This is a genomic window from Desulfocicer vacuolatum DSM 3385, from assembly GCF_900176365.1.
GTDB lineage: Bacteria > Desulfobacterota > Desulfobacteria > Desulfobacterales > Desulfobacteraceae > Desulfocicer > Desulfocicer vacuolatum.
On record NZ_FWXY01000016.1, the window covers coordinates 1 to 115,343 of the forward strand.

A 115,343-nucleotide genomic window follows, 5' to 3' on the forward strand; every position below is an offset into this window, starting at 1 on the left:
TCCATGGCATAGAGCATGGTGTGGCCGGTGCCGTCGGAGGTATAGCAGGTACGCCATTTTTTGGTGCCGCCGAAATCCCGGGAGGTGATCAAGCCGTGGGCTTCATTTTTCTCGGTGATGGTCACCTTCTTACCGTTGATGATGACATCTCTGTCACCCTTTTGTACCCGACTCCAGGGAACCCCCCAGGCGGTTAACTGGCGGATGGCCTTGGGTGCCGTGTTCACAAACATCCTTGCCACATCCTGGTCACATCCCCAGTCACTTCCCTTTACTGTATCTTCAAAATGGATCTCTTCATCATCGCCTTCGCCTTTGATGCCGGCACCAAGGCTTGCCTGCATGCCGCCCTGGGCTGCTGCGGAGTGGGATCGTTTGGCCGGCATCAGGGATAAAATAATGGAGTCATACCCCCGCTGCTTTGCGGCAATGGCAATCCTCAACCCCGCAAGACCGCCACCAATGACAAGTGAATCCGTATATATAACTTTCATCTATTGCTCCTCGTATCTGGGTTCTTTTTATTCTGTGTCCTGTTCATCTGCCGGGGCGGCATCCACTGCCTCCACTGTGGCATGGGGCATATAACGTTCCCCTGCCTGATCCTTGTGCCGGATACCGATGATGGAAAATACCAATAAGGCAAGAAGACCCACGGTGAGAAAGAAAATGGTCAGCCGCTTTTTCCACATTTTAAGTTTTTCACGGGAGGCACGGTAATCATCACCGGTGAACCAGCCCCATTTCATGCAGAGACGATAAAGACCGATGGTGCCATGGAGCTCCACTGCAAACAAAAGGATCAGATAAAGGGGCCACATGTTCGAAGAAATAACACGGTCGGCAGACAGATAGGGATCAATCTGACCCGGATGGGTGAGCATGATAAAAAGATGCACAGACCCCAGAAAAAACATGATAAAGGCCGTCACCACCTGGATATACCACAGGTTGGTGTCGTCGTGCTTCATCATGCCCATCTGTTGACGTATAATGGCGTGTTGTTTCCAGGAAATGGGAAATTTTCTTACGCCCAAAAGGGCATGGATAATAAAAAGGGTAAAAACACCCAGCACGGCAAAAAATACCGCCGCAGGAAAACCTTCCCCGGTGCTGGAAAGAAAAGAAAGTTCCATGAATTTTGCCACAAAATTAAACGAGCCCTTTCCCAGCAGAATGCTGGCCACAAGCATCATGTGCACCCACATGAACAGCCCCAGCACCAGGCCGGTACCACTTTGGGCAAGATCCAGCCGGGCCGGGATCCGGCTCTTTTTAACATTGTCATTCTCTATCAAGCGTTCCATTCATCCTCCTTGATGACCAAATTACAAATAAGATTTGAACTTGTCCCTAACCTCGATCACTCCGGTTAGTCAGTGGGAACATTCCCCAATGGCCGAAGTTAGAACCAAGCCCTGAGATTTATATAAGTTCGATACCCCCGTCATGTTTAAAAAAACAACACAGCAGGAATATGGATAAACCATATTCCTGCTTTATTTCTTAACGGTAAGGGTATCGTTCAAAAAATGGTTAAACAAAAATCACACTTTACCCCTAAAGAATTTTCAAATCCCCGGGACTGTGTATCACCGGTCACGCAATTAAAACGCCTGCTTGCACACATCCCCGATCTCTCCAAGGTTCTCGCACACATGGATACCATTCTTTTTAAATGCTTCCACCTTGGCCTGACCGGTTCCGCTGCTGCCGCTGATAATGGCACCGGCATGGCCCATGCGCCTGCCCGGAGGAGCCGTTAATCCGGCTATGAATCCCACCACCGGCTTGGTCACATGATTTTTAATGTATTCTGCGGCTTCTTCTTCGGCATTACCGCCGATCTCGCCCACCATGACAATGGATTTTGTGTCAGGGTCATTTTCAAAGGCTTCCAGCACATCTATAAAATTGGTACCGTTCACAGGGTCACCGCCAATGCCGATGCAGGTGGTCTGTCCCATGCCAAGCTTGGTGAGCTGGTCCACCACCTCGTAGGTGAGGGTACCGGACCGGGACACAACCCCCACAGGACCGCCTGCCATGTGAATCTTACCGGGCATAATACCGATCTTACACTCACCCGGTGTAATAATACCAGGGCAATTGGGTCCAATGAGACGGCATTTTTTAGTGGCCAGAAAATTTTTCACCCGAACCATATCCATCACCGGAATCCCCTCGGTGATGGCCACAATGAGATCCACACCGGCATCAGCTGCTTCCATGATGGCATCGGCCCCAAAGGGCGGTGGTACAAAAATAAGGCTGGCATTGGCTCCGGTGGCATTCACAGCCCCCCTCACCGTATCAAAAACCGGGATGCCGTCCATGTCCTGGCCGCCCTTGCCCGGAGTAACTCCGGCAACCACGTTGGTACCATATTCAACACACTGTCTTGCGTGGAACTTACCTTCCTTACCGGTAATTCCCTGCACAAGAAGTTTGGTCTCCTTGTTTACAAATATACTCACAACATTCTCCCCACGATCCTTTTACTGATGCAACCGGTATCTTTCTTCGCCCATTCATGGAAAACGGCAAAGAACTCTCTGAAGCTCACGCATCAGTGATGCTTGGCACAATCTATAATAAAGCATGCAAAAAAATACCAGAAAAAACGAACGTCACACCGATTTTTTTTCAATAAATGAACCGTCATTATTTATATACCGCCACGGGCGGAACGCATTCTGACCTCGATCTGCCCACAACGAAAATTGAAACCATCATAATTTAAGACATTTGCACGAAGTAGCACACAAAAAATGCAACCATGGCAGATGCGCAAAACTTTGTCAGTGGCAGTTACCATGTTTTATATTGCCGATGCTATTTTTGCCGCTGCATCCTTAAGATCCACAGCACTTGTCAGATCAAGGCCGGAATCAGCGAGAATTTTCTTTCCCTCATCCACATTGGTCCCTTCCATGCGCACCACAACGGGAATATTAATACCTGTTTTTTTGGCTGCCTGAACCACGCCTTCGGCAAACACATCACAACGCAAAATGCCACCGAAAATATTGATCAACACCGCTTTTACCTTTTCATCCATCAAGATGATACGAAGGGCATTTTCCACCTGCTCGGCAGAGGCTCCGCCTCCCACATCCATGAAGTTGGCGGGTTCAGCCCCGGCAAGCTTAATAATATCCATGGTGGCCATGGCAAGACCGGCCCCATTGACAATATTCCCCACATTGCCATCCAGGTTCACATAGTTGAGATTGAATTTTGAGGCTTCCACTTCCTGGGGATCCTCTTCATCCAGATCCCTGTATTCCAAAAGATCCTTATGACGAAACATGGCATTGGAGTCAATGTCCACCTTGGCATCCAGAGCAAGTACTTGGTCATCTGCCGTGAGAATCAAGGGATTTATCTCCACAAGGGAGCAGTCATTGGCCACAAAAAGAGTGTACAACTGCCGCACCAGGCCGGCAAACTGTTTTTTGCCTGCCTTGGGAATATCAAGGCCAAATCCCAGTTCTCCCAGCTGATAATTCTGGATACCCATAAGGGGGTCCACATAAATTTTAATGATTTTTTCCGGGGTATTGGCAGCCACCTCTTCTATGTCCATGCCACCCTCCCGGCTTGCCATGATAACCACCTTGGCTGTTTCCCGGTCCACCAGCATACTCAGATAGAGCTCTTTGGCAATATTCTGACCTGCCTCCACCAGAAGTTTTTTCACAAGCCTTCCCTCGGGACCTGTCTGGTGGGTCACCAGGGTCATGCCAAGGATTTCATCTGCAAGTTCCCCTGCTGCTTCCCTGGAAGGAGCGAGCTTTACGCCTCCGCCTTTGCCACGGCCGCCAGCATGTATCTGGGCTTTTACAACCACGGGGTATCCCCCCAGTTGTTCTGCAACATTCAGGGCCTCTTCCCGGGAAAAAGCAACCTGGCCTTGGGGAACAGGCACATCATACTTTCTAAAAAGCTCCTTTGCCTGGTACTCATGTATCTTCATAATAAATCCTTAACACATTTTAATAGTTTCTTTTTTGTCACACATAGGACAGCAGTCTTTCGGCCGCTGCGGTGGGGGACATTAACTCATTTTCAACCTGATGGGAAATATGGGGCATATTGGCCCTGACATCGGGATTTTCTTTGAATCGATCCTTTAAACCCGTTTCCAGAAGATGCCACATCCAGTCCAAGGCCTGGGCCCTTCTTCTCTGTTCAAATTCTTTTGTCTCTTTCATTTTCCGGCGATGCTCAAGCACCGTTTCCCAGACATTTACTGTCCCCCCCTCCAGCATGGAACTGCAAGTGAGAACTGGGGGCCGCCAGGTGGGGGATTCCGGGGTGACCATGTGCATGGCAATTTCATACTCCTGCCTGGCACTGGAAGCCCGTTCCAGATTATCCCCATCCGCCTTATTAATGGCAATGGCATCGGCCACCTCAAGGATACCTTTTTTAATACCCTGGAGTTCATCTCCAGCCCCGGCAATCATCAGGGCCAGAAAAAAATCCACCATGGTGGACACCTGGGTTTCAGATTGCCCCACCCCCACGGTCTCCACCATGACCACATCAAACCCGGCAGCTTCACACACCAGCATCATCTCCCGGGTTTTTGCCGCCACCCCCCCCAATGTTTCCCCGGAGGGGGAGGGACGGATGAATGCATTTTCATGGCAGGCAAGCTGTTCCATACGGGTTTTATCCCCCAGAATACTGCCTCCGCTTCGCTGGCTTGATGGATCCACGGCAAGTACCGCCACCTTGTGGCCTTTGTTGGCAAGATAAAGCCCCAAATTTTCCACAAAGGTGCTTTTACCAACGCCGGGGACACCGGTGATGCCAAGACGCACTGATTTTCCTGTGTGGGGAAGCAGTCCATCCATCATCCGGGCCGCCATGGTCCGGTGCAGGGGAAGGGAACTTTCCACAAGGGTCATTGATTTGGCAATCCAACGACGATTTCCTTCCAAAACGCCTTTAACAAAGGCATCACATTGGTGTAAATCCATTATTATCAGGCTCCCAGGGCATTCAGAGTTTTATTGGCACAATCTGTAACAACACTTCCCGGACCAAACACTTCAACGGCACCGGCCGCCTTTAACATATCATAGTCTTTGGGAGGAATAATACCGCCCACCACCACCTTGATATCTTCAGCTCCTTCATTTTTCAAAGCTTCAACCAATGCAGGTACCAAGGTTTTATGCCCGGCGGCAAGGCTTGAAACCCCCACCACATGGACATCGTTTTCCACAGCCATGCGGGCGGCTTCTTCCGGTGTCTGGAACATGGGGCTGATGTCCACATCAAACCCAAAATCAGCATAGGCTGTGGCAATGACCTTAACGCCTCTGTCATGACCGTCCTGTCCCATTTTAGTCACCAGGATACGGGGTCTTCGGCCGTTGGCCTTCTCAAAATCTTCAGTTCTTTTTCTAAGGGCGGCAATGATTTCAGTATCCTGATATTCAGAGGCATAGACACCGGAAATACACTGGGTGGTGGCAACAAATCTTCCAAACACCGTTTCCATGGCGTCTGATATTTCTCCCACTGTGGCCCTGGCCCGCACCGCTTCAATGGAGGCAGCCAAAAGGTTGCCGTCTGTCTGGGCAGCCTTTTTTACATTTTCCAGGGCCTTTTCAACGGCATTGGCATCCCTGTTCTTTTTGATCTCCGCCAGACGGGCCACCTGTTCGGTTCTCACCTCATCACTGATCTCAAGGACTTCTATGGGTTTTTCATCGTCAATGGTGTATTTGTTCACCCCCACAATAACATCTGCCCCGCCGTCAATTCTGGCCTGACGTCGGGCCGCCACCTCTTCAATGCGACGTTTGGGCATACCTGTCTCAATGGCCTTTGCCATGCCCCCAAGATCTTCAACTTCTTTTAAGATCTTTCTGACTTCATCCACAATGTTCTGGGTCAATGATTCCACATAGTAGGAGCCGCCCAGGGGATCCACCACGGAAGTGACTTTGGACTCTTCCTGAACAATGATCTGGGTGTTTCTGGCAATTCTGGCAGAGGTTTCCGTGGGAAGGCCCACAGCTTCATCAAAGGAGTTGGTGTGCAATGACTGGGTGCCCCCAAGTACGGCGGACATGCATTCCAGTGTGGTGCGGATGATGTTATTATAAGGATCCTGCTGGGTCAAACTCCACCCCGAGGTCTGGCAATGGGTTCTGAGCATGCTGGATTTGGGATTTTTGGGATTAAACTGTGACATGAGCTCGGCCCAGAGAAACCGGGCTGCCCGCAGCATGGCAATGTCCATGAAAAAGTTCATGCCAATGCCAAAGAAAAAAGAAAGTCGCGGGGCAAAAGCATCTATGTCAAGACCTGTGGCCAGAGCCGCCTTGACATATTCAAGTCCGTCGGCCAGGGTAAAGGCTGTCTGGAGTACGGAATCGGCCCCGGCCTCCATCATGTGGTACCCACTGATACTGACTGTATTGAACTTTGGCATGTTTTCGGAACAATACCCGATGATGTCGGCAATGATGCGCATGGACGGTGTGGGTGGGTAGATATAGGTATTCCGGGTGAGGTACTCCTTTAAAATATCGTTCTGGATGGTACCTGAAAGCTGTTCCTGTTTAACGCCCTGCTCTTCGGCCGCCACAATATACCCGGCAAGGATGGGCAACACAGCGCCGTTCATGGTCATGGATACGGACATCTTATCCAGGGGAATCTGGTCAAAGAGAATCTTCATATCTTCAACGGAATCCACGGCAACCCCGGCTTTTCCCACATCCCCAAATACCCGGGGATGATCCGAGTCATACCCTCTATGGGTGGCAAGATCAAAGGCAACGGAAAGGCCCTTTTGTCCTGCGGCAAGATTTTTCCGGTAAAAGGCGTTGGACTCCTTAGCTGTGGAAAACCCGGCATATTGACGAATGGTCCAGGGGCGCCCCGCATACATGGTGGCCTTGGGTCCCCGGACAAAGGGGGAAAATCCGGGCAATGAGGATTTAAATTCAACAGATTCAAGGTCTTCTGCTGTGTAAAGCGGTTTAATTTCAATCCCTTCCGGGGTCTGGGTATTCAATGATTCAAGGGATTTTCCCCTGAGTTCCTTTTCAGCCAGAGTTTTCCAGCTATTTACATCCGGTACTTGTGACATGTTCAATACCTTTCCTTTTAGAAGATGATGATGCGTATATATCCATTTTGTTCAACCACAAAAGCCAGGGGTAGTTTATTTTAATCCCGCTGACACAACTCCACCAGAACACCGGATGTGTCTTTGGGGTGTAAAAACGCAATTCTGGCACCACCGGCCCCGTTGCGCGGTTTTTCATCAATGAGCCGAATTCCCTTGGCTTTTAACTCCTCCAGTGCGGCATCAATGTTTTCCACCCGAAAAGCCACATGCTGGATACCTTCACCTTTTTTATCAATGTATTTTGCCACTGGACCGTCCGGGGCTGTGGATTCCAGAAGTTCCACTTCACTTTCTCCCACGGGTAAAAATGCGGTGGTGACTTTCTGCGCTTCAACGGTTTCAGTACCAGCAAACTCCATGCCAAGAACATCTGTCCAAAAATTTTTTCCTTTATCAATGCTTTTAACGGCAATTCCGAGATGATCAATTTTAAGAATTTTCATGTTTCTCCTTCATTTTTTTGTAAAACCGCCACGGGTGGACCGCATTGTGATCCGGTTCCGCCCACAACAAATTTTGAAATACAGCCTTGATTTGCAGAGTATTTCATATAACTGCCACGGGCAGATCTTATTTTGATCTCGTTCTGCCCACAACGAAGCTTGAAATACGCCCCTGGTTTGCGGAGTATTTCATATAAAAGAACAAACTCATTTTTTTATATCATCATTCTTTTTCCGGCACGGAGATGGCTCGCCACACCATGTCAAACAGGACATTACTCTGTTCAGCAAGGCTCTCCTTGCATCCCCGCTGGACCCACATGAAAAAAGAGCGCTGCACCAGCCCCATCATGATATCCAGCAAAACGCCAGACCGAACCCGGGGATTAAGAATGCCTTCTTCCTGGCCTTTTTTCAGGACTTCCAGGTAAAGGTGAACCATCTTTTTCTGTTCAAAGGTTTTATCGGCCATCCATGTAGCCATGGGAAGGGTCATAAAAAGCATACGGCCCAAATAGGGGTGTCGTTCATAATAATCCAGCTGAAGCCAGAAAACTTTTCGCAATTTTTCTTTAAGATCTTCAATGCCCTGAAGATGGTCTATGATGCGATCAGTGAGCCTGCCCAGCCATAGATTCACATAGGTGAACACCAACTGTTCCTTGCTGCCGAAATGCTTATATATGGTGGTGAAACTCACCCCGGCCGCCTTTGCCACATCCCGGATATTTGCCCTGTGAAAATCGGAATGGGAAAAAACATCCATCACAGCTTTTTCCAGACGATTGCTCACTTCAGGCCTTAATGCAGGTAACAATGTTTTTTTATTTTCCGTCATGGTTTTAGCCGTTATTTAGAGGCTTTAATCCTTTAATATTTTATAATTGAGAACTTTATTCGCCACGGAATACCAAAATCAAACGATAATATGCTGTAATGGTTAAATTTAAGAGCATTCCGATCTTGAATGACAAAAAGGGAGTGGTGTGCGCAGACGCATCAAACCCGTTTCTTGTACCAGGCAGGCACCACACAGTGATTTAAAAAAAGAAAAACATTGTTACTGTTTACTGCATACCACCGGGACCTTTGGCATGTCAAGAAAAAAAACAGCCCCACCCCGAATATCTCCTAAGTTGCCATGGCGTTGTGATATCGTTCATAAAATTCCTTGCAAAATCACCTTGTTTTGTGCATACAGAACAGGACATGACACACTGGCATGAATCCACATATATAAAAACATGGGTCAAGGAAATACTGTCACCACTGCACCTGCTCATGTTTATCATTCTGACGGTTACCACAATATCGGAATGGCAAATGAGCTGGTGTGAACATCTTGTGGGGGCATACCTTGCATCCAGCAACGAAAAAAGACCGGAAATCGGTACGGTGTGGGAAGCCGACGGCCGAACCACCACGGCCCGCTCATACCTGAAAACAATCACGGACAGCCACAAAGAAGCCAGCAGATATGCCAGGGAGGCTTCCTCTTTTATCCAGCTGGCATCGGGCATTTTACCGGGGCAATGGACCCACCTGGGCAAAACACATTTCAGGCAACTCTATCTGGCCCTGCCGGAGCCCACAGCCACAGAACTCATTCCCACCCTGGAACTTGTGTGGCTTTTCAATGCCACTGATATGAATAAAATTTTTTGTGAAGGAAAACCCAATGGCCTGGATATCTATTTTCTGAACCCGGAAAACAGAATTCTTAAAAAAATTTTCCTGAGTCGGACAAAAATGACACACCTTGACCAGGAAAACCATATTTTCAAAGGTTCCCTGGAGGATATTGACGATTTCGCAGGCACCATATATACGGCGAATCACTTTTTCAAAACCGCACTGGCACTGCCCGCAGAAACGCTTTCTGAACTGATTATTCGACCGGAAATACTTTTGCCCCACCGGGGTAAGATATCACAGGTGGGGATCTGGCCGAATCAAAAATCAGGGTATGTCCAGATGGGCTTTGAAATCCAGACGTCCCAAAACAACATGGTTATTTTCACAAAAGGACGAAAGCAGGCTGTCCGGCAGCTGACCCGGCAGCTCACAGGAAAAAACCAATGAACCGAATGCCCCGCCCCATAAAGTGGATTTCCAGCCTTTTTTATATGGGACTCCTGACCGCAGGGTGCATTGTTATTATTCTATTTTTTTTCATCTTTTACGGATCAGAACGCCTCCCCAGAGTTCCCCACCCCCTGGCCCGCATCATTGAAACCCCTAAAACACAGATTTATGCAGCCACCGGAGAAAAACTCATTACCCTTGGCAAAAAAAAACCGGTCCCCCTTTCGCGCATTTCCCCCCATTTTATAAATGCCATTCTGGCAGTGGAAGACCATCGTTTCATGCGGCACAGCGGATTAAATAAATCAAGGACGTTAAAGGCCCTGTACATCACCTTGATACAGCCAGGCAAAATACAGGGCGCATCCACCATCACCCAGCAGCTGGCTAAGAATCTTTTCTTCAGTTTTAAACAGACCTATCTGAGAAAATTCAAGGAACTTCTGGTGGCTTTACAGATAGAGCACACCTTTTCCAAAGAAGAAATCCTCCACGCCTATGTGAACCAGATTGCCTTTGGGGCCGGTGCCCAGGGAGTGGAACGGGCCGCCCGTGTTTTTTTTAATAAACCGGCATCGGATTTGACCCTGGCCGAAGCAACCCTTCTGGCAGGTCTTCCCCAATCCCCCACCCGCTACAACCCCCTCCGCCATTATGACCGGGCACTTAAACGAAGGGAAGTGGTGATTCGTCGCATGGTGGCCACAGGATATCTCACCCGGAAAAAGGCACAACAGGTACTCCAGGAAAACCCTACGTTGTCAATCCGCCACAGAGATAGCGAAATCCACAGCTATTTTCTGGACACCGTCATTACCCGACTGATTCAACGATATGGCAAGGATGTGGTGTTTCACGGTGGCATCAGGGTCACCACCACACTGGACAGCGCCATGCAAAGGGCGGCCCGGGCATCGGTGACCAAGGGCATAGCTGCACTGGACGCCGATCCGGGAATAGACAATACGCCTGAAACAATCCCCCAGGCAGCCTTGGTGGCCGTTGATACGGATTCTGGAGCAGTAAAAGCCTTTATGGGGAAAAGGGAGTGTCTCCGATCACAGTTCAATGGAGCCGGATCCGAAAAATGTCAAGCCGGGTCCAGCTTTGCCCCATTTATTTATTATGCCGCCATGGAAAAATTAAATATCCACGGCGGCACAGAGGTGCGCGCCCCCAGGGAGGTGACCCCACCCTTTAAAAAGGAAAAAGTATTAAATACCGGGCACCTCCCCCGGGAGCACATGATTTTAAAACAGAGCATGACCGTTGCCGGGGACAGGATCGCTTTGCAATTACTGGAAAAAACAAGCCTGGACAGCGTCATCAGCACGGCCCGTATCTGCGGCATTAAAAGCCCCATCACCTCTTCCCATACCCGGGGAGTTTTCGCGGCACAGGTAACCCCTGAAGAAATGGCCTCTGCCTATGCCACCTTTGCATCGGGGGGGATTCAGCATGATCCTTTCTTTATCCGGCGTGTGGAGGATGCACAGGGAGATGTTATCTACGAACATTTAATACAAAACAAAGAGGTATTGGATGCAGCCACTGCATTTCAAGTGGTGGACATGATGCAATGTGTTGTGGACAAAGGGCCAGCCCAACAGGTGAGACAACAAGGTTTTTTTCGTCCAGCTGCCGGACAGACAGGAACAGAAAAGGGAGATGATGATGCCTGGTTCACTGGATTCACACCGGAAATATGCACCTCTGTGTGGATCGGATATGACACCGCCGGCAAAACAAAAACCCATGCACACAGCGCAACAACCTGCACTGCCGCCGCCGTTTCCATCTGGACGTCTTTTATGTCCCAGGCACTTGGAAATGAACCTGTAAGATCCTTTCGTATTCCTGACAACATCACTTTTAAAAGCGTGGATGCCCTCACGGGCTGCCCCCCGGCAACCGGTGACACCGCCACTTTCGTTGTCCCCCTCAAACCTGACCAGACCATTTGCGGAGACACGCCATAATGCATTTTCTTTCCAAACATCTGGCCATCAGAATCTGGATAACAGCGCTGGCAGGCATCCCCCTCTCTTTTATAATGATCTCCCCCGTCAGCAAGGAGATTCCCCACCTTTCCCCCCCGGTGGTGTATGTGCTTATCATATGTCTTGTTTTCATCATAACAGGTGTTGGAATGAATTTCATGGCTTGTCAATTGATTAAAAACGCCATTCAAAATGCCCGAAAATATGAACAAAACGGACAAAACAAGCAGTGCGAAAATCAATTAATAAAAGCGGTATCAATCTATAACAGTGCTTTTTTGCTACCCTGGAAAAAACAGAACACTGTGGAAAAACTCACCGGAGCCATGGCCCGTTTTTCCCTGACCCATGACCGTGCCACGCCATTGTTCATCAACGCCACAACACAATTTTTAAAATTTTGCCCCCATGAAACCGATATTGCTGCCCAATGGTTAAAAAAAGAAGCCTTTTTTCTCCCCAATGATCCCGACTGTGACCGGGCTCTCACCCTTATTGCCCGGTCACAAAAAGACAATATCTCCATTCTTCCCCTGCTGCTGCATCGCTTTGTGAAAACCCGTCGATGTGATTTCCAGGCCCGGAATCTCTATACCTTATGTAAAAAGGTCCGCCTGCTGTCTCCATCCATGGAACAAAAAATCCTGACCATTGTTCCCGATGCTTTTACCGAATTCCCGGCTATGGATTCCTTAAACAGCATCCCGGTGCCTTCCGACGCCAAAAGCAATACCGCTTTTTCATCCCCATATCAACCCAAATAACGGCCATGGTCAGACCTTTTTCTGATCTCGTTCTGCCCATAACGAATGTTTAAAATGGTATGATGTGCCCCCGAGGGATAATGGGAGCGGCCCGGAGCCATAGACGGTCCAAGGGCAAACAGCCCAATGGCTCGAACCATCACCCATCAGGGTTCTGTTCAGGGGGATCAATAAAAAATAAAAAAGATTTGACACGCTTTCCCTGGGCCTGTATAAAAATCATAACAACAAACTGGAGATAACAATGAGTCAGAATTTTGCAGGCAGCTTTTATTATTTTTATAACTTCTATTTTAGGAGGCTGCCTGGGCTGTTCTGATTTAATTGATACATAATTAAAACATGAAAAGCCGCAGGCCAGACCCTGCGGCTTTTTTTGTTTTCTTAAACCGCAGTTAAAACCCGGCCTCTGTCTATTTCATGTTTTCAACCCACCACAGGAGAATGAAAACATGCAACGCACCTATGATGTTAACGTAGAAAATTTTCAACCCCTCATTACACCGGATGAATTCAAAGATGCATACCCCTTGAGCACGGAATCGGCAAAAACAATTCTGGAGGGCCGGGAGGAGATCAAACGCATCCTGTCAGGCAAAGACAACAGACGTCTTATCATCACCGGTCCCTGCTCTGTTCATGACGAAACCGCAGCCCTGGAATATGCTGAAAAATTGTGCAAACTCAGGGAAGAAGTCAAAGACACATTTGATATAATCATGCGGGTTTACTTTGAAAAGCCGCGCACTTCCATTGGATGGAAAGGCCTCATCAATGACCCCTATATGGATGATTCCCGGGATTTGATGGAAGGATTGCGCCGGGCCAGAAAACTGCTGCTGGCCATCACTGCCATGGGAATGCCAACGGCAACAGAAATGCTGGACCCCATTATTCCCCAGTACATCGCAGGCCTGGTGTGCTGGACAGCCATTGGTGCCAGAACCACAGAATCCCAGACCCACCGGGAGATGTCCAGCGGTCTTTCCATGCCCGTGGGATTCAAGAACTGCACTGACGGCGCCTTGAGCACGGCCATAAACTCCATGATTGCCGCCGCTGCTCCCCAGAGTTTTCTGGGCATTAACGAACATGGCCTGGTGAGCATTGTAAACACCAAGGGCAACCCATATGCCCACATTGTCTTAAGGGGCGGCAAACGACCCAACTACGACTCTGTGAGCATCCGGGAAGCTGTTGAAACCCTGAAACAAAAAAAACTTACCCAGGCCATTATTGTGGACTGTTCCCATGCCAACTCACATAAAAAATACCAACGCCAGCCCATTGTGTGGGAGGATGTGCTCAATCAGATACTCATGGACACGGACACCGGCCATGCCATCAAGGGACTCATGCTGGAAAGCAATCTATGCCAGGGAAGCCAAAGCATGGAGTGTGCCCCGGAGGATCTTACCTATGGGGTATCTGTCACCGACGAGTGTATCTCCTGGGAAACCACAGAAGAATTAATAATGGGTGCCCACGAAAAAATTAAACAACACCAGGCAATGTAAAGAGGCCACCCAAAGGAAAATGTCCATGTTGACACTAATCCCCGATGAGAATATTCACTGGTCCCCGGAACCGGACATCATTGTCCGGGCCAGACGGTTTTCCACCTTCCTCCTGAAAACCCTTAGGGACCCCCATGGATTTCATGGGTTTGCCACCCGCCGGGCCGACCAATTTATTCCCGGGGATTTTATTTTTAACTTTCTTTCTCCAACGGAACTGGATACGGTTAACCGTTTTAAGAGCTTGAAAAAACAGGTGGAGTGGATGGCTGGAAGGCATCTGGTAAAAGAGATGGTGTGTGCTTCAGCCCCCAAAGGCACAAACCCATGGGACATCACCATCTCATACCGGGATCAGGGGGCTCCGTTTCTGCCCCGGTATCCCGGGGTACAAATTTCCATCACCCACTCCGGCGATTATGCGGCAGTGGCCCTGTGTCACAATAAAAATAAAACCATGGGCCTGGACCTGGAAGAAATCGGGCCGGTTCCCGATGCCGGATTCATGAAACTTGCATTTACAAAAGCAGAAAGAGAATACATGGGAAATGATCCCATGAAAATTTTCAGGAGCTGGACCTTAAAAGAAGCCTTCTTGAAATATATTAAAAAGGGATTTAACGAAAGCCTGCACCAGGTGGAAATTTTACATGATGATATTTTATACAAAGGCACCAAGACCCGGGTGAAGCTGTTTTGTGCCACCATTGGTCCCGGGTATTCGATTTCACTTGTCACGGACGAAAATCATGGGCCAGAGATTTAAAACCTGTCCACAATTTCAATTGCTACTCCACAAAATGGGAGGCAGTACACCTGCCCCCCATTTTTCCCGAAACCATGGCGCTATTCGTTCACCCGCTCCACATACTCCTTGGTCCGTGTATCAATTTTTATGAGCTGCCCTTCCTCCACAAAGGGGGGGACCTGAATTTCAAATCCTGTTTCCAGTGTGGCGGGTTTGGTGTCCCCTGTTGCCGTATCTCCCTTGGCCCAGGGATCGGACTGTGTCACCCGTAAATTAATAAAATTGGGCAGGGTCAGACCAATGGCTTTATCATTAAAGAATAACACCGTACACACAGTGTTTTCCTTCAAAATATCAATGACATCCTCCACCTGATCCGCCCCGAGGAATTCCTGCTCATAGGTGGTGGTATCCATGAAGCAATAACTGCCGGGCTCTGCATAAAGATACTCCATCTCCTTTTCTTCCAATGTCGCCTCTTCAAACTTATCCCCGGAACGAAAGGTTTTTTCAAACTGGGCACCGGTGATCATGTTTTTAAGTTTACATTTATAAAGGGCCTGGCCCTTTCCCGGTTTTTTAAACTGAAAATCCACAATAATATATGGATCACCGTCAATCTGAAATTTAAGTCCCTTTCTTAAATCGCTTGCATCATACATTATTTTATTCTCCTGACGTTAACTTTTTAATGGCTGCTCATGGCCTTGTCTACATAGACAGCATCGCTAAAATGTTCTAATAAAACACATTCCCTTTAATTAGGCAATGCCATGATAAAAACAACTTGATTTTTTATTGCTTTTATATAAAAAATAGGATCACTATGCAAATTTAACCGATGCATGCCCATTTTTGAAAATTTTAAGCAGATGCATTCACCAGAAAAAAACGACATACTAATTTCAGGAATATAATTTAACATGATACTTATTATTGACTTCGGCTCACAGTTCAATCAACTCATTGCCAGAAGGGTCCGGGAGCACGAGGTATATTGCCAGGTTGAACCCGCAGGGTTTGGCATTGACAAAATAAAGGCATTGAAACCGGAAGGCATCATTCTTTCAGGCGGTCCTTCCAGCATCTATGAGGAAAACAGCCCCACCATTGATGCTGACATATTCAAACTGGGAATTCCCATCCTGGGCATCTGTTACGGCATGCAGTTCATGGTTCACACCCTGGGGGGCAAAATAGCACGTTCCTCAAAGCGGGAATATGGTTTTGCAACCCTGAATATTTCAGACGAACAGAACCTGTTTTCAGGCATGGACAGCTCCCTTCAGTGCTGGATGAGTCATGGAGATTCCACAGAAAGTCTGCCCGGCACCTTCACTGTCACCGCATCAACCCAGAACACCCCCATTGCAGCCATTGCCGACACCAAAAACAATTTTTACGGATTACAATTTCACCCTGAAGTTGAACATACCCACCAGGGCAAGGAGATGATCCGAAATTTCATCATTGATATCTGTCATTGTGAGAAAAACTGGAACATGGAGTCCTTTGCCCACACAGCTGTCCAGGAAATTAAAGACGCTGTCCAGGACAAAAAAGTAATCATGGGACTTTCCGGCGGTGTGGACTCTTCTGTGGCCGCCCTCCTGATCCACAAGGCCATTGGAAAAAATCTGCATTGTATTTTTGTGGACAACGGGCTTTTGCGAAAAAACGAAAAAGAAGATCTCCAGGAAAGCCTCACCACCCACCTGGATTTAAACATTAAATTTGTGGATGCCCGGAAAATATTTCTGGATGCCCTGGAAGGTGTCACCGACCCTGAAGTAAAGCGAAAGGAGATCGGCAGACTCTTTATTGAAGTGTTTGACGCTGAAGCCAAAAAAATAGAGGGCGCTGACTTCCTGGGTCAGGGCACCTTATATCCGGATATTATTGAGTCAAAATCTGCCTTTGGGGGCCCCACCTCCATCATCAAGTCCCACCACAATGTGGGTGGACTTCCTGAAAAAATGAAATTAAAACTCATTGAGCCCCTTCAGCTTCTATTTAAGGATGAAGTGCGTCAACTGGGCCTGGAACTGGGTCTAAACGAAGATCTGGTTTGGCGACAACCCTTTCCCGGACCCGGACTTGCCATTCGAATAATGGGAGAGGTATCGGAAAAACGTCTGAACATACTCAAAGAAGCCGATGCCCTGATTCTGGAAGAGATCAGAGCCGCCGGTCTTTACCGGAAATTATGGCAATCCTTTGCCGTTTTACTTCCCATTAAAAGCGTGGGTGTAATGGGGGACAAAAGAACCTATGACAGCTGCATTGCCATCCGGGCGGTGAACAGCATCGATGCCATGACCGCTGACTGGGCAAGGCTGCCCCATGAACTGCTTGCCAGGATGTCCAATCGGATCATCAATGAGGTGGACGGCGTGAACCGGGTGGTGTTTGACATCACTTCAAAACCCCCTGGAACCATTGAGTGGGAATAACTGTTGAGGGCGGACCGGGATCAGAATACGGTCTGCCCATGGCAGTTTATAAGAAATACTCCGAAAACTAAGGGAGTATTTCAGGCTTTGTTGTGGGCAGGCCGAGGTCAGAATAAGGTCTGCCCGTGGCAGTTATATGAAAAGATAACGTTCAATTGCCCAGAATAGATCTTGATTAAGGAGCCATATCATAATGGAGACATTAAAGATATCCGAAGAAGACACAGCACCGTCTCTTTCTGCATCCTTTTATAAACAGGAACTCAATGAACTGAAAATCGAAAAACTGGGAAATAGAATTACCATTATATCTTTTATCCTTCCCTGCCTCATTGGCGCCATTCTCGTATATGCTTACATGGATATCAACCACCGGGTGGTGGATGCCAAAGACTCCGGAAAAAGCGACATTGAACTGGTCAGCCAGGACATGGAACTTAAAATAAACGCCATTAATGTTGAAATTGCCAAATTAAAATTTTCCCTGGATCAGCAACTTCCTGGCATCACTGCCCAGATTGAGGAGCTTTCCGCACTTAAGGCCAACCGGGAGGAAACCCTTGCCTCGTTGGAAGGTCTGAAAAAAGAGGTGGCAGTGAATAGAGATCAGTATCAGTCGGCCATCCACATCCTTGACCGAACCAGTAAAGAAAATCTGGCTATTATCAATAAAACAGGCGAAAGACTCAATAACAACGCCCAGGCCTTTGAAGAAAAGATATCCCGGCGCATGGAAAATCTTGAAACACAATCCAATGAAACATTTGCGACTTTTAAATCGTCTTTAAAAAAAGATATTACCCGCATGGAAAACCTGGATATGAATCTGGCCTCCTATGAAATGACCATGAAAACCCTTGGCGAAGATCTCAGCCAGACCAAAAAAGCATTCAAGGAGCAGTTGAAAAACATGGTGAGCCAAAAGGAAATGGCAACCCTTAAAAACCAATTGAAACAAAAAATCAATCAAGACGCTTTGACCGGCGGACTTGCAAAACTAAACAAACGCATTGACACCCGTCTGAAACAACTTGAAAAAAATATTAACAAAGCATTATCCAGTACCGGCAACCCTGCCAAAATCAAGAAGCGTGCAGCTAAACCCCCAAAAAAATCCCAGAAATCAGCCCCCCTGGTGATCTCTGTACCGGAGCCTGGAAAAATTTCAGAGACAGATCTCACCCAGTAAGAGCGTGTTATTTTTTCCTGCCCCCCACCACCAGTACATCCCCTGGGTGTATGTAATTTTTAAATGTCAAGTTATTCCACTGGAGAAGGGTCAAAACGGAGATACCGTATTTCCGGGCAATCATGGTGAGATTTTCGCCCTTTTTAACCACATGAATTTTTCGATTATTTTTAACCATCCATTGGGCCACAAGGGGCTTGAATCGCTTATAAAACCCCTTGCCTTCTCCCCTGGGGATCACAATATCATAGGTTCTTTTACAAAGGAAATTGCCCCTGAGTTCGGGGTTCAGATCTTTAATCTCTTTAAAAACAGTGTGGGCGGCCCTGGCCACCAGATTTAAATTCAACCTGCCCGGCGAGGCAAACTGCACACGGTCATGGAATTCCGGGGGGTAGTAATCATTTTTTGTAAGGATAAATCCATATTTTTCAGGCGCTTGCATAATCATCTTCACGGCAGCTATTTTCAACAGATAGCGCCGGGTCTCCAAAGAGAGGTAAAGGAAATAATAATCATTGACCTCCTGTACTTCAATGGCGGCGGCAAGGCCGTTTTCCCCCATGTTATAAGCAGCCAGGGCCAGGGCCCAGCTTCCAAACTGTCCATGGAGTTTCTTTAAATATGCACAGGCGGCCCTGGTGGATCTCAAAAGATTTCGCCGATCATCCACACAACCATTCACCTCCAGCCCATATTTCAGGGCCGTTGATTTTATAAACTGCCAGTACCCGACGGCCCCTTTGCTGGAGCCGGCATGGGGCCTTAATGCACTTTCCACAACTGCCACATATTTTAAGTCATCGGGCAACCCCTGTTTTTTCAGTATGGCTTCAATGGGGGGGAAAATTCGAGAAGAACGTTTCATCCATAACAATACCTGGGAACGATTCCACAGGGTCAATAAAATTTCTTTTTCAAGGCCTTCCCTGATCCTGGGAATATCCGTGGGAACCGGCTCGCCAGCCACCAGGATGGGCCCGGTGAACCGGGTGGCCCCAACAAGGTCCGGCAATTCTGATTGGATTAAAACCGAGGTGTCTGATGCATTGGCGGGACAAAAGGCAGCGGCCCCAAAAAAGATGAACAGCATACCAATCGATTTGATGAATCGTCCCATGAATTTCATGAACAGCGGTCTCCTGTTTTTTTCATATGAAAAGGCAGCCTCCAAGGCAACCTAAGGCAGAGCCGCCCCTCCCATGGGTAATAGGAACCGGATAATTGAGCTGTCTACAGTTCCGGTCCGGGCCGGGGCGGCGGTATGATACCATTTGGCTCCGCGTCTACGACCCTATATTTGTTGTGTCCGCCGGGAAATGTTGGTTTATATGAAAGACTCAGCAAATCAAAGGGGTATTTCAAGCTTTGTTGTGGGCAGAGCGAGATCAGTACAAGGTCTGCCCGTGGCAGTTTATATGAAAATGATGTATCCAAACAGCTAAAATAAGAATTACCGGTTTTTTTATTTATTGCTATCCTTTTATATGATAGATTGCCCCTTATGTACACCTTACCCGTTATATTATTTTGTACCGGCATTTTGTCAGGCGGCATCCATGCTTACTTTTGGGGTCAATCTTTTTTTGACTGGCTTTTTGCCATTGCTGTGGGGGGATTTCTTGGCAGCGCCCTGGGAGCAGCGGCATTCATATATAAGTATGCGGCCCGGGAAAAAGCCCACAAACGAGAAAAACACAATGGACTGAATACCTTGGCAGGGGCACCCGGCCCTGCCCCCAAAGCCCTGACTGACCGGTCCCGGTCAAAAAAATTATCCCCCCTTCCCGGGGAAACATCTCCACTTGAAACATTCCTTGAAAAAAATTCCGGCAACCCAACCAGGGCCGAAAAGATTCAACAACTGGAAAAAGAACTCAACGCATTGAAACAAAAGAGAGAAAAAGGCAATTAACCATGGCAATACAATGGTTCCCCGGCCACATGCTGGAGACAAAAGAATTTCTTAGACAAATGATTCCAAGCGTGGATGTAGTTCTGGAGGTGCTGGACGCCAGATTACCCATATCCAGTGCCAATCCCCTGCTGGATAAAATATGCAAAAGCGTTCCCCGGGTAAAGGTTTTAAACAAAAAAGACCTGGCAGATCCCAATGCCACGACCCAGTGGCTGACATATTTCAATGAAAAGTTTCATGGGCAATGCGTTGCCATTAACGGTACAAACAAAACAGAAACCTGGAAAACTGTGGATGATGCCGTGAAAACCATCAACCGGAACAAGGCCCGCAAAGCAAGGGTTATGGTGGCGGGCATCCCCAATACAGGCAAATCCACCATCATGAACTCCCTGGCCGGTAAAAAAATAGCTAAAACCGGAAATACCCCGGCCATCACCCGACATCAGCAACGGGCCGGTCTGAAGAATAAAATCGATGTTTATGACACCCCGGGTATCCTGTGGCCCATCCTGGAAAATCAGTCCGGGGCCTGTCGACTGGCTGCCAGCGGTGCCATATCTGACACGGCCATGGATTATGCTGAAGTGGCCCATTTCACGGCAGACTATCTGCTGGAACGTTATGAAGCCCAGCTCCGGGAGCGATACCGACTGAAAGATCCTTTTCCCTCAACGGCCAATGAGCTCATTGAAGCCATTGGCACCCGTCGGGGCTGTTTAAAAAAGGGGGGCATCCTGAACTGGCAAAAGGCCTCCGAAGTGCTCATCCGGGAATTAAGGAGTGGAAAAATCGGCAGAATCAGCCTTGAATTTCCAAGGGACCACCTTACCCCTTCCCCGGAGTAGCCCCCGGACTCCTTAAAAGAGCTTTCATAATGCGCCCTTAATGGACACCACATCACCCACTGTCTCAAAATCTAATATCACAAAAAGAGTACCCCATGATAGCTTGTTATGATTATGTAAAATCCCACATTGTCCAGGTGATCACCCTGGCCCTTTTCATCTTGCTTCCGGTGTCCTTTACCCATGCGACCCTTCAGGGAAGTCCCACCCCGGATCAATCCGGTAAAAATATACAGCCAGCTCCCCTTCCCCAGTTAAATTACAGTCGGGATGACGCCTACACCGGCATGACCATTGTCAGATCCCTTGAAAGATACCACTATTCCAGAAAAAAACTGGATGATGTACTATCGGCAAAAATACTGGATAAATACCTGTCCACCATTGATCCTGCTAAAAACCTCTTTACCCAGAAGGATATCAAAGAATTTGAGCAGGTGAAATACTGGCTGGACAACTCCCTGGAGCGGGGGAATCTCAATCCGGGCTACGTAATTTTTAATATCTATTTACAGCGCTCCATGCAGCGCCTCCAGTACATTAAAAACCTTATTCCGGGGTGGAAAAAACGCTTTAATTTCACCCAGACAGATTTTATCTCCCTGGACCGGGACAACGACCCCTGGCCGGAAACCATGGCAGATCTTAAAACCCTCTGGTACCGGGAACTGAAAAATGACATCCTCACCCGGAAACTTGACGGTGTGGCCCCAGATGAAATCACCACACTTCTTGAAAAAAGATATCACAACAGGCAAACCCGACTGGTACAGATTGACGAAAAGGATGTTTTTTCCAGTTATATGAATGCCGTGACCATGAGTTTTGATCCCCACACCCAGTATTTCCCCCCCCGGGCCTCCGAAGACTTTGATATTCAAATGAGCCTCTCCCTGGAGGGTATTGGTGCCGTGCTCCAAACCGAGGACGAATATACCAAGGTGGTGAGACTCATCACGGCAGGCCCTGCAGACAAATCCGGCAGACTCAAACCCGGGGATAAAATCATGGGGGTGGGACAGGGACTTAAAGGAGAAATCCAGGACACCGTGGGATGGCGCATTGATGAAGTGGTGAAACTCATCCGGGGCCCCAGAAACACCATTGTCCGGCTGGAAATCATTCCTGCGGATAAAAAAGGCGCCCAGCACGCACAAATCATTGTTATCAAACGCGATGAGGTAAAGCTGGAGGAACAGGCGGCCCGGAAAAGACTCAAAACCATCATCCAGGGCAATACCCCTTACAAAATAGGCATCATTGAACTGCCCACCTTTTACCTTGACTTCAAGTCCTACCAGGAAGGTAAAAAAGACTATCGAAGCACCACCCGTGATGTCCTTAAGTTAATTAAAGAACTGAAAAAAGAAAACATTGACGGCCTGGTCATGGATTTAAGGGACAATGGGGGGGGATCACTTCAGGAGGTCAATGATCTCACCGGCTTGTTCATCAAAGAAGGTCCCACCGTACAGATCAGATCCCGTAACGGAGACATGTCCCAGATGGATGATCCCGATCCGGCCATTCAATACCGGGGGCCGCTGATGGTGATGATCAACCGCATGAGTGCATCGGCATCGGAAATATTTGCCGGGGCCATTAAAGATTATCACCGGGGAGTCATTGTGGGCACCCAGACCTTTGGAAAGGGCACGGTCCAGGCCATGCAGTCCCTGGGGTCGGGTCAGCTTAAATTAACCAGTGCAAAATTTTACCGGATATCCGGAAAAAGCACCCAGAACCACGGAGTTCTTCCAGACATAGAATTCCCCCCCCTTTACAACAGCAATGAAATCGGAGAAAGCGCCCTGGACAATGCCCTTCCCTGGGACCGCTCCCCCCATGCAGAGTACCGGGCCTTCCGGGATATGGCCCCCATTTTGCCTCTGTTGCAAAAAAAACATCATCAGCGCATTGCCCATAATCCTGATTTTAAATACCTCAATGAAAAATTCCAAAGAAACACGGAAATGTTCAAGATTAAAGCGCTCTCCTTAAATGAAGCAGAAAGAAAAAATCAAACAGCGCAGCTGGATAAAGAAGAGTTGGACATGGAAAACCGTTACCGCACGGCAAAGGGACTTGCCCCCATTGAATCTGTGGCTGCATTGAAAGAACAATGGGACGCAGAAGAAAAAAATAACGATGACAATGATTGGGAAAAAAAGGACCTGCTTTTGGTGGAAACCACCCACCTGATGGCTGATTTCATAGCGATTTCACGTGCCAGGGGATATAAGTGGTAATTTATACCCTGTTATGTTATTTAAATGCTGATTGTTTTTGAATTAAAAATAACTGCCGTGGGCAAACCCGTTCTGATCCGGCCCTGTCCACAACAAACAACAATAAAAGGAGTATTTCATGGCAAAAGCCAGTGCCCGCCATATCCTGGTGGAAACAAAAGAAGCGTGTCAAAACCTCATTGATGAAATAAACAATGGTGCCGATTTTGCTGAACTTGCCAGACAGCATTCAAAATGCCCCTCCGGAAACAGGGGAGGAGAATTGGGTGAGTTTGGTCCAGGCCAGATGGTACCGGAATTTGACCGGGTGGTATTTAATGAAGAGGTGGGGAAACCCCACGGCCCGGTAAAAACCGATTTTGGATACCACATTGTAGAAATTACAAGCCGTACTTAGTAAAGCATTTCACCTTTTTAATGCCCCAATGATCAATTCTGTATATTTATTCTCCGGAAAAACAGGGTCGTGCATTCGGTATCAAACATACAGACCAAAGCTGTCATCATTTTGATATCTCAAAGATAATGCACATGGCCCGGTTCACGCCATTTCCGGACAGATGCCAATGAAAAAAATTGATCAATTGATCATTGGGTTGCAGGGTAACGCGTCCATGGGCACATCTGATTCACATCCGTCTGCACAAACCGTTGCAACGTCACTGCGCCCGGGACGAACCATACTAACCATTTTTCTTTGCCTTATCATTTTTCTGTGCAGCCTTCCCTTTTTGCTTCCCAAACTGATCAACAATGATTATATCAAAGCCAAAGCCTTTTCCCTCATGGGACAATCATTGTCAGAAAATATCCATGTGGATCACATTGCCATGGTCTTTTTTCCCCGGCCCGGTTTCAGACTTGACGGGATTAATCTTTATCACAAAAAATCCCTTGGTATTGGCATTAAAACTGCTTTTTTATTCCCTGACATCGGTACGCTTTTTTCCAGGAATCCCATGCCCCTCACCGGTGAGATTCTCCTGGAACAGACCACCCTGGTATCCTCGGAATACAATAGAAGTCCTCTTCCCCGCCCGGCAATTATTAAAAACAGCAGCATCAAACGCCTTGCCATACACTTTTCCTATACTTCTTTGGAACAATTTTCCTTTAATTTCAAGGGATCGCATCTTAAAATCCCGGCAAGCGCCCACCCGAAACACCCCATTTATGCCCGTTCCCTGGAAGGTGAAGCAAAAATAACCCCACACATATTATCCCTGGTCCTTGGGCCCGCTGAATTTAACAATCCTGCCATGAACCTGGAAATACGTTTTCTCCGGGACAATGTGGCACACACCTCACAGCTGAGCTTTACCGGTGAACATGTCCATATTCCCCCTTTGCGGGCCATGTCATCCATTTTTTTAAAAAAAAGCGCCATTGCCACCACTTTGTTCAACATTGTAAGGGGGGGAACCGTTCCACAAGTCAATGTTACTTTTAACAACAAAAATGATCAATTCCTGTTTGACCCCAAGAAAATGCGCATTGATGCCAGGCTCAAGGGAGGCACCATTGCCATCCCTTCCACCCAACTCATTGCAACGGATGTCATGGCAACGGTACAGGTGAAAAACGGAATGTTATTGCCGGAAATTTCCCAGGGAACAGTGGAAGAGGCCCGGCTGAACCGGGGTTCCCTACAGGTGGACCTGTTGAATAAAAAACATCCATTCCAGGGGAAGTTTTCCCTTAAAGCCGATCTTGCAAAATTGCCCGGAGTATTGAAATCCCTGTTGCCGGGTACCCGTCTTTCCCGGGAACTTGAACTCACCGAAAACATCGCCGGAAAAGCAACCGGCACCCTGGAACTTACCCGGACCGATGAACACCTCAATGTGGCTGTCCATTGTAAAAATATTGATGTGACCGGAACCTACCAGCGTTTTCCCGGCAACAGCTTTCACCTCCGGGCAGATACGTTTTCCTTTCAAAAAGAGAAAATAACCATAAAAGGTATTGAGGGCACCATGGGCCCCTGGCAAATTTCCCATGTTTCAGGGGAGATATCCCCCAGATCCCCCCACCTTTTTCACATCGCCTCGGCCCGGGGTGTCTTTCCCACACAGGAGACACTTGCCTGGTTAACGCAATTCCATGCCATGCCTTCCCCGGTGATACCATTTTCATCCCTGCAGGGAACCCTTACCCTGGACCAAGTGGACCTGAAAGGGATCATGTTTTCCCCGGCCCATTGGACATATGCAATAAAAGGTGGCCTTAACCGGGGCTCACTTTATGACACCCCGGAAAAAAAAGGCATCTCAGACATATCCTTCTCCTTTGACCTTTCCCCCCAAGGATTCTCACTGAAAAACATCACCGGCACCCTCCATGACACAGCATGGGTGATGAAAAACAGCCCCCAAAACCAATTGTCCGTATCCCTGGCACAATTAATCCAGGATATACACCCCCCCATAACCTTCACCCGCACAACCCTGGAAAAAAACCGTCAAGCCGTCTCATTTCAAGGTCAGGCCCACCTTCCCGGAGAAATTTCCATGGCAATGACAGGGAAAGTCAGCAATAAAAACATCATCCTGGAAGAATTGGAAATAAAAGATCCAAACCTTTCCAGGGCCACGGTGTCTTATTCCCCCGGAAGTCCACTGACATTTAAGGGGAGATTAAACATAAAAACCCTGAAACATGTTTTTAAAAAAAACAGCGACACCGCAGCTGTATTAACCATCCCGGGAATCAAGGGAGACTGTGTCCTTGCCGCCAACCCCCAAGCGGGGGTCACCCTGTCCATGGACCGGCTGGAGTTGGATACCCTCTGGGCTGTTACAGCACCCCAAAACACAAAAACGGTTACCGTCAACAAGACTGGACAAATGAACACCAAAGGGAACAATAATGCACTAATTGACCATATGAAAATGATCCCCCGACCCATGCTTGTCAATGTGGGCACCCTTGCGTGGAACCGTTTCCTTATTTCACCGCTTTTATTGGAAATTTTCCCCCGACCCACGGGTACGGATGTGGCTATCCAGGCATCAAAGTGGTGTGGCCTGCCCATCACAGGGAAGATACAAAAAAAGGCAAATACGATTAACTTGACTCTGGAGTCAAATGCCCGGAACCTGGATTTTGCCACCATCTTTGGGTGTCTCATGGAAAAGGGCACCCCCATTCAAGGCAGCTACAATTTAAAAACAAAACTGTTTGCCATGTCCCGGGAGAACGTCCCCCCGGGCCCCGGTTTTATTTCTGGGTTCCAGGGTCCCTTTGAACTTTATGCACACAATGGCAGAATTTTTCAAATGACCTTTTTATCCAGAATAGTATCCCTCATAAATGTTTCAACGCTTTTAAAAGCAAAACTGCCAGACCTCTCCCAGCAGGGATTTGCCTATGACACCATGATTTTTAAAGGAAAAGTCAAAGAGAGTCGAATTTTCATCAAAAAAGGCGTCATCAACGGTGTGGACATGACATTGCTCATCACAGGATGGATTGATCCGCTGAAAAAAACCATGGATCTTCTCTGTTTTGTCTCCCCCCTGAAGTCCGTTGACACCCTTATCCAGAAACTGCCCATCATCAACACCATGTTCCAGGGGGATCTCATCTCCATTCCCATCACTGCAAAGGGCAGCATTCATGATCCTGATGTCATTGCCCTTTCCCCGGTGGAAGTGACAAAGGGCATTTTCAATACCCTGAAAGACATCCTCACCACCCCCCTGACCCTGATGAAAGAACTTCCTTGAAAATTTAAACAGAGTGTCATAAAAAAAATAGATTCATCCAGTTATCCATCCATGATGTGACAGGCAGCGGGCCTGGCCCGCACCCACAAATTCATGGCAGAAAGCAAGGCCAAAAAGGAAAAAACATGTATTTAATTTCATTCTATGTCCCCCCGGACCATCTTGAAACGGTGAAAAATGCCCTGTTTAAAAAAGGTGCCGGAAAAATCGGTCACTACGATGCCTGTGCCTGGCACACCATGGGCCAGGGGCAGTTTCGTCCCCTGGCGGGAAGCCAGCCCTTTAAAGGGGAAGAAAATATCATTGAACAGTGTGAAGAAGCCAGGGTGGAAATGGTGTGTGAGGATCATATACTCAAAACCGTTCTCCAGGAACTTGTCCGGGTTCACCCCTATGAAACCCCTGCCTACCATGCCATTCAGGGGGTAACGCTTGAAAATCTGTGACCATCACGCCCGGGACTACACGGCCCCCTTTGAAACCCGGTTGACCATGGGCTACTCCACCCTGGATACCCGGGGACTGATCAAAATGGTCAGTATTATGAATTTTCTCCAGGACACAGCTTCGGAACATGCCTCTCATCTGGGTGTTTCCGGATTTGATCTGGCCCGGCAAAATGCGGCCTGGGTGATATACCGGTATCACATTGAGATTCACTCCCATCCCGGATGGCTGGAAACAGTGACCATGTCCACCCACCGCCGTGCCTGGAAAAATCTTTATGAGGTTCGGGAGATTCTCATGAAAACAACGGGTAAAAAAAATCCCTTTATCACCGCCACAACGGCCTGGGTCATGGTGAATAGAAAAAACCAGCGTCCCTTGCGTCTGGATAAACATCTTCCCCGGGGGATGCTGGCCAGCCCCTTGAGCCGGGATCCATTTCCCCAGCCCCTGCAACCCTTTGAGCGTGTGGATTTTGAACTTTTTTTCAAGGTGAGAATGCATGATCTTGATCTCAATGACCATGTTAACAATGCCATCTATGTGGAGTGGGCCGTTGAAACCCTTCCCCGGGAATTTCTGGAAAAATACCGACCGGGAACCGTTGATGTGATTTTTCAAAAACAGGCTTTTTATGGTGATATCATTGTATCACGCACCCAGATCACCTTCCAGGCAGATCTTTTGCCAATCACCGTACACACCATTGAAAAAAAGACAGACAGGGGAATACTGGCCACCCTCCATGTCACATGGAGGCATCAAAAGGATGATAAAACGAAATAAAACCAGTGACATCTCAACTGCCCGGGCCTATAATATCTGTATTAGATTTCTGGCACCCCGCCCCCGCAGTGAGCAGGAGATACGACGTCATTTAACAAAAAAAGATATTCCGGGCCGGGTGATTGATGACACAATTCAAAGACTCATGGAAACAAACCTGGTTGACGATGCCGCCTTTGCCCGGATGTTTGTGGAAAGCCGGGAGCGCCACAAACCCAGATCCAAATTTGCCCTGGGATGTGAATTGCGGCAAAAGGGAATCAAGGACAGCATTATTGACAAAAGTCTTGAAGATATTGACGAGGAAGTGTCAGCCTGGCATGCGGTGCAACCCCGGCTCAGGTCCTGGCAAAGACTGCCCCCTGATAAATTTAAAAAAAAGCTGTTCAACTATTTACAATACCGGGGATTTGGCTATGGCATCTGTCTGACCACCTGGAACAAGGTGATGCCAGACCCGGAGGAGCAGCCATAAGGATATTTAAAGATGAAAATTAATTTCTTTGCCATTGGCGGCACCATTGACAAGGTCTACTTTGATGCACTGAGCCAATATCATGTGGGTTCCCCTGCCATTGAAACCATCCTTAAAGATGCCCGGGTGAATTTTGAGTATGAGATCACATCCCTTCTTAAAAAAGACTCCCTGGATATGACCCCCACGGACCGAAAGAGCATTTTGGAGGCCATATCCAATGACCCGGCACAATTTATTGTCATCACCCATGGCACAGACACCATGGTGGAAACGGCTATCTCACTGAAGCCCATCAAAAACAAAACCATTGTTCTCACCGGTGCCATGGAGCCTGCCAAGTTTAAATCCAGTGATGCCGCCTTTAATCTCGGGTCGGCCATTGCAGCGGTTCAGACCCTGCCGCCCGGGGTGTACATTGCCATGAGCGGCAGGATTTTTGATCCTGAAAAGGTTTCCAAAAATCGTGAAGACAAGCAATTCCAGGACAAATAGAGCAAATTTCAATGTGCCAGGATTTTCAACCGGGCACGGTTGTCCCTGCCCAGAAATTTGGCAGCCAGTGCGGAGAGCTCTTCCGGGGTAACAGCATGGTAATCAGAATAAATCTCCCGGGGCCACTGGAGTTGTTCCGGATGATGCCATGAGCCGGACATCACCGATTTAAGCCAGTATCGATTTTTTTTCTGCATGTCCCGGATATGGGTCAACACAGGGGGCAACACCAGGGCCAGCTCCTTTGCAGTGACCCCCTCGTGGGCCAGATTATCTGCTATTTTTTCCATCTCCAGCATCACTTGATCTGCCATTTCAGGGGCCGTGGCCACTGTGGCATGGAGCACCCCATACCCCTTGTATGCCTGGGAAGGTTCATTCATGGCATGGGGAGAATAGGTTACCCCCAGGGTTTCCCGAATCTGTTTTCTCAACCGTTCGGAAAAAATCTGGGCCAGCACATTCAACCGCCGGGTCTGGTGAATATCCCAGAAATCATCTGATTTAAAGGCAAGGTGAACCAATCCCTTATTAATCCTGGAATCCACTTCGATCACCCTGGCCTGTCCCATGGGGAAGACAGGCTGCCTGGACGGGGTGCCATGGAAAGTCAGGTCCCGCATGGGTAAAGACCCCAGATACACGGCGGCAAGAGCCTTAACCTGTTCCGGCACGATATCCCCGGCAATGGAAATCTCCAGGGGTGCCCGGTTGAAAAAAGGCATTAACCACCCCTTTATCCCCTCCAGAGTAAGGGCATTCACCGCTTCCATGCCAGGCATTCCAAAACGGTTATCCCCTCCGGCAAAAAACACATCACCCTCCAGGGCCATCATTCCCTGGGGTGACATGGTGAGTTCTTTGTACATCTGGCCATACCGTTCCCGGGCAAGATCAAAGGATGTCTTTCTGAATCCCGGGTCCACAAAACTTGCCTGGAGCAACTGCAATACAAGTTCCACCTCCTTTGCATCGGCCTTGCCGGAAAAAAAGAAGCTGGTGTGATCCATGCCGAACTCCAGACTCACATCCCGACCGGCCAGGGCCGCTTCCAGGGCGTCCATGTCCAGGGCCCCCATTCCGCTTTCATTGACCACACTCTCAGCAATCATGGCAAGTCCGGGCAAAGAAGCCGGTTGGGACTGCTTTCCAGGCCCAAAGTCCACTTTAAAAACAAACTCCCCTTTTTTAAAATCACTCTGGCGTAGATTCAAGCGCACCTTGTTTTCAAAATCAATTTGAACAATGCCCGAATCTTCCAGAACCGTTGTAGCTGTTACCTTCCCCGGCGTCACAGGTTTTTCAAGATAGGGAAAGGTCTGGAGATGGTCATTGACCCAGGGTTTTACCGGCCGGGCTGCACTTTTTTTATAAGCGGCTGCAATCACAGCCCCAGGAGAGAGATCCTCCCCGGATATCTCTGCATTACCGGTGACTTTTATCAATAAATGATCTTCATCCCACAGGGAGTAAAAGGCTTTATTGATATCCCCAAGGGTGAGGCGTTCAATAAAGGGCTTGAGAATTTTCAACTCATTTTCAGGGGATTGAAACACCCGTTGACGATTAATTTCCCGCACAATTTTTCTTGAAAGCCTTGTACTTTCACGGGATTCAGCACGGTTCACCGCGCTTTCCAGGGACTGAATCACCTCAGCTTTTACCCGGCGAAACTCCTCTGGGGTAAACCCGGAAACCAGTGCCCGGCGAAGGCTCTTTTCCAGAAAAGCCAGAGAAGCCTGCCACTGCTCCGGATCTGACTCCGATGCCACCACCGTGAAATGGGCATTATGGAAATAGGTGCCGGAATAGGCACCGGCATCGGAAAAAGGCGCTTTTTGCTGGCTCACGGCCCGGGAAAGACGATTCTGGAGCATCATGTTTCCCAGCTCTTCAACGGTTCGCTGCTGGTAGGCCTGAAGGGTATCAGGTTTAAAATCAACTTTTTTAACCGTTAAAATGGAAACCTCTGTGTTACCGGCTTCGGGTTCAAAATGGTAAAATGTTTTAAGACCGGCATGGGGGGTCCACTCATCCGGGGGTAGCAAGTGCACAGGTGCCCGGGGCACCATATCGCTGAAATTCTTTACAATTCGCTCTTTTGCCAGCTCAAGATCAAAATCCCCCACCATGACCAGCACCATATTTTCCGGTCGATACCAGGTATCATAAAACGATTTTAACAGGGCATGATCCATTTTTTCAAGCACCTCATCCGTGCCAATGGGAAATCGCCGGGAAATCATTGATCCGGGCATTTCAAAGGCCATGGAGGCTTTGAATGTGCGATAGGACGCTGAATCACGTTCTCTTTTTTCAGCCAGTATCACCCCCCGTTCCCGCTCCACCTCCTCCGGCAGCAACAATGCCCCCTGGGCATAATCCTTCAAAACCCCCAGGGCTTTATCCATGCTTTTACTGTCATTGACAGGCAGGAAAATATCATACACCGTTTCATAAAAACCGGTGTGGGCATTGGCATCGGGACCGAACATCATCCCAATGGATTGAAAGTACTCCACCAGCTCACCGGGTTTATAATGGGTTAAACCGTTAAAAAGCATATGCTCCAGATAATGGGCTGATCCCTGCTGCCCATCTGCTTCATTCATGGAACCCACCTGGACATCAAGATGCATGCTGATACGATTTTTGGGTGTGGTATTGGCCATCAGCACATAGCGCAGACCATTTTCAAGTCGGCCTTGAACCAGTGCAGGATCCGGGAGAAGCGTTCCCGTGGTAATTGCAGGGGAAATACTTTTTTTTCCAGGGGAAAAGGATCCCATGGACACCTTATCCTGGGCAAAATCTCCATCATCGATTACAGTAGAACAAGCCGCCATTATCAAGGGCAAAGTTAAAGTCATCAGAAGTGCAAACCATTTTCTATTAATCATGACAACGCCTCCAGTGGATACACATTATCCTTCACGGGCAGATGTGATTTTAAAGTTTTTAGAAAAACAAACAGCATCTGTCATTTTGTTTTTACCGTTTTCAGAGCAATATTCCCGTTTTTAAAAACCGCTTTCAAAAAATAGCAAACAACTTTCAGGTCAAATGATAGATACCGGAAAAGCAAAACCAATCCCGATTATTTTATCCACAATAATCATCAATTTTATGCATGGCAAATGGGCAGATTGTTTTTTTAAAGCCACATTAAAAAAAGATGGCCGAAGCACAATGCTCCGGCCAGATTTATCTATTCTCCAAAAATCAGGAATTTCACATACGGATATATGGATGTTTTTGAGAGCCTGTTTAAAAATTCAAAGACCCAAGGCAAATCCCGTGGGATTGCAACCAAGTCATCCATATTTTAAACAGAATCTGAATTATTCCAGAAACCCCGGTTCAATTTCTATGGTACTTTTTTCTTTCAATGCCGTAATCCAGTCTGCATAGGCCGCGTTTTGTTTCATTGAGAGCAAACTCTTTTTTACGTCATCAAGGTTTTCCTGGACGTTGGCTTCCTCCGGTACCTGTTGTTCTTTCATGGCAATGAGGTAGTATCCATCATGTCCCTTGAGTACCCCGGGATAAACGGTGTTATCTTTAAGCTGAAAAGCAGCTTCAACAATGTCAGGACTCTGCCCCAATTCCGGAATGGTCTCTTTTTTACCAAAAAAAGCTGTTGACTTCAGGGGAAGTGATTTCAAATCTGCCAATGTTTTAAGATCTTTACCCGGTCCTGCATCATCGAGCCACGCCTGGGCCGCCTCTTTGGCTTTTTTATCCTGAAGTTCCTTTTTAACTGCCATGACCACCTTGTCTTTAACGGTTTCCAGGGGCAGATCTTCCGGTTCATCTCTGTCAATGGGCTTGATAATGTAAAAAGTATCTTCCACCTCTTTTACATCACTTATTTCCCCCACGGGCAATGACAGAGCTACACTGGCAAAGGCCGGGGCATTTTCCCCCATTTCCTTTGGCCCTGTGGCATCAAAGGGGCCTTTTTCCAGCACGGTGGCACCGGCAATAAGGCCTGCCTGCTCCAGATCATCCCCGTCAATGACGGCATCAAAGGCAGTGGATGCCGCAGTGTAAGCAAGGCTCTTAAGGTCTACATTTTCAAGTTTTTTTTCAATATCCGGGGTGGCATCTTCCATGGAACGGGTGCTGGCTTCTGTGCGTCCATTGACTTTAATGATGTGCCACCCAAACATGGTTTTCACAGGCTCACTGATTTCATTGACAGCCATGGAAAACGCTTTATCACCAAAGGGTTTTACCATGTCATCTTTTTCAAAGCTTCCCAGGTACCCCCCGTTGTCTTTGCTCATGTCCTGGGAGTATGTTTTGGCAAGCTGAGCAAAATCTTCACCGGCAACGGCCTTGTCATACACTTCCCGGGCCTGTTTTTTTGCAGCATCCACAGCAGCGTCATCGGCATCCTCCGCCACCCGGAAAAGAATATGGCTGGCGTCCACCTTTGCAGGCGAAAAAAATTCATCCTTATTGGCAAGATAATAGGCTTCCACTTGATCCTTTGAAATGGCTGCCTTCCCTTTAAAATCATCGACGCTGAAGCTTAAATACTGCACCGTAACCCTTGGCTTGGACTGATATATTGCTTTATTTTTCTCATAATAAGCTTGAATTTGATCTGCTGTGGGGGTCAGTTCCTGAAATGTATCGGGGTCTGAAAATAGATAATTAAGACTTACCTTGGTTTCATTGTCACGGTACCATGCCCGGGCTTCAGGGTCTGTCACTTTGATATTTTTCAGCACCAACTCCCTCACCCGGTTCTGGCGAAGTGTTTCCCTGTGACTGGGTTCAAAGGCCTCAGGACTGAGTCGGTTCAGAGATAACACCCTTCGATAGGTTTCAATGTCAAATTTGCCATCCTTTTGAAATGCCGGGATGGACACCAGGGATGCCTGGAGCTCTGCATCGGAGACTGTCAATTCAAGGGCATCAGCCTCCTGGGAAATCAACATATCCTCGATGAGTCGATCCATGGCCATTTTTTCAACCTGGAGAAGTTTGAGCAAGTCATCGTTGAGGTTATCCCCAAAACGCTGGCGCATCTGTTCAATAACATTTTGATGGGATCGTCTAAATGCATCCATTGAGATGGGCACATCATTCACCAGCGCCACCTGACCACCCGTTTTTGATCCCATGGAACCCATTCCCAGAAATACAAAAACAAGGACAATCAGGCCAAGAATAACCTTAATAATCCAGGACCCGGTGTTTTCACGCATCAGCCTGAGCATATACTCTCCTTATGCCATTCATAATAATTAATATAGCAATTGCAGATAAACCCGTCACGGTTGACTTCCAAATATTATTTATTAATAAATAGAGAAAACCGGGCAAAATTCATCCACAACAAAATTTTGAAAATTCAGTGACTCGCCGCATGTTTTATTTAAACAAAGAAAGCAATTAACAAATCTGCTTTTTTAACGCGATCTTCAGCCATGTGTCAAGGGTTATATAAGTACCATGGAACATCTCCAATTTCGGGAATCTCTCATATGATCCCAAAAATAATTTACTCTTTTTTGAAAAATCCCCCCAAAAATGGACACATGGTTCTGGAAAGTGTAAAGCAGAAATAAAGGATGCCGAATTCCCATGGCATTGTCAGAACATGCCGCGTGAAAGACAGGCTTTTTACAAAGTTTCAAAATTTATGTTGACAGACGAAGGGATTTCAACTATTAAGGTCTTGTTTTTCTTGTGGGGCTGTAGCTCAGATGGGAGAGCGCATGACTGGCAGTCATGAGGTCAGGGGTTCGATCCCCCTCAGCTCCACCACAATACAATAAACAGGTGTGCTTATTTGAATTTTATTTGTGTGCTTGCTAACATTATCCATCACAGATACAATTTAACTGAAATTATTGTATTTTGAATTTATATCTTGTGGGGCTGTAGCTCAGATGGGAGAGCGCATGACTGGCAGTCATGAGGTCAGGGGTTCGATCCCCCTCAGCTCCACCACAATTTTGGATAAATATATTTACCTTTTTATTTTTCAGGCGCCGTTGTGGGCAGTCTTAACAAATAAAGAGGTTTTTTGTTTTACCCCCTAAAAACAACGTTTTTTTCATTGCCGCACACACCCCCTCCACGATAAAATACAGACACCTTCCTTTGACTTACAGTTGTTCAGACCTATTTTTAGATAGTAGATGCAAACAAACAGGATCAAAGTAACCCGTGCATCAACCATTGAACTAAATTTTGGGCTTGTTCATAATTAGGGTCATTTGTGATAATTTTTTAATGCTGAAAAACAATATTTTTAATTACAGCACATTGTGGCCAATAAAATTTCACATCACATACAGTGACCCAGCTTATGATTATCCCCTGAACTCTTACAAAGGAGGGACAAATCATGACTGCTTTAAAAACCAGAATTTTCATTATTTTTTCTCTGTTGTTCCTTACATTGTCTTGCCAAAGCATGGACCTGCAAAACTCAGACGGGGCCTATTATTCCGGCAGACACGCCGGTGCGAAACTGGCAAAACAAGACGCACTGAACCACAGATGCACTGATTATAACCGTCAACCATCCAATTTCATGAGGATGCAAATCAAAACCCACTTAAAAGCAGACAAAACCCACAGATCCCCATCATATATCAAAGGATTTAAATGGGGATATCGTGTTGCTTTCAGGGATTACGCAGATACCTATTGTGGCGGGAATGATTATTCAGAATTATTGAATCACTAAATCCTGCTGCTCACAAAAATATCCCTATATATTTCCCCCACAAGACAGCCCATGAGGAGAAAAGCCTTTTCATAAAAAAACCTTCACAATGGTGTGGCAATTATTTATCTTTGCTGCGAGTGGGCCGAGTTCAGAATACGGTCCGCCCGTGGCGACTATATAAAAAAGCAACTTCCAAATTTACCTAAGGGGGCACAGCCCCCCGAGGGGCAATGGGAATCGGCCAATTGAGCTGTCTACAGCTCCGGCCGGGACAATTGCCCCTCGGGGGGGGCAGCATAATGTCATTTTCTATATTCATTGTGTCCGCCGGGACATGTGGGGCACACCATTCTTACTCGTTTATCACAAAAGCCCTTTCTCACACTGGGCCTGAATGGCTGTAATGGCCACGGTGTTAACAATGTCCGTAACAGTGCATCCCCGACTCAGATCATTCACAGGATACTTCAATCCCTGGAGAAGGGGCCCCACAGCCACAGCACCCGATGATCTCTGGACAGCCTTGTAGGTGTTGTTTCCCGTGTTAAGATCAGGAAAAACAAATACCGTGGCAGCACCGGCCACATCACTCTGGGGCAATTTGGCCTTGGCCACAAAGGAGTCCACGGCCGCATCGTACTGGATGGGCCCTTCAAGTTTCAGGCCCGGCATGACATTGTCTGCCCTTTCACGGGCAAGCTCTGCAGCCCTTCTGACCTTATCCACATCGGCCCCCTTTCCCGAAAAACCAGTGGAATAAGAAAGCATGGCCACCACCGGTTCAATGCCAAAGGTTTTGGCAGTCTGGGCCGAGGTAATGGCAATCTCAGCCAACTCCTCAGCATTGGGGTCTGGATTGATGGCGCAATCGCCATACACCAGCACCCGGTCCTCCAGGCACATAAAAAAAACACTGGAGACAATGGAACATTCCGGGCGGGTACTCAAAATCTGAAGGGCCGGGCGAATGGTTGCTGCCGTGCTGTGGGCCGCCCCGGACACCATACCGTCGGCATGACCGGCAAACACCATCATGGTGGCATACTCGTTGACACTGGTCATCATATCATGGGCGTACTCCGGAGTAATTCCTTTATGTTCCCGCAGGGCATAATAGCTTTGAATATACTCATCAAAAAATTCAGAATCCGGGGGATTAATAATATTCACCGATGGCATTCGAAGCCCCAGATTATTGATCTTTGTTTCAATTTTATCCCTGTTGCCCAACAAGGTAATGTTCACCACTTCCCGCCGCATTAAAATTTCAGCAGCCCTTAATACTCTTTCCTCCTCACCTTCCGGGAGAACAACATGCTGTTTATGAGCCTTGGCTTTTTGAATCAGCTCCAACTCAAACATCTGGGGGGTTTTTATGGTGGTACGAGTCTTAATAACCTTTTCCGCCAGCTTTTCCGTATCCACATGCTTTTCAAAGGTGGCCAGAATCCGGGTGATTTTTCGCTTATCCTCGGGGAAAATGCCTGCATGGAGATTATTGATGCGGGTGGCTGTGGGAAAGGTGTTTTCCTTAACACTTAAAATGGGACAAATACCCGGGAACCCTTCAATCAACTCCTGCACAGGTCCTGTGGGCTTCAGTCCGCCGGTGAGTATTATCCCTGCAATGCTTTTCTGGGACCGTGAGGATACCGCCGCAAGACAGGCCACAATGACATCTGCCCGATCCCCGGGGGTGATGATTAATGCCCCATATTCAATTCTGGGCAAAAAATTCCTCAACTGCATGGCGGCAATGGTAAAATTGTACACATGGCGGGTGAGCTGATCTTCACCCCACAACACCTCAGCCCCCAGTTCTGCCACGATTTCACTCACGGTTGGACGATTCAGTGAAGACTCTTCAGGAATGGTGTAAAGCAGTTGATTTTCACCCAGACTATGCTTTGACAGTCGATCCATGATCTCCCACCCGGAAGCGCCATCGGTTCGGGTAACAATGGCACCAATGGTGGGACATTTTCTTTTTGCCAAAGCCGCAGAAGCTGTTTCCACAGCCTGAATGGTTTCATCCACGGTTTTTCCCTGGGACCCTGCCACCATGAGCACCGAGGCGGAAAGATTTTTACTGATTTCAGCATTGATATCAAAATCAAATTCCGATGAAGCGGTCAAGGAATCGGTTCCCTCGCACACCACAAAATCACACTGGGCTCTAAGGGCATTATAACGGTTAATAATAATCTCAAACACCTCTTCCTGCCTGCCGTGGGAGGCAAGATCAGTGGCTTCTTCCGCAGTGAGCCCATACATTTGATCCAAGGGAATACCAAGATTAAAACAGGCGTCCATGAGCTGTAGATCTTTATTAACACCATATTTTTTCTGAACAATGGGCCGAAAAAAACCCACCTTATCAATTTTACGGGACAACAGCTCCATAACACCCATAGTAACAACGGTTTTTCCGCTGCGTGGCCCAGTGGCACTGATATACAAATTATTGGTCATGATATATCTTTATTTATCCTAAGAAGTTAGAATGACAACACGCAAGTAAATATTCGGTCAGCACCCCATTTTCACCTGTTTTGGGCCTGCTCACATAACAATAGTATGCCACACAGTCCCAAACAGGCAAATATGGAGCACTGTACAAACATTTACATTCCCAAGCCGAATATTCAATATTAAGTGAAACTTATAGGTGGCAAAAAGGCTCCATCCCATACAAATGCATTACAAATATTGCGGATCGACTTTTCACAGGTTCATCAAGTTGTGTTTTTTTTGACAGACTCACACCTCCGCCTGCCCCATGATTTTTTCCAAAATCACCATGGTAATCATGTAAGTGGGTCGAACCCCTTCCATACCCATGGCACCGGCAGCCAGAGTATTGCCGGTCATCAAGGGATTATCCGAAGCATAATAGGCATACCGCACAGACACCCCCGGCAAAATATTACCTTTGATCACCGATGCATTAATGGCTTTATGATAATGCCCCCCTTCCATCTCCAGCCCCACGGCATTCCAGTCGGATTGAAACATCCCCAGCACATCTTTATTTTGCAGGGAAGTTCCCAGCACCGTGGCCATGGTCCCCCTGTGAACGGAAATATCTGCATCAAAATCTTCGGAGGTAAGATCATTGGAAAAAAGATAGTTATCCGACGTCCCCTCCAGCACATGGGCCGTTGCCAGCATGATATCCCCTTTTTCACCGGTGAGGGTACCGGCTTTTCCCATGATGGAGATGGAGGCAAGGTTCAACGCCCAGGTGCCGGAGCTGTCTTGTCCGGGCTTGAGCAATTGCTCCATCAACTCAAAGGCCTGGGCGCCAAATGCATAATCCATGACAAGAATCACCGGCATGCGGTCAAGGGGCTGGGAGAACGCCAGATTTAAACCGGGGTGACAGGGCACATCCTCGAGCATGGCCGTATCAATGAGCTGACAATGGGTATTAGAGCCCGATTCATCGGACAATTGCACAAGCCCATTTGTTTCGGCAAATGCCTGGATGGTATGGGTTTCATTTTTAATGGAATTAAAAAAATGATAAATATCAGAATTATCCAGGTCAGGATTTTTCCGGACCAATGCGCCATACCCATACAACACATTGAGCACACTGTGCAGATTGGCACTGATAATGTGCAAAGGCCGGTTTTTCAACCCCATCTCTGACAGATGTTTTTTAATCTTGGCGGCCCATATTTTACCATACTTTTGATGCCCGATAATGCTCATAAGAGAAGGAGCAAAGTAAATGACCAGTGCATTTTCTCTGGCCAGCTTCTCATTTTCAATGCGCCGCCCCAAATGATAAATCAAGGAAAAAAGACCTGTGTTACTTTGAGATTCAATGCGATTTTTTTCCAGATACTCATAGGTCTCACGGGTTTCATTGTAAGGTCGCCCCAGAATAATACTTAAATTCCACAGGGCGGAATCCAACTCACCCATACTCAACTCCCCAACGTGATCCACCACCTTTTCAAGGCGTCCCCACTCAATGCGAATGTTGCCATAATCATCGTGCATTCTAAGATAAATCTTCTTGGCCTCGATGTTGAGAAAGGTCATATGGGTAATGATATCGTAGATTTCACTGATTCCCCGGGAAACAATGAAACAAAATTCATGCTCACTGATCCGATAGGAAACCCGCCTTCTTTTAAGAGGTTCAATTCGTTTAAAGGGAGTGTCCTCAAAATCGTCCTCATCGGTGAGGATAATCTTGGTACTTTTTTCCACACCCTGGGGAAGGCGATCGATAACATATTCAAGCCCTTTTAGTTCCACCACCTTTGCATCGTTCATGGTGCCGTATATTTCCGGACTCAAATCCCTTAAACACCCCTCAAGGGCCTTGCCGAATCGACCGGAAGGACGATAAAACCCCCTTATGGCAAGGGAGTCTGTAATGGTTTTAAACTCCCGGATGGCGACCCGGGCCCGCTGGGATTCTTTTAAATGTTCCATTCACCCTCCTTTGCTCTCCAATGAGCGCCTGCCTGTTTCTTTATTTATTTATGGTCGCCCGGCACAGCCAGCCATGGTAAATCCAATTGTCGGTATCATATCATATGGCAAAAACCAAGTCTTTAAATTTAACGCGCTGTGAATAAAGAAACCCCACGAAAGCGCACTATTGCCCTAAAAGAACGCTCAAATTTAAATGCGCGCGCCAACAAAATTGACCATGGTATCAGGCATTGGTGAGAATCAAATGAATGGGACTTAAGAAGGCTTACCCATTGCCGGGGAGCAATGCCAGTAAGGAAAAAACATATTTTTTGAGAGGAGAGAACATCCTTTTTTCTATGCCTTTGGATAAAAACATCAAAAAGGTGTTGCCGGAGCATGGTGCAGATCATAAACCATGGCAGTTATTTTAATCCAGCTCTGTCCACAACAAAACTCAAAATGCGCCCTTGATTTGGCAAATATTTACCTTATTTGAAAAGAATTTCTTATAAGAACGGACACATCTTTGCGGGCATAGCCAATATTAAAAATGGTATTATGCAACCCTTGACGGCCAGCCTGTCCAGAACGAAAGCGTCGGAGAAATTCTTACCCTTTGATTTCCAATGTTCCAGACAGATCAGCCATCGGGGCTGTGATGAAGGCAATCGAAGATCACCTTTTAACACAAAAGACAACTTTAAAGATTAAGCCTTACCCAGTTCATATCTTTTAAAAGATCCTTAGTTATCTGAATAATTTCCTTGTTATCTGCCGGTTTCTCAATAAACGCGTCAGCACCTGCTTCCATGATTTCAGAACGATTTTCCTTGGTGCTGTATCCTGTGAGAATCAAAATCTTAATATGTGATGTGGATTCGTTGGATTTCAGAAAACGACACACCTCAAACCCATCCATTTTCGGCATGACAAGATCAAGAATAATCAAATCCGGATTAAACTCCTTGGATTTAACGCCAGCTTCAAATCCATTCAAAGCAGTCTCAACCTCACACTTTTTCCGGGTGAATAGTTTTTGCAGCCCCTGGACAATGAGGGGCTCATCATCAACAATGAGAATTCTGGGAGAGGCGTCCAGCTGTCTGCTGATATACTTAATCCCATGCCCTCTTAAGGCATCCTCCAGGTCACTTTTAGCAATGCGATGATGTCCGCCCGGGGTTACGAAACTTTTGATTTTACCGGCCTTGACCCAGCGCCACATGGTCATCCGGGTTACACTGCAAAATTTTGCTGCTTGGGGTATTGTTAAGATTTCCGTATTCATATCAATTCCTTTCTTTTTTCTGTTAAAATCATACACATTAAATATTACATCATTATATAACTGCCACGGACAGACCCCATATTAAGCTCTGTCTGTCCACAACAAAGCAAAAATTTTCCCCGATTTATCGGGATTTTTCTATTCTGGATTATAAAAACCGCCCCACGTCTCCCCCCTCACCATGGACTTAAAGGTATTGATCAGCCCATTGGTGGATGAATCATGGTTTGTCACTGCGTCCGGGGTTCCCAGCTCCGGAAGAATTTTTCGGGCCAAATCTTTACCGAGCTCCACCCCCCACTGGTCAAAGGAAAAAATATTCCATATGACTCCCTGGGTAAAAATCTTATGCTCATACATGGCAATGAGACTGCCAAGGATACGGGGAGTCAACTGCTTGAACAATATGGAGTTGGTGGGACGATTTCCCTGGAACACACGATGGGGAACCAAAGTTTCCAGGCTCAAAGAATTCCCGCCGGCATCTTTCATTTCCCGGATCACCGCCTGTTCATCCCGCCCGGACAACAGTGCTTCGGTCTGGGCAAAAAAATTGGACAACAAAATTTCATGGTGCGCTCCCATGGGGTTGTGACTCAGGGCCGGGGCCAGAAAATCTGCCGGCACCATGCGGGTCCCCTGGTGAATCAACTGATAAAAAGCATGCTGACCATTGGTACCGGGCTCTCCCCAGATGATGGGTCCTGTATGATAAACAACTTTTTTGCCGCTGCGATCAATACTTTTTCCATTGCTCTCCATGTTGGCCTGCTGAAAATAAGCAGGAAAGCGATGCATATATTGATCATAGGGCAAAATGGCTTCGGTGTGGGCACCAAAAAAATTATTATACCAGACACCGATGAGAGCCAGCACCACAGGAATGTTTTTCTCCAGGGGAGTGGTGCGAAAATGCTCATCCATTTCATATCCTCCCCGGAGAAGTGCATCGAAATGGTCGTATCCCACATAGCAGACAATGGAAAGACCAATGGCGGACCACAGGGAATAGCGGCCACCCACCCAGTCCCAGAATTCAAACCGATTGGCCGGAGAAATACCAAAGGCATCCACGGCAGATGCATTGGTGGATATGGCCACAAAGTGCTTTTCAATGTGCGCCTTATCCCCGGCATGGGACAAAAACCACTCCCGGGCAGAATGGGCATTGGTCATGGTCTCCTGGGTGGTGAAAGTCTTGGATGCCACCAGAAACAAAGTGGTTTCAGGATTTATGTTTTTCAATATTTCTGCCAGGTGGGTACCATCAATATTGGAAACAAAATAAACAGACACCCCTTTTCTGGCAAAGGGCCTAAGGGATTCCGTCACCATGAGAGGCCCGAGATCAGAGCCGCCAATACCGATATTTACAAAGGTATTAATAGCTTTCCCTGTATATCCCCTCAGCTTACCCAAATCAATTTCCCGGGAAAATTGCTTCATTTTTGCCAGAACTCGCTTCACTCCGGGCATCACATCCTGTCCCTGGAATAAAACAGGAAAATTGCCTTTATTTCTAAGGGCGGTGTGAAGTACGGCCCTGTTTTCCGTTGCATTGATGAGCTCTCCGGAAAACATTTTGTCCACGGCCCCGGACAGATCCAGACGACGGGCAAGGGATATCAGCAAGCTCAACGTCTGTTCAGTGATAATATTTTTGGAAAAATCCACCAGGATATCGTTAAACCGGATAGAAAAACGATGGAATCGATGCAAATCCCGGGCAAACAAATCTTTCATGTGAACCGCCTTCATCTCCAGAAAATGCGATTCCAGCCGTTGCCATTCATCTGTCTGTATGGGAGATATGGTCTTCAGCACAATACCTCACTTTAATTACACTTAATTCACGGAAGAAAACAGTCATAACATTCTGTTTCCAGAACCTGTCGTTGCAGATTTCAAGAACATCCGTTTAGTTAAATTAATTTATATGAAACAACCATCAATTAACGTCTTATTTTTTGAGCATAAGGTAGAAGCACCGCCTCTCTTTTACTGTTACATTTAACCACACATTCTTTATAATTTCAACAACTTATTAAAATATAATATGTTTTTTATAAAACCCCTTGAATTTACAACATAAAATACAATACCACACAACCCCTGAACACCGTTTGTTTGGAAACCGCAGATGCAGCAACTATTTATTTTAGGAGTACTATCTCTGGATAAAAATAATCGGGCAATGGGTTCAAAAAATGGCGATTGTACTTTTTGAAAACCCAAAGCGTCATTTATCGATAAAAGCACAACACACCAATGACATGATCCTATTTTTTTTATAACCGCCATGGGCGCACCATATTCCAACCTCGGCCCACCCACACAAAGCTTGAAAAAACAGTGGTTCCCAGAATTTTTCATCCAAACAGCCACTGCCGACCCCGGCTACGATATAAAAAAAGATATGTTTTTCATTGACAATGCCCCACCCATTGGTTCATTTATGAAAATTTGATCGGAAGAAGCACATGCGGGTAAGCTTGGGATAAATTCAAAGAAAGATTATGATAAAACAATATTTGGACCGTTGCTGCATCACAAAACATGACAGCAGGCATTAACATCACAGTAATTTAGAGGGAAATAATGAAATTTGATGCAGTGCACATCAATTCCGCACCGGAACTTTTGGTAAAAGAGATCATCAAGCAGATTCAAGCGGGACACCTCACCCCCGGCGATGCCCTGCCCTCCCAACGCGCCCTTGCAAAAATGTTCAAGGTGGGTCTGGGATCGGTGCGGGAAGCCATAAAAATTCTCAATGTCATGGGTTACCTTCATGTGATCAGAGGCAAAGGAACCTATATTTCAGAAACCGCCCTTGACACAAAGGCACACCCATCCAAGCTGGAAAAAGCTTTTGAAGTGGTTTCGCTGGCAGAATTAATGAAAGCCAGGGAAATTCTTGAGTGTGAAGCCGCGGCCATGGCGTCACAGGAGGGGGACAAAGAAGCCATTGCCCAATTGAGACACATTGGAGAGCAAATGGATTTTAACAACAAAAACACAAATTTCTACTATAGGACTGATTTCAATTTTCACATGGCAGTGGCAGATGCCACCCACAACAAAGCCATCATCGAGCTTCTCAAGATTCTTGTGGACAAAGCCCATGAGCATGTGGGCCTCATGGATGATTCTCTGAGCATATCCATGCCCCCCAATGCCCACACAGCCATCATTACGGCAAAAAATGTCATTGAAGCCATTGCAGCAGGCGATGGCGCAAAGGCCAGAAAAGAGATGCTGGATCATTTAAACATTGTCAAAGCCAATCTACACAATGAATTTCCAGGCACCACCCCCATAAAAAAAATTTAATTTCCCCCGCTCACGCCACATTTTTCACCTAAATAAAGAAGGAGACAGGCGGATGCCCATGGATAAAACATCCCATGCAACCGTCAATTTACAATGAAATCCTTACGATTAATTTTAAATTTTTTTAATTTATAATGAAGGGATTGGGGAGAGATGCCAAGCATCCTTGCGGCCCCTGCTGCATTGCCGCCGCTTCTTTGCAAGGCATTACACAGGGAATTGTGTTCATTGGCGTTTTGAATATCAGAAAGGCTCGGGGAACTTTCCTGCCCCCCCACCTCTCCGTAACACAGAGGGATCAAAGAATCCACGCCGGGCGCAGCCATGCCTTTGCCACCGGAATCATCCAGGGAGTTGAGCACATGAACGGGCAGGTGCCCTAAGCGTATCAGGGTTTCCCCATTCACCATATTCATGGCCCCTTCAATGACATGTTCAAGTTCCCGGACATTGCCCGGCCAATGGTAATTTAAGAAAAGGGAACTCACCCGACGGGAAAGTCCGGTAACCCGCTCTCCCAGGGACCCATTAAATTTACGAACAAAATGACTCACCAACAACTCCATATCGTTCCGCCGGTCCCTCAATGGTGGAATCATTATAAATACCACGCCCATTCGATAGAACAGATCCTGGCGAAGGGAACCGGACTCAATGATCTCCCGGGGATCCCTACCCACGGCACTGATGATTTTAATATCAAGATGAATCTCCTCCAGAGAGCCCAACCTACGCACTTTTTTCTCCTGAACCACCCTTAAAAGTTTGGCCTGAAGGGTGATGGGCATGGAATCGAGTTCATCTAAAAATATGGTACCTCCATTGGCCTGTTCAAACAAACCCGATTTTTCAATGGCACCGGTGAACGCCCCCCGGGAGGTGCCAAAAAGGATACCTTCCAAAAGATTTTCCGGAATGGCAGCACAGTTAATGGGGATAAATTTATGCCCGGAACGCCTTCGATGGTTATGTATGGACTGGGCAAACAACTCCTTGCCGGTGCCGGTCTCCCCTGAAAGCATTATGGGAGAGGGAGACTCTGATGCCATTTTTGCCGTTTTTACCGCATGGAAAAGCCCCCCGTTCTCTCCCACCATATCGGAAAAGGTGTAGCGGGTACCATTTCCTTTCCCCTGGCACGATTTTTTAGGTTGATCGGAGGAGATAATGGTTTCCAGCATCTGGTAATCCTTTGTAAAACTAATTGCCCCCACCACCTTTCCATCACTATTAAATAGGGGAAATACATTGCTGATGACATTTGACATTTTACCCAGACGGGTGCGATACATAATCACCTTGTTCCTGACGGCTTTACCCGTTCGGATACAAGCCATGGTGGTGGAATTTTTTTCATTGAGCTGATAAATATCAGTAATTTTTTTCCCCGGGGCATAATCCATATCAAGATCATCAATCTTTGCCATGGCTCGGTTGTAATACAAAACTTCTCCATGGACATCTGCAATGATAACCCCTTCATGCAGGTCCCTTAAAATCAAAAATGCGTTGGCGTTATCTGTGATACCCAACTTTTTTTGCAACAAATGAATATCCAAGGTCATTGAGACTCCTATGTCAGGCAAATAAAAATTTTTTTATATACCTATTACAGCCGTTCATTGATTGTCAAGTCAAAACCGCCTTACAGAAAGCCCCCTGATCCCCCTGATATTATAAATTATTTTCTTAAAATTCAACACCCTTGAGCCATCCCCCCTGTTTTCATAAGCGCCGCGCCACCACCGGATCACTGGCATGGAAATCAAATTTATTTAATTTTACAGAGAAGCCTCCCTCCCATTTACCAACCGAATGAACCCCACTCCTTGATCCCGCAAAAATTCAATCCCGACAATCTCACCTACATTCCATGGGGTTAACCCCCACATGATGCCCCGGGCTTTGCCATGGACATCCCCCAAAAACACAATATTGGCATATTTTTTGCTTTTACACATCCGTGATGTATTGGTAAAACAGCCCGTCTGTTCCGGTAACGGGCTTATCCATAACAAACAAAAGGAGAAACGCAATGACAACGAACAGCCTGACCGACGAACTAAAATTCACCCCAACAATGAAGATTCTCAACGAAGAGCAATTATCTGCCCTTCACCAGGCAACCCTGGATGTGCTGGAAAAAACAGGTGTCAGCATCACCCACCCAAAGGCACTTGAAATACTGGACGGCGCCGGTTGCAAGGTGGATGCAAACCGGGTGTATTTCCCACCGGAGCTGGTTGAAAAGGCAATATCCACGGCACCGAAAAGTGTTAAACTGGGCAACCGGGACAACTCCTGCAATATTACACTGGAAGGCGCAAACACCTACTTTGGTGCCACCATTGACTGTGTAAACTACCTTGACCCTGACACCCAGGCGGTGAGCGAATGCAAAAGCGACCATGTCATAGGCATGGCAAAACTATGCGATGCCCTGGACAAATATGACTGGACCATGACACTGGGAATTTCCAGGGATCTGCCTGAACATATCCAGGACAGAGGCGTGGCCCGCATTGCCCTGGAACATTGCAGCAAGCCTGTCATTGTTTCCTGCAATGATGCAGAAAGCCTGAAGGAAATCTATGAAATGGCTCTTCTGTGCCAGGGTGGCGTTGAAAACTTTAACAAAGCCCCCCTCCTTGGTACACTGAACTGCACCATCTCTCCATTGACCCACGATGATCACCTGGTGGGCAAAAACATCTATGCTGCTGAAAAAGGTATTCCCATTGTCCACTACTCCGGCATGCAGCTTGGGGGAAGTTTTCCTGCCACCCTTGCCGGCGGCATTGTCATGGGCAGTGCTGAATCCCTGAGCGGCCTTGTTCTGCAACAGGTCATCAACCCGGGAGCCCCCTTTGTATTTGGTTCTTTTATTACCATTATGGATATGAAAACCACAGTATTTTCCTATGGTGCCATTGAAATGGCCATGATGGTGGGCGGCATGTCCCAGCTTTCCCAGCGATACGGTCTGCCTTTTTTCAGCACAGCCGGATGCACCGATTCAAAAAGTGTGGATGCCCAGGCCGCAGCAGAAGGCAGTCTGCAGGATCTGGTTGTGGCCACTGTGGGCGGCGGACTTGTCCATGATACCCATTGCTGGCTGGACCACGGCAGTATTCTTTCTCCGGCCCACTTGGTCATGGGGCAGGAAATACTAAGGATGGTGAACAAGTTCACCCAGGGAATCGATGTATCTTCAGACACTGTGGCATTGGATGTGATTGATAAAGTGGGCCCCGGCGGCACATTCCTGATGGAGCCCCACACAATGAAGAACTTTAAAAATGTTCTCTACCCGGAACTGTTCCAGCGCACCAAGGCCCAGGCCCCCGGCACCACTTTGGAAGAGACCTTTGATGACCGGCTGCGCACAAGAACCCTTGAGCTGTTAAAAGCGCCCCCGAAAAATCCCCTTTCAGAAGAAATTGTCCGTGAATTTGACCTTCGACAAAAAAAATGGGGAGAACTTTAAACAGATTTTTGCTTTGATTCAAAAACAGAAGGGAGTAAAGTGCCCCATACTCCCTTCTGCATTTCATATCCATGGGACTGCCGGGCTTTTTGAGTTGACCGGTTTCCGGAGTTTGGTTATAAAGTCGGTCATCCTGTTCATGGGACAATTCCATCACCTGATCAGGATGGCCAAGCTTACGGTCAAGCCCGACAAAATTTTAATGACTGCCACGGGCAGACTGTATTCCGGCCCTGACCTGCCCACAACAAAACCGGAAAGAATACTTGCTCTTTCTTAAAGAAAAAAACTCAAAAAGGGTTGTCACATGGATATCAAGTCATACAACAAAAACCTTTTCAATTTCCTCCACACCGCTGCATCCCCCTTCCATGCCGTGGCCAACACAGCTCAAATACTTACCCAAAATGGATTTACACAACTTCTGGAAACCGAGCCCTGGAAGCTTGAAAAAGCATCAAAATATTTTGTTATCCGTAATCACAGTGCCCTCATTGCCTTTTACACCGGAAACCTTACCCCCTGGGAGACGGGCATCAAGCTGTGCGGTGCCCACACAGACAGCCCCAGTCTTAAATTAAAACCCACACCGGAACTGCTATACAACACCATGACACGCCTGGGTGTGGAGGTTTACGGCGGAGCCCTGCTCAACACATGGTTTGACCGGGGATTGAATCTGGCAGGCAGACTCATCCTTCGCTGCCGTGGGAAAGAAAACAATACCCACCTCACCGGCGGCTTAATCAACCTGAATGCCCCTGTGGCAGTTATTCCCTCCCTTCCCATCCACCTGGATCGGGAAGCCAACAGCAAAAAGAGCATTAACGCCCAGACAGATTTGCCCCCCCTGTTTTTGACCGGGGCCTTTTCACACCCCGGAGCGTTCAATGAAGCTTTGCAAAAAGCAGGAAAAAAAATTGCCGCTTCCGGAGATAAAATAGAAGAGATCATGGGATTTGACCTCTTTTTTTCCGATATTCAACCCCCTTTTTTCACCGGTCTAAACCAAGAAATCATATCAGCACCCCGCCTTGACAACCTTCTTTCCTGCCATGCTGCCGTGCAAAGCCTTAAGTTTGCCCGGGGAGCAACCCCCTGTGTTGCCATCCTCGCCGACCACGAAGAGGTGGGAAGTAAAACCCCGTCTGGAGCCGAAGGCACCTTTGTCACGGACACCCTGACTCGAATGATTCCAGACACAGAGTATCGACTCCGGGCCTTTGCAAAATCCTTCATGGTCTCCCTGGACAATGCCCATGCCCTGCATCCGGCCCATGATCAGCGTTACGACACCGCCCATGCCTGTTTTTTAAACCGGGGACCGGTATTAAAAACAAACGCTGCCATGCGCTATGCATCGGATGCGGTGTCCTGTGCACTGTTCCGGCAGCTGTGCCACGGGGCCGGTGTCCCGATGCAGACCTTTGTCATGAAAAGCGATATGCCCTGCGGCAGCACCATAGGCCCTGCCATCTCATCTGCCACAGGTATCAGAACCGTGGATGTCGGTGCCCCCACCATGGCCATGCATGCCATTCGAGAACTCACCGGAAACACAGATCCCCACGCATTATTCAAGGTATTAAAGCACTGGTTCACCATGGATGAAGAACCGCTTTTATCCTTGACATAAATTCCCAGTATGGTTATACCGCTTAAATTAATGTTTCAACTTTCGGGATCAGCGGATTGACTTGATCCCAGGCCTGTATTTTATATGTTTTACCGGTTCACAGGGGTATCTATTAACAAAAAAACAGATTTAATTCACCCTCCCCACACCGGGTATAAAACCCGACCTCGCTGGCCAAAGCTCAATTCCGAAAGCTGAACACATGAGAGCACCCAATTCATCTCTAACACAAACTGCCTTGCAGGCCGGGGAAGTTACGGAGTAAACTATTCAAATATGAATTTTAATCAAAAACTTGAACAAAACAAAAAGCAAATCATTGACCAATGGTTTCTTCACACAATCAACTCCTATCCCCAGGAAACCGCCAGGGTCCTTGGGAAACTAAAAAACAGATTTGATAATCCGGTGGGAAGCGCCACAGCCCACTCCCTTGAAGAAAGTTTTAATCTTTTGCTGCAAAAAGAAATTGACATTGATAAAATTGAAACGGCCCTGGATTCCATCATCCGCATAAGGGCGGTGCAAAGTTTCAGTGCATCCCAGGCTGTGGGTTTTGTGTTTGAATTAAAAAAAATTATAAAAACGGTTTTAGAAGGTGAAAGGGACAATGATTTTGATGGAAAAATCGATGAAATGGCCCTTGCCGCATTCAATCGGTTTATGAAGTGCAGAGAGAATATATTCCTTTTAAAGGCAACGGAATCCAAAAGGCGGATTCACAGCGCCTTTGAAAGGGCAGGCTTAGTAACAGAGCTCAAGGAAAAAGAACTCCTTGACTCGGACAAATCTTAAACAGGCTGTTATTCAGAACATGTTTCTGACACAGCCGAAACAGTGAGGTGGTTGAAATATGAATCAAAAGTACATGGTGCCCCTGGCAGGCGTTTTGCTGCTTTTTCTGCTGGCTTATGCAGGGGTTGAGGGAGCCGGTATGCAGTGGTTCTTCGGAATAATAGTCCCCTATGTTGCGGTCATCGCCTTTGTTGGCGGTTTTGTTCGCCGTGTCATGGGATGGGCAGCTTCCGCAGTTCCCTTCCGGATTCCCACAACCTGTGGACAGCAGAAATCGCTTCCATGGATTAAACAGAACTGCATTGATAACCCTGATAAAGCATCGGGTGTTTTCATGCGCATGGTTCTTGAAATTTTTCTTTTCAGATCCCTGTTTCGCAATACCAAAGCGGCCTTTAACAGGAACGAAAAGAACAAACTGACCTACTCCTGGGAAATTTTCCTGTGGGTGGGCGCCCTTGCCTTTCATTACTCATTTCTGGTGGTGATTATCCGGCATCTGAGATTTTTTCTGGAACCGGTACCTTCCTGTCTTAAGTTCCTGGAATTTTTTGACGGGATTGTTCAGCTGGGACTTCCCGGGCTATTCATCTCCGGCGCGGTACTTTTGCTGGCAGCCCTTTTTCTGCTGGCAAGGCGTATCTTTGATGCCAAGGTCAGTTATATTTCCCTGGCAGCTGATTATTTTCCTCTGTTTCTCATCATCGGTATTGCCGCTTCCGGTATTGCCATGAGATATTTTACCAAGGTGGACATCATCGGCATTAAATCCTTTACCATGGGACTTGTCACCTTTCATCCCGTCATCCCCGATGGTGTGGGCGGACTTTTTTATGCTCATATCTTCATGGTCAGCGCATTGTTCGCATATTTTCCGGTGAGTAAACTCATGCACATGGGCGGAATTTTCCTGAGCCCCACACGGAATATGGCAAATAACAACCGTGCCAAAAGACATGTTAATCCCTGGAATTATGCTGTGGACATTCATACCTATGAGCAGTATGAAGATCACTTCAGAGAAAAAATGATAGACGCTGGACTTCCAGTGGATAAGAAGGAGTAATCAATGTCTGACGAACTTAAACCTGATGAGTTACTGGACAAGGTAGATCACACCCCCTCCCAGGGCACCTGGATGACTGAGTCCGTCCAGATTCGACCCGGCATGTACTGCTACGCAGCAAAGCCTGAGAGTGTGGAAACCCTTGGCCTTCCCAATGCCCGATCATGGAACCCCATGGAAGCGGACTGGAAATTGCCGGAAAACTGGCAGGAAATCATCCACAACGGCATCAAGGACCGTCTGGAGAAATTCAGAACCTTCAAGATTTTCATGGATGTATGCGTTCGATGTGGTGCCTGTGCAGATAAATGTCACTTCTTCCTTGGCACCGGTGACCCCAAAAACATGCCGGTCCTCAGAGCGGAGCTGTTGAGATCTGTTTACAGAAATGATTTCACCACAGCCGGAAAACTTCTCCAGAAAATTCCCGGAGGAGACAAACTGGGCGGTGGCAGACCCCTGACCCTGGACGTACTGAAAGAGTGGTGGTACTACTTTTTCCAGTGCACCGAGTGCCGCAGATGTTCTGTTTTCTGTCCCTACGGTATTGACACCGCAGAGATCACCATCATGGGCCGGGAACTGTTGAACCTTCTGGGTCTCAACATTGACTGGATTGCCACCCCGGTGTCCAACTGTTACCAGACCGGTAATCACTTGGGTATTCAGCCCCATGCATTTAAGGATATGCTGGATTTCTTCACCGAAGACATTGAAGAGATCACCGGCGTTGATGTGGCCCCCCAGTTCAATAAAAAAGGGGCCGACATTCTGTTTATCACCCCGTCAGGGGATGTATTTGCAGACCCCGGTACTTACACCTGCCAGGGCTACATGATCCTGTTCAAATATCTCAAAGACAAGTATGACCTGGATGTTACCTGGAGCACCTATGCTTCTGAAGGTGGTAATTTTGGTTTTTTCACCTCCCACGAGACCATGAAGCGACTGAATGCCAAAATGTATGCCGAGGCCAAACGTCTGGGGGTTAAATGGATTCTGGGCGGCGAATGCGGCCACATGTGGCGGGTGATCAACCAGTACATGGACACCATGAACGGTCCTGCAGATTTCCTGGAAGAGCCTGTAAATCCCATCACAGGCACCAAGTTTGAAAATGCCAAATCAACAAAAATGGTTCACATCACCGAATTCACCGCTGACTTGATAAAGCATGGCAAGCTGGAACTGGACAAAAGCCGCAATGCCAACCGGGTGATGACCTTCCACGATTCGTGCAACCCTGCAAGGGGTATGGGGCTTCTGGATGAACCCCGGTATATCATTGAGAACACATGTGACAACTTCTATGAGATGCCCATCAACACCATCCGGGAACAGACCTTTTGTTGCGGCAGTGGCGCAGGACTTAATGCCGGCGAAAACATTGAGCTCAGAATGGCCGGCGGCCTTCCCCGGGCCAATGCGGTGAAATATGTCCATGATAAATTTGGTGTAAACACCCTGGGTACCATCTGCGCCATTGACCGGGCGGCCCTGTCCACCTTGATGGAATACTGGGTACCGGATGTTGAGGTGTATGGTATACACGAACTGGTTGGAAACGCCCTGATTCTGCCGGGCGAGCAGGAAAGAGAGATGGATCTGCGAATGGAACCGCTACCCGGCAAGGAGGAAGCAGATGAGTAAAAACGCAATTATGGCAGGCCTTGTGGTATTTGTTGCCATGGCACTGCTCCCTTTCTGGTATAACATCGGCGGCAGCAGTGCAGCGCCGGAGCCGGAACTTTCGGAAAAGGCAAAAGCGGCCCAGAAATGTGTGCTGGATAAATATGACATGAGAGCCAACCACATGTCTTTGCTGGATGAATGGCGGGATTCCGTGGTAAGAGATGCAGATCGTCTATATGAAAGCACCAATGGAAAAACCTTTCAGATGAGCCTCTCCACCGGAGAAGAATCGTGTCTTGGATGCCACACTGACAAGGAAAAGTTTTGTGACAAATGTCATACATATGCCTCAGTGGACCCCTATTGCTGGGAATGCCACACAACACCCAAGGAGATTAACCAATGAAAAAAAGCAGAAGAAGCTTTCTCAAAGCAGCGGGTGTGACTGCACTGGGCATTGGTGCGGCTCCGGCAATAAAGGCCGTTGCCTCATCCGGATCCGTTGCGGCACCGGTTAAGACCAAAAAAGCCGAGGCCCTGAACGCCAAGCGATGGGGCATGGTTATAGATACCAACAAGCTCACCGATGAAGTTGCTGAAAACATTGTCCATGCCTGCAAAAAGGCTCACAATGTACCGGACTTTGACCATGAGCCCGATGCTGAAAAATACCCCGACACCCAACCGGTAAATAAGACCCAGGAAATCAAATGGATCTGGGAAGAACATTTTGAGCACGCCTTCCCGGACAAGGAAGACGAGTTCCTTGCAGAAAAGTTCAGACACCTTCCCTTTCTGGTGACCTGTAACCATTGCAAAAATGCACCCTGCGTCCAGGCGTGTCCCACCCAGGCCACTTTTAAACGGGAAGACGGCATTGTGCTCATGGATTTTCACCGCTGCATCGGATGTCGTTTCTGCATGGCAGCCTGTCCCTTTGGCTCCAGAAGCTTTAACTTCAGGGATCCCCGCCCCTTCATCGAAGAGATTAACCCTGACTTTCCCACCCGAAGCAAGGGTGTTGTGGAAAAATGCAACCTCTGTGCAGAACGTCTGGCCAAAGGTCAGCAACCGGCCTGTGCCGAGGTGTCTGAAGGTGCCATCACAGTGGGTGATCTTGAAGATCCCGCCTCCAAGGTCAGGGAACTTCTGGCTGAAAACTATGCAATCCGACGTAAGCAGGAGCTTGGAACCGAGCCCTCTGTTTACTATATCATGTAAGAGAGGCACGTATGCTTGAAATAGCTATTAAAGGAAGCAAAAAGTACTGGATATGGCTGGGGCTGCTCCTCGCTGTCATGACTGTGGCCTTTGTCGTATATATTGATCAGTTTGTAAACGGACTGATGATCACCGGCATGAGCCGGGATGTCTCCTGGGGATTTTACATTGCCAACTTTACCTACCTTGTGGGGGTTGCCGCAGGTGGGGTCATGGTGGTGATCCCCTATTACCTCCATGACTATGAAAGATTCCACAGAATCACCATCCTTGGTGAATTTCTGGCCGTGGCATCCTTGATCATGTGTCTTTTGTTCATTGTTGTGGACCTTGGGCAGCCCGTGCGCATGCTCAATGTGCTGCTTTATCCCACCCCCCATTCCATGCTGTTCTGGGACATGTGTGTGCTTAACGGCTACCTGTTCCTTAACATTGTCATTGGATGGAAGGTGCTGGAAGCAGAAAGAAATCAGGTTAAACCACCGGCATGGACCACACCTTTGATTTACTTGTCCATTCCCTTTGCCATCGGCATTCACACAGTGACTGCGTACCTGTACTGCGGTCTTCCGGGAAGGGGTTTCTGGCTCACTGCCATCCTGGCACCCCGATTTCTGGCATCGGCCTTTGCAGCCGGTCCGTCTGTGCTCATTCTGCTTTGCTACCTCATCCGGAAAATCAGCAAGTTTGATCCGGGCTGGGAAGCCATTCAGACCCTGTCTAAGATTGTGTGCTATGCATTAATTGCCAATGTATTTTTCTTTTTCTGTGAAGTATTTGTTGTATTTTACAGTAAAATTCCAGGCCACATGTCCCATCTCCAATACCTGTTTGCCGGCCTCCACGGCCACAACGCTCTGGTACCCTGGATGTGGACATCCATGATATTGATGTTCATTGGTATTGCCCTCACTGTGGTACCGGCATTCAGAAGCAATAAAACCCTGCTTCCCTATACCTGTGCCATGATCATCATCGGTACCTGGATTGACAAAAGCCTTGGTATGATCTCCGGCGGTTTTGTTCCCAACCCCCTGCACCATGTCACAGAGTATGCCCCCACCTTTAAAGAGATGATTATTTCTCTGGGTGTTTTTGCCACAGGTTTTTTCATTCTCACCATTCTGTTCAAACTTGCCACCACTGTTAAGGAGGAGGTAAGAGGATAGTTTACCTTGATGTTAAGTAATTGATTCCATGCGGGGTGTCCTTTTTTTGAGGGACACCCCGTTGTTTTCACAAGAATTACCATGGGCCGACCGTATTCTGATCCGGTTCTGCCCACAACAAAGCTTGAAATACACCTCTGATTTGCGGAGTATTTCATATAAACTGCCATGGGCAGACCTTATTCTGTACTCGGTCTGCCCACAACGAAGATTGAAATACATCCCTGGTTTGCGGAGTATTTCATATAAAAAAAATGGGGCTGCCGCCCGAATATTTACATTTTTTAAACAGGCTCTTTCAAAAAGAAATTTATGAGTGGACCGCCATGAAAAATTTTAACCGATTTATCAGGAACATCTGCCGGCGCATCCTCCCCAGAGTCACCGGGCAGGAGCAGTCTCTTTACCAGAGACTCAACGTAATTTTTGGATTTTTTTTCCTCATCCCCACCTTTGGTCTGCTCTACTTTCTCATCACCTACGATCTACTTTCAGACAAGTATATACCTCATTTTTTCGTTCTGTTTCTCATCTGCTCCCTTGCCGGATTCGTTACATTGAGAATGGTGTTTGAAAAAATTGCCAACCTATCCAACGGGGTGACCCAGACCCTTAAAACAGAATTTGAGTCCAACGGCATCCGAAAGGGTGTGGATGAGGTGGAAAACATTTCCAAGTCATTCACCCTTTTTGAGCGTCAACTAAATAAAACCTTTTCCCAGCTTGAAAAAAAAGTTTCAGAAATTGCCATTCTAAAGGAACTGTCTGATCTGTGCTATGTCACCTTTGACCCGGAAGAGCTGCTTTACGTGACACTGGAACGGGGACTGAAAATTGCAAACGCTGACATTGGCTCCATTTTAATCCTTGAGGACAATCCGGAAAAGCATTTTGTTGTAAAAGCCAGTATCGGCCTGGGAGAACACTTAAACATTGGCAGTTCCATTGATTTTAAAACCAGCATTGCCAAATACGCCATCATAAACAAAGCCCCGTTTGTGGTGGAGGACATAGAAAACGATACCCGCCTTGGCCCCTTGGTGAACAAGTCGCAATATGGATCAAAATCCTTTGTGTGCATGCCCATTAAAACCATCAGAGATATCATCGGTGTCATGACCCTGTCCCGGAAAACCGATACCTCCATTTTCACTGTGGAAGACATGGAAGGCCTGATCCCCCTGGTTTCCAATGCAGCTTTTACCTATGAAAACCTAAGGCTCCTCAATGAAATTGAAGGGGCTGTCCGCACAGAAGATGCCATGGGGCACCTGATAAACACCGTGAACTCCAGCATGCGGGACATAGAGCTGTACCAGACGCTTCTAAAAGATATTTTAAAAATTGTTCCCCTACAGGGGGCCATACTCATGGCAAATGATGTGTCCGACGGCAACACCATTACAGTTGTGGACTTTTTTTCCAAAAACAAAACTGAAATTCAACGGGGAGAATCTTACAGCTGCAAAGACTCCATTCTGGAGCGCCTGTTCATCCAGGGGGATTCCACCATTATGGAAAATTTGGAAGAAGAGTTAACCTCTCCTGTGGAGAAAACACTTTTTTTAAGCCATGGAGGTACATCAGGCTTGATCCATCCCCTGCTGAATTCCGGAAAACTCACCGGTTGTTTTGCATTTATTTTTAAAGATTATAAAGCAACATTAAAACACCACGAACTGACCCGAAAAATATCCAATCTCTTTTCCCTGGCCATGGAAAAAACCACCCTTTCCCTTGCAGCCCGGCAACGGGCCAGTGAACTTGCAACCATCAGGCAGATCGGAAGTGTACTGGCATCATCCACCTTTGACATCGAACAGGTTTTATCCTTTACCATGGACATGATCCGGGTGGCGTTAAAGGTGGAAGCAGGCTCTTTGCTTCTCATTGAAGATAAACAGCTCAAGGTTAAGACAGCTTTTAATGTAACCCTGAAACAAACCACAGATTTCACCGTTCAGCTGGGGCAGGGTATTGCCGGTTATGTGGCCTCCAAGGGAGACTGCCTCATTGAAAACGATGTTCAGTCATCATCCATGTTTTTTTCTGCCATTGATGACAGCACAGGGTTCACAACCCGTTCTGCCCTGTGCGTTCCCATGATCTCCCAGGGAAAAGTGATCGGTGTCATTGAGGTGATCAACAAAATAAACGGTAAATTTGTGGCAGATGACCAGCAACTCCTCCAGGCCATTGCCTCATCAGTGAGCATTGCCATTGAAAATGCCCGGCTTTATAAGGAGACTCTGTCCATTGCCGAGCAGGAACGGGGCATTCGCCAAATTTTTCAAAAATTTGTCCCCAAGGAAATTGTCAGCAAAATTGTCCATGGGGGAAGCAATGAACAGCACCTCATGGAGGAGTTCAAAACCGTCACCATTTTAAATATTGACATTAGAAATTTTTCAAAGCTATCCAACAGCATTGGCCCCCAAAAAACTGTTTTTGCTTTGAACCATTTTTTCTCAATCATGGGGGAAATCATCTTTTCCAACCACGGCATTGTGGATAAATACCTGGGAGACGGCTTTCTGGCCTTGTTCGGCGCCCCCCTTGCCACCATTTCCGATGCTGACAATGCCGTTTTCGCGGCCGTTGAAATGAAAAAGGCATTGGGTGACATCAATACCTACCTAAGAGAAAAAATCGGTGTAACCCTGAACACAGGTATCAGTATCCACACCGGCGAGGTGGTTGTGGGCAACATCGGGTTTGACAAAAAAATGGACTACACGGTCATTGGGGATGCAGTGAATTCAGCGTTCGGCATCCAGGAGATGACAAAACAGATCCCAGACAGTATTTTGATTTCCGAAAAAACAATGAAAGCCATGCGCTACTCTGTGAAAGTCAATGAAATGGCAACCCCCCCGGATACCCCCAAGGTGGAAGGACTCAGAGTGTTTGAACTAATCTCTCTGAGCCGCCCTGAACCCATATATACCCCCGATGAAAGCCCCCCCGCATAATAACACCCCAAATACGGCCATTCCATAGTCTTACCCGGCTGGAACCGACTCCGGGAAACCGCCCCCGAAGCAGGGAAGATTGACACGGGATTTCATTTTTTTATCTTGACAAAACAGGGGGGGTACCCTATTATTTGGGATTTTAGTGTAATCGTTACATAAGATAGATACATAAAGGAGACAAAGCGTATGTATGCAGTTATAAAAACCGGCGGCAAGCAGTACAAGGTTGAAGAAGGGGATCTGCTTCGGGTGGAAAAACTTGAGGGAACCGAAGGGGCTGAAATCAACTTTGACGATGTTCTCATGTACTCTGACGGTGAGAACGTGACCCTGAACGGCGGTGAACTTGACAGCGTTGCCGTAAAGGGTCACATTGTGGAACAGGGCCGAGGGAAAAAAGTCCTTGTTTTTAAATACAAACGGCGGAAGGGATACCGAAAAATGAGGGGTCATCGACAGGCCTACACCGCTGTGAAAATCGATTCCATCCAGGCATAGACAATAAGGAGATAGAGATGTCACATAAAAAAGCAGGCGGAAGTTCAAAAAACGGTCGCGACAGTAATGCCCAACGCCGGGGCATAAAAGTATATGGTGGGCAGACCGTTGTTGCAGGCAATATTCTGGTAAGACAACTTGGAACCAAAATCCATCCCGGTCAGAATGTGGGCATGGGTAAAGATTACACTCTCTTTTCAAAGATTGACGGTGTTGTGGCCTATGAGCGAAAAGGCCGTGACAAAAAGAGAGTCTGCGTTTATGAAGCGTGAAGTTCATAGATGAAGCAACCATTTTCGTCAGGTCCGGCAACGGCGGTCCCGGCTGCGTAAGCTTCCGGAGAGAGCGGTTCATTGAACGGGGCGGGCCTGACGGAGGTGACGGCGGTAACGGCGGAAGCATTATTTTAAAAACAGATAAAAGCAAAAGAACGCTTTTTGATCTCCGTCGCCAGCGCATTATCCGAGCCAAAAACGGCAGCCCGGGCATGGGCCGACTGCGGCACGGGAAAAATGCCCCCCACCAGATCATCCCTGTTCCCCCCGGCACCTTGGTCATAAATGAAGACACCGGTGAAACCATTGCAGATCTCACCCAGCCGGACCAGCAGTTTGTTCTGGCCAAAGGAGGCATTGGTGGGCGGGGAAACAAGCGATTTTCCACCGCCACAAACCGAGCGCCCAGACATGCCCAGCCCGGTATGCCGGGGGAAGAATTCAATCTTCGCCTGGAGCTCAAACTCCTTGCAGATGTGGGGCTGGTGGGCCTTCCCAATGCCGGGAAGTCCACATTGGTGAGTCGACTTTCTTCGGCCCGTCCTAAAATTGCAGACTACCCCTTCACCACCCTTGCACCCTCCCTTGGAATGGTTCAACCGGGATATGGCGAGCCCTTTGCCGTGGCTGACATTCCAGGCCTCATAGAAGGTGCCCACCAGGGTGTGGGGCTTGGCATTCAATTCTTAAAACACATTGAACGCACCGGTATTCTGGTCCATATTATTGATGTGTCTGCCATTGATCCTGATACCCCTCTGGAAGCCTATCACCTGATCAACAAAGAGTTGGAACAATACAGCAAAGCACTGGGCCAAAAACCCCAGCTGTTAGTATTAAATAAAATAGATCTCACCGGGGCCCGGGAAAAGGCAGATGCCTTTATTGAAGCACTGGGAAATAACGATGTGATCACCCTGTCTGCGGCCACGGGAAAAGGCACGGACAGGCTCAAACAGATCCTTGCAGAAAAACTCGGAAAAACAGATGGATAGAGTCAGACAGTCGACCCTTGAAAACAGTCGACGCATTGTTATCAAAGTGGGCAGTGGGGTGTTATCCCTTGACCATGGCCTCAATCTTAAGCTCATTGAAAGCTTAAGCCACGCCATTGGAAATTTGACCACCCAGGGCACCCAGGTGATTCTCATCTCCTCGGGGGCCCTGGCGTGTGGGGTAAAAAAAATCGGTTTTCAGCAAAAGCCCGATGATGTCAAAGGACGTCAGGCAGCCTCTGCTGTGGGGCAGGCAGGCCTGATACTTGCCTATGAAAATGCCTTTGAAACCGTGGGCTGCAAGGTGGCCCAGCTGCTGCTCACCCGGGATGATCTTGCCAACAGAAGACGCTATCTCAACGCCAGGAATACCATCAACACCTTGTTGGACTGGCGCATTGTTCCCATCATCAATGAAAACGATACCATTGTAACAGAAGAAATGAAACTGGGGGGCAATGACAATCTCGGCGCCATGATTACCCTGCTCATGGATGCGGACCTCATGATCAATCTCACCGACACCGACGGCCTTTATGATAAAGATCCCCGGGAACATGCCGATGCCCGGCTAATTCCCATGGTAACCAAAATCACCCGCAAAATGGAAAAAGCCGCTGCCGGAGCTCCGGGAACTCTGGGGACCGGAGGCATGCTGACAAAACTCCAGGCGGCCAAGCGGCTGGCCCGGGCAGGAATTCCCATGATCATCGCCCCGGGCCGAAAGTCGGATATTCTTCTTCGAATTTTCAGGGGAGAACCCGACGGCACCTATTTTGTCCCCGGCAAAAAAAGGCTGAACAGTCGAAAATGCTGGATTGCCTACAGTTTAAAACCCCAGGGAGAGATTCATCTGGACAAGGGGGCCACCCGTGCCATTCTCTCCCGGGGAAAAAGTATTCTTCCCATCGGCATCACCTCGGTGAACGGTACCTTCAGCAAAGGCGCATCTGTGGAAATCAAGTCAGACACCAATCAAACCCTTGGTAAAGGCCTTGTCAATTATTCTTCCGAAGATGTCACCTGCATCATGGGGCACAGAAGTGATACCATCTGCAATGTACTGCAACTGTCACGGCCCTATGCAGAGGTGATACACCGGGACAACCTTGCAATTACCTATGAACAGGACGACGCATCATGAACTACGAATCAACGGTGATGGACATTTCCATCAATGCAAGAAAGGCAGCCAGACAGATTGCCGCAGCAGACACAGACACAAAAAACAAGGTGCTTGACCTCATTGGAAAAAAGCTGATCCAACAAGCCCGGGATATTTTTAAAGAAAATGCCCGGGATCTCACGGCTGCAAAGGAAAAGGGGCTCTCCCCTGCCATGCTGGATCGATTGAAAATCACAGACCAGACCATTGACCAGATGGTTCAAGGGTTAAAAGAGGTGGCACAACTCACCGATCCTGTGGGGGCCATCACCCGGAACTGGACCCGTCCCAACGGTCTTAAGGTATCCAAAATGCGGATTCCCCTGGGTGTCATTGCCATGATTTACGAATCCCGTCCCAATGTCACCGTTGATGCCGCAGCCTTGTGCCTCAAGGCAGGCAACGCCACTATCTTACGGGGGGGGTCCGAGGCATTTCACTCCAATAAAATTCTGGCTGACATCATCCAGGCGGCCCTTTTTGAATCCGGCCTTACCAGAGAAATCGTCCAGGTATTACCGGTTACTGACAGGGAAGCGGTGACCCATCTTTTAAAACAGGAAGCATACATTGACGTGGTGATTCCCCGGGGGGGAGAAACCTTGATCCGATATGTGGTAAACCACGCCACCATGCCGGTGCTTAAGCACTACAAGGGCGTTTGCCACGTGTATGTGGATGAGACCTTTGACATGGACAAGGCCCTTGAGATCTGCTTTAATTCAAAAGTCCACCGCCCCGGGGTGTGCAATGCCCTGGAAACCCTTTTGGTCCATGAAAAAGCTGCCCCTGATTTCTTACCGGCCATGCTGGAAAAATACCATGACGCCGGGGTTGAAATCAGGGGATGCGAACAGACCTGCAAACTCTTTTCCCAGGCTTTGCCTGCTGAGGAAACCGACTGGGATGCTGAATATCTGGATCTTACTCTAAGTGTCAAAGTGGTGCCTGACATGACAGCAGCCATGGATCACATTGCAGCCCATGGATCAAATCACACAGATGTCATTGTCACCACCCATGACAACCGCGCCAAAGAGTTCATCCGCCGGGTGGATTCCTCCATGGTGGGGGTCAATGCATCCACCCGGTTCAACGATGGGGGCCAACTGGGCCTGGGGGCTGAAATCGGTATTTCCACTTCAAAACTCCACGCCTTTGGTCCCATGGGGCTGGAAGAGCTCACGGCCACTAAATTTGTGGTCATGGGTCAAGGACACACCAGACAATAGAAGGTATTTATGAAAGAGGGCTTATTCGGGGGCACATTCAATCCCCTTCACAATGGCCACATAAAGGTGATCACCCACGTAAAGAAAGCCTTTGCCATTGACCGGATTCATCTGATCCCCTCTGCCGTCCCCCCCCATAAGCCCATTGAAAACCTGGCACCGGCCCGGGATCGCCTTGAAATGATACAAAAAACCGTGGCATCCATCCCCGGGCTTTGCGCCTCGGATCTGGAGATCAGACGCACCGGCCCCTCCTTTACCATTGACACCGTCACTCAATTTATCAATACAACGGATCATGACACAGATCCTTATTTCATCCTGGGTACCGATGCATTCTTTGATATGGATACCTGGAAACAAACCTGTGAGATATTTGAAAAAACAAATATCATTATCATGACCCGGGCAGGAGAAAGGCGAAAACTCAGGGATATTGCTGATTTTCTGGCATCCCAGGTGCCCTGTAACTATGACTTTGACAGGGCCTCCATGACCTTTTCCCATCCTGAATTAAAAGCGGTGCACCTGTGCAACCCCCCGGAAATTCAAATCTCCTCCACAGCCATTCGACACCGTGTAAAAAACAATCAATCCATTGATTCCCTGGTTCCTGAACCGGTGGAAAATATCATTATAAAAAAAGGACTCTATTTATGATTCAAGACCCCAATGCCGCCGGAAATCCGGAGCAATTTCTTGCCGCTGCATTTCAAAGAAAGCCTGAAAAAGTTGTGGCCCTTGACGTTCGGGGCTTGACCGCCTATGCCGATACCATTATTATCATCACTGCCACCTCGGCCCGGCAGGTCACAGCCATTGCCGAACATATCTACATTGAGATGAAAAAACAAAAAATCATGCCCCTGGGAACCGAAGGTATCAAGGAAGGCACCTGGGCACTGCTTGATTTTTCCGATGTACTGATCCATGTCTTTGATCGAGAATCCAATGCATTCTACGATCTTGAAGGACTTTGGGCCGACGCCCCCAGGCTTGACATCTCATCCTTTGAAAGCCTTGACATCTGATTCAGACCACGTACATATTCCACCGGTACCCCAGCTTCACTTGGTTTGACCGGTGCACATAACATTTTTATGCAATAAAATGAAGCATGCCCATTTTTAAATGGATAGACGCGATCACAAAAAAGGAATAGAGCTCCAATGGAAATAAAAAAAAATGTGGATGCATTAATCATTCTGGATGGATGGGGGGCATGGCCCGGCAACGAAGCAAACGCCGTTGCCCTGGCTGACATGCCATTTCTCAAAGAACTGGAAACCCGATATCCCACAACCCGCCTTGCCTGCTCCGGAGATGCCGTGGGGCTGCCCCATGGGGTCATGGGAAACTCAGAGGTGGGCCACATGAACATTGGCGCCGGCAGAAAAGTGTTTCAGGACCTTGTGCGCATCAACCGTGCCATGACAGATAACACCTTTTTTTCCAACCATGGCCTTTCCACGGCAATGGAAACAGCAAAAAAACGGGGAAAAACCGTTCATTTAATGGGGTTACTTTCCGACGGAGGGGTTCACAGCCATATCAATCATCTCTTTGCCCTCACTGACATGGCCCGGCAAAAAGGGGTACAGAATCTTGCCGTCCATGCCATACTTGACGGCAGGGACACCCCTCCAAAAAGCGGCATCACCTATGTAAAACAACTCAATGCCCACCTTGCCCAAACAGGGCTGGGGCACATTGCCTCCCTTTGCGGTCGATTCTATGCCATGGATCGGGATACCCGCTGGGAACGCGTGGAAAAGGCGTACAAACTTTACACAAACGCAGAAGGAGAAAATTTTGAAGATCCGGTGGCGGCCATGGAAGCTTCCTACAACGGGGAGTACACCGATGAATTTGTCCGACCCGTTCATATCATCCCCCCGGGCAGGGATGCCTCCCAAAGCATCATCCGGGACGGTGACAGCCTTATCTTTTTCAATTTCAGGGCCGACCGGGCCCGGGAGATCACCCGGGCACTCACTGAGCCGGATTTCACACAATTTCCCCGGGAAATTTTTCCCGCCATTGATCCTTTTATCTGCATGACCCAATACGATGAACACTTTTCACTGGAGACTGCATTTGGCCCCCAGCATCTGGATCACATTCTGGGGGAAGAGGTCAGTCGCCACGGATTAAAGCAACTCCGCATTGCCGAAACGGAAAAATACGCCCATGTGACCTATTTTTTCAATGGAGGGGATGAAACCGTTTTCCCCGGTGAAGAAAGAATCCTGGTCCCCTCCCCCCGGGAGGTGGAAACCTATGATGAAAAACCGGAAATGAGCGCCCGGGCCGTGGCCCGGAAAGCCTGTGAAAAAATTAAATCCGGCAATATTCAGTTCATGGTATTAAATTTTGCCAACATGGACATGGTGGGACACACCGGTATTTTGCCCGCCGCCGTAAAAGCCTGCGAAACCGTTGATACATGTGTAAAAAAAGTGGTGCAGGAAATTTGGAACTCCGGAGGAACCGCCATGGTCACCGCAGACCATGGCAATGCAGAGCAGATGTTAAATGTTGATGGATCTCCCCATACGGCACACACCCTGAACCCTGTGAAATTCATCCTGGCAGGAAAAAAATTTCAAAACGTAAAATTACAAGAGGGTATCCTCGGCGACATTGCCCCCACGGCCTTGAAAGTTATGGACCTGCCCATCCCCAAAGAGATGACCGGCACCCCTCTGTTTTCAGAATAACCCCCACGGGCGGACCGTATTTCGATCTTTGTCCATCAATAGCCTTAGATAAAAGGAGCAACCACCATGGAAGATATCCTTATTGATTATGTCACTGGAAAGCCCGTTCCCAATGTGGGCCCTGAAGGAAGCCGTCAGCTGTTTGAGAAGATTCTGGTGGAAACCAAGGGCTTTTCCAAAAAAGAAATTCGGGTGGATGAACCCATCACCGTGATGTTTCAAAACCAGACCTATGAGTCCACCCTGGACCTGGTGGTGTTTTGTGATGAGCGTCCCTTCATGGCTGTAAGATGCATTGCAGGCTCCCTGGGGTCCTATGAAAGGGAAATCCTTGCAGGGGCACGATTGATTTATGATCATCAAATTCCCTTTTCTGTTGCCACCAACGGCAAGGACGCCCTGGTGCGAAACGTGATCACAGGAAAACCGCACGGAGAAGGCATGGACACGGTTCCCACCCGGGAATGGGCCAAAGAACAGATAAAGGAAATGAAAAAAATCCCTTTTCCAGAAGGTAAAAAAGAACGGGAAATGATTCTTTTCCGGTCCTATAATATGGAAAAATATGAAAACGAATGTGATGGACTGACGTAAATATTTGGTAGCCTGTCTTGAATAACCCACATACCCCATGGGAAATGGACTTTTATATGAAATACTCCGCCAATCAGGGACGTATTTCAAACTTTGTTATGGGCAGAGCGAGATCAGAACAAGGTCTGCCCGTGGCAGTTTATATGAAATACTCCGCAAACCCGGGGAATATTTCTGCCTTTGTTGTGGGCGGAACCGAATCAGAATACGGTCCGCCCGTGGCGGTTATATGAAATACGCCGCAAAACAAGGGCGTATTTCAAGTTTTTTGTGGGTAGAACCGGGGCAAAATGAGGTCTGCCCGTGGAAGCAAACATTGCTTCTCCTACTTAATCTACGCCTTGGGAACTTCTTTGCCGCAATGTTTACAAATACTTGCGCGATTTTTAATAATCTCGGCGCAAAAGGGGCATTCCCTTGTGTAATGACGCTTATGAATGGACTTGACAGCATCAGCCACTGCTTTTTGAAGTAACGGTGATGGAAACTTATGGTTGGTCATGTGCTCGATGGCATCAGTATCTGCCAGCTCGCCCACCATTTCAGCAGCTTTGAGCCTTACCCTGGCCGGTTTCATGGGGTCCAGGAGAATTTTTAAAATTTCATCCCACTCCTTTGCAACATAAAAATCCGTAAGCATGGAAAATCCCACCTTCAGGGCTTCCTTGCGGGCCTCCCTGGCCACCATTTCCTCGTCATCCAGTTTCTGCCCCATCCCGCCGATGGGGCTGAAAACGGGCATATAATCAAAATGGTCATTTCCCGGCTGGTTGATACAGCGATAGGAAGCGCTGAATTCCATGGTTTCCTTTAAATCATCCCACCCTTTTTTATAACTGGGGCATTCATCATTAAAACAGACAAATAAATAGGGGGTTCCCCAGCCCAGTCCATCACTGAAATTAATTTCCGGAACTTCCCAGATGCTCATTTCAAGATTGCAGTGGGGGCAATGGGGTTTATCCATATCCAGTATTTTCTGGAACACTTCCTCTTTGGTTTCAAAAGCCATATTAAATCTCCTTAGTTGTAACTCCAGAGTCACGGGGGCGCTTGGATGATTGAATACTTACCATCAAAAAAAGTCAAGCCATTGGCAAATATCGGCACAAACCGGTCAAATACACCATGACCGACAAAATTATCATTACTCTTCTCAGCCGCCGGGCGGCATAATACCGTTTTCAATATGAATCCGGTATTTCAGATTCAATTGGGAAGGTAAGACCCTGGGACGGTATTGTCAACGGGGCAACCGTTTGGCATGCCCCTCCAGCGGTGGGTACGGCATTGCCATAAAACCGGTGTGTATTAATAATACCTTGGCCAATTTTATGTTGGCTGGAATTTTAAGATATATATTGTAATTCACAATGGGCCCATCAATACAATAAATGGGGTTGATCATAAGCTGGGTCACCATACGTGAAATAAAATTTTATTGACTTCAAAGTGCTGTAATTACAACTACTAATTCCCACCTCTAAAATTTTATTACAAAATGGCCCATGTTATGAGCAAGCCCCAATAAATGGTATTATTGTTGCCGAATTTTAAATCGGTTCTGAGTTTGGCGAAGGTATTGGTTAAATATCAGATTTAAAAAGATCCTCCGATTCTGTAAATACCTTGGGACTGGGGGTGACCTTTGTGGGAACCGTGCCTTCCTTAAAACACTCAAACAAGGTTTCTGATGAAGCGTCATTGGGCAACAGACCGGTTTTGGCATCAATTTTGGCGAACACCACCCCCTCCGGGGCATTAAAGGTGCGAACAGGTTTCCCATCCAGGACCCCGGCCATATAGCCCAGCCAGATGGGACTTGCCGTTCGGGAACCGGTTTCTCCCCGGCCCAGTGACGCCTCACTGTCAAACCCCACCCACACGCCTGTGACATATTCCGGGGTATATCCCAGAAACCAGGCATCATGAAGATTATTGGTGGTCCCGGTCTTTCCGGCGGCCGGTCTCTTCAAAGCCTTGACCCGCCATCCCGTACCTGAAGTCACGGCACTTTCCAAAATACTGGTCATAATATAGGCGGTGCTCATGTCAATGACTTTTTTCCTTTTAAGCTCTGCCTGCTCAATGACATTACCGTCCCGGTCCAGAATTTTTGTAATAAAAACGGGCTCAATGCGATACCCCTGGTTGGCAAACACAGTGTAGGCACCCACAATTTCCAGCAACGAAGCACCGGATGATCCAAGGGATATGGAAAGATCCCTGGCAATGGGAGAGGTGATACCAAGCTTTTTGGCATAATCCAAAACATAATCAATGCCGATGTCCTGGAGAATTTTCACGGTGATCACATTGCGGGACTTCACCAGGGCATGGCGAAACAATGTGGGACCATGGAAAGTATCCTTGTAATTATGGGGTTTCCAGGTAAAATCTTTTTTAGCACCGGTGAATACCACAGGGGAGTCAATAATCACGCTGGCTGCGGTGTACCCCTTGTCCAGGGCAGCCGCGTAAATGATGGGTTTAAAACTTGACCCCGGCTGGCGTCGGGACTGAATGGCCCGGTTGAACTGGGAATTTTTGTAATCCCTGCCCCCAATCATGGCCTTCACAAGTCCGGTGCCGGTCTCTATGCTCAAAAGGGCCGACTGGGCAAGGGGGTCCTGTTCCAGGGAAAACAGCCACTGATCTTTTTTTTCATCAAAGGAGACAGCCCGGACACGGATCACATCCCCGGGCGAAAACACCTGGGTGGGACGGGTAATTTTTTTCTGTCCAGGAGCCACCTTGATATTGGGTTTTCTTGCCCAGCGGATATCTTTAATGGAGATAATACCATTAATATTTCCCACCCGGACACGGGTATTTCTACTTTTCTTTTCAAACCCCACAACCACTCCCTGACAAATTTCACCCGATGTTAACTTTTTCATTGTCACATCATTGGCGGCAGCTTGGGAAAATTCCTGGATTTCATCCGGGGAAAGGGTTTTCACAGGCCCCCGGAAGCCCTGACGTCTGTCAAGATCCACAACGCCTTTAAGTACTTCTTTGCGGGCGATTTTCTGATACTCAATGTCCACGGCGGTGTGAATCTGAAGGCCCTGCTCGTAAAGGGCGTTTTCGCCATATTTTTTAACCACATACCGACGAACGTGCTCGGTGTAGCAGGGAACTTTTTCAATGAACCAGTTTTTCCGGGGCTTGATATCCAAGGCTGTGCTGATGGCTTCTGTGACAGCCAGATTATCAATGTAGCCATCTTCTTTCATGCGATTGAGCACATAAATCTGTCGCTGGCGGGCCCGGTCATAGTGGCGGAAGGGAGAATATTTGCTGGGAGCCTGGGGAAGTCCGGCCAGCATGGAGCATTCAGCAAGGGAAAGATCCTTTGCATGTTTGCCAAAATAATTTTCCGCCGCAGCTTCCACCCCATAGGCCCCATGTCCCAGGTATATTTGATTGAGATAAAGAAATAAAATCTCATTTTTGGAAAAACGCCGATCAATGCGATGGGCCAGGATAACTTCCTTTATCTTTCGCTCATAGGTTCTTTCCGGAGAAAGAAAAAAAGATTTGGTCACCTGCTGGGTGATGGTGCTGCCCCCCTGTACAATGGCACCTGCCCGAATATTTTTTATAAACGCCCTTAATATACCGGCAAAATCGACTCCGGCATGCTCACGAAACCGTGAATCCTCAGCCGCAATAAAGGCGTTTTTCAAATGATCCGGCATCTGATCAAGGGGGATAACAATACGCCGCTCCCTGAAGAACTCACCGATTTTTCTGCCGTCATCGGAAAAAACAGTGCTCACCGTGGCAGGGCGATAATCATTTAAACTGTTAATGTGGGGAAGATCTTTACTGATATAAAAATAAAACCCGGTGACACCGGCACCCAGTAATACAATGCCGGTGAAGAAAAAAACCACCATCCATTTCAGCAATGTGGCAAAAATACTTGGCCTGCCTTTTTTCACCCGCTGTTTACGGATCTTTGATGTCGACTTGTTCTGTGTATGTGTGGTAGATGTCATGGGAACCTGTTGTTTCAATGTTTTTTCAAAAAGCTTGATCATGGAGTACTTATCAGATAAAAAAGCCCATGGCAAGCAGGGGCACCTGGCTTTTCTCCGGGGGAACAGGTTCATTCCCCGGTTTTCCAAAGCCCCGGCTCTCCAAGGGTAAAGTTCGAAAATAATTGACATCTTTGACCTGAATTGTTATAAATAAAGGTTTTATAAATTTAATAAAGGAGACTTCATAATGACAGATCTTGATTTCAAAAAAACCGGCGGGCTCATTCCGGCCATTGCCCAGGATTTTGAAACAGGTGATGTGTTGATGCTGGCATATATGAACGAGGCAGCCTGGAAGGAAACCCTTGCTTCGGGAATGGCCACCTATTTCAGTCGATCACGCCAGTCTCTGTGGAAAAAGGGGGAAACCTCCGGAAACCAGCAGATTGTCAAAGAAATTCGCGTGGACTGTGACAATGATACTGTGCTGCTCAAGGTGGAGCAGCGTGGCGGCGCCGCATGCCACAAAGGATACCGCAGCTGTTTTTACAAAAAAATCATTGATGAAAACAGCATAGAAATTGTTGAACCCAAAATATTTGATCCCAAAGAGGTGTATAAATAATGGAAAACATTTTAAAACTGGGCGTTCCCAAGGGAAGCCTCCAGGAAGCCACCGTGGCCCTTTTCCGTCGCAGTGGCTGGAAAATCAACATCAACGGCAGAAGCTATTTTCCAGACATCAATGACGACGCCATTGAATGCGCCCTGTGCCGCGCCCAGGAGATGTCCATCAATGTGGAAAGCGGTGTCATTGATGCCGGTCTCACCGGAAAAGACTGGATTGCCGAACACCAGTCAGATGTCCATGTGGTCTCGGACCTGGTCTATTCCAAGGTCAGTGCCAGACCTGCCAGATGGGTGGTTGCCGTTGCCGGAGACTCCCCCATGAATTGCCTGGAAGATCTCCGGGGAAAAACCATTTCCACGGAGCTTGTCCAGTTCACCCGCCGTTTTTTCAAAGAACGCAACATTGATGTCAATGTGAAATTCTCCTGGGGGGCCACCGAGGCAAAAATTGTATCCGGCCTTGCCGATGCCATTGTGGAGATCACCGAAACCGAAAGCACCATTCGTGCCCACAATCTCAAGGTGATTCACGAAATCATGCAGACCAACACCCAGCTCATTGCCAATAAAAAGGCGTGGGAGAATCCGGTGAAACGAGAAAAAATTGAGCAAATTGCCCTGCTTCTCCAGAGCGCTCTTGTGGCCGACAAACTGGTGGGCCTGAAGATGAATGTGCCTGAAAGCAAAATGGAAAAGGTGGTTGCCCTGCTGCCCAGCCTCAACGGTCCCACAGTGGCATCCATTTACCAGTCCGACTGGTTCTCCGTTGAAAGCATTGTGGATGCCGGTGTCACCCGGGACCTCATTCCCGAACTGATCCGGGAGGGGGCCGAAGGCATCATTGAATATCCCCTGAACAAGGTGTTGTAAACTATGAAACCCATAAAGGCTGCCGGGCGAACCCGGAAAATAACCCCGTTCATTGTCATGGAAATTCTTGAAAAAATTCATGAAATGGAATCCAGGGGAATTGATGTGATACACATGGAAGTGGGAGAACCTGACTGCAACATTCCCCAATGTGTGCAGACAGCCACAGCCCAGGGATTTTCCTGCAATGAAACCGGTTACACCCACAGCCTGGGGGACATCCGGTTACGCCGGGCCATTGGCGAACATTACCGGGAACAATACGGTGTCACCGTGGACCCTGGAAGAATCATTATATCGTCGGGCACATCCCCTGCCATGCTCATGCTTTTCACCGCCATGCTGGACCCCGGGGATGAGGTGATCATTTCCGATCCCCACTACGCCTGTTACCCCAATTTCATCCGATTTGCCCAGGGGGTGCCGGTGAATGTACCGGTGTTTGAAGCAGAAGGGTTTCAATACACCCCCGAGGCCATTGAACAAAAAATCACCGACAAAACCCGGGCCATCCTCATCAACTCCCCGTCCAACCCCACAGGCCAGGTTATCAGCCTTGAACGCATGAAGGAGATCCATGAGCTGGCAGACTCCCGGGACATCTGTATTATCTCCGATGAGATCTATCACGGACTGGTGTACGAGGGGGGTGAACATTCCATTCTGGAGGTCACGGATGATGCCTTTGTATTCAATGGTTTTTCCAAAAAATATGCCATGACCGGACTTCGATTGGGGTACCTCATTGCACCGGACCATTTCATCCGACCGTTGCAGGTGCTCCAGCAGAATTTCTTCATCTCAGCCAATTCACTGATGCAGATCGCCGGCACAGCCGCATTAAAGGATGCCCACCAGGAAACCCAGGCCATGAAAACAGCCTATGATGAACGCCGCAAATATATGATCCGGCGCATCAAAGCCATGGGACTTGGCATATCTGTGGAGCCCACCGGCGCTTTTTATGTGTTTGCCAATGCAAAGCACATCTCCATGGACTCCTATGCCCTGGCCTTTGACATCCTTGACAAGGCCCATGTGGGGGTAACCCCGGGCATTGACTTTGGGGCCAATGGCGAAGGATATCTTCGTTTTTCCTATGCCAACTCCATGGAAAACCTTAAAATCGGACTGGATCGCCTGGAGGCCTATTTCAGGAACCGCCATGATCATTAAACAGGCTGAATTTATAAAAAGCGCCACCAAACCGGCCCAGTTCACCGATCCTGTTTTTCCGGAAATCGCCTTTGCCGGAAGATCCAACGTGGGTAAATCCTCTTTGATCAACACCCTGGTCAATCGGAAGAATCTGGTGAAAACCAGCTCCAAGCCCGGATGTACACAATTGATCAATTTTTTCACCATCAATGATGAAATTTCCTTTGTGGATCTACCCGGGTATGGGTATGCCAAGGTGTCAAAAACCATTCGGACACAATGGGCCCCCATGGTGGATCGCTACCTCTCTGTTCGAAAAAACCTCATGGGAGTCATTCTGCTCATTGATATCCGAAGGGATCCCGGAAAAGAAGAGTTTGAACTTATGGACTGGTTTGCCAAACGTCGCATTCCTTTTTTAACGGTGCTGACCAAGGCAGATAAACTGTCCCGGACAAAACAGCAAAAACGGCTGGCAATCCTGACAAAAACGTTGGAGCGACGGAAAGAGGATTTGATCCTCTTTTCATCCAAAACCCGCCAAGGCAGGGAGATGGTTCTGGGCGAAATAGCAGCCCTTTTACCATCCCATGCACCTGGGGATATGCCCTCCTGACACAAGGAAACACAAATGGAAACAACTGAAAACAGCGATTTCACATCGGGCTTTATTGCCATCATCGGCGCACCCAATGCCGGGAAATCCACCCTTCTCAACCGGATTATCGGACAAAAGATATCCATCACCTCCAAAAAACCCCAGACCACCCGGGACAGAATTCTTGGGGTGGTGGAACGCCCGCTGTCCCAGCTGGTTTTCATTGACACCCCGGGAATACATAAAGCCGACTCTCTGCTGAATCGTAAAATTGTGGACCAGGCCCTTTCCGCAGTTCAGGATGTGGATGCCATACTGCTTCTGGTGGATGTCACCTCCGGCAAAAAAGATGCCCAAGCCATCATCATGGAACAACTGGCCAAAACTGGTAAACCGGTTCTTCTGGCCCTGAATAAAATTGATCGGGTTGAAAAAAACAGGGTCCTGCCCCTCATTGAAACATATTCAGCCCTGATGGATTTCAAGTCCATTGTTCCCATCTCTGCCAAAAACGGCACCCACACAGATACCTTGCTCGATGAAATCCAGGGATACCTCCCCCGGGGCCCCAGACTCTTCCCCGAAGATACCTTGACCGACGTATCGGAAAAATTCATCGCAGCTGAGATGATCCGGGAAAAGGTATTTCGCCTCACTGGAATGGAAATCCCATATTCCATCGCAGTTTCAGTGGATTCATTTAAGGTGGAAAAACGATTGATCGAAATCCATGCCAGTATCCATGTGGATCGAAACTCCCAAAAGGGTATCATCATTGGCAAAGGGGGAAGCATGCTCAAAAAAATCGGCACCCAGGCCCGGAAAGACATTGAGAGAATGACCGGCTTAAAAGTGTTGCTCAAACTTTTTGTCAAAGTAAACAAAAACTGGAGCCAGAATGAAAAGGCCATGAAAGAATTTGGTTATTAAGCTGTAATTCTTTTTAAAGGCCATGCATTCAAGAGTCTGTTTAAAACAAAAAGGATGAGCATGGAATACTATTTTTCCCAGGATGACGCCCTTTTAAAAAAAGAGAAAAAAAAAGCAAGGGAGTTGCGAAACAGCCAGTGGTGGAAGCGAAAGCGATCCCAGGGTATCTGTTACTACTGCCGTGGATCCTTCCCCCCCAAAACCCTGACCATGGACCACATCGTACCCATGGCCCGGGGAGGAAAATCTGTTAAAAACAATGTCGTACCATGCTGCAAGGAGTGTAATTCCAAAAAGAAACAGCTTTTACCCCTGGAGTGGACGGCCTACATGGAAACATTATCCGCCTCCCCCCGGGAGTAAATCATACCACCAGACAGCTTCGGTCAGAAAACCCAAAAAAAGGTGCCCCATTTTCATGGAAAGGCACCTTTTTTATACATTCTTGTTTTTTTATATGAAATACTCCGCAAATCTGTGGAAAATTTCTATCTTTGTTGTGGGCGGAGCGGGATCAAAATACAGTCCGCCCGTGGCGGTTATATGAAACACTCCGCCAATCAGAGGCGTATTTCAAGTTTTGTTGTGGGCTGACCGAGGTCAAAATAAGGTCTGCCCATGGCAGTTAAAAAGTGGGTGCTGGGTACTGAATATTAGGTTCTGGGTGCTCACAGCAACTACTTTTTCATTATACGGTCCGCCCGCGGCAGTTTATATTAAAAATTTATTTTTTTCGATTGCACAGGCGATGAACTGTCTGGGCATGCCATTCTCCACGACCGGAAAAGGTGGGCTGATTAATACTCACCAGGTATGTTGCCACCTGATCAAAGGTGGCCCCTTTCTCGCGCATGGTTTCAATGATTTTCATCACCTCCTCCCGGGGCAGAACACCCTCCAGCGAAGCGGAGCTTCCCTTGGAATCAGCGACTTTCACCTTGCCCTGGCCCCCTTTGGCTTTATCTGCCCGGGAGCGTTTAATCACCTTTACTTCTTTTTTTTCAGTGGATCTGGAAATACGTTTTTTCCCCGGAGCACTGGAAGGCTCAACTTTTTTATGGGAGGTTTTGACAGGTGATTCTTTTTTCTCCCGGGAAGGAACAGCGTTTCCAGATGAAAACAAATCACCGTCAAACCGGCCGGGCTGGTCGGTCACCGAAGCGCCGCTGGCATATGACAGAGGATCCACCATTCGTCCCTGGCGGTGGGTGCTTTCCTGAAAATTGTGGTGCACCATGGGATTTGGATCTTCCATCCCGTCCTTAGCGTGGAAATCTCCATCCATCACATCCGGGGCCACGTCCTGTTCCGGCATCATATCATCTTCTGGAGCTGGATACCCTTCCATTAATTCTCCAGGTTGGGCATTCATTTGAAGATGCGCCACAATCTCTTCCAGGGCATCAGCTTTTCTCTCTTCAATGAGAACGCGTCGTTGCTCTATATCCACAAGCCGTTCCTGATTTTTCAAAAACCCGTCCAGAACATCCAGGGCCCTTTCCAGAAACTCATCGTACCCGGCAGACATTTCAATGTCCTGTGCCGGATATTTTGCAGGGGAATTACTTCTGGTGACACGCTTTACATTCCCCCCCCGAACATTTTGATATCCACCAGATGAATAATTGGGGTTCTGATTATAATGGGGATTGGAATTATTATCAAAACCCCTTCGGGTTTTGGGTGTCCGCTTATCTTTCTGTCCTCCCCTGAGGCTCTGAAGAAAGTCGTTCATATGAAAACTCTCCTTACGTCTTTTTGTACACGCGGCAATACGCCGTTTTTTTATGTTAATTTAAATATCTAAGATTTACAGGATTTTTATCTATGGGAAACAAAGCAACAAACTTTACAAAAAAATATACTCAACAAACTCAAATCTATCTTTATCTATAATTTAAACAATTCTGTCAAGATTTTTTATCCCATCATAACATTTCCAGACCGGGCTCAATTTTTTCAGGAAAGCAGATATTGGTCATCACCGACACCCATGCATTCTGGATCTTTTTCTGCCAATGCACAAGACAGAAGGGCCATTCCCGAAAGTGGCAAATGATGCTGCCATGGAACCGTTGTCCATTAAAATCAAGCCGTCAAAAAACCACACATGGAACGCATTCAAAACACCTGTCCATCACCGGGTCCTCGAACAAAGTTCCTGTTCATAGGTATCAATAATTTCCAAAGCCTCACGACGGGAACCAATCCCGGTGATTGCTCTCCTGAAACGGCTGCATCCTTCCCAGCCTTTCACAAACCAAACCAGTCGACTTCGCATCATCCTGCAGGCAGGGACTTCGCCAAAACCATCCACACAGACATCCACCAAGTTACGCATGAGATTAAATTGTTGCTCCTTGGTGGGGCACATCATCTCTTTCCCATCAAGAAGGGCATCAATCTGACTGAATATGTATGGATTTCCCATGGCGGCTCGCCCCACCATAACAGCATCACACCCGGTCTTTTCCATCATGCGAACACCGTCATGGGCCGTGAGAATATCTCCATTACCAATCACAGGAATGGTGAGGTGTTGTTTTAAAAGACGAATCAGATCCCAGTCTGCGCACCCACGAAATCCCTGGACAGCCGTCCTGGGATGCAGTGTAACAGCGTCCACACCGCAGTCCTGGGCCATGGATGCAATATCAATGGCCTGCTGCCCGGAAGCATCCCAACCGGAACGAATTTTTATGGTCAGTGGAATAGTAAGCACTTTTCGCACGGCTTGCAAGATATGGCGGGCATTTTCCCAATCTTTCATCAATGCCACCCCTGCGCCGGTTTTCACAACTTTGCGAACACTGCATCCAAAATTGATATCAATGATATCCACATCCCCCCTGTGGGAAATCTTTTCAGCGGCATGGGCCATGGCATGGGCCTCTGCGCCAAAAATCTGAACAGAAAGGGGGCGTTCATCCCGGGAAGATCGAAGAAGTGTTTCAGTCTTGGCAGAATTATACAAAAGCCCCTTGGCACTGACCATTTCTGAGCAGACCAGTGAAACCCCGCACTCTTTTACAATACGACGAAAGGGAAGATGGGTTACTCCGGCCAGAGGGGCAAGAATGGTGTGGCCTTCCAGGGGCAGGGAACCTATTTTCATAACAAAATTTCCATATCAAAAACAATTTATATGAAATACCCCGCAAACCCGGGGAATATTTCTACCTTTGTTGTGGGCGGAACGAGGTCAGAATACGGTCCGCCCGTGGCGGTTTATATGAAATACTCCGCAAACCTGTGGAGCTTTTCTATCTTTGTTGTGGGCAGAACCGGATCAGAATAAGGACTGCCCGTGGCAGTTATTCAAAAACCGGTCCTATTTCTTTAACCGCCGATGCCGGGTAAAAGAAATGACTTCTCCCCCGGGGGGCGTGGTATTATTTTCCGTCTCTTGCTGTTTTTCTGATTCCCCCGGGGGTTCATCCTCTTCCCAGTCCCGTTCATCCGGGGGACACACCACTTTTTCCATGCGAACAGACTTACCTCCCATATAAAAAGGATCACCATTAATGTAATCTGCTTTTAAAATCCAGCTCACCGATTGCAAAGGCACCTGGAGCATCAGTATTTTAATGATAAACCAGTCTTTTTTCACATCGGGCCTTATTTCTTCTATGCGGGCAAAGGATGTGGGTTCATCTTCAACATATATTAATACAACATCATTTTCCATTGGCATTGGGACCATTCCTGATTCTTAATTTCTATAACTGCCACGGGCAGCCCGTATTCTGACCTCGGCCTGCCCACAACAACGCTTGAAATACGATCATGATCAAGCAAGGGTAAATGCGTAAAATAACATATTCATTCTGAAAAATAAATCTCAAACCCAAATATAAAATTTGAATTGTGGCACGACATGGTGGTATAACTGCCACAGATAGACCTTAGTTTAATGCGGTTTTACCCACAACTAAAGATGAAAAATCTCCACAGATTTGTGGAGCATATAAGATAACTCAACTTTCGGTGTTCGCATTTCGTGTTGGGGTCAGGCTTTCGTTATTGACATTATCGAGGCTTTTTTCGTTGGCAAAGGCCTTGGTCGATAACATCAATAACAAAAGCCTGACCCCGTCGGCACACTGACCCCCATCGGTACATTTAAAAATGCCGGCTTTGAAATGAAGCCCGAAAGTTGAGTAAGATAAAAAGCGGTTGAATTCATACGAACCTGCCCGTTGGCAGATTTTTTACACCATGATGAAAAAGGAATGCCATGGCCCAGCCATTATCCTATACACTGACATTGAAAAAGACTAAAGCCGCCGCCGGTTATTTCCAGGCTGTACCGGAAAATTTTTCCCACCTGGATGAGATGCTGGCTGCTCTGCAACACGCCCCCATGGACAGTTTTCTCCACAAATGTGCTTTGGACCTTGTGGCCGAACTCGCCCCGGAAACCCTTGACAATCATATCCTTCAAGCAACAAAAAATAATAATTTTATTTTATTGAGCCTGATCTGCGAGCATCTTCTTCTCTCCCGGGGCAGAGGAAAAATCAGAGATTATTTTTCTGATCAAGAAGTAAAGGAACTTAGCACCCATTCCCCACTGATTCATCTCAGATCTGTTCTTGAACCCAATAGACGACTGCACACCCAGTGGATTCGACTGTTCCGGGAAAATATCATGGAGCATGCCGACCTTCCCTCCCTTGGGGCATCAGGGCTGCCCCCCATCTGTTCTGGAGAGTGTCGCCCCATTGTTTCCACTGGGCTGGAAATAAAAAAAATTCACAAAAATCATCTTTATTCCAAGAATGATACCCCGCGATTCAGTGCTGAAAAAACCACGGAAACAGCTTTGGAGAGGCTGGCATCTGCCGGTGTTTTCCTGGAACAGGAAATGCGCCATCAATCAAGCTTAAGTCCCATTGCCCTGCTTAGAAAATGGCGTTTCAAGACCAGCATAGAAAATAAACGCCACTCTTTTTACCTGGGCGGAACCCAGACCAGTTACGGCAAAGGCCTGACCCTGGAAGATGCCAGGGCATCTCTTTCCATGGAGATTGTGGAACGATGCGCCTCCTTTGCTTCTGTATCAAATATGCAAGTACTGGGAACCCGAAAACAATATCCCTTGATCCAGGGCCCCTGGTCTACCCTCATTAAACAAGGTAAAAAAGCCATTAATCCCCAGGAAATTACCCAGGAAATTACCTACCGGGATGAACCCCTCCACTGGATAGAAGGGGAGCAGCCCGGCATCCCGGGTCCCCAAAAAATATGGCTGCCGGTGCAGGCCCTGTTTCTTTTCCTGAACCTTGATGAAATCGATCTATTCTCAGGACTTGGCTCCACGGGACTTGCCTCGGGCAATACCCTTGCCCAGGCAAAGGTTTCAGCACTTCTTGAGGTGGTGGAAAGGCACCAGGAGGGCACTGTACCCTTTGACCCTGCCAGTTGTTTTCGCTTGGTGGCCCGGGAGGAACGTCTGGCAGCTCTTCTGGATTCCCAAAAAAACCTTGGCATTGATGTGTTGTTCCAGGATATCACCCCCCCCTCGGGGATCCCCTGCTGTAAATGTTTTGTCAAGGATGTGAACGGCGTCATCCACAAGGGCACCGCAGCCCATCTCAATGCCCGCAAAGCCATTGTATCCGCCTTGACAGAGACCCCCTACCCTTTCCCCCAGGGTCCGCCGTCACTGCCCTTTAATGAAAATTTCACCCTTGTGGGATATGAAAACCTTCCTGATTTTACCACCGGCAGCCCGAAATCTGACCTTAACTTGCTGGAAAATCTACTCATTTCCCAGAACAAAACCCCTGTTTATGTTGAGCTTACCCGGAAAGACATGAAGATACCGGTGGTCCGGGCCATTGTGCCCGGCATGGAAATCATGGGAGATTTTGATCAATTTTCCCGGGTTCATCCAGACCTTTTCCATAATTATCTTGTCCGGGAAAACCAATAAAACCGCTTTCCAAGGGGAATATACCGGAGTGTGTCAAAATAACATTTTGGTATATTCCTTTACCCATCAATTATAAATTCTCCAATATTAAAAATGCGATCATGCCCTGTTGTAAGCATTGGGATTGGCAATGTAATTGCCCCCCAAAAAGCCATGGAAAATGAGAGATTCAGCCCCATGAGTTCTCTAAAAAAAACAACAAAACATTTGAGAATTGGATTGTTTTTCCTTGACCCAACCGTACCTCATGGCAATATCAATACAAATTACAGTATCTTAAATAAGATTCCATACAATTCTCCTAAATCATTAAAATTTTATTGACAAGGTCGTTTCAAGCGGTTAAAGTAAAATCCATTAATTAAGATTGAGCGCTCGTTCAGCGATTGATCGAAATTTATCCATCTGCATTTATTTAAATGTTTTCCCCAAATGGATATTTTTACTTTTTATAAAAATTTTCGATAAATCGGGAAATTTTTTCTGCTTTGTTGTGGGCAAAACAAAATCAGAACAAGGTCTGCCCGTGGCAGTCAGCCAAAATACTCAAGTAACAAATTTAATATATTATTTACATCCGTTGTAACCACAGTCATTGTTATTTAAGAAATTCCATCAAATTATTTACATAAAATTTCGTTTAACGCATATTTAGACTATAATATTAAGTTCAGTCTGTGAATAAAATCGTTTTTGATGTTTGCACCCCAAAAAAGGAACTTTTGTTTCTATTTTGTACATACATAATAATGTTTTCATTTTCTGACACGTTTTTTTAAAAAATGCGTAAATCATTTTCAATGGCATATGACGGATGCCCAAAAATGTAATTTTAGTTTGTTGTTTTCGTCGATGAAAGGGAGCACTTCACAGGTTGGGGAAAAGTGAAGGCTCAGATTAACATTCAACGGAGGAAGAAAAGTATGGCAGAAGCAGGTGTTGTTCAACCCGGTAGTTCAATCAAGGCAGAAGAAAAAAAAGCGGCGGCCCCGGGGGAATTGACGGCCCGATGGGGACAGCCCTTGACCGGAATTATTTCGCTGATCTGTTTTACCCTGATTGCTTGGGGATTATGGTATCTTTTAAGTGACCCCAGAGGAATTGTTAAGGCATTTCCCTATCCCTTTGTCATGTACCTGGCCATGATGATTTTGGTGGGACTTTATCAACATATGTTTCTGGGAGACTGGCCCTTTGCCAAGTTACCCCAACCGGCCCGGGGAATTGTGGAGACCATTGTTAATCTGGGCCTGGTGTGGTTTGTCATCCACATTGTCTTTTATAAAATTTTAGGTTTAGGTTTTAATTTTTTAAGCCAGGACAACTTAGAAGCACTTGCCGCCGCAGGCCAGGCAGGCAAATTAGACTTGGCCACCATGCAGGCGAAACATTTTGCAGAAAGTGCTGTGGTCTGTTTTGTACTCATCGGTTTTTACAGCTATCCCTTTGTCACCATCTTATTTGGCAAGTGGCCGGTACAACCAAGTGATCTTTCCCAGCCCCAGGCAGGGCTTCTGGAAATCACCTGGTGCTCATTCTGGACCCTGATTTTCTACACCACACTTATCGTACCCTTCTGGGGACTGGTATATGGCAAGGCCCTGGGTGCATCCTTTGGTCTGAACACTCCCTGGTGGGGCGGCATTGCCAATTTTAATCATCTTCACTGGGTATTTGGCTGGTGGGAATGGATGATCGTTATTCTTTTCATGACCCCCAATGTATGGCGCATGAAACCCTGGAGCCTCATTGCCCTTCCCCAACCATGGAAAGGCCTTATTTCATTCATTATCAATGTAGTTGCAGCTTATATCATTGCTCTGATCTGCGTTGCCATTGCTCCTTTGTGGCTGCCCCATGATGTTATCCACCACCTGCAGGAAGCCAAACCTGAAAATGCAGAACTTTTGCGATTCTTATGGTATCACGCCGCAGAAATCGCAGGATTCACCCTTATTCCCTTTCTTATCTGGCACCACTATTTTGACGATATGGTTCCCATGGCCGACAAGGACTCCTGGGGTGCCTTTGGTTTCAGGACCGTGGGTGTTCTCATTCTTTGTGCCATTAACTACGTGGTATTCTACTATGTTGGCTGGGGAGACTGGGGTCTTGGTAATCCGCACTGGGATCATAAATTCACCCATGGAGAATCCCTGGTATGGAATTTCTGGTGGATTATTCCACTGTTGTGGAATGAATGGTTCTTTCACAAATGGCCCTTTTATGTCCATGAGCATTGATACCATAACAATTTAACCAGCAGATGACTCACGCCGCCGGTTGGAATTATTCCCAGCCGGCGGTTCCTTCCCCCTGAAAAAATTCGTCTTATTTCTGATATTCTCATATTATCACAAAAATTCAGCTTACAGTTTGTGGAAATGATTCCCTGAAAACGGGCCCATTGCCCCAATAATGTAAAGCTGACAAATGAAGGGTACTTTAGTTCACATTTTCTCCCGATAAAGGAAACACACATATGTCCAATAACAGTGCCTATTTTGATATCCTGACACCGGTCCATTTCATCAGCCGAGCCGCAGCCGTATATGATGATAAAATTGCGGTGATCTATGAAGACAAGGAATATTCATACACAGAATTTTACCAACGGGTAAATCGCCTGGCAAGTGCCCTGAAAAAAATAGGCGTGGGCAAGGGAGATAAAGTTGCCTTTATCTGCCCCAACACGCCCCCCATGCTGGAAGCCCATTTTGCGGTCCCCATGATCGGCGCTGTTCTTGTGAGTATAAACATACGCCTTTCCCCGGGTGAATTGACCTATATTATTGATCATTCCGATGCCAAAGCTCTTTTTGCAGACAATGAATTTTCCAAAAGTATCTCTTCCATGATGGAGGAGATGCCAAAACTCAAAGCGTGCGTTAACATATGCGATATCAGTGATGATCGCCCCCTTAACGGCGTGGAATACGAAGAGTTTCTGGCCACAGGTTCCCCAGACCCCATGGTTCCCGACATTGACGATGAATACCAGGTCATCAGCATGAACTACACCTCCGGCACCACCGGACGGCCCAAGGGAGTCATGTATCATCACCGTGGCGCTTACATGAATGCCCTGGGTGAACAGCTGGAATTCGGTGTCAACAGCCATTCCACCTATTTATGGACCCTTCCCATGTTCCATTGCAACGGCTGGTGTTTTACCTGGGGTATCACGGCCATGGGCGGCACCAACCTCTGTCTTAGAAAAGTGGTCCCCGAAGAGATCTATCGCCTGATTGATGTTAAAAAGGTCACCCATCTTTGCGCAGCCCCCACCATTCTCATTGGCATGTCCACCTATGCCACCCAGCAAAATATCACCCTGGACCACCGCCTGGAAATAATGACAGCAGGTGCCCCCCCGGCCCCCACAGTGATCCAGAACATGGAAAACATTGGTGCCAATATCACCCAGACCTATGGCTTAACCGAGGTGTTCGGCCCCCACAGCGTCTGCCAGTGGCAATCCAAGTGGGATAATCTGCCCCTGGAAGAAAGGGCAAAACTCAAGGCCCGCCAAGGGGTTCCATATATTGTGGCCATGTACATGGATGTTGTAAATCCCGAAACCATGGAACCGGTTCCCAAGGATGGAAAGACCATTGGTGAAATTGTCATGCGGGGGAACAATGTCATGCTCGGTTATTACAAAGATCCCGAAGCCACTGAAGAAGCGTTCAAGGGGGGGTGGTTCCACAGTGGTGATCTTGCCGTAATGCACCCCAACAACTATGCACAGATCATGGATCGCAAAAAAGATATCATCATCAGTGGCGGGGAAAATATTTCCACTGTGGAAGTGGAAAATGTCCTGTACCAGCATCCTGAAATCATGGAGGTGGCAGTGGTGCCCATCCCGGATGAAAAGTGGGGTGAAGTTCCCAAGGCCTTTGTGGTTCCCATGCCGGGGACCAATCCCACAGCCGAAGATATCATTGCCTTTTGCAAAGACAACATCGCCCGGTTTAAGGCTCCCAAGGCCATAGAGTTTGGGGAATTGCCCAAAACTGCCACCGGTAAAATTCAGAAATTTAAACTCCGGGACAGAGAGTGGAAAGGTCGCTCACGCATGGTCAACTAACTTTATGTCTCATCACTGTCGCCCCCGGAACAATCAGGGGGTGGCAGTTTCCTTATAAATTTCAAAAATTCGCTCATGGGCCAGATAGCGGTCCCGCTCCTTATCCAGAAGATATCGCTTAATGGCATCAAGTCGACTTAAAATTTCTGCCTCCAGTATCTGTTGAAGTTCTTGCTTCACCTGGACAATCTCTTGTTTCAATTTTTTATGATTTCGTTTCACCCCATGGTAGGCCTGGGATTTGATGCGAATGCGCATTTCCACCAATTTATTGCGTTTTTCATCGTGTTCCCCGCCAAGGGATGCCACTTCAGGAATGAGATCTGCAAAATGGGTCACAGCAATGATATCTTTTCCTGCGGCCCAGTATCCCATTAAAAACTCCGGTTCCAGATCCTTGTAATTCTGCAGGGGCATGTACATGCGCCGCAAATGAAGCAGCACTTTTTCCGTTTTTTTACGATGCCCGCCAATGATCACCGATCCCCCCACCTCAGCCTTTCTAACCCCCTTGGTCCAGGGGGCTCCGGTGATGCCAAAATCGTTGCACAGCGGAATTCTCAACAACGCCGACAGGGTGTTTAAGGCCAGGGCATATCCCGCCGACGGCCCCCCCACATTGTAAGAGGCAGACAACAGCTGATGGTGAATGGCATACCGTTTTAAAAAATCTTCAAAAAGGCCGGCAATGTTAATGTCCCCGGAAAGCTCCTGGAGATAATTTTTCACCATGGTCAAGGCCTCCCTTGCCGACTGCCGGGTCATCTGCACGGCCAGATCCATCTGGGCCGCACTGTCCGCCGGAGAGGACACGGCCCCTGTAACCAGAATATGTTCCTGTTTTAAACGGCTGGTGAGACTGGTTGCGATGGGAAGCAAAATCCCCGTCATTTCATTGGCCCCCACCCCGATGATAAAGCCCACCTGGGCTTCCTGACTCAACTCTGCCTCCAGAAATTCATTGAGCTGCACATGTCCTTTACGCACAGGACTTTTGGAAATTTCCTTACGGGCGGACTCCAGATGGGTCTGGCCAATGGGGTACTCTTTTTCATTGTTGATGCGCTTTGCCAATTTAAGAATGGTGGCATAGCGGCGGACAAAATGAATGGGGTCTCCCTGGATTTCCGCCTTGAGCAAAGGAGGGGCATTCATGGCATCCAGAATTCCCATGAGGGTTTTAAAATTAAATTTAATGAAATTGATCTTATCTGTTTCCGAAGAATCCTTAAGCTCTCTGAGGTTAAGAAGGACTTTATACTCCGTGGAACAAAGGGCAATGGCCTTTTCCGTAAAAGCTGAGAAATCAGCAGGACTGTTGCAGATCCCCTGGGCCGTTTCAATGATCCGCTCCACGGAGATCTGACGTCCATGGGCAATGGCGGCAAATTGTTTTTTGATGATATCGGCAATGTCCTTTTGACGCAGATGTCCGGAGACCTCAAGAACCTTAAGCCGTTTGGAGCGGATAAGGGCCGGGTCCAGAATATCCAGACGGTTGGTGGTGAGAACGGTGAACACCTTGTTCAATGGAATTTCACCATCAATGATGTTTAAAAATTTATTGGTCACCGCATCGGAGGGAGCGCCCCCTGACGGGCTTCTCCGGGGTGCCAGGGAATCGCCTTCATCAAAAAACACCACAGCCGGCGCAATCATCTTGGCAATGTCATACACCCGGTCCAGGTTCGCCACCACCCCATGGATGGGATTGGTGGGATCCTGGAGGGCTGCAGGGCTTGTGGCAATGTCATGAACATGGTCACTTTCACTCAGCCAGGTGCGCACCAGAAAAGTTTTACCGCTCCCCGGGGGCCCTGTAAGCACCACGCCTTTGTCTTCACTCACTCCATAGGTGAAACAATTGTTGGCCATCTCGCTGAATTTATCTTTGATATTGCCCACATATTCCTCCCAGGGGGCATTGCGATCCATGCGATCCACCACTTTTTTATACAATTCCCCGTACACATTCCGGGCCACCAGTTGAAAGGCATTGCGCACCAGAAAAGGATCTTCCAGCATGTCCGGTTCAAAACGCTCTTTCATGTCTATCACCGACTCCACCAGTTTTCGAACATAGGCAGGGGTTACCTTGAGACTGCGCTCCCGGAAAACACCATAAATTTTTTCCACTGTGAGATTCAGGGGGCTGTGGTCTCCGTCATCTTCCATGGTAAGATTATGCCGTCTCAGCTCCAGCAGCACAATCTGCTTTAAATTTAAAGGGTTCATCCAGTATTCAGACACATCAATGATCCGACCCTTTTCCACAAAACGCCGATAAATGGACGGATCAAACCGATGGGCCTGGTCTGTGGTGGCCACAATAAAACAGTCCCGGGTGCCGTTCATGATCTCATCAAGTACAATATTGGCGGTGTCAATGAGGGAACGCTGCTGACCCGAAGCCCCCATCTCCCTGCTCTCAGCCTTGCCAAAGGCGCTGTGGGCCTCTTCCACATGGCGAATGGCCGTGACCCGGGGATGTCCCATGGCCTTTCGAAAAAGATTGCCCGGTTCCCCGGCATAGGCGGTCTGATAATCATTGGGGGTGATGGTGGCGTAATCCACCACAATTCCCCGCTCTTCAAATTGGGTAAGGTTCTCCAGAATTCTTTTTTTAAACATGCGGTTCACCAGGGGAATTCTGGAAAGCCGTCGGTAAAATCGCCGGACCCGTCCCATGGCAAGTGCCATGGCAAATTCGGGGTCCACATCTTCCAAATTGGTAAAAAGTCCTTCTTTGGCCAGGATTTCATCCCGTTTCACCCGCCAGTCAATGGTGGGAATCACCTCATCTTTAAAAATAACCTCATCAATACCCTCCTGAACAGTGGCGGTTTTACCACTGCCGCTGGCACCTTCCACCAACAGCAAGGGAGCCTTGGGAACGTCCTGCCCGGTGAGATATTCCTTTCGAATGTGGGCCCGGTATATTTTTTCAATGATCTCTTCCACCTCCACCGGCACATGGATATCGGTGAGATGGCTGTCAAGGATGGCCAGCAAATATTGACGTTCCGCCGAACTTAACTCTTTTTCAATGATTTTATTCCACGATTTTCCCGGATGGGTTTCGCCGGAATACCTGAAACGTTTTTTCCAGTCAGTGAGGATATCAGGATCATTTAACACATGCATACGCCTGTTTTTCCGCCGTAAAAAAAACAACCGGAAAAAAGCCGCCTTTATCCATTTAAATATCCGGGAACCGGGCTGATATTGATTCAACCGAGCCCTCATAAAGGCCCGGGTTTCATGGGACCAGGAATCCACCAGACGATCAATGCGTTCTATTTGTGTTTCAGGGAGACGAATGTGGGTTTTCTCTTTGGTCAGCCGTCTTGGCATGGAATACCTCCGGAAAGTATTGTGGGTGTCATACCCGACACGTGCATCCCCTATTGAAGCAAATACAATCTGAATCCGTGATTACAACATGCAGGTAACAGTTACCCAAACAATAAAATACCATGGGTGAAATCCTTTGTTGGAATGCTTATTTATCCAACACCTTGTTTTCTTGTTTCACCGGGGTGCATTTCACGGGATCAGGTGGAAGGGTCAGGGCTGGAACTATCCCGCTGTCATGCATCACAAAGGTTTTTTGTCCGGTCTGGTTGGCATAGGCCGTGGCCCATTTCTGCTGGGTTAAAAACTGCAAAAGATCCGTACTGATCCCCTGTTCTTCTCCCCCCAAAGCATCCTGGAGAGAGCTGATACTGTCAAGATAGGCCTTATACAGTTTACGAATGCGGTCAGCCTCCTGATCTGCGGCATAATTGGCGGCCTCGGCAATGAGCTCCCTTCGTTTTTTCTCCTCTGTGGCCTCCACCAACTTATCGCCGAATCGGGTTTCCCGGAGCACAAAACTGACCACCTCCATACCGTATTTTTCTTCCAGGGTGGGACCGTTTTCATTAATGGGTCGGGATTTTAATGCATTAAAAATTTTTTCCTTAATCTGTTCCCGGTCACTGATGAGGCTGTCCACCTTCTGGGCCTGGAGAATATCCTTGACAATACCGTCAAAATCGCCCTGGAGCAGATCCCGGGGAAAAAGATTTTCTATGGCCCACACCTTGAGATTGTTAATGCGGTAGGTGAGCACCGCCGAGGTCCACAAGGCAACATTTTCTTTGGAAATAATGCGCATGGGTTCCATGGTGTTACCAAGATAAAGGCTCTGGTTCATCAGGGGCACATCCTGCTCTATGCGCGTAAAAAAAGGAAGCCTGGCGTGCCATCCCACCTTGGTCACAGCCTTTCTTGTGCCGTTGAGCTGCTCTATGACCATGGCATAGTTGAGTTTCACCTTGTAAATCACCCGGGTGGAATAAATGATGGCCACAAGGCTGTAAAGGGTGGCAAAAACAAATAAAAAAAACATGAGCCTGCGAAGAAAAATTCCCACCCGTGCCCGCTGGAGAAAAATGGGTACTGCCTTTTCATCCGTCATGCTAACTCCTTTTAAGTTTTTTTTATATGAAATACTCCGCAAACCAAGGGTGTATTTCAAGCTTTGTTGTGGGCAGGCCCAGGCCAGAATAAGGTCTGCCCGCGGCAGTTATATCCGCAATTTTTAACGCCCGAAAGGGCAACCGAATCTGCAATTTAATTTGCAAGCCCCTGAATTTTTAGTTCAGGGGATATTGACTATATTTCTACTGTGGGCAAATGGGGAGACTGACAACTAAAACTTCAGATGTGTCTACAGGTTATCATATATCCTGGACGAATTTTACATTATTAGTGAAGAAAGCATAACCCAAACTGCAAAAAGGGTCAATTTTTTTTTAACAAGAGCCATGGCTGCAGGGGCAATATTGGGGAGACGATGCAAAGTAAGCATCTGCCGCCTGCTTGTATGCCTCTCTGTCCCGGGCCTTTAACAATTTTTTTAAAGGCTTTCTGCTGTTTTTAAAGGAAGGACCGATATAAGCCCAGAACCCCTTCATGCGGCCTGTGACATGCACAGGACCAAAAAATTTTTCCGAATAGGTGTAAAACAGCTCATCATGGAAGGCTTTGATGATCTCAAGCTCCCGGGAATGATCCCAGGAAAGGCCTTTAATTCTGGCGGGCAGAAACGGATCCGCCAATATTCCCCTGCCTATCATGAATTTACCAATTTTGGGAAATCGGGCCTGGATGGTTTTAAATTTTTCCAAAGAGGTGATATCTCCATTGTACACCAGGCAGTGATCGGTGTGTCGGCTCACCCGTTCAAAGGCGTCAACATCAGCCTCACCCTCGTACATCTGCACGCCGGTTCTGGGATGAACAATGATCTCTTCCAGGGGATATTTTTCAAACACCGGCAAGAGCTTAAAAATTTCGTCCTTATCCTTTCTGCCCAGTCTCACCTTTACGGATAACCTGCACACCCCGCTGGCAAACACCTCCTCCAAAAGTGTCTCCACCATATCCGGCCAGGGCAATATGCCTGATCCGCGTCTTTTCTTGGCTATCTTGGAATGGGGGCACCCCATGTTCCAGTTCATGGTGTCGTATCCGTATTGACTGAGGTGCTGTGCCATGAAGATAAAATCCCCCCCCACATTGCCAAGAATCTGGGGAACCACGGGAAGGTTGGGGTTGTTTTCGGGCAAAAGATCTTTGATGCGGGCGGGCTTAAGGCGCTGCTCCCCCATGGTGGAAACAAAGGGTGCCAGGGCCTCATCCACCCCTGAAAAATGGTTGGTATAAATTTCTCTGAAAACTGCATCTGTATAGCCCTGTAACGGCGCCAATATCAATTTTACGTCCATATTTTTCCTTATAACCGCCACGGACGGACCGTATTCTGATCCCGTTCCGCCCACAACAAAACTTGAAATACATCCCCGGTTTGCGGAGTATTTCATATAAAACTGCCATGGGCAAACCTTATTTTGATCCGGCTCTGCCCACAATGAAAGATGAAACCCTAATTATTACAACTCTTTGGATGGAGTCTCATATAAATCCAGACACAACAGGACATTTTTCATCAAAAATTTAATTTATTTTTCAGCCCCTGTGCCTGGGATCAAGTTAACATTATCGTATTGATGTTTTTTATCCCAGCCCTGCCGATAATACAAGTCCGGGACCATGGAAGGCAATATTTTCGTTCCATTTTTTTGCAGTAATCAGTTTTTTTCACAGGCAATCCGGGGTGACAATTAAAAACACTTGACAATTGGATCTAAAAATAGAATATATATTCTAACATTGAAATACTAATGGAGAATATATAATGGATATTTCAAGAAAAGAACGAGATGATTTAAGACGACAACGGGAAATCATGGAAGCGGCCCTTTCCATATTTGCAGCCCAGGGATTTCATGGCACCACCATGGCCCAGATCAGTGAAGTTGCCCAATACCCCCTTGGAACCATATATAAATATTTCTCCAGCAAGAAACAGATTTACCATGATCTTGTCATGGAGCGGGTCCACCAGTTAGGGGATATTCTCTATGAAATCAGCATTCAACCAGACCTTTCCCCCACGGAAAAATTAAAACAATTTTTATTTGCCAAATCAAAATTTTACCGCACAAACAGTGAATTTATTCGTATTTATATATCCGAGCGCAGCACCATTGATTCGGTACTCCTGCCCAAACTGAATCAAAAGGTAAACCGCATGAATGATAAAATGGTATCCCTGTTTCAAAAAACCTTTGAACAAGGCCGGGACAATGAATTTAAATCCTATCCCCCCCGGGAAATGGCCCTTTTGTTTACGGACATTGCCCATTCCGTGTCTTGGTCCTCCCTGTTTGAAGAACAAGATGACAAAATCCATCACAAACGACTTGAATTGATTTTCAATATATTTTTAAACGGCGTTGCCAAAAATCAAACTTCACAGGAGAATTAACCATGGCACAACACATTGCTGACAGACGGGACCAGGACTTTGTACTTCATGAGATGCTCAATCTTGCAGATCTTTCAAAACATGAACGGTTTGAAGATTTCAACAAAAAAACCATTGACATGGTCATCACCGAAGCCCGGAATCTGGCCATTAAGGAAATTCTCCCCACCCAGGCAGAGGGAGATGAAGTCGGTTGTATTCTCAAAGATGGTCAGGTTCATGTGCCCGAAGGCTTTCATAAACCCTACCGCCTTTTTTGTGAGGGGGAGTGGGTGGCCATGTGTGATGACCCGGAATATGGAGGGCAGGGCATGCCCAAAGCCCTTGCCATGGCAGCAGGGGAAATGTTCACCGGTGCCAATTGTTCTTTTATGATGTACCCGGGACTGACCCATGGAGCCGGTAAGCTTGTGGAAGAGTTTGGCACCGATGCCCAGAAAAAAACCTACCTTGCCAACCTTTACACAGGCAAATGGGGGGGGACCATGTGCCTCACCGAACCTGAAGCCGGTTCCGATGTGGGGGCCTTGAGCACCACCGCTGTCAGAAATGATGACGGTACCTTCTCCATCACCGGAAATAAAATATTTATCTCCGGTGGCGATCAAGATTTAACGGAAAACATCGTTCATCCGGTATTGGCCCGCATTGAAGGTGCCCCGGCCGGCACCAAGGGGATTTCCCTTTTTCTGGTTCCCAAATACAAAATAAATGAAGACGGCACCCCCGGGGAACCCAACAATGTGGAGTGCACCGGCATTGAAAAGAAAATGGGCATCCACGGCAACACCACGGCATCACTGTCCTTTGGTGCTAAAGGGACCTGTATTGGGGAGCTTCTGGGGGAAGAAAACAAAGGCATGAAAGCCATGTTTGTCATGATGAATGAGGCCCGGCTGGGCACCGGCATGCAGGGATTCGGCTTTGCCACGGCATCTTACATAAATGCCGTAAATTATGCAAAAGAACGGGTCCAGGGAACAGATCTTTTAAAAATGTTTGATAAAAATCCCCAATCCGTGTCCATTATCAAGCATCCTGATGTGAGAAGGCAGCTCATCTCCATGAAGGCCTATGTGGAAGGCATGCGCACCCTGCTTTATTACACCGGCCTTTTATTTGACAAGGTGAACCTGGCTGAAGATGAAAAGGAAAAAGCCCGTTACAAAGGGCTTATTGAACTTTTGACCCCCATCTTAAAAGCCTATTGCACGGACCGATCCTTTGAAGTGTGCGCCCAGGGTATCCAGGTATATGGCGGATATGGATATATCCGGGAATATCCCCAGGAACAACTGCTCCGGGATTGCAAAATCACCAGCATCTATGAAGGGACCAACGGCATCCAGGCCATGGATCTTCTGGGCAGAAAACTTGGCATGAACAAAGGCAAACCGTTTATGGATCTTCTGGGTGAAATGAATAAAACCATGGCAGCGGCAAAGGAAATCGAAACCCTTGTGCCCATGGCGGAAAAATTTGAAACCGCTGTGAACCGTCTGGGCGAAGTGGCCATGCACATGGGGATGACCGCCATGTCAGAACAGGTGCTCAATGCCTTTGCTGCGGCCCACCCCTTCCTGGATGTCACCGGTGATGTGGTCATGGCATGGTTTCATCTCTGGCGGGCCGTGGTGGCTGCCCCGAAAATTGAAAAAGCCAAGAAAAAAGATGTGGCCTATTACCAGGGTCAGGTGTCCACTGCCGATTATTTCATCACCTGCCAGCTTCCCACCACTTTGGGTAAAATGAATGGACTGACCACCAATTATACACCGGTCATGGAAATGCCCGAGGCGGCTTTCATCGGATAAATTTCATTTTTTTTATATGAAATACTCCGCAAACCGGGGGCGTATTTCAAGTTGTGTTGTGGGCAGAACCGCATCAGAATAAGGTCTGCCCGTGGCAGTTATATGAAATACTCCGTAAATAAGAGGCGTACTTCATGCTTTGTTGCGGGCAGATCCGGATCAGAATAAGGTCCGCCCGTGGCGGTTATAGAAAATGGCATTATGCCGCCCCCCGAGGGCAATGGGCCCGGCCGGAACTGTGGACAGCTCAATTGGCCGATTCCTATTACCCCCCGGGGGGCTCTGCTGAGGGGAATTGAAGTTCCCCTTTTCATATCAAACGGCTCCGGCTGGACCGTATTTTGATTTCGATCCGCCCGGGACGGTTATTTCAGGTTAATAAAAAGAACCGAAACAAGTCATATAAACCCACTCTGCGTATTAAAATCCCCCCCTTTTTCACCGCCTTTTTTGAATTTCATTCATTTAATAAATAGTGCAACCTAAAAAAAGTCTTTGACAAAATAAAGAAGATTCATTTATACATCTTAATTATAAATAGACTGAGCGCTCGTTAGGAAAATCAAAAAGCTTGATTTCAATTAATCTTTTATTCTTTTCTTAACAAAAACTCATTCCTAAATTCCTGAATCTGGAATCTAAAAAGAAGTAAAAAACAGGTGGCGGTCATCCCCGTTGTCTGACCCAAACAAGGGACTCAGAACATATTAATTTACCATTTATAGCGTCTGGAAAGTAATTATTTAAAAATATCAGCTTAATTAGACGGTGGATTAAAATCTGCTGGCTCCCTGATTGATGATATATTTTTTGTGTTGGCATATAACATCAGTTTCCCAAAAGTTATCATCAATTAATAAATCATAATCACACAGGCAATATTCATTTTAACGACATCCCGTCGAAACCGGTATCCCAAGGAGAGAACCTATGGCCATGGAAAATCTGTACAAAGAAGTCATGGAAATTAACATGATGGAAGACAACGACAATAAAGAAGCTGCTGCCAAGGCATTCTTTGAGAAATTGAACTTCATGGAACTTCCTGAATACTTCAACTGGGCTGAAGAAATTTTTGAAGGCCTCCATGTCAAGGAGCGTGGCGATCACACAGCTTTGGTGTGGACGGATATCGCAACCAAGGAAGAAGCCTCTTTTACTTATTCCCAATTTGCTGCCAGGGGTAATCAATGTCTCAATGCCCTTCGCGGTGCAGGAATTGAAAAAGGGGACAATATGTACATGATGAACCCCATTGTTCCTGAAACCTGGTTTTCCCACTATGCCTGTGTCAAGGGCGGGCTTGTCAATGTTCCCACGGCCACCAGCATGACCATGCGTGAGCTGCAATTTCGTTTTGAAGCCTATGCACCGGATTGCATCGTATGTGCTGAAGAATTCACAGAGCTCATGGATGAAGCCCTGAAAGAGACCGGCACCGCTCCTAAAATCAAAATCGTACTGGGTGCCAAAGAGGGATGGGTCAGCTATACTGAACTTGAAAAACAGGCAGAAACCGCAGAAGCGGCCAAAACAAAATCAGACGATGTCATTTTCTGCTTTTTCACCTCCGGCACCACCGGGCTGCCCAAACGTGTGGGACACACTGCAGGATCATATCCCATAGGCCATCTGTCCACCTCGGTTCTCACCGGCATCCAACCCACGGATATTCACCACAACTTAAGTGCCCCGGGCTGGGCCAAATGGGCCTGGAGCAGCTTTTTTGGCCCCTTGAATGTGGGTGCCACCGTTGCAGGGTTTAACTTCACAGTTCTTGACGGCAAACAATATCTTGAGGCCATTGAAAAACATAAAGTTTCTATCTTTTGTGCGCCCCCCACTGCCTGGAGAATGTTCATCAACATGGACATGTCCAAATATGATCTATCTTCCCTGCGTCAGTCCATTGGTGCAGGAGAACCCCTGAACCCGGAGGTTATCACCCAGTGGAAAGAAGCCACAGGCACTGAAATCCGTGATTTTTACGGCCAGACTGAATCCACAGCCATGATCGGTAATCCCCCGTGGATGAAAGGCAAAATGAAATCCGGTTCCTTTGGATATCCCTCATTCATGTACGATGTGGCCCTGGTTGACGATGAAGGAAAAGAGATCACTGTACCGGATGAGCCCGGTCACATTGTGGTAAAGCTTGACAAATGGCGGGCCATCGGCCTTTTCACCGAATACATCGGCAGCCCGGAAAAAATGGCATCGGTTTTTGTGGACAACTATTATTACACCGGCGACCGGGCATCCATTGATACCGACGGATACTGGTGGTTTGTGGGCCGGGCCGACGATGTGATCAAATCCTCTGATTTCCGTGTGGGTCCCTTTGAGGTGGAAAGCGCCCTTGTGGAGCATCCCTCTGTGGGTGAAGCTGCGGTCATCGGATCCCCTGATCCCAAACGCCATCAGCTGGTCAAGGCCTATGTAATTCTCAATGCAGGATTTGAACCCTCAAGGGAGCTTGCCCTGGAAATTTTCCAGCACACCATCAACATCCTTGCCAAATTCAAAATTCCAAGAATCATTGAATTTGTTACAGAGGTTCCCAAAACCATCAGTGGTAAAATCAGACGTATTGAGCTGCGGGAAAATGAAGTTGCCCGTAAAGAAAAGGGCGAAGGTCCTGCCAGCGAAGAATATTTCTACTGGGACTTTCCGGAACTGAGTTCCAAAAAGAAATAAGTCTATCTCCATATCATACCCCTGGAATCAAGGGGTGTGATACCTTTTAAAAATCGTTACGGGCGGACCCATATCAACATACGGTCCGCCCGTGGCGGTTATATAAAACTCCAGCCAAAGATCTGTAATAATTAGAGTTTAAATTTTATTGCGGCAAGTCAACCCCCAATATGATCTGCCCATGGCAGTTATATGAAACGGCACACATTAAAAACCGGACTCAAAACTCAGGTTCAGGATCAAAGGGCATTTCGATTTCCACTTCACTGCCGCCACTGCGTGCCATTTTTGCGTGGGGATAGCGCTTCTGGAACACACGGATCATTTTCCTGTTTTCCGCAAGCACTGTGGCTGTAAATCGTTTGTATTGATTTTCCTTGGCAATGTTTTCCAGAAGATCCAGAAGATGGGAACCAATGCCCATGCTGTGTATCTCTTCCTTTACCACAAATGCAACTTCTGCGGTTTCCCTGTCAATTTCAGCATAGGAACCAATGGCGACGATCTGTTTTCGTTTACCCAGTTGACGAAATCCAATGATGGACATATTCCTGCGATAATCCACACTGGCCCACTGGCCCTGGAGCATTTTTCTGGAAAAAACTTTTCTTTTGTGAAAAAAACGATAATAAATGGTGTTTTCCTGGAGGGAATAGAAAAAATGCCGGGATTCAAACTCATCCGACGGCAACAACGGCCTGAAACTGATGCTTTTCCCCATGGGCAGGGACATGGTGGAGTGGTAATTATCGAGAAAAAGCAGGTCCTGGCTGGTGGGGGGCAGTTGATCCGGAAAGATATAACGCCGCTTTTTTGCCTCTTCAATGAGCTGATTGCGAAATCTTGGATGGGCCACCTGGGCAAGTTCGATAACACGTTGATAAATGCTTTTACGCCGTAATTCTGCAATGCCGTATTCAGTGATCACAATGTCAATATCCCCCCGGGTGGTGGCCACACCGGCCCCTTCACTGAGGTGGGGAACAATGCGGGACACTTTTCCATTCTGGGCCGTGGAGGGAATGACAATGATGGAAAAGCCCCCTTTACTCAACGCGCTTCCCCGGATAAAATCCACCTGATCGCCAATACCGCTGTAAAAAAGATAGTCCTTTGAATCGGTGCAGATCTGACCGGTGAGGTCCAGTTCCAGGGCTGAACTGATGGAAATAAAATTATCATTTTTCGCAATCACATTGGGATCGTTAACAAATTCCGATGATCTGAAATAAAACATGGGATTGTCATTGACATAATCATAAAGCTCCCTTGACCCCATGCACAATGACGCCACGGCCCGGCCGGGAAGATAAGATTTATTGCGATTATTAATTACCTTTTTTTTGAAAAGCGGCAACAACCCGTCGGTGATCACCTGGGTGTGAAGTCCCAGATCCTTTTTGTCGTCCAGGTAGGAGACCACGGCATTGGGTAAATGCCCGAACCCCACCTGGATGGTGGCACCGTCATCCACCATCTGATTAATATAGTGGCCAATGCGTTCTGCCACATAATTATTTTTTTCCCGATGCTGCATTTCCACCACAGATTCTTCATGGAGCACCAGAAAGTCAATCTCATCCACATGGACAAGGCTGTCCCCCCAGGTTCTTGGCATCTCAGGGTTTATCTGGGCAATCACCGTCATGGCACTTTGCATACCTGCAAGTGTGATATCAACGGATATGCCAAGACTGCAGAATCCAAAACGATCCGGGGGACTCACCTGGATGAGGGCCACATCCAGACCGATTTCCTGGGAATAAAAAATCTGGGGAATCTGGGAAAGATAGACAGGTATATAATCAATTTTTCCCTCAAAGGCGGCCTGCCGCATGGAAACACTGATAAAAAAAAGCTTGAGACTGAAACGATTCAAAAAATTGGGATCTTCCACATATCTGGCAAGTGTGGAGGAGAGCATCTGATATATAATTATATCCTGTATGTGCGGGTCATCCACCATGGCTTTGATAAGTTGCTGGGGCTCTCCACAGCCCGTACCCACAAAAACCCTGCTTCCATTTTTAATTTTCTGAACAGCCTCTTCCGGTGTAAATATTTTTTCTGGACAGTATTTTGTCACATCCATATTCTTTTCCCGGGCCTCTTCTTTGGTCCAATTAAGGCCAGTTTTCTTACATGATTTAAAAGAACATCCCCAAAATAAGGGGAAGCTAAGATTTCATTTATCAACCTGCTCCAAGGATATTATGGGACCCTTTCAGGGTCAAGCAGAACCTTGGATTATTTTTTTGGCAGGAATAAGGCCTGTGGCCGCAGCAGAGACAATGTTACCGGCCACACCGGGACCGTCTCCTGCCACATAAATCCCCTTTACAGGGGTTTCCAGGTGGGCATCTGTTTTCATTTGGGTGGCAAAAAATTTAATTTCCGGCGCATAGAGCAGGGTCTCGTCATTGGAAACCCCCGGCACCACCAGATTCAAAGTTTCAAGCCCTTCAATGAGATTGGATAAAATGCGCTCGGGAAGGGCCATGGCAATGTCTCCACACACCACGTTGGTCATGGTGGGTTCAAGATATCCTTTTTTTATACGGTTCCAGGTGGAACGCCGCCCCCTTTTAAGATCCCCGAAACGCTGGAGAATGGGTTTGCCTCCGCCGATAATGCTTGCCAGGCGTCCAATGGATTCTCCATAGGCCTGATTATCGGTCACAGGCTCGGTGAGTACCACCTTGGAAAGAAAGGCAAAATTGGTGTTGCTGGACTTTTTATTGGTGTAGGCATGGCCGTTGACACACACAAAATCCTTGTAATTTTCCAGGGAAATAAATCCCCCCTGGTTGGTACAAAAGGTCCTTGTCTGATCATCATAGGTGGTGGTCTGTACAAAAAAAGTGGGGTCATAGATAATATTGCAAAGATCATCCATGATATCGTTGTGAACCTCCACCCGGACCCCCACTTCAATGCCCCGCTGGGAAAGGGGGATACCGTGTTTCTGGGCCAGATTTCCCACCCAGTTGGCTCCTATACGGCCAGGTGCCAGGATCACATTGTCAGTGAGGTATTCACCCTTGTCCGTGATCACCCGGTTCACCCGCCCGTTTTCAACCCCCACATCCATGACCTCCTCCGAGGTGTGTATGGTCAGGCCCCTGTTTTGAATATAGTCTGCCATCCGGGCAATATATTCAGGTAAATTATTACTTCCCAGGTGTTTTTGTTTAATGAGCAGCAAATCAATCCCAAAACGCTTGGCATCCTTTCGAATCTCCCGGGCCTGCTCCAGATTGGTGGGGTACACCGGACCATCCATGCCAAAACGGGTAAAGATAACTTCGGTTTCATCAATGAGTTCCTGGGCCGCCCCCCGGGACAGAAACTGGGTGAGATCTGTTTTACCAAGGCGGGGAATAAAGTTCAGCTTTCCATCGGAGTACAGCCCTGCCCCCCCCACCCCGGACAAGATATTGCAAGGACTGCACTGGACACACTTCTGGGTGGTGTGATTGGGGCACTTCCGGGCCAGGGGCGCTTTTCCCTTTTCAATCATCAACACCTTGAGATTGGCATGCTCCATGAGATAATATGCTGAAAACAAGCCTGCCGGACCGCCGCCCACAATAATAACGTCATATTTCATTTTAAATTCCATGGCTTAATTGTAGCACTCATATTGGAAGCCGGGAGGGTAGGATATCCACCGCCCATAAATGCGCGATACCCACAAAAACCACTACTTTGATTTTAGCTTGCCAAGACCCGAGCCCATTACGAGCTTTTTTAAAAAGCAAACCTTTCATTTATACACCTATCACATACAATGTCAAATAAATTCAAAAAAATAACGGCCATGCCAAAAGCATGACCGTTGTTTTTTTACAAAATCATCTGGATCAATGGGTGAGAACAGGCATACCCATGAGGGGCCAGATAACGGCCACGGCAATCCCCACAATGAGCATAAGGATAACACTGGCCGGGATACCGTATTTAAAAAACTCACCGGTGGTGAATTGTTTGGAATCATAGGCAATGGCATTGGGAGCCGCCCCCACCAGAAGCAAAAAGGGCATACCGGCTGTGACAAGGGAAGCAAACACAATCACCTCGGGGGAAACCCCGAGATAAGGCGCAATGACAAGGGCCACGGGCAGTGATATGGCAATGGCTGCAACATTCATGATAAAATTGGTCATCATCATGACAAAAAAGGCAATACTCATGACAAACACAAACCAATGGGAATTTTGAAACATGGTGAGCCAGTTAATGGCCAGCCATTCCGCCGCACCGGTCTCCCAGAGACAAAAACCGATACTCATGGCACCGCCGAACAAAAGAATAATGTTCCAGGGAATGGATTCAAGATCTTTAAGATCAAGAATACCCAGAACAAAAAACAAAATGGTTGAAATCAGAATAATGGCTGTCTTATCCACTGGTTTTAGCATGGGAATAAAAGAGCGAAGGGACATGACGGCAATGCAGGAAAAAATAATAACAGCCGCCAAAATTTCATTTTTCGTTAAAGATCCCATTTCTGAATTGAGGCGTACGGCTTTTTCTCTAAGCCCGGGAATGCTTTTCTTTTCCGGTTTAAAAAAGATCATGAAAAACCCCCAAAGGATAAACACCATGACCCAGCCGATGGGAAACATATAATAACTAAGATCAAAAAAGGAAATTTCCGTTCCCACGATATCTTTATAAAACCCCAGAGCAACAGCCCCCCGGGCCGCCCCCAAAAGGGTGACAATGGAGCCTGCTCCTGCCACATAGGCCATGCCGATGAAGAGCCCTTTACCAAATTTTGTGGGGGTATCATCATCTGCATACATATGGTAAATGGTGAGAAGCAAAGGATACATGGTGGCGGCCACGGCGGTGTGGGCCATTATGTGGGTCAGGGCTGCGGTGACCACAAAGCAGCCCAGGTAAATCATGGAGGTTCTTTCCCCCACAATGGACAGCATTTTATAGGCCAGACGTTTTGTCAAACCCGTCTTTGTAAACACCATGCCAATAACAAGGGATGCAAAGATAAAAAGCACCGACGGGTCCATGAAATCCTTGAACGCCTTACTTGCAGGACGCACCATGAAAAGGACCTGTAAAACCCCGATGGTGAGGCTTGTAACCCCAATGGGAACCACTTCAAACACCCACCAGATGCCTGCCAGAAGAAAAACCGCAAGGGCCCCTTTGGCCTGGGGACTGAGCAGAAAATGTTTACCTGTGGGGTCCACGGCATCGGGCCATGCCGGACTGAAATTCACACCAAAAAAGAGAACCAGCCCCAGTATCAGAAAGAACCACCGCTTCCAGTCTATGGTTGAGTCATTTTGGACCAAGGTTTCTGTTGTCATAATCTTCACCAGCCCCGCTGTTTAATAATATTTTCAATTTCTGCCTTTCGAATTCGATCCTCATGCCTCATTTTAATACCGTGGGCCTCTCTTATTTTTTCTTCCAGCACATCGGTGTCCGCCGGCTTCAAAAGAAAATCAAAAGCACCCAGTTTCATTCCCTTGATGGCATTATCCACCGTTGCCTGACCAGTGAGCATAATCACCTCGGTGAGGGGAAGGCATTTTCTGATTTTTTCCAGTATTTCAAGACCGTCAATCTCCGGCATTTGAACATCCAGTACCACCACATCAAAATCGATCTCTTCAACTATTTCCAAAGCAGCCTTCCCGGAAAACACCGGTGTCACAGAGAATTCTCTGAGCTCCAGCCGCTGGGCCAGGGTTTGGGCGAAATCAACCTCATCATCCACAATCAACACTTTAATTTTCATTTTCTTCTCCATTGGATTTATGACACCCTTTATTGACCGGCTTGCACTTGCCGGGATGAGAACCCCATTTTCAGGCACCCATCCCCAAGGCTGTAACACAATTTCAAGGCATATAAAGGATATCAAATTTATGGTTATTACTATTTACTGCTTTTATTTTCACCGGCATCACCACCGGACAATTCCTTATTGCGATTTATCTTTTCGTAGGCTTTTTTCATGGTCTCTGCCAAAAGATCAATGTCTGCGGGTTTCTGGAGATAGGCAAAGGCACCAAGCTCCATGCAGGTCTCTTTATCCTTTTCCGTGCCATGGCCGGTGAGAATAATCACCTCAATCTCGGGCTTGGTTTTTTTAATCTCCCGAAGCACCTGGAATCCGTCAATTCCGGGCATCTTAAGATCAAGAACCATCACTTCGGCACCATCGCGATTAACGGTTTCCAGGGCATCTTCGCCGCTGTACACCACATTGCTGTTGATCTGACGAATCTGGAGCCGCTGGGAAAGGGTCTGTACAAACTCTTTTTCATCGTCCACCAGCAATACATGGAGCGGGGTCTCAAACTCAAAACTATAGGTGCTGTCTGACTTATAATAATTTTTACCGATCTTTGTCTCCACGGATGTGACCCCATCCACTTTTTTGGCAAGATCGGTGATTTTCTGTTTAAATTTAGAAAGCAAAAGTACATTTTTATCTATGGTTACAACAATCTCACCGTTATTGGCATACACTTTGAGTCCACCACCGGTGGTGGACAGAGCCACCTCCACCTGGGCTGCCAGGACAAAATCCCGGGCCTCTTTTTTCACAAATTCTTCGGACATGGATGCAAGGGTGGCATGGTGCTCAGAAATCAAGGCAACTGTGTCAGACACGGAAAGTTTATCCGAAGGGGCAACGATGTCATACAAGGAGTCATCCCAGGCTTTTTTACCGGTGAGTCCGTTGACCCATAGGATGGCCTGCTTATCCGCCAGGTTAACGGCCTGGGTTATCTCTTTTTCAGATTTGCCCGAAAGGGAGGTACCGTTCAGTATGCGGGTCTCTTTATCTGTCACGACAAGCACCCGGAGTACGTGGGTGGCCCATCGGGGGATGAGATGTCCCAAAATGCCGTGAAAAATAACATCGCCCTGTAAAACATGCTCGGCCATGGTTTTTTTCAACCCTGCAATGATTTTTTCTTTTTCATGGGTAAAATCATTAAAGGGAATCTGCTTGGAATCCAAAACCTTTTGAATATTGTCCAGACTGACACCCTGGTTCAAGGCCGTCTCTTCCATGATTTTTTCATCTGTGAGCACCTTGTATCCCAGTGCGGATGAAAGTTCTATAACAGTCTGATCTGAGTGGGTAAACAATGCTCCGGTTATTGAGATAACAGCCATGATATCCTCCTTATTATTTTCCATTAAAAACATTTTTTATCATTCAGCGGCAATGTGGCCCGGTTACCCGGCGCCGGGTTGGAACAGATAAAGTCTTATTTTTTATCATGGCACTGCAAGGTGGCATGGGCCATATCTGTTCTCAACATTTTAATCTATATTTGTTTTCTTACTTATATTCTTAGCAAGACCCATGCCAAAATTATTATTCCAATAAAATCAAATATTTAAAAAAACAAACACAATCACACAAGAACGCAATGAAACATTATAAAACACAACGAAGTTTTGCAATCAAGTCATTTTGAAACAAAATAAAACATAGTCGTTATGGCAGCCCTCATATTGCCCAAAAAGTAGCGTACACTTTTTTGAAAGCAAAATTACCCGGAAAAATGCAAAACAGAAATGAATCATGTCGTCATTGGAACGAAAATTTTTATGGAATGAATTTGGGCAGGAAAGGTTTGTTATGGGGGCCGGATTCAAAAAGAATTCAGCCCATTTGCGGGGAATATATTTTTTTTATATGAAATACTCCGCAAATCTGTGGAAAATTTCTATCTTTGTTGTGGGCGGAGCGGGATCAAAATACGGTCCGCCCGTGGCGGTTATATGAAATACTCCGTGAATAAGAGGTATATTTCAAGCTTTGTTGTGGGCTGACCGAGGTCAGAAGAAGGTCTGCCCATGGCAGTTTATAAGAAAGTAATTTTAAATATCATAATTTCAGACACATACAGAACGGTAGAACCATTCGGATATTTTTATAATAGACTTTCATTATTTGTTGTGATGCAGCGCATCATGACCGTTATATACAATGCAGCCTCCAAGGCAACCCCAGCAGAGCCCCCCCCCGGCGGGCAATAGGAACCGGACAATTGAGCTGTCTACAGTTCCGGTCCGGGCCCGTTACGAATCCATAAACAATGTCACCCCGGTGTCATTGGCTTTGGGACGTACCTGGATGGCCCGTGCGGCTTCCAGCAGAACCTCCCAAGCTTTTTCCCGGCAAATGATCCGGGACAGATCATCGGGAACGGGTTGATCTGGATGGGTTGCACACAATGTCACAGCTGACAACGTTGCCGAGCCTTCAAGGCTCAGGGTAATGAGAGAACGGGCCGGAAGTGCCGAAAAAAGAGATTCCAGAGCATAGTAGATGCAAAGCTGAAACTGAACTGCGTCGGTTTCCATATACAAAGGCGTCTCTTTCTCTTCCAGGGCCAGATCCACGCCGGTATTGGCTGCCAGACGTCGACTCAATGCAAGCAGATTGTTCACTAACACCTGCACATCCACTTTGCACCGGACATGATCCGTGGAGTGGGCAAATCCATTTAAGCACGAAACCAGATCCACCCCCCGTGCCACTTGTTTTTTTATGGTGGAAAGGGGCATCCCCAGGCGCTGCTCCAGAACCTCAGCATCTTCCATGGGGGTAAAGGCCAGTACATCTTCCATGAGCCCGGCACTCTCTTTTATGATGGCCAGAACATTTTGAAACTCATGGGTGGCAGAAGCTGTCAACTTGCCCAACAGCCGGGCTTTTAAAAAATCTTGTTCATTCATTTTTCGTTTCCATCCGATGCATCCACTGCGCTGAGAATTTTAAGGGTCAAATCCTTGATATCAAGGGGTTTCATAAGATAATCAAAGGCTCCCAGGCGCATGCCTTCCATGCCCTCCTTGGTGGAGCCGTGGCCTGTGAGCAGTACCACCGGCAGATCCGGTGTCTGGGATTTAATGCGACGCAGGGTGTCAAGCCCGTTCATGCCGGGCATCATCAAATCCAGCACTGCAATGTCAAAGGACTCACCGTTCATAAGGTTTAACCCGTCTTCACCGGATACAGCGGTTTTGGTGTCATACCCCCTTAGCTCCAGACGTTCTGCCAGAGTGTTGGCAAACTCTTCTTCATCATCAATCAACAATACTCTAATGCGCTTCTTGTTCATGCTCATCCTCCGGTGAATGTTCCGGGGTTTTAGGAAGGGTAATGACAAAATCACTGCCCTGTCCCACTTTACTGGAAACACTTATGGTGCCCCCCAGTTTATCAATAATACCATAGGAAATGGAAAGACCAAGCCCGGTACCCTTTTCCTTTTTGGTGGAAAAAAACGGATCAAAAATATGTTGAATAATATCTTCAGGAATACCGCTTCCATCATCACTCACCGTTATTCTCACGCCGCTTACCCTGAAATTTTCCGTTCTAATACGAATCACCCCGCCATCTTCCACAGCAGCAAAGGCATTGGTCAAAAGATTGAGCAACACCTGTTGAATCTGGCCCTTGTCCGAGTTAATGGTGTTGAGCTCCTCAAACAGTTTCAAACGGACATCTATTTTTCGATACAGGGCTTCGCGTTCCAGAAACCCCAGAACCTCCTTGACAACGATGTTGGTTTCCATGGGCTCAATCTTGAGATCTATGCGCTTGGCAAATCCCAGAAGTCTGTGGGTGATGGTGCGACACCGGTCAACGGATTGAAGAACAGATGCAATCAAAAGCCGAAATTTTGCCTGGTTCTTGAAAGCCTCGGAGTAATCAAGAAGATCATTGATCAACCCTGCTTTTTCATTGATGATGGCCAGGGGATTATTAATTTCGTGGGCCACTCCGGCGGCCAGGCGGCCAATGGATGACAGCTTCTGGCTGTGCTGGAGTTCATCCATCACCTTTTCCCGTTTTTCATCGGACTCCCTTAACCGTTTCACCAGGCTGTTGGTGATCTGAATAATGGTTAAAAGAATCAAGGTAAATCCAATGGCAAACACCACAAACAATTCTGTTTTAAGGGCATACCACGATTGAAGCACCACGGAGCGGGGCTTGACCAGCACCAGCGTATAATTTGCCACACGAAATCCTGCACTGGCAATGAGGACATTCTGACCATCCGGGTCTTTGGTTTCAACAATATGGGAATCAAACCGATTGGCAGGGATTTCAAAGGGACATTTTTCCAAGGTGTTTCCATACAATTTTGAGTTGGTCTGGAACACGTTCTGATTATCCACCAGAAAAGCATCACTTTTGGATTCAAGCCCCATGCTGTGGATGAGATTGTCAAATTGATCTGTGTCTATGGTGGCCCTTAATATCCATGTCTGACCGTCATCGGTGAGGTGTTGTACCGCCACCACAATGTGGGGAAATTTTCGATGCCCCAGAAACACATTACTGATATATTTTCCTTTGATCAGGGTTTCCTGAAAGGAGATCTGCTCAGCATAATTTTTGCCTAACAATGGGTACGGGCCGGCATAACTTTCCAGAATTCCGTCGGAACCGATGAGCCCCAGATCCACAAATCCACCAAATTCATTTTTCAAAAAAGATAAAATACGCTTGATATTATGGGCATCCTTGAGTTCCTCATAGGTGTAGGCCGTGGCAATGAAACGCACCGTGGAAAGCCGGGCCTCCAGCAGAAGTTCAAAGGAGTGTTTTGTCTTATTGGCCATGGTGATGATGGGGCTGACAAGTTCTGCTCTCAGATGGCTGCGATACTGAAAATGATTAACAATGATCATCATCGCCAATGGAAGGGTTGTCAGAACCATCATGGTGGTGATAATGATTCTACGAAGTACAATGTAATACTCCGGCGCCCCCTTTTTGGAGTTGTAAATACGGTCCAGAAAAACACCTATTCTACATTTTTTAAACATATTCCCCCTCAACCATCCGAGTATAAAGAATGTCGCCAGACGTCAATCTGTTTCCAAGAAACCCGTCAAAGGCGTCCTGCCAGGTGGCAATGACCGTATCAAAAACGGTGACCTGTTTCCAGCGAAGAAATTGATAAAACTCATCTTCAATGGCACCGCAAATCACCACCTGGATATTTTCCGTTAAAATAAGATGACATAATTTTTCTGCGGAGGCCCTGGGAAGCACGATGGTTCGCTCTTCTTCAATTTCGTTGTTTTTTGAGGAAACAATAATAACAAGAACCTCTGTGGCAAGATCAAACCGCGGGGCCACATCGTCACCGGAAATGGGAATGAGGATTTTTTTAATCATGGCAGTTGCCCTTAGCTTTTAAATTGAGCAAGTATATCGTTGGTGTGAAAACATGTCAAATAGTTTCACCATGTCTCATCCCCGAAAACAGCCTATTGTATTTCATATTGTTTCATTTTCCGCCACAGGGTACTTCTTCCCCAGCCCAGAAGATCGGCAGCCACCTGTTTACGGCCCTTGGCCCGGACCATGGCATCCAGGATCATCTCCCTTTCTGCATTGGCCCACGTTCTCCCGGGGTTGCCCGCGGCCCCTCCCCCGGTGGGAGGTAAAGAGGGGGGGGGCGGGTCTCCATGGCCCTGCAGGACGATGCTGGGCGGCTCATCAAAGAGATAGGCCGGAAGATGCTCCGGTTCAATGGGTTTTTCTCCTGCCATGTTAACGGCATATTCCACAATATTGCGAAGTTCCCGGATATTTCCGGCATAGGCATATCCGCCCAATATGGCCAGGGCTTCAGAAGTAAAACGGTTGTTTTTTTTATTGAGTTTTATGGAAAACAGGTTGACAAAATGGTCCAGCAACAGCCGGACATCGCCCTCCCTTTCCCGCAGGGGGGGCAGATGTATGCGGGCCACGTTGAGCCGGAAAAAAAGATCCTGGCGAAACCGCTTCTCTGTGACCATGGTTTCAAGATCCCGGTGGGTGGCGGCAATCATCCTGACATCGGCATTAAACCCTTTGGTGCTGCCCAGGGGATAAATCACTTTGTCATCCAGAAAGGTCAAAAGCTTCACCTGTAAAGGAATGGGCAGATCTCCAATCTCCGTTAAAAAAATGGTGCCGTTGTGGGCCAGCTGGAACCGCCCGGGCTTATTTTCCACGGCACCGGTGAAGGCCCCCTTGAGATGTCCGAAAATTTCAGATTCCAACAAGGTTTCAGGCAGGGCACCGCAATTGATCTTAATAAAAGGTCCTGCGGCCCGGGTGGATGTCTGGTGGATGGCTTCGGCCACCAGGTCTTTACCGGTGCCGGTCTCCCCGGTGATGAGAATGGAGGTGTCACTCTGGGCAAGAATGGGAACGGTCTGGAAAATTCTTTCCATCTGGGGACTTCTTCCCACTATGTCAGAAAAACTGTAGGCCTTATTTCTTTTCACCACATCTTCTTTTATGGCACGAATATTTTCTATGGTTTCAATGTAGCCTGTGGAATGGCCGGATTCATCCAACAGTGGGGCAAGGGAGATGCGCACAGGAAGGCGCCGACGATCCCGGCTGATGATATCACTTTCAACGCAGGAAGAGGATTTGCCATGGGTGGTCAATAATCCGGGACAGCCGTTGCCGCACTCCCGGCTTCGGACAATATGGCAACAGGGGATCCCCCGGGCATCGGAAGCAGAATAGCCGGTGAGGGCCTCAAACACATGGTTAACAAAAACAATTCTAAAATTAAGATCCAGGATGACAATGCCCAGGGGTAGATCATCCAGGAACGCACAAAAATCCAGGGAATGGTTCATCAATCCCTGGATTCTGGGGGGGGAAACTCTGTCCATGGGCGGTTTTATCCTTTTTTTGATGTTAACTCGTCAGTCATAAGTTTTCCAATTTGACACCACTAATGTGTTTTTTTGAAGTTGAGCATATTCCATGTGGTATGAGAAATGAGAACTTCGGACTCATGAGATGTTAAGGAATGAGCACGAAATTAAATTAATCACACCATCTGTCCCCATGGGAGGGGTCAGGTGGTGTGATCAATATAAAAAAAAAGGAAACCTAATACAAGCCTTAATGACATTTCCCTTGACATGCCACGCCAAGGTAAGTAAATATTATTTACCCAACCAATTCATAGAAACGGCCCCAGGGGCACACATGGAACCATTCGGGAGGAATACGCATGGCAGAAGTAATTTCAGACAGAAGGGACATTGATTTTGTTCTTTACGAACAGCTGGACACCCAGAGCATCCTTGACTCTGGAGCCTTTGATGACGTGAATAAAAAAATGGCGGATATGGTCATAAAAGAAGCCAGAAACCTTGCCGTCAAAGAAATACTGCCCACCTACACCCTTGGCGACAAAGAAGGGGTGGTTTTTGACAGGGGCGAAGTTCGTGTACCGGAGTGTTTCCGCCCGGTGCACAAACTTCTGGTGGAAGGTGAATGGGGCGCCCTCACCGAAGCCCCTGAATTCGGGGGACAGGGGCTTCCCCACATTGTGGCCCAGGCAGCCCTGGAGTATATGATAGGGGCCAATTACACGTTCATGACCTATGCCATTTTGGGACATGGAGCCGGAAAAATGGTGGACATTTTCGGCACACCGGAACAAAAACAGCTTTTCTTAAAAAAAATGTATACCTGTGAGTGGGGTTCCACAATGTTGCTCACCGAACCCCAGGCAGGATCGGACCTGGGAGCCTTGACCACATCGGCAGTGAAAAACGATGACAGAACTTACAGTATCACCGGCGGTAAAATTTTTATCACCAACGGCCAGCAGGATCTCACGGAGAATATTATCCACCCGGTGCTGGCCAGGATAGAAGGTGCTCCAGAGGGCACCAAGGGCATATCAATTTTTCTGGTTCCTAAAATATGGGTGAACCCGGACGGCACCCTGGGGGAAGACAACGATGTGGTGTGCACCGGCGTTGAAGACAAAATGGGTATCCACGGCAGCCCCACATGCAGTCTCTCCCTGGGCAGCAAGGGAAAATGCCGGGGATGGCTATTAGGAGAAGAAAACCAGGGCATGGCCATCATGTTTCACATGATGAATGACGTACGTCTGGAGGTGGGAACCCAGGCATTTACCCATGCATCCTGCGCCTATCTCCATGCCCTGGACTATGCCACAGGCCGTCTCCAGGGACGGGCACTGGAAGACAGCGCAAAACCCGGTGCCCCCCAGGTGCCCATTATCCAACACCCGGATGTGCGACGCATGCTTTTAAAAATGAAGGCCTATGTGGAAGGAATGAGAAGCCTTACCCTCTTTACAGCCTTTTGTTTTGACAAAAAAAGCTGCGCAGCCACTCCGGAAGAACGGGAGCAGTATGGCGGACTCATCGAGATATTAACCCCTGTGGTCAAGGCATACTGTAGTGAAAAAGGTTTTGATGTGTGCGTTGACGGTATGCAGATATTTGGTGGATACGGCTACACCAAAGAGTATCCCATGGAACAGCTGACAAGGGATTGTAAAATATGCTCCATTTACGAGGGCGCAAACGGCATCCAGGCCATGGACTTCCTGGGGAGAAAAATCGCCATGAACAAAGGCGCTTATCTTGATTCTCTGATGGGGGAAATGAAAAAAACCATAGCCCGGGCAAGAACCCATGAACTCTTAGGGGATATGGCTGATCAACTGGAAGCTGCCGCAGATAAATTTCATAAAACCGCCATGGACATCGCCGGCAGCATTCAATCACCGGCCTTTAAATCCGCCTTTGCCGTGGCACACCCCTTAATGGATGCTGCAGGTGACGTGATAATGGCCTGGATGCTTCTGTGGCGGGCCACAGCAGCCCTGCCTGCACTGGAAAAACGCCTCAAGGGAAAATCCATGGATGAGGTGGTGGCCCGGGACAAAACCGCAGCCTTCTACCATGGAAAGCTCATGGCAGCCCGATTTTTCATGGAGACCCTGCTACCTGTGACCCTGGGAAAACTGGATGCCTTGTGTACAGACAACAACCCGGCCGTTACCATCCAGGAAAATGCCTTTTAAACAATAAAGAGACACATACTTAGGGAGTCAGCAGTTTTTAATTTACCGTTTATCTAATATTCCACTTATGAATTATGCTTGTCTGAGTTTTGTAAATGGTAAATCAATAAAATATGACTCCCTTAAACGATGAAAGATCGTGATCATACCAGATCTGAAATTCATACAGATACAAGGAGAATAGAAAATGAAAGATGTTGTAATCGTTTCAGCCTGTAGAACCGCCATCGGCGCTTTTGGCGGCACCCTGAAAAATCTCAGCGGTGCCCACCTGGCCGCCGTCACCATGAAGGAAGCCATTAAAAGAGCCAACATTGATCCGGCCGTCATTGACGATGTCCGTTACGGATGCTGTATTGAATCTTCAGAAACCCTGAACACCACCCGGGTGGCAGCCCTTTTGGCAGGTATTCCAGACACCGTCACCGCTGTTACAGTGAACCGGGTGTGCATTTCCGGCATGGAGGCAGCCATTTCCGGCATGGCCATGATCCAGGCAGGCATGGCAGATGTCATCCTGGCCGGCGGCACCGAACATATGTCCAGTGTGCCCTATTCCGTACCGGCGGCCCGGTGGGGCTGCAGGCTCCAGGACCAGACATTTGTGGATAACATGATCCATGCCCTGCACTGCGGTTCCCACATCATTCCCCACCCCGAAGATGGGCCGGTGGATGAAACAAAAGCGCCGTTGAGCATGTTTGTGGGCAAACCCTACATCATGGGCCACACCACGGAATTCATTGCCCAGCACCTTGGCATCACAAGACAAGAGATGGATGAAGTGGCCTTAAGAAGCCACAATGCCGCTGAAAAAGCCACCCTTGAGGGTCGGTTCAAAGAGGAAATCGTACCCGTGGAAGTGCCCCAAAAACGAAAAGATCCCCTGATATTTGACCGGGATGAACATTTCCGGCCCGGCATGACCATGGAAAAACTGGCAGCCCTGCCCCCGGCCTTTGTTCCCAAAATCGGTAAGGTCACCGCAGGCAATTCCAGCGGCATCAATGACGGTGCCACCGGCATGATCATCATGTCCGCAGACAAAGCAAAGGAACTGGGACTCACTCCCCTGGCCCGCATAAAAGCTGTGGGAAGGGGGGCCTGTCATCCTTCTGTCATGGGACTCTCACCGGTACCGGCCGTTAAGAATCTTTTAAAAAACAGCGGACTTGCCCTTGATGATTTTGAACTTCTGGAGGTGAATGAAGCCTTTGCCGGTCAATATCTTGGATGTGAAAAAGAACTGGGGCTCAACCGGGAAATCACCAACATCAACGGCTCAGGCATTGGCCTTGGCCATCCTGTGGGTTCCACCGGGGCCCGTATCATGACCACATTGATTTACGGCATGAAACACCGGAAAAAATCCCTGGGTCTTGCCACCCTGTGCGGCGGCGGCGGCGTTTCCATGGCGTGTGCCATTGAAATGCTGTAAATAACCGCCACGGGCGAACCGTATTCTGATCCGGTTCTGCCCACAAAAAAATACGGAAGAGTGTTCGATTTATCTACTTTTTCTTACAAAAGCGTATATGTCCAGGCAGGCATCCATAAAACACCCCGGTGTCTGCCTGGATTCAATGAGGCAGTAAAAAAAGGAGGCATCAATACCATGGCAGGTACAACATCACCCCTTTCACAAGCAGAAAAAGAGAAATACAACCTCATCAACAAAGAAAACATTGAGTTCATCATGGAGCGCAATAACCGCACCAACAGATGGGTCATTGCCGACATGCTCAGAAGAACCGCCTATCATTTTCCAGATAAACCGGCCCTGGTGTTTGATCAGATCACCCGCACCTACAAAGAACTGGAAAAAGAGTGCAACCAGGTGGCCAATGCCCTTGCTGACCTGGGGGTCAAAAAATATGACAGAGTGGCTATTCTGGCCCACAACACCCACCACCATGTATTGACCTGGATGGGCAGTGCCAAAATCGGTGCCATATACCTTGCTGTGAATTACCTGTTAAAGGGAGATGACATTGCCTACTGCATAAATCATTCAGAAAGCAAGGTATTTATTGTGGAAGACAGTTTATACCCCCAGATCAAGGATGTGCTGGATCAAATGCCGTCGGTGAAAACCCTGATCTGGTCCAACCAGGGGGCAGGAGAAGACGCTCCCACAGATAAATTTATCAATTTTGATGACTGGTTTGCCCCCTACCCTGATACGGAACCGGATGTAATTTTGCGCATTGAAGATCCCGCACAAATGACCTACACCAGCGGCACGGAATCCCTTCCCAAGGGGGTCATCATCAGCAACCAGGCGCTTATTGCCGAATACATGGGTGCCATCATAGACGGCAGATATGAAAGCTGTGATGTCAATATCAACGCCCTTCCCATTTACCATTGTGCCCAGCGGGACGTGTTCATGAATCCCATTTTCTGGGTGGGGGGTACCAATATCTTCATGGGTCCGGACATTGGCATGATTTTAAAAAACATTGCCAAATATAAAGCCACCATGTTCTTTGCCCCGCCCACGGTGTGGATCGGTATGCTGCGTCACCCTGATTTTGACAAATATGATCTGTCAAGCATGGTAAAATGTTACTATGGGGCCTCCATCATGCCCCGGGAGATATTAAGAGAGCTCCTTGAAAAATTCCCCAAAGCCGGAATTTACAATTATTACGGCCAGACAGAACTTGCCCCCTACCACACCATTCTCAAAGCCGAAGACGCCCTGGAAAAAATCGGTTCAGCCGGCATGGGGGGACTGCACATGGAATCGAAAATTGAAGACAATGACGGTGACGAAATTGTGGATATCAATGTACCCGGCGAAATCTGTGGCCGGGGTCCCCATGTCATGACCATGTATTTTAAGGAAGCAGACAAAACAGAGGCAGCCATGGAAGGTGGGTGGTTCCACTCCGGCGACCTGGGTGTGCTGGACGAAGATCGGTATATCACCGTGGTGGATCGTAAAAAGGACATGATCAAAACCGGTGGAGAAAACGTTGCCTCCCGGGAGGTGGAGGAGGCTGTGTATCTGCATCCGGATGTGGAAGAGGTGGCGGCCCTTGGCGTATATCATCCCAAATGGGTGGAAGCCGTGGTGGTGGTGGTAAAACTGCGTGCAGGCAAAACAACCACCCAGGATGAAATAATGGACCATTGCAAGGCCCATTTGTCTTCATTTAAAATTCCCAAACAGATCATTTTTGTGGATGAACTGCCCAAGACCCCCACAGGCAAAATCTTAAAACGGGACATGCGGGAATCCTACAAAGATATTTTTTAACCGCCACGGGCAGACCACCATATTCTGATCCGGCTCTGCCCACAACAAAGTTTGGAGACCGGTGGTTCACAGGAGTTTTTCATATAAAAGGGCATCTCCTGTCGGACACAACAAATATAGGGTCGTAGACGCGGAGCCAAATGGTATTATACCGCCGCCCCCCCGACGGCCCGGAACTGTAGACAGCTCAATTGTCCGGTTCCCATTGCCCGTCGGGGGACGGCTCTGCCGGGGTTTCCCGGAAATTTTATTTTCTGATAAAAAAAATCCACACATCAATCCGTTCTAAAAAATACCGGGGCCCCCTGCCCCCGTTATTTCACCCATTTTCTACCCACAATCATATAAATAATAACAGAACTCAAAATCAAATACCCAAACATGGGTGCATTTTTTGTCTTAAAAATAAAAGCCAGGGAAATAATGATGGAGGAACATATGGTGAAAAACAGAGGTTTGGGAATCTGCTTGAGGATCACCCGTCCAAAATGGGCAAAACGAATATGACTCACCATTAAGCCCATGGAAAAGCCGGTGAGACCCCACAATACCACCGGAGGAGCAATGAGAGATGCCCCCAGAACAATCAAGGCCCCTGCCGGGCTTGGAAGCCCGTTGAATATACCTTCAGGCAAGTCGGTGCGTTTTTTATCCCGGGCAACAAACCGATAAAGACGAAAGGCCACCCCAACAATAAAAAGAGCTCCCACCACCCATGCCAGAGATCCCTCTTTTTGAACAATCACATAGGCAGGGGCCAGTCCAAAGCTGACAAAATCGGCAATATCATCCAGGTAAGGACCATATTTTGTCCCCCCATGCTTTAAGGCCATGCGTCCATCAAACAAGTCAAACAACTGCCCGGCAATGATAATGCAGATGGCCCAGGCAAAATGATGATTATGGGTTAAAACAAGGCTTGCCACTCCACAACAGAAATTAAGGGAGGACAGGATATCCGCATAGAGACGATTGGGGATAAACTTAAACACCACCGATGCCGCAGAAAGAATGATGCACGCCATGAGCACGCCGTCCCCAATATTAATAATATGGGGATTTTTATCCATCAAT

91 protein-coding genes and 2 tRNA genes (1 of these 93 running past the window's edge) are annotated in these 115,343 nt (G+C 47.5%); 57 read left to right on the forward strand and 36 right to left on the reverse strand.

Annotation, left to right across the window (positions count from 1 at the left end; translation table 11 throughout):
• From B9A32_RS14065 to B9A32_RS14100, 8 genes are all read right to left on the reverse strand, one after another.
• Positions 1-494: FAD-binding protein (locus tag B9A32_RS14065; protein WP_139795838.1), on the reverse strand; the 494-nt coding region annotated here is incomplete at its 3' end.
• A 27-nt stretch (positions 495-521) separates the two neighbouring features.
• On the reverse strand, positions 522-1,307 hold the full coding sequence (locus B9A32_RS14070; protein ID WP_084070089.1) for a fumarate reductase cytochrome b subunit: 786 nt from the start codon (positions 1,305-1,307) through the stop codon (positions 522-524).
• 300 nt (positions 1,308-1,607) lie between these two features.
• Positions 1,608-2,477: a succinate--CoA ligase subunit alpha gene (sucD, locus tag B9A32_RS14075; protein WP_084070090.1), complete on the reverse strand. Its 870-nt coding sequence runs from the start codon at positions 2,475-2,477 to the stop codon at positions 1,608-1,610.
• A gap of 344 nt (positions 2,478-2,821) precedes the next feature.
• The gene (gene sucC, locus B9A32_RS14080) at positions 2,822-3,979 is read right to left on the reverse strand and encodes an ADP-forming succinate--CoA ligase subunit beta (protein ID WP_084070091.1); all 1,158 of its coding nucleotides are present in this window, start codon (positions 3,977-3,979) and stop codon (positions 2,822-2,824) included.
• A 37-nt stretch (positions 3,980-4,016) separates the two neighbouring features.
• Positions 4,017-4,991, reverse strand: coding sequence for a methylmalonyl Co-A mutase-associated GTPase MeaB (gene meaB, locus B9A32_RS14085; RefSeq protein ID WP_084070092.1), 975 nt, complete (start codon positions 4,989-4,991; stop codon positions 4,017-4,019).
• Positions 4,992-4,996: 5 nt separating this feature from the next.
• Positions 4,997-7,120: a methylmalonyl-CoA mutase gene (gene scpA, locus B9A32_RS14090; RefSeq protein WP_084070093.1), complete on the reverse strand. Its 2,124-nt coding sequence runs from the start codon at positions 7,118-7,120 to the stop codon at positions 4,997-4,999.
• Positions 7,121-7,200: 80 nt separating this feature from the next.
• A complete protein-coding gene (mce, locus tag B9A32_RS14095; RefSeq protein ID WP_084070094.1) occupies positions 7,201-7,605 on the reverse strand; it encodes a methylmalonyl-CoA epimerase in 405 nt (134 codons plus the stop codon).
• Between the two features lie 223 nt (positions 7,606-7,828).
• Positions 7,829-8,443 (reverse strand): TetR/AcrR family transcriptional regulator, encoded by a 615-nt coding sequence (locus B9A32_RS14100; RefSeq protein WP_232367169.1) that lies wholly within the window; start codon positions 8,441-8,443, stop codon positions 7,829-7,831.
• A gap of 485 nt (positions 8,444-8,928) precedes the next feature.
• Between B9A32_RS14100 and B9A32_RS14105 the strand changes: the two genes are divergently transcribed.
• From B9A32_RS14105 to B9A32_RS14125, 5 genes are all read left to right on the forward strand, one after another.
• Complete coding sequence (locus B9A32_RS14105) at positions 8,929-9,687, forward strand: hypothetical protein (RefSeq protein ID WP_139795839.1); 759 nt, start codon at positions 8,929-8,931, stop codon at positions 9,685-9,687.
• Positions 9,684-11,669 carry a transglycosylase domain-containing protein gene (locus tag B9A32_RS14110; protein WP_084070096.1) on the forward strand — a complete coding sequence of 662 codons (1,986 nt, stop codon included), beginning with the start codon at positions 9,684-9,686 and terminating at the stop codon, positions 11,667-11,669. The genes B9A32_RS14105 and B9A32_RS14110 overlap by 4 nt, the downstream gene beginning before the upstream one ends.
• Positions 11,669-12,454: a hypothetical protein gene (locus tag B9A32_RS14115; protein ID WP_084070097.1), complete on the forward strand. Its 786-nt coding sequence runs from the start codon at positions 11,669-11,671 to the stop codon at positions 12,452-12,454. Before B9A32_RS14110 ends, B9A32_RS14115 begins: the two co-directional genes overlap by 1 nt.
• Before the next feature lie 452 nt (positions 12,455-12,906).
• Positions 12,907-13,971 carry a 3-deoxy-7-phosphoheptulonate synthase gene (locus B9A32_RS14120; protein WP_084070098.1) on the forward strand — a complete coding sequence of 355 codons (1,065 nt, stop codon included), beginning with the start codon at positions 12,907-12,909 and terminating at the stop codon, positions 13,969-13,971.
• 25 nt (positions 13,972-13,996) lie between these two features.
• Complete coding sequence (locus B9A32_RS14125) at positions 13,997-14,737, forward strand: 4'-phosphopantetheinyl transferase family protein (RefSeq protein WP_170923838.1); 741 nt, start codon at positions 13,997-13,999, stop codon at positions 14,735-14,737.
• Positions 14,738-14,817: 80 nt separating this feature from the next.
• Here B9A32_RS14125 and efp read toward each other — a convergent pair whose 3' ends face one another.
• Positions 14,818-15,381 carry an elongation factor P gene (gene efp, locus B9A32_RS14130; protein WP_084070100.1) on the reverse strand — a complete coding sequence of 188 codons (564 nt, stop codon included), beginning with the start codon at positions 15,379-15,381 and terminating at the stop codon, positions 14,818-14,820.
• Positions 15,382-15,642: 261 nt separating this feature from the next.
• Between efp and guaA the strand changes: the two genes are divergently transcribed.
• Entirely contained in the window at positions 15,643-17,172 is a 1,530-nt protein-coding gene (gene guaA, locus B9A32_RS14135) for a glutamine-hydrolyzing GMP synthase (protein ID WP_084070101.1), read from the forward strand.
• A gap of 193 nt (positions 17,173-17,365) precedes the next feature.
• Positions 17,366-18,361, forward strand: a complete 996-nt coding sequence (locus B9A32_RS14140) for a hypothetical protein (protein ID WP_084070102.1) — start codon at positions 17,366-17,368, stop codon at positions 18,359-18,361.
• A gap of 7 nt (positions 18,362-18,368) precedes the next feature.
• Here the strand turns inward: B9A32_RS14140 and B9A32_RS14145 are convergent, their stop codons facing one another.
• Positions 18,369-19,490 carry a lytic transglycosylase domain-containing protein gene (locus tag B9A32_RS14145; protein ID WP_084070103.1) on the reverse strand — a complete coding sequence of 374 codons (1,122 nt, stop codon included), beginning with the start codon at positions 19,488-19,490 and terminating at the stop codon, positions 18,369-18,371.
• Positions 19,491-19,865: 375 nt separating this feature from the next.
• Between B9A32_RS14145 and B9A32_RS14150 the strand changes: the two genes are divergently transcribed.
• The 9 genes from B9A32_RS14150 (at position 19,866) to B9A32_RS14190 (ending at position 29,307) form a co-directional block, all read left to right on the forward strand.
• Complete coding sequence (locus B9A32_RS14150; RefSeq protein ID WP_084070104.1) at positions 19,866-20,276, forward strand: hypothetical protein; 411 nt, start codon at positions 19,866-19,868, stop codon at positions 20,274-20,276.
• Between the two features lie 2 nt (positions 20,277-20,278).
• Positions 20,279-21,127, forward strand: a complete 849-nt coding sequence (gene ylqF, locus B9A32_RS14155; protein ID WP_084070105.1) for a ribosome biogenesis GTPase YlqF — start codon at positions 20,279-20,281, stop codon at positions 21,125-21,127.
• Between the two features lie 95 nt (positions 21,128-21,222).
• Positions 21,223-23,376, forward strand: a complete 2,154-nt coding sequence (locus tag B9A32_RS14160) for a carboxy terminal-processing peptidase (protein ID WP_084070106.1) — start codon at positions 21,223-21,225, stop codon at positions 23,374-23,376.
• A gap of 118 nt (positions 23,377-23,494) precedes the next feature.
• Complete coding sequence (locus B9A32_RS14165; RefSeq protein WP_084070107.1) at positions 23,495-23,773, forward strand: peptidylprolyl isomerase; 279 nt, start codon at positions 23,495-23,497, stop codon at positions 23,771-23,773.
• Positions 23,774-23,942: 169 nt separating this feature from the next.
• Complete coding sequence (locus B9A32_RS14170) at positions 23,943-27,104, forward strand: AsmA-like C-terminal domain-containing protein (protein WP_170923839.1); 3,162 nt, start codon at positions 23,943-23,945, stop codon at positions 27,102-27,104.
• A gap of 125 nt (positions 27,105-27,229) precedes the next feature.
• The gene (locus B9A32_RS14175; RefSeq protein ID WP_084070109.1) at positions 27,230-27,550 is read left to right on the forward strand and encodes a YqfO family protein; all 321 of its coding nucleotides are present in this window, start codon (positions 27,230-27,232) and stop codon (positions 27,548-27,550) included.
• Positions 27,537-28,337: an acyl-[acyl-carrier-protein] thioesterase gene (locus tag B9A32_RS14180; protein ID WP_084070110.1), complete on the forward strand. Its 801-nt coding sequence runs from the start codon at positions 27,537-27,539 to the stop codon at positions 28,335-28,337. Before B9A32_RS14175 ends, B9A32_RS14180 begins: the two co-directional genes overlap by 14 nt.
• The gene (locus B9A32_RS14185; RefSeq protein ID WP_170923840.1) at positions 28,321-28,812 is read left to right on the forward strand and encodes a regulatory protein RecX; all 492 of its coding nucleotides are present in this window, start codon (positions 28,321-28,323) and stop codon (positions 28,810-28,812) included. Before B9A32_RS14180 ends, B9A32_RS14185 begins: the two co-directional genes overlap by 17 nt.
• 12 nt (positions 28,813-28,824) lie before the next feature.
• Positions 28,825-29,307, forward strand: a complete 483-nt coding sequence (locus tag B9A32_RS14190) for an asparaginase domain-containing protein (RefSeq protein ID WP_084070112.1) — start codon at positions 28,825-28,827, stop codon at positions 29,305-29,307.
• 8 nt (positions 29,308-29,315) lie between these two features.
• On the opposite strand, the gene B9A32_RS14195 is transcribed toward B9A32_RS14190, so the two are convergent.
• Positions 29,316-32,096, reverse strand: coding sequence for a M16 family metallopeptidase (locus B9A32_RS14195; RefSeq protein WP_170923841.1), 2,781 nt, complete (start codon positions 32,094-32,096; stop codon positions 29,316-29,318).
• On the opposite strand from B9A32_RS14195, the gene B9A32_RS21400 reads away from it, so the two are divergent.
• Positions 32,095-32,331, forward strand: coding sequence for a hypothetical protein (locus B9A32_RS21400; RefSeq protein ID WP_170923842.1), 237 nt, complete (start codon positions 32,095-32,097; stop codon positions 32,329-32,331). The two genes, B9A32_RS14195 and B9A32_RS21400, sit on opposite strands and share 2 nt — an antisense overlap.
• Positions 32,332-32,648: 317 nt before the next feature.
• On the opposite strand, the gene B9A32_RS14200 is transcribed toward B9A32_RS21400, so the two are convergent.
• Positions 32,649-34,538: a peptidylprolyl isomerase gene (locus B9A32_RS14200; protein ID WP_084070114.1), complete on the reverse strand. Its 1,890-nt coding sequence runs from the start codon at positions 34,536-34,538 to the stop codon at positions 32,649-32,651.
• 474 nt (positions 34,539-35,012) lie between these two features.
• Here B9A32_RS14200 and B9A32_RS14205 point away from each other — a divergent pair.
• From B9A32_RS14205 to B9A32_RS14215, 3 genes are all read left to right on the forward strand, one after another.
• Positions 35,013-35,088 (forward strand) — tRNA-Ala (locus tag B9A32_RS14205).
• A 110-nt stretch (positions 35,089-35,198) separates the two neighbouring features.
• Positions 35,199-35,274: transfer RNA gene (locus B9A32_RS14210), tRNA-Ala, on the forward strand.
• 400 nt (positions 35,275-35,674) lie between these two features.
• Positions 35,675-36,019 (forward strand): hypothetical protein, encoded by a 345-nt coding sequence (locus tag B9A32_RS14215; protein ID WP_084070115.1) that lies wholly within the window; start codon positions 35,675-35,677, stop codon positions 36,017-36,019.
• Positions 36,020-36,364: 345 nt separating this feature from the next.
• Here the strand turns inward: B9A32_RS14215 and pta are convergent, their stop codons facing one another.
• A complete protein-coding gene (gene pta / locus B9A32_RS14220) occupies positions 36,365-38,473 on the reverse strand; it encodes a phosphate acetyltransferase (protein ID WP_084070116.1) in 2,109 nt (702 codons plus the stop codon).
• A gap of 288 nt (positions 38,474-38,761) precedes the next feature.
• Complete coding sequence (locus B9A32_RS14225; RefSeq protein ID WP_084070117.1) at positions 38,762-40,453, reverse strand: DUF6909 family protein; 1,692 nt, start codon at positions 40,451-40,453, stop codon at positions 38,762-38,764.
• Between the two features lie 251 nt (positions 40,454-40,704).
• On the opposite strand from B9A32_RS14225, the gene B9A32_RS21405 reads away from it, so the two are divergent.
• Positions 40,705-40,869, forward strand: a complete 165-nt coding sequence (locus B9A32_RS21405) for a hypothetical protein (RefSeq protein WP_170923843.1) — start codon at positions 40,705-40,707, stop codon at positions 40,867-40,869.
• 269 nt (positions 40,870-41,138) lie between these two features.
• Here the strand turns inward: B9A32_RS21405 and B9A32_RS14230 are convergent, their stop codons facing one another.
• Together B9A32_RS14230 and pgi are read right to left on the reverse strand one after the other, a co-directional pair.
• Positions 41,139-41,726, reverse strand: a complete 588-nt coding sequence (locus B9A32_RS14230; protein WP_084070118.1) for a response regulator — start codon at positions 41,724-41,726, stop codon at positions 41,139-41,141.
• A gap of 138 nt (positions 41,727-41,864) precedes the next feature.
• Positions 41,865-43,550 (reverse strand): glucose-6-phosphate isomerase, encoded by a 1,686-nt coding sequence (gene pgi / locus B9A32_RS14235; RefSeq protein ID WP_212637952.1) that lies wholly within the window; start codon positions 43,548-43,550, stop codon positions 41,865-41,867.
• A gap of 774 nt (positions 43,551-44,324) precedes the next feature.
• Between pgi and B9A32_RS14240 the strand changes: the two genes are divergently transcribed.
• Positions 44,325-45,059 (forward strand): FadR/GntR family transcriptional regulator, encoded by a 735-nt coding sequence (locus B9A32_RS14240; protein WP_084070119.1) that lies wholly within the window; start codon positions 44,325-44,327, stop codon positions 45,057-45,059.
• Positions 45,060-45,142: 83 nt separating this feature from the next.
• Here the strand turns inward: B9A32_RS14240 and B9A32_RS14245 are convergent, their stop codons facing one another.
• Positions 45,143-46,624 (reverse strand): sigma-54 interaction domain-containing protein, encoded by a 1,482-nt coding sequence (locus B9A32_RS14245; RefSeq protein WP_084070120.1) that lies wholly within the window; start codon positions 46,622-46,624, stop codon positions 45,143-45,145.
• 470 nt (positions 46,625-47,094) lie between these two features.
• On the opposite strand from B9A32_RS14245, the gene B9A32_RS14255 reads away from it, so the two are divergent.
• The 19 genes from B9A32_RS14255 (at position 47,095) to B9A32_RS21830 (ending at position 66,752) form a co-directional block, all read left to right on the forward strand.
• Positions 47,095-48,546 carry a trimethylamine methyltransferase family protein gene (locus tag B9A32_RS14255; RefSeq protein WP_084070122.1) on the forward strand — a complete coding sequence of 484 codons (1,452 nt, stop codon included), beginning with the start codon at positions 47,095-47,097 and terminating at the stop codon, positions 48,544-48,546.
• Positions 48,547-48,853: 307 nt separating this feature from the next.
• Positions 48,854-50,182, forward strand: coding sequence for a M18 family aminopeptidase (locus B9A32_RS14265; protein WP_084070124.1), 1,329 nt, complete (start codon positions 48,854-48,856; stop codon positions 50,180-50,182).
• 276 nt (positions 50,183-50,458) lie between these two features.
• Entirely contained in the window at positions 50,459-50,977 is a 519-nt protein-coding gene (locus tag B9A32_RS14270; protein ID WP_084070125.1) for an RsbRD N-terminal domain-containing protein, read from the forward strand.
• A gap of 58 nt (positions 50,978-51,035) precedes the next feature.
• Positions 51,036-52,043, forward strand: coding sequence for a sulfate reduction electron transfer complex DsrMKJOP subunit DsrM (dsrM, locus tag B9A32_RS14275; RefSeq protein WP_084070126.1), 1,008 nt, complete (start codon positions 51,036-51,038; stop codon positions 52,041-52,043).
• A 3-nt stretch (positions 52,044-52,046) separates the two neighbouring features.
• A complete protein-coding gene (gene dsrK, locus B9A32_RS14280) occupies positions 52,047-53,693 on the forward strand; it encodes a sulfate reduction electron transfer complex DsrMKJOP subunit DsrK (protein WP_084070127.1) in 1,647 nt (548 codons plus the stop codon).
• A complete protein-coding gene (gene dsrJ / locus B9A32_RS14285; protein ID WP_084070128.1) occupies positions 53,686-54,081 on the forward strand; it encodes a sulfate reduction electron transfer complex DsrMKJOP subunit DsrJ in 396 nt (131 codons plus the stop codon). The genes dsrK and dsrJ overlap by 8 nt, the downstream gene beginning before the upstream one ends.
• Positions 54,078-54,896 (forward strand): sulfate reduction electron transfer complex DsrMKJOP subunit DsrO, encoded by an 819-nt coding sequence (gene dsrO, locus B9A32_RS14290; RefSeq protein WP_084070129.1) that lies wholly within the window; start codon positions 54,078-54,080, stop codon positions 54,894-54,896. Before dsrJ ends, dsrO begins: the two co-directional genes overlap by 4 nt.
• 11 nt (positions 54,897-54,907) lie before the next feature.
• On the forward strand, positions 54,908-56,065 hold the full coding sequence (gene dsrP, locus B9A32_RS14295) for a sulfate reduction electron transfer complex DsrMKJOP subunit DsrP (RefSeq protein WP_084070130.1): 1,158 nt from the start codon (positions 54,908-54,910) through the stop codon (positions 56,063-56,065).
• Between the two features lie 326 nt (positions 56,066-56,391).
• Positions 56,392-59,037: an adenylate/guanylate cyclase domain-containing protein gene (locus B9A32_RS14300; RefSeq protein ID WP_170923844.1), complete on the forward strand. Its 2,646-nt coding sequence runs from the start codon at positions 56,392-56,394 to the stop codon at positions 59,035-59,037.
• Between the two features lie 189 nt (positions 59,038-59,226).
• Positions 59,227-59,538, forward strand: a complete 312-nt coding sequence (gene rplU, locus B9A32_RS14305; protein ID WP_084070132.1) for a 50S ribosomal protein L21 — start codon at positions 59,227-59,229, stop codon at positions 59,536-59,538.
• 17 nt (positions 59,539-59,555) lie between these two features.
• Positions 59,556-59,810, forward strand: a complete 255-nt coding sequence (rpmA, locus tag B9A32_RS14310; protein WP_084070133.1) for a 50S ribosomal protein L27 — start codon at positions 59,556-59,558, stop codon at positions 59,808-59,810.
• The gene (obgE, locus tag B9A32_RS14315) at positions 59,807-60,808 is read left to right on the forward strand and encodes a GTPase ObgE (protein WP_084070134.1); all 1,002 of its coding nucleotides are present in this window, start codon (positions 59,807-59,809) and stop codon (positions 60,806-60,808) included. Before rpmA ends, obgE begins: the two co-directional genes overlap by 4 nt.
• Positions 60,801-61,952, forward strand: a complete 1,152-nt coding sequence (gene proB / locus B9A32_RS14320; protein WP_084070135.1) for a glutamate 5-kinase — start codon at positions 60,801-60,803, stop codon at positions 61,950-61,952. The genes obgE and proB overlap by 8 nt, the downstream gene beginning before the upstream one ends.
• Positions 61,949-63,205, forward strand: coding sequence for a glutamate-5-semialdehyde dehydrogenase (locus B9A32_RS14325; RefSeq protein ID WP_084070136.1), 1,257 nt, complete (start codon positions 61,949-61,951; stop codon positions 63,203-63,205). The genes proB and B9A32_RS14325 overlap by 4 nt, the downstream gene beginning before the upstream one ends.
• 9 nt (positions 63,206-63,214) lie before the next feature.
• A complete protein-coding gene (gene nadD / locus B9A32_RS14330) occupies positions 63,215-63,865 on the forward strand; it encodes a nicotinate-nucleotide adenylyltransferase (protein ID WP_084070137.1) in 651 nt (216 codons plus the stop codon).
• Positions 63,862-64,236, forward strand: a complete 375-nt coding sequence (gene rsfS / locus B9A32_RS14335; RefSeq protein ID WP_084070138.1) for a ribosome silencing factor — start codon at positions 63,862-63,864, stop codon at positions 64,234-64,236. Before nadD ends, rsfS begins: the two co-directional genes overlap by 4 nt.
• Positions 64,237-64,374: 138 nt before the next feature.
• Positions 64,375-65,925 (forward strand): 2,3-bisphosphoglycerate-independent phosphoglycerate mutase, encoded by a 1,551-nt coding sequence (gene gpmI / locus B9A32_RS14340; protein ID WP_084070139.1) that lies wholly within the window; start codon positions 64,375-64,377, stop codon positions 65,923-65,925.
• A gap of 66 nt (positions 65,926-65,991) precedes the next feature.
• A complete protein-coding gene (locus B9A32_RS14345; protein WP_084070140.1) occupies positions 65,992-66,519 on the forward strand; it encodes a type I restriction enzyme HsdR N-terminal domain-containing protein in 528 nt (175 codons plus the stop codon).
• A gap of 56 nt (positions 66,520-66,575) precedes the next feature.
• Positions 66,576-66,752 (forward strand): hypothetical protein, encoded by a 177-nt coding sequence (locus B9A32_RS21830; RefSeq protein WP_212637953.1) that lies wholly within the window; start codon positions 66,576-66,578, stop codon positions 66,750-66,752.
• Between the two features lie 101 nt (positions 66,753-66,853).
• Here the strand turns inward: B9A32_RS21830 and B9A32_RS14350 are convergent, their stop codons facing one another.
• Both B9A32_RS14350 and B9A32_RS14355 read right to left on the reverse strand, forming a co-directional pair.
• Positions 66,854-67,531, reverse strand: coding sequence for a zinc ribbon domain-containing protein (locus tag B9A32_RS14350; RefSeq protein WP_084070141.1), 678 nt, complete (start codon positions 67,529-67,531; stop codon positions 66,854-66,856).
• Between the two features lie 574 nt (positions 67,532-68,105).
• Positions 68,106-70,568: a penicillin-binding protein 1A gene (locus B9A32_RS14355; protein ID WP_232367171.1), complete on the reverse strand. Its 2,463-nt coding sequence runs from the start codon at positions 70,566-70,568 to the stop codon at positions 68,106-68,108.
• A gap of 187 nt (positions 70,569-70,755) precedes the next feature.
• Between B9A32_RS14355 and hisI the strand changes: the two genes are divergently transcribed.
• From hisI to B9A32_RS14385, 6 genes are read left to right on the forward strand one after another with little or no spacing between them, the layout of a single operon-like run.
• On the forward strand, positions 70,756-71,133 hold the full coding sequence (gene hisI, locus B9A32_RS14360) for a phosphoribosyl-AMP cyclohydrolase (protein WP_084070142.1): 378 nt from the start codon (positions 70,756-70,758) through the stop codon (positions 71,131-71,133).
• The gene (gene hisG, locus B9A32_RS14365; protein ID WP_084070143.1) at positions 71,133-72,008 is read left to right on the forward strand and encodes an ATP phosphoribosyltransferase; all 876 of its coding nucleotides are present in this window, start codon (positions 71,133-71,135) and stop codon (positions 72,006-72,008) included. Before hisI ends, hisG begins: the two co-directional genes overlap by 1 nt.
• Before the next feature lie 3 nt (positions 72,009-72,011).
• Positions 72,012-73,184, forward strand: a complete 1,173-nt coding sequence (locus B9A32_RS14370) for a pyridoxal phosphate-dependent aminotransferase (RefSeq protein WP_084070144.1) — start codon at positions 72,012-72,014, stop codon at positions 73,182-73,184.
• Positions 73,174-73,782 (forward strand): ribosome biogenesis GTP-binding protein YihA/YsxC, encoded by a 609-nt coding sequence (gene yihA / locus B9A32_RS14375; RefSeq protein ID WP_084070145.1) that lies wholly within the window; start codon positions 73,174-73,176, stop codon positions 73,780-73,782. The genes B9A32_RS14370 and yihA overlap by 11 nt, the downstream gene beginning before the upstream one ends.
• A 15-nt stretch (positions 73,783-73,797) precedes the next feature.
• Positions 73,798-74,694 carry a GTPase Era gene (era, locus tag B9A32_RS14380; protein WP_084070146.1) on the forward strand — a complete coding sequence of 299 codons (897 nt, stop codon included), beginning with the start codon at positions 73,798-73,800 and terminating at the stop codon, positions 74,692-74,694.
• A 60-nt stretch (positions 74,695-74,754) separates the two neighbouring features.
• Positions 74,755-75,057, forward strand: coding sequence for an HNH endonuclease (locus B9A32_RS14385; RefSeq protein WP_084070147.1), 303 nt, complete (start codon positions 74,755-74,757; stop codon positions 75,055-75,057).
• A gap of 361 nt (positions 75,058-75,418) precedes the next feature.
• Here the strand turns inward: B9A32_RS14385 and B9A32_RS14390 are convergent, their stop codons facing one another.
• Both B9A32_RS14390 and dusB read right to left on the reverse strand, forming a co-directional pair.
• Positions 75,419-76,429, reverse strand: coding sequence for a hypothetical protein (locus B9A32_RS14390; protein WP_084070148.1), 1,011 nt, complete (start codon positions 76,427-76,429; stop codon positions 75,419-75,421).
• 402 nt (positions 76,430-76,831) lie between these two features.
• Entirely contained in the window at positions 76,832-77,809 is a 978-nt protein-coding gene (gene dusB, locus B9A32_RS14395; RefSeq protein ID WP_084070149.1) for a tRNA dihydrouridine synthase DusB, read from the reverse strand.
• Between the two features lie 30 nt (positions 77,810-77,839).
• Here dusB and B9A32_RS21835 point away from each other — a divergent pair, with 30 nt between their 5' ends.
• Positions 77,840-77,992: a hypothetical protein gene (locus tag B9A32_RS21835; RefSeq protein ID WP_212637954.1), complete on the forward strand. Its 153-nt coding sequence runs from the start codon at positions 77,840-77,842 to the stop codon at positions 77,990-77,992.
• Positions 77,993-78,025: 33 nt separating this feature from the next.
• Here the strand turns inward: B9A32_RS21835 and B9A32_RS21840 are convergent, their stop codons facing one another.
• Positions 78,026-78,388 carry a hypothetical protein gene (locus tag B9A32_RS21840; protein ID WP_084070150.1) on the reverse strand — a complete coding sequence of 121 codons (363 nt, stop codon included), beginning with the start codon at positions 78,386-78,388 and terminating at the stop codon, positions 78,026-78,028.
• A gap of 543 nt (positions 78,389-78,931) precedes the next feature.
• Here B9A32_RS21840 and B9A32_RS14405 point away from each other — a divergent pair.
• The 3 genes from B9A32_RS14405 (at position 78,932) to B9A32_RS14415 (ending at position 84,725) form a co-directional block, all read left to right on the forward strand.
• The gene (locus B9A32_RS14405; protein ID WP_084070151.1) at positions 78,932-80,632 is read left to right on the forward strand and encodes a YcaO-like family protein; all 1,701 of its coding nucleotides are present in this window, start codon (positions 78,932-78,934) and stop codon (positions 80,630-80,632) included.
• A 923-nt stretch (positions 80,633-81,555) separates the two neighbouring features.
• Complete coding sequence (locus B9A32_RS14410) at positions 81,556-82,875, forward strand: hypothetical protein (protein ID WP_084070152.1); 1,320 nt, start codon at positions 81,556-81,558, stop codon at positions 82,873-82,875.
• A 239-nt stretch (positions 82,876-83,114) separates the two neighbouring features.
• Positions 83,115-84,725 carry an acyl--CoA ligase family protein gene (locus B9A32_RS14415; protein WP_084070153.1) on the forward strand — a complete coding sequence of 537 codons (1,611 nt, stop codon included), beginning with the start codon at positions 83,115-83,117 and terminating at the stop codon, positions 84,723-84,725.
• 33 nt (positions 84,726-84,758) lie between these two features.
• Here B9A32_RS14415 and B9A32_RS14420 read toward each other — a convergent pair whose 3' ends face one another.
• The 3 genes from B9A32_RS14420 to B9A32_RS14430 form a co-directional block, all read right to left on the reverse strand.
• Positions 84,759-88,079, reverse strand: a complete 3,321-nt coding sequence (locus B9A32_RS14420; RefSeq protein WP_084070154.1) for an AAA family ATPase — start codon at positions 88,077-88,079, stop codon at positions 84,759-84,761.
• Between the two features lie 148 nt (positions 88,080-88,227).
• Positions 88,228-89,187: an SPFH domain-containing protein gene (locus tag B9A32_RS14425; protein WP_084070155.1), complete on the reverse strand. Its 960-nt coding sequence runs from the start codon at positions 89,185-89,187 to the stop codon at positions 88,228-88,230.
• Positions 89,188-89,524: 337 nt separating this feature from the next.
• On the reverse strand, positions 89,525-90,595 hold the full coding sequence (locus B9A32_RS14430) for a tRNA dihydrouridine synthase (protein ID WP_232367172.1): 1,071 nt from the start codon (positions 90,593-90,595) through the stop codon (positions 89,525-89,527).
• Positions 90,596-90,969: 374 nt separating this feature from the next.
• Here B9A32_RS14430 and B9A32_RS14435 point away from each other — a divergent pair, with 374 nt between their 5' ends.
• The 3 genes from B9A32_RS14435 (at position 90,970) to B9A32_RS14445 (ending at position 96,113) form a co-directional block, all read left to right on the forward strand.
• Positions 90,970-91,602 (forward strand): TetR/AcrR family transcriptional regulator, encoded by a 633-nt coding sequence (locus tag B9A32_RS14435; RefSeq protein ID WP_084070156.1) that lies wholly within the window; start codon positions 90,970-90,972, stop codon positions 91,600-91,602.
• Between the two features lie 2 nt (positions 91,603-91,604).
• A complete protein-coding gene (locus B9A32_RS14440; RefSeq protein ID WP_084070157.1) occupies positions 91,605-93,416 on the forward strand; it encodes an acyl-CoA dehydrogenase in 1,812 nt (603 codons plus the stop codon).
• Between the two features lie 930 nt (positions 93,417-94,346).
• Positions 94,347-96,113 (forward strand): acetate--CoA ligase, encoded by a 1,767-nt coding sequence (locus tag B9A32_RS14445; protein ID WP_084070158.1) that lies wholly within the window; start codon positions 94,347-94,349, stop codon positions 96,111-96,113.
• 220 nt (positions 96,114-96,333) lie between these two features.
• On the opposite strand, the gene B9A32_RS14450 is transcribed toward B9A32_RS14445, so the two are convergent.
• From B9A32_RS14450 to B9A32_RS14500, 10 genes are all read right to left on the reverse strand, one after another.
• Positions 96,334-98,205 carry a bifunctional acetyl-CoA hydrolase/transferase family protein/GNAT family N-acetyltransferase gene (locus B9A32_RS14450; protein WP_084070159.1) on the reverse strand — a complete coding sequence of 624 codons (1,872 nt, stop codon included), beginning with the start codon at positions 98,203-98,205 and terminating at the stop codon, positions 96,334-96,336.
• 138 nt (positions 98,206-98,343) lie between these two features.
• On the reverse strand, positions 98,344-99,723 hold the full coding sequence (locus tag B9A32_RS14455) for an NAD(P)/FAD-dependent oxidoreductase (RefSeq protein WP_084070160.1): 1,380 nt from the start codon (positions 99,721-99,723) through the stop codon (positions 98,344-98,346).
• A 253-nt stretch (positions 99,724-99,976) separates the two neighbouring features.
• Entirely contained in the window at positions 99,977-101,449 is a 1,473-nt protein-coding gene (locus B9A32_RS14460; protein ID WP_084070161.1) for an SLC13 family permease, read from the reverse strand.
• Between the two features lie 5 nt (positions 101,450-101,454).
• Positions 101,455-101,883, reverse strand: a complete 429-nt coding sequence (locus tag B9A32_RS14465; protein ID WP_084070162.1) for a response regulator — start codon at positions 101,881-101,883, stop codon at positions 101,455-101,457.
• A gap of 140 nt (positions 101,884-102,023) precedes the next feature.
• Positions 102,024-103,277, reverse strand: a complete 1,254-nt coding sequence (locus B9A32_RS14470; RefSeq protein ID WP_170923845.1) for a response regulator — start codon at positions 103,275-103,277, stop codon at positions 102,024-102,026.
• 915 nt (positions 103,278-104,192) lie between these two features.
• Positions 104,193-104,852, reverse strand: coding sequence for a sensor histidine kinase (locus tag B9A32_RS14480; protein WP_084070165.1), 660 nt, complete (start codon positions 104,850-104,852; stop codon positions 104,193-104,195).
• Entirely contained in the window at positions 104,849-105,238 is a 390-nt protein-coding gene (locus B9A32_RS14485) for a response regulator (protein WP_139795841.1), read from the reverse strand. The genes B9A32_RS14480 and B9A32_RS14485 overlap by 4 nt, the downstream gene beginning before the upstream one ends.
• Entirely contained in the window at positions 105,219-106,961 is a 1,743-nt protein-coding gene (locus B9A32_RS14490) for a sensor histidine kinase (protein ID WP_084070167.1), read from the reverse strand. The genes B9A32_RS14485 and B9A32_RS14490 overlap by 20 nt, the downstream gene beginning before the upstream one ends.
• Positions 106,954-107,316, reverse strand: coding sequence for a NifB/NifX family molybdenum-iron cluster-binding protein (locus B9A32_RS14495; protein ID WP_084070168.1), 363 nt, complete (start codon positions 107,314-107,316; stop codon positions 106,954-106,956). The genes B9A32_RS14490 and B9A32_RS14495 overlap by 8 nt, the downstream gene beginning before the upstream one ends.
• A gap of 92 nt (positions 107,317-107,408) precedes the next feature.
• Complete coding sequence (locus B9A32_RS14500; protein ID WP_084070169.1) at positions 107,409-108,818, reverse strand: sigma-54 interaction domain-containing protein; 1,410 nt, start codon at positions 108,816-108,818, stop codon at positions 107,409-107,411.
• A gap of 347 nt (positions 108,819-109,165) precedes the next feature.
• Here B9A32_RS14500 and B9A32_RS14505 point away from each other — a divergent pair, with 347 nt between their 5' ends.
• The 3 genes from B9A32_RS14505 to B9A32_RS14515 all read left to right on the forward strand — a co-directional run bounded on the left by B9A32_RS14505 (position 109,166) and on the right by B9A32_RS14515 (position 114,269).
• Positions 109,166-111,004, forward strand: coding sequence for an acyl-CoA dehydrogenase (locus tag B9A32_RS14505; RefSeq protein WP_084070170.1), 1,839 nt, complete (start codon positions 109,166-109,168; stop codon positions 111,002-111,004).
• 187 nt (positions 111,005-111,191) lie between these two features.
• Entirely contained in the window at positions 111,192-112,442 is a 1,251-nt protein-coding gene (locus B9A32_RS14510) for a thiolase family protein (RefSeq protein WP_084070171.1), read from the forward strand.
• Positions 112,443-112,619: 177 nt separating this feature from the next.
• Entirely contained in the window at positions 112,620-114,269 is a 1,650-nt protein-coding gene (locus tag B9A32_RS14515; RefSeq protein WP_084070172.1) for an acyl-CoA synthetase, read from the forward strand.
• 314 nt (positions 114,270-114,583) lie between these two features.
• Here B9A32_RS14515 and B9A32_RS14520 read toward each other — a convergent pair whose 3' ends face one another.
• A protein-coding gene (locus B9A32_RS14520; protein ID WP_084070173.1) for a CDP-alcohol phosphatidyltransferase family protein crosses the window boundary here: on the reverse strand, positions 114,584-115,343 show its 3' portion. The gene runs 521 nt beyond the window's last position; the window shows 760 of its 1,281 coding nt (coding positions 522-1,281); its start codon lies off the right edge, out of view — the gene reads right to left on this strand; its stop codon occupies positions 114,584-114,586.

What these genes read in the sequence shown, in the direction of transcription:
- B9A32_RS14070 (WP_084070089.1), bottom strand. Translation starts at nt 1,307, where the DNA reads ATGGAACGCTTGATAGAGAATGACAATGTTAAAAAGAGCCGGATCCCG.
- sucC (WP_084070091.1), bottom strand. Translation starts at nt 3,979, where the DNA reads ATGAAGATACATGAGTACCAGGCAAAGGAGCTTTTTAGAAAGTATGAT.
- meaB (WP_084070092.1), bottom strand. Translation starts at nt 4,991, where the DNA reads ATGGATTTACACCAATGTGATGCCTTTGTTAAAGGCGTTTTGGAAGGA.
- scpA (WP_084070093.1), bottom strand. Translation starts at nt 7,120, where the DNA reads ATGTCACAAGTACCGGATGTAAATAGCTGGAAAACTCTGGCTGAAAAG.
- mce (WP_084070094.1), bottom strand. Translation starts at nt 7,605, where the DNA reads ATGAAAATTCTTAAAATTGATCATCTCGGAATTGCCGTTAAAAGCATT.
- B9A32_RS14100 (WP_232367169.1), bottom strand. Translation starts at nt 8,443, where the DNA reads ATGACGGAAAATAAAAAAACATTGTTACCTGCATTAAGGCCTGAAGTG.
- B9A32_RS14105 (WP_139795839.1), top strand. Translation starts at nt 8,929, where the DNA reads ATGAGCTGGTGTGAACATCTTGTGGGGGCATACCTTGCATCCAGCAAC.
- B9A32_RS14110 (WP_084070096.1), top strand. Translation starts at nt 9,684, where the DNA reads ATGAACCGAATGCCCCGCCCCATAAAGTGGATTTCCAGCCTTTTTTAT.
- B9A32_RS14115 (WP_084070097.1), top strand. Translation starts at nt 11,669, where the DNA reads ATGCATTTTCTTTCCAAACATCTGGCCATCAGAATCTGGATAACAGCG.
- B9A32_RS14120 (WP_084070098.1), top strand. Translation starts at nt 12,907, where the DNA reads ATGCAACGCACCTATGATGTTAACGTAGAAAATTTTCAACCCCTCATT.
- B9A32_RS14125 (WP_170923838.1), top strand. Translation starts at nt 13,997, where the DNA reads ATGTTGACACTAATCCCCGATGAGAATATTCACTGGTCCCCGGAACCG.
- efp (WP_084070100.1), bottom strand. Translation starts at nt 15,381, where the DNA reads ATGTATGATGCAAGCGATTTAAGAAAGGGACTTAAATTTCAGATTGAC.
- guaA (WP_084070101.1), top strand. Translation starts at nt 15,643, where the DNA reads ATGATACTTATTATTGACTTCGGCTCACAGTTCAATCAACTCATTGCC.
- B9A32_RS14140 (WP_084070102.1), top strand. Translation starts at nt 17,366, where the DNA reads ATGGAGACATTAAAGATATCCGAAGAAGACACAGCACCGTCTCTTTCT.
- B9A32_RS14145 (WP_084070103.1), bottom strand. Translation starts at nt 19,490, where the DNA reads ATGAAATTCATGGGACGATTCATCAAATCGATTGGTATGCTGTTCATC.
- B9A32_RS14150 (WP_084070104.1), top strand. Translation starts at nt 19,866, where the DNA reads ATGTACACCTTACCCGTTATATTATTTTGTACCGGCATTTTGTCAGGC.
- ylqF (WP_084070105.1), top strand. Translation starts at nt 20,279, where the DNA reads ATGGCAATACAATGGTTCCCCGGCCACATGCTGGAGACAAAAGAATTT.
- B9A32_RS14160 (WP_084070106.1), top strand. Translation starts at nt 21,223, where the DNA reads ATGATAGCTTGTTATGATTATGTAAAATCCCACATTGTCCAGGTGATC.
- B9A32_RS14165 (WP_084070107.1), top strand. Translation starts at nt 23,495, where the DNA reads ATGGCAAAAGCCAGTGCCCGCCATATCCTGGTGGAAACAAAAGAAGCG.
- B9A32_RS14170 (WP_170923839.1), top strand. Translation starts at nt 23,943, where the DNA reads ATGAAAAAAATTGATCAATTGATCATTGGGTTGCAGGGTAACGCGTCC.
- B9A32_RS14175 (WP_084070109.1), top strand. Translation starts at nt 27,230, where the DNA reads ATGTATTTAATTTCATTCTATGTCCCCCCGGACCATCTTGAAACGGTG.
- B9A32_RS14185 (WP_170923840.1), top strand. Translation starts at nt 28,321, where the DNA reads ATGATAAAACGAAATAAAACCAGTGACATCTCAACTGCCCGGGCCTAT.
- B9A32_RS14190 (WP_084070112.1), top strand. Translation starts at nt 28,825, where the DNA reads ATGAAAATTAATTTCTTTGCCATTGGCGGCACCATTGACAAGGTCTAC.
- B9A32_RS21400 (WP_170923842.1), top strand. Translation starts at nt 32,095, where the DNA reads ATGGACACCTTATCCTGGGCAAAATCTCCATCATCGATTACAGTAGAA.
- B9A32_RS14195 (WP_170923841.1), bottom strand. Translation starts at nt 32,096, where the DNA reads ATGGGATCCTTTTCCCCTGGAAAAAAAAGTATTTCCCCTGCAATTACC.
- B9A32_RS14200 (WP_084070114.1), bottom strand. Translation starts at nt 34,538, where the DNA reads ATGCTCAGGCTGATGCGTGAAAACACCGGGTCCTGGATTATTAAGGTT.
- B9A32_RS14215 (WP_084070115.1), top strand. Translation starts at nt 35,675, where the DNA reads ATGACTGCTTTAAAAACCAGAATTTTCATTATTTTTTCTCTGTTGTTC.
- pta (WP_084070116.1), bottom strand. Translation starts at nt 38,473, where the DNA reads ATGACCAATAATTTGTATATCAGTGCCACTGGGCCACGCAGCGGAAAA.
- B9A32_RS14225 (WP_084070117.1), bottom strand. Translation starts at nt 40,453, where the DNA reads ATGGAACATTTAAAAGAATCCCAGCGGGCCCGGGTCGCCATCCGGGAG.
- B9A32_RS21405 (WP_170923843.1), top strand. Translation starts at nt 40,705, where the DNA reads ATGGGACTTAAGAAGGCTTACCCATTGCCGGGGAGCAATGCCAGTAAG.
- B9A32_RS14230 (WP_084070118.1), bottom strand. Translation starts at nt 41,726, where the DNA reads ATGAATACGGAAATCTTAACAATACCCCAAGCAGCAAAATTTTGCAGT.
- B9A32_RS14240 (WP_084070119.1), top strand. Translation starts at nt 44,325, where the DNA reads ATGAAATTTGATGCAGTGCACATCAATTCCGCACCGGAACTTTTGGTA.
- B9A32_RS14245 (WP_084070120.1), bottom strand. Translation starts at nt 46,624, where the DNA reads ATGACCTTGGATATTCATTTGTTGCAAAAAAAGTTGGGTATCACAGAT.
- B9A32_RS14255 (WP_084070122.1), top strand. Translation starts at nt 47,095, where the DNA reads ATGACAACGAACAGCCTGACCGACGAACTAAAATTCACCCCAACAATG.
- B9A32_RS14265 (WP_084070124.1), top strand. Translation starts at nt 48,854, where the DNA reads ATGGATATCAAGTCATACAACAAAAACCTTTTCAATTTCCTCCACACC.
- B9A32_RS14270 (WP_084070125.1), top strand. Translation starts at nt 50,459, where the DNA reads ATGAATTTTAATCAAAAACTTGAACAAAACAAAAAGCAAATCATTGAC.
- dsrM (WP_084070126.1), top strand. Translation starts at nt 51,036, where the DNA reads ATGAATCAAAAGTACATGGTGCCCCTGGCAGGCGTTTTGCTGCTTTTT.
- dsrK (WP_084070127.1), top strand. Translation starts at nt 52,047, where the DNA reads ATGTCTGACGAACTTAAACCTGATGAGTTACTGGACAAGGTAGATCAC.
- dsrJ (WP_084070128.1), top strand. Translation starts at nt 53,686, where the DNA reads ATGAGTAAAAACGCAATTATGGCAGGCCTTGTGGTATTTGTTGCCATG.
- dsrO (WP_084070129.1), top strand. Translation starts at nt 54,078, where the DNA reads ATGAAAAAAAGCAGAAGAAGCTTTCTCAAAGCAGCGGGTGTGACTGCA.
- dsrP (WP_084070130.1), top strand. Translation starts at nt 54,908, where the DNA reads ATGCTTGAAATAGCTATTAAAGGAAGCAAAAAGTACTGGATATGGCTG.
- B9A32_RS14300 (WP_170923844.1), top strand. Translation starts at nt 56,392, where the DNA reads ATGAAAAATTTTAACCGATTTATCAGGAACATCTGCCGGCGCATCCTC.
- rplU (WP_084070132.1), top strand. Translation starts at nt 59,227, where the DNA reads ATGTATGCAGTTATAAAAACCGGCGGCAAGCAGTACAAGGTTGAAGAA.
- rpmA (WP_084070133.1), top strand. Translation starts at nt 59,556, where the DNA reads ATGTCACATAAAAAAGCAGGCGGAAGTTCAAAAAACGGTCGCGACAGT.
- proB (WP_084070135.1), top strand. Translation starts at nt 60,801, where the DNA reads ATGGATAGAGTCAGACAGTCGACCCTTGAAAACAGTCGACGCATTGTT.
- B9A32_RS14325 (WP_084070136.1), top strand. Translation starts at nt 61,949, where the DNA reads ATGAACTACGAATCAACGGTGATGGACATTTCCATCAATGCAAGAAAG.
- nadD (WP_084070137.1), top strand. Translation starts at nt 63,215, where the DNA reads ATGAAAGAGGGCTTATTCGGGGGCACATTCAATCCCCTTCACAATGGC.
- rsfS (WP_084070138.1), top strand. Translation starts at nt 63,862, where the DNA reads ATGATTCAAGACCCCAATGCCGCCGGAAATCCGGAGCAATTTCTTGCC.
- gpmI (WP_084070139.1), top strand. Translation starts at nt 64,375, where the DNA reads ATGGAAATAAAAAAAAATGTGGATGCATTAATCATTCTGGATGGATGG.
- B9A32_RS14345 (WP_084070140.1), top strand. Translation starts at nt 65,992, where the DNA reads ATGGAAGATATCCTTATTGATTATGTCACTGGAAAGCCCGTTCCCAAT.
- B9A32_RS21830 (WP_212637953.1), top strand. Translation starts at nt 66,576, where the DNA reads ATGAAATACTCCGCCAATCAGGGACGTATTTCAAACTTTGTTATGGGC.
- B9A32_RS14350 (WP_084070141.1), bottom strand. Translation starts at nt 67,531, where the DNA reads ATGGCTTTTGAAACCAAAGAGGAAGTGTTCCAGAAAATACTGGATATG.
- B9A32_RS14355 (WP_232367171.1), bottom strand. Translation starts at nt 70,568, where the DNA reads ATGATCAAGCTTTTTGAAAAAACATTGAAACAACAGGTTCCCATGACA.
- hisI (WP_084070142.1), top strand. Translation starts at nt 70,756, where the DNA reads ATGACAGATCTTGATTTCAAAAAAACCGGCGGGCTCATTCCGGCCATT.
- hisG (WP_084070143.1), top strand. Translation starts at nt 71,133, where the DNA reads ATGGAAAACATTTTAAAACTGGGCGTTCCCAAGGGAAGCCTCCAGGAA.
- B9A32_RS14370 (WP_084070144.1), top strand. Translation starts at nt 72,012, where the DNA reads ATGAAACCCATAAAGGCTGCCGGGCGAACCCGGAAAATAACCCCGTTC.
- yihA (WP_084070145.1), top strand. Translation starts at nt 73,174, where the DNA reads ATGATCATTAAACAGGCTGAATTTATAAAAAGCGCCACCAAACCGGCC.
- era (WP_084070146.1), top strand. Translation starts at nt 73,798, where the DNA reads ATGGAAACAACTGAAAACAGCGATTTCACATCGGGCTTTATTGCCATC.
- B9A32_RS14385 (WP_084070147.1), top strand. Translation starts at nt 74,755, where the DNA reads ATGGAATACTATTTTTCCCAGGATGACGCCCTTTTAAAAAAAGAGAAA.
- B9A32_RS14390 (WP_084070148.1), bottom strand. Translation starts at nt 76,429, where the DNA reads ATGAACGACTTTCTTCAGAGCCTCAGGGGAGGACAGAAAGATAAGCGG.
- dusB (WP_084070149.1), bottom strand. Translation starts at nt 77,809, where the DNA reads ATGAAAATAGGTTCCCTGCCCCTGGAAGGCCACACCATTCTTGCCCCT.
- B9A32_RS21835 (WP_212637954.1), top strand. Translation starts at nt 77,840, where the DNA reads ATGAAATACCCCGCAAACCCGGGGAATATTTCTACCTTTGTTGTGGGC.
- B9A32_RS21840 (WP_084070150.1), bottom strand. Translation starts at nt 78,388, where the DNA reads ATGCCAATGGAAAATGATGTTGTATTAATATATGTTGAAGATGAACCC.
- B9A32_RS14405 (WP_084070151.1), top strand. Translation starts at nt 78,932, where the DNA reads ATGGCCCAGCCATTATCCTATACACTGACATTGAAAAAGACTAAAGCC.
- B9A32_RS14410 (WP_084070152.1), top strand. Translation starts at nt 81,556, where the DNA reads ATGGCAGAAGCAGGTGTTGTTCAACCCGGTAGTTCAATCAAGGCAGAA.
- B9A32_RS14415 (WP_084070153.1), top strand. Translation starts at nt 83,115, where the DNA reads ATGTCCAATAACAGTGCCTATTTTGATATCCTGACACCGGTCCATTTC.
- B9A32_RS14420 (WP_084070154.1), bottom strand. Translation starts at nt 88,079, where the DNA reads ATGCCAAGACGGCTGACCAAAGAGAAAACCCACATTCGTCTCCCTGAA.
- B9A32_RS14425 (WP_084070155.1), bottom strand. Translation starts at nt 89,187, where the DNA reads ATGACGGATGAAAAGGCAGTACCCATTTTTCTCCAGCGGGCACGGGTG.
- B9A32_RS14430 (WP_232367172.1), bottom strand. Translation starts at nt 90,595, where the DNA reads ATGAAATACTCCGCAAACCGGGGATGTATTTCAAGTTTTGTTGTGGGC.
- B9A32_RS14435 (WP_084070156.1), top strand. Translation starts at nt 90,970, where the DNA reads ATGGATATTTCAAGAAAAGAACGAGATGATTTAAGACGACAACGGGAA.
- B9A32_RS14440 (WP_084070157.1), top strand. Translation starts at nt 91,605, where the DNA reads ATGGCACAACACATTGCTGACAGACGGGACCAGGACTTTGTACTTCAT.
- B9A32_RS14445 (WP_084070158.1), top strand. Translation starts at nt 94,347, where the DNA reads ATGGCCATGGAAAATCTGTACAAAGAAGTCATGGAAATTAACATGATG.
- B9A32_RS14450 (WP_084070159.1), bottom strand. Translation starts at nt 98,205, where the DNA reads ATGGATGTGACAAAATACTGTCCAGAAAAAATATTTACACCGGAAGAG.
- B9A32_RS14455 (WP_084070160.1), bottom strand. Translation starts at nt 99,723, where the DNA reads ATGAAATATGACGTTATTATTGTGGGCGGCGGTCCGGCAGGCTTGTTT.
- B9A32_RS14460 (WP_084070161.1), bottom strand. Translation starts at nt 101,449, where the DNA reads ATGACAACAGAAACCTTGGTCCAAAATGACTCAACCATAGACTGGAAG.
- B9A32_RS14465 (WP_084070162.1), bottom strand. Translation starts at nt 101,883, where the DNA reads ATGAAAATTAAAGTGTTGATTGTGGATGATGAGGTTGATTTCGCCCAA.
- B9A32_RS14470 (WP_170923845.1), bottom strand. Translation starts at nt 103,277, where the DNA reads ATGGCTGTTATCTCAATAACCGGAGCATTGTTTACCCACTCAGATCAG.
- B9A32_RS14480 (WP_084070165.1), bottom strand. Translation starts at nt 104,852, where the DNA reads ATGAATGAACAAGATTTTTTAAAAGCCCGGCTGTTGGGCAAGTTGACA.
- B9A32_RS14485 (WP_139795841.1), bottom strand. Translation starts at nt 105,238, where the DNA reads ATGAACAAGAAGCGCATTAGAGTATTGTTGATTGATGATGAAGAAGAG.
- B9A32_RS14490 (WP_084070167.1), bottom strand. Translation starts at nt 106,961, where the DNA reads ATGTTTAAAAAATGTAGAATAGGTGTTTTTCTGGACCGTATTTACAAC.
- B9A32_RS14495 (WP_084070168.1), bottom strand. Translation starts at nt 107,316, where the DNA reads ATGATTAAAAAAATCCTCATTCCCATTTCCGGTGACGATGTGGCCCCG.
- B9A32_RS14500 (WP_084070169.1), bottom strand. Translation starts at nt 108,818, where the DNA reads ATGGACAGAGTTTCCCCCCCCAGAATCCAGGGATTGATGAACCATTCC.
- B9A32_RS14505 (WP_084070170.1), top strand. Translation starts at nt 109,166, where the DNA reads ATGGCAGAAGTAATTTCAGACAGAAGGGACATTGATTTTGTTCTTTAC.
- B9A32_RS14510 (WP_084070171.1), top strand. Translation starts at nt 111,192, where the DNA reads ATGAAAGATGTTGTAATCGTTTCAGCCTGTAGAACCGCCATCGGCGCT.
- B9A32_RS14515 (WP_084070172.1), top strand. Translation starts at nt 112,620, where the DNA reads ATGGCAGGTACAACATCACCCCTTTCACAAGCAGAAAAAGAGAAATAC.